100 protein-coding genes (1 of these 100 running past the window's edge) are annotated in these 115,343 nt (G+C 70.5%); 42 read left to right on the top strand and 58 right to left on the bottom strand.

The window, feature by feature from the left end; translation table 11 throughout:
• Positions 1-1,001: the 5' portion of a thiolase family protein gene (locus IEZ21_RS09875; RefSeq protein ID WP_189321498.1), read on the bottom strand. It extends 145 nt beyond the left edge of the window; 1,001 of the gene's 1,146 nt are visible here — the first part of the coding sequence; it begins with the start codon at positions 999-1,001; its stop codon lies beyond the left edge, outside the window.
• Positions 994-2,448 (bottom strand): class I adenylate-forming enzyme family protein, encoded by a 1,455-nt coding sequence (locus tag IEZ21_RS09870; protein ID WP_189321497.1) that lies wholly within the window; start codon positions 2,446-2,448, stop codon positions 994-996. Before IEZ21_RS09870 ends, IEZ21_RS09875 begins: the two co-directional genes overlap by 8 nt.
• 53 nt (positions 2,449-2,501) lie before the next feature.
• Here IEZ21_RS09870 and IEZ21_RS09865 point away from each other — a divergent pair, with 53 nt between their 5' ends.
• A complete protein-coding gene (locus IEZ21_RS09865; protein ID WP_189321496.1) occupies positions 2,502-3,272 on the top strand; it encodes an SDR family oxidoreductase in 771 nt (256 codons plus the stop codon).
• A 43-nt stretch (positions 3,273-3,315) separates the two neighbouring features.
• Here IEZ21_RS09865 and IEZ21_RS09860 read toward each other — a convergent pair whose 3' ends face one another.
• The 4 genes from IEZ21_RS09860 to IEZ21_RS09845 form a co-directional block, all read right to left on the bottom strand.
• Positions 3,316-4,164, bottom strand: coding sequence for an SDR family NAD(P)-dependent oxidoreductase (locus IEZ21_RS09860; protein WP_189321495.1), 849 nt, complete (start codon positions 4,162-4,164; stop codon positions 3,316-3,318).
• A 15-nt stretch (positions 4,165-4,179) separates the two neighbouring features.
• Positions 4,180-5,214, bottom strand: a complete 1,035-nt coding sequence (locus tag IEZ21_RS09855; protein WP_189321494.1) for a phosphotransferase family protein — start codon at positions 5,212-5,214, stop codon at positions 4,180-4,182.
• Positions 5,211-6,539 (bottom strand): acyl-CoA dehydrogenase family protein, encoded by a 1,329-nt coding sequence (locus tag IEZ21_RS09850; protein ID WP_189321493.1) that lies wholly within the window; start codon positions 6,537-6,539, stop codon positions 5,211-5,213. The genes IEZ21_RS09855 and IEZ21_RS09850 overlap by 4 nt, the downstream gene beginning before the upstream one ends.
• Positions 6,540-6,636: 97 nt before the next feature.
• On the bottom strand, positions 6,637-7,275 hold the full coding sequence (locus IEZ21_RS09845; protein WP_213089277.1) for a TetR/AcrR family transcriptional regulator: 639 nt from the start codon (positions 7,273-7,275) through the stop codon (positions 6,637-6,639).
• A 43-nt stretch (positions 7,276-7,318) separates the two neighbouring features.
• Here IEZ21_RS09845 and IEZ21_RS09840 point away from each other — a divergent pair, with 43 nt between their 5' ends.
• The 3 genes from IEZ21_RS09840 to IEZ21_RS09830 all read left to right on the top strand — a co-directional run bounded on the left by IEZ21_RS09840 (position 7,319) and on the right by IEZ21_RS09830 (position 9,709).
• Positions 7,319-8,134: an SDR family NAD(P)-dependent oxidoreductase gene (locus tag IEZ21_RS09840; RefSeq protein WP_246567504.1), complete on the top strand. Its 816-nt coding sequence runs from the start codon at positions 7,319-7,321 to the stop codon at positions 8,132-8,134.
• A 70-nt stretch (positions 8,135-8,204) separates the two neighbouring features.
• Positions 8,205-8,795: a nuclear transport factor 2 family protein gene (locus IEZ21_RS09835; protein WP_189321490.1), complete on the top strand. Its 591-nt coding sequence runs from the start codon at positions 8,205-8,207 to the stop codon at positions 8,793-8,795.
• Positions 8,780-9,709, top strand: a complete 930-nt coding sequence (locus IEZ21_RS09830) for a TIGR03564 family F420-dependent LLM class oxidoreductase (RefSeq protein ID WP_189321489.1) — start codon at positions 8,780-8,782, stop codon at positions 9,707-9,709. Before IEZ21_RS09835 ends, IEZ21_RS09830 begins: the two co-directional genes overlap by 16 nt.
• A gap of 73 nt (positions 9,710-9,782) precedes the next feature.
• Here IEZ21_RS09830 and IEZ21_RS09825 read toward each other — a convergent pair whose 3' ends face one another.
• The 9 genes from IEZ21_RS09825 to IEZ21_RS09785 are packed head-to-tail and all read right to left on the bottom strand — an operon-like array spanning position 9,783 to position 18,713.
• A complete protein-coding gene (locus IEZ21_RS09825; RefSeq protein ID WP_189321488.1) occupies positions 9,783-10,814 on the bottom strand; it encodes an NAD(P)H-dependent amine dehydrogenase family protein in 1,032 nt (343 codons plus the stop codon).
• On the bottom strand, positions 10,811-11,929 hold the full coding sequence (locus tag IEZ21_RS09820; RefSeq protein WP_246567501.1) for a CaiB/BaiF CoA transferase family protein: 1,119 nt from the start codon (positions 11,927-11,929) through the stop codon (positions 10,811-10,813). Before IEZ21_RS09820 ends, IEZ21_RS09825 begins: the two co-directional genes overlap by 4 nt.
• The gene (locus IEZ21_RS09815; RefSeq protein WP_189321487.1) at positions 11,926-12,882 is read right to left on the bottom strand and encodes a TIGR03564 family F420-dependent LLM class oxidoreductase; all 957 of its coding nucleotides are present in this window, start codon (positions 12,880-12,882) and stop codon (positions 11,926-11,928) included. The genes IEZ21_RS09820 and IEZ21_RS09815 overlap by 4 nt, the downstream gene beginning before the upstream one ends.
• A gap of 13 nt (positions 12,883-12,895) precedes the next feature.
• Positions 12,896-13,297, bottom strand: a complete 402-nt coding sequence (locus tag IEZ21_RS09810) for a cobalamin B12-binding domain-containing protein (RefSeq protein WP_189321486.1) — start codon at positions 13,295-13,297, stop codon at positions 12,896-12,898.
• The gene (locus IEZ21_RS09805; RefSeq protein ID WP_189321485.1) at positions 13,297-14,883 is read right to left on the bottom strand and encodes a methylmalonyl-CoA mutase family protein; all 1,587 of its coding nucleotides are present in this window, start codon (positions 14,881-14,883) and stop codon (positions 13,297-13,299) included. The genes IEZ21_RS09810 and IEZ21_RS09805 overlap by 1 nt, the downstream gene beginning before the upstream one ends.
• Positions 14,880-16,343 carry a FadD3 family acyl-CoA ligase gene (locus IEZ21_RS09800; protein WP_189321484.1) on the bottom strand — a complete coding sequence of 488 codons (1,464 nt, stop codon included), beginning with the start codon at positions 16,341-16,343 and terminating at the stop codon, positions 14,880-14,882. Before IEZ21_RS09800 ends, IEZ21_RS09805 begins: the two co-directional genes overlap by 4 nt.
• Positions 16,340-17,521 (bottom strand): amidohydrolase family protein, encoded by a 1,182-nt coding sequence (locus IEZ21_RS09795; protein ID WP_124445125.1) that lies wholly within the window; start codon positions 17,519-17,521, stop codon positions 16,340-16,342. Before IEZ21_RS09795 ends, IEZ21_RS09800 begins: the two co-directional genes overlap by 4 nt.
• A gap of 29 nt (positions 17,522-17,550) precedes the next feature.
• Positions 17,551-18,459 (bottom strand): NAD(P)-dependent oxidoreductase, encoded by a 909-nt coding sequence (locus tag IEZ21_RS09790; RefSeq protein ID WP_213089276.1) that lies wholly within the window; start codon positions 18,457-18,459, stop codon positions 17,551-17,553.
• Between the two features lie 2 nt (positions 18,460-18,461).
• Positions 18,462-18,713 (bottom strand): carboxymuconolactone decarboxylase family protein, encoded by a 252-nt coding sequence (locus IEZ21_RS09785; RefSeq protein ID WP_189321482.1) that lies wholly within the window; start codon positions 18,711-18,713, stop codon positions 18,462-18,464.
• 220 nt (positions 18,714-18,933) lie between these two features.
• Between IEZ21_RS09785 and IEZ21_RS09780 the strand changes: the two genes are divergently transcribed.
• Complete coding sequence (locus tag IEZ21_RS09780; protein WP_373302204.1) at positions 18,934-19,275, top strand: HTD2 family dehydratase; 342 nt, start codon at positions 18,934-18,936, stop codon at positions 19,273-19,275.
• Here the strand turns inward: IEZ21_RS09780 and IEZ21_RS09775 are convergent.
• A complete protein-coding gene (locus IEZ21_RS09775; RefSeq protein ID WP_189321481.1) occupies positions 19,261-20,835 on the bottom strand; it encodes an AMP-binding protein in 1,575 nt (524 codons plus the stop codon). The two genes, IEZ21_RS09780 and IEZ21_RS09775, sit on opposite strands and share 15 nt — an antisense overlap.
• 66 nt (positions 20,836-20,901) lie before the next feature.
• Here IEZ21_RS09775 and IEZ21_RS09770 point away from each other — a divergent pair, with 66 nt between their 5' ends.
• The 3 genes from IEZ21_RS09770 to IEZ21_RS09760 are packed head-to-tail and all read left to right on the top strand — an operon-like array spanning position 20,902 to position 23,375.
• Positions 20,902-21,900, top strand: coding sequence for a ferredoxin--NADP reductase (locus IEZ21_RS09770; RefSeq protein ID WP_189321480.1), 999 nt, complete (start codon positions 20,902-20,904; stop codon positions 21,898-21,900).
• Between the two features lie 10 nt (positions 21,901-21,910).
• Entirely contained in the window at positions 21,911-22,642 is a 732-nt protein-coding gene (locus tag IEZ21_RS09765) for an enoyl-CoA hydratase/isomerase family protein (protein ID WP_189321479.1), read from the top strand.
• Complete coding sequence (locus IEZ21_RS09760; RefSeq protein ID WP_246567498.1) at positions 22,632-23,375, top strand: alpha/beta hydrolase fold domain-containing protein; 744 nt, start codon at positions 22,632-22,634, stop codon at positions 23,373-23,375. The genes IEZ21_RS09765 and IEZ21_RS09760 overlap by 11 nt, the downstream gene beginning before the upstream one ends.
• A gap of 24 nt (positions 23,376-23,399) precedes the next feature.
• Here IEZ21_RS09760 and IEZ21_RS09755 read toward each other — a convergent pair whose 3' ends face one another.
• The 10 genes from IEZ21_RS09755 to IEZ21_RS09710 all read right to left on the bottom strand — a co-directional run bounded on the left by IEZ21_RS09755 (position 23,400) and on the right by IEZ21_RS09710 (position 33,636).
• Entirely contained in the window at positions 23,400-24,014 is a 615-nt protein-coding gene (locus tag IEZ21_RS09755) for a TetR/AcrR family transcriptional regulator (RefSeq protein ID WP_189321478.1), read from the bottom strand.
• A 99-nt stretch (positions 24,015-24,113) separates the two neighbouring features.
• Positions 24,114-24,611, bottom strand: a complete 498-nt coding sequence (locus tag IEZ21_RS09750; protein ID WP_189321477.1) for a DoxX family protein — start codon at positions 24,609-24,611, stop codon at positions 24,114-24,116.
• Positions 24,604-25,539, bottom strand: coding sequence for an alpha/beta hydrolase (locus tag IEZ21_RS09745; protein ID WP_189321476.1), 936 nt, complete (start codon positions 25,537-25,539; stop codon positions 24,604-24,606). Before IEZ21_RS09745 ends, IEZ21_RS09750 begins: the two co-directional genes overlap by 8 nt.
• On the bottom strand, positions 25,536-27,182 hold the full coding sequence (locus IEZ21_RS09740) for a thiolase C-terminal domain-containing protein (RefSeq protein ID WP_246567495.1): 1,647 nt from the start codon (positions 27,180-27,182) through the stop codon (positions 25,536-25,538). Before IEZ21_RS09740 ends, IEZ21_RS09745 begins: the two co-directional genes overlap by 4 nt.
• Positions 27,175-28,560: a cytochrome P450 gene (locus IEZ21_RS09735; RefSeq protein WP_189321475.1), complete on the bottom strand. Its 1,386-nt coding sequence runs from the start codon at positions 28,558-28,560 to the stop codon at positions 27,175-27,177. The genes IEZ21_RS09740 and IEZ21_RS09735 overlap by 8 nt, the downstream gene beginning before the upstream one ends.
• Positions 28,561-28,594: 34 nt before the next feature.
• The gene (locus IEZ21_RS09730; RefSeq protein ID WP_246567492.1) at positions 28,595-28,795 is read right to left on the bottom strand and encodes a ferredoxin; all 201 of its coding nucleotides are present in this window, start codon (positions 28,793-28,795) and stop codon (positions 28,595-28,597) included.
• A 27-nt stretch (positions 28,796-28,822) separates the two neighbouring features.
• Entirely contained in the window at positions 28,823-30,208 is a 1,386-nt protein-coding gene (locus IEZ21_RS09725; protein ID WP_189321474.1) for an ABC transporter substrate-binding protein, read from the bottom strand.
• A gap of 22 nt (positions 30,209-30,230) precedes the next feature.
• The gene (locus tag IEZ21_RS09720) at positions 30,231-31,439 is read right to left on the bottom strand and encodes a CaiB/BaiF CoA transferase family protein (RefSeq protein ID WP_189321473.1); all 1,209 of its coding nucleotides are present in this window, start codon (positions 31,437-31,439) and stop codon (positions 30,231-30,233) included.
• The gene (locus IEZ21_RS09715; protein WP_213089275.1) at positions 31,436-32,908 is read right to left on the bottom strand and encodes an aldehyde dehydrogenase family protein; all 1,473 of its coding nucleotides are present in this window, start codon (positions 32,906-32,908) and stop codon (positions 31,436-31,438) included. The genes IEZ21_RS09720 and IEZ21_RS09715 overlap by 4 nt, the downstream gene beginning before the upstream one ends.
• The gene (locus IEZ21_RS09710; RefSeq protein WP_189321472.1) at positions 32,905-33,636 is read right to left on the bottom strand and encodes an SDR family oxidoreductase; all 732 of its coding nucleotides are present in this window, start codon (positions 33,634-33,636) and stop codon (positions 32,905-32,907) included. The genes IEZ21_RS09715 and IEZ21_RS09710 overlap by 4 nt, the downstream gene beginning before the upstream one ends.
• Positions 33,637-33,786: 150 nt before the next feature.
• Between IEZ21_RS09710 and IEZ21_RS09705 the strand changes: the two genes are divergently transcribed.
• Genes IEZ21_RS09705 through IEZ21_RS09695 form a run of 3 tightly spaced genes read left to right on the top strand, consistent with a single transcriptional unit; the run spans position 33,787 to position 35,860 of the window.
• Positions 33,787-34,596 (top strand): TauD/TfdA dioxygenase family protein, encoded by an 810-nt coding sequence (locus IEZ21_RS09705; protein ID WP_189321471.1) that lies wholly within the window; start codon positions 33,787-33,789, stop codon positions 34,594-34,596.
• The gene (locus IEZ21_RS09700; RefSeq protein WP_189321470.1) at positions 34,593-35,324 is read left to right on the top strand and encodes an SDR family NAD(P)-dependent oxidoreductase; all 732 of its coding nucleotides are present in this window, start codon (positions 34,593-34,595) and stop codon (positions 35,322-35,324) included. Before IEZ21_RS09705 ends, IEZ21_RS09700 begins: the two co-directional genes overlap by 4 nt.
• Positions 35,321-35,860, top strand: coding sequence for a carboxymuconolactone decarboxylase family protein (locus IEZ21_RS09695; RefSeq protein WP_189321469.1), 540 nt, complete (start codon positions 35,321-35,323; stop codon positions 35,858-35,860). Before IEZ21_RS09700 ends, IEZ21_RS09695 begins: the two co-directional genes overlap by 4 nt.
• Positions 35,861-35,897: 37 nt before the next feature.
• Here the strand turns inward: IEZ21_RS09695 and IEZ21_RS09690 are convergent, their stop codons facing one another.
• From IEZ21_RS09690 to IEZ21_RS09680, 3 genes are read right to left on the bottom strand one after another with little or no spacing between them, the layout of a single operon-like run.
• Positions 35,898-36,692, bottom strand: a complete 795-nt coding sequence (locus IEZ21_RS09690; protein WP_189321468.1) for an enoyl-CoA hydratase — start codon at positions 36,690-36,692, stop codon at positions 35,898-35,900.
• A gap of 31 nt (positions 36,693-36,723) precedes the next feature.
• Complete coding sequence (locus tag IEZ21_RS09685) at positions 36,724-37,872, bottom strand: acyl-CoA dehydrogenase family protein (RefSeq protein ID WP_189321467.1); 1,149 nt, start codon at positions 37,870-37,872, stop codon at positions 36,724-36,726.
• Complete coding sequence (locus tag IEZ21_RS09680; protein WP_189321466.1) at positions 37,869-38,723, bottom strand: acyl-CoA dehydrogenase family protein; 855 nt, start codon at positions 38,721-38,723, stop codon at positions 37,869-37,871. Before IEZ21_RS09680 ends, IEZ21_RS09685 begins: the two co-directional genes overlap by 4 nt.
• Before the next feature lie 169 nt (positions 38,724-38,892).
• Between IEZ21_RS09680 and IEZ21_RS09675 the strand changes: the two genes are divergently transcribed.
• Positions 38,893-39,555 (top strand): TetR/AcrR family transcriptional regulator, encoded by a 663-nt coding sequence (locus IEZ21_RS09675; RefSeq protein ID WP_189321465.1) that lies wholly within the window; start codon positions 38,893-38,895, stop codon positions 39,553-39,555.
• Between the two features lie 107 nt (positions 39,556-39,662).
• Here the strand turns inward: IEZ21_RS09675 and IEZ21_RS09670 are convergent, their stop codons facing one another.
• The 14 genes from IEZ21_RS09670 to IEZ21_RS09605 all read right to left on the bottom strand — a co-directional run bounded on the left by IEZ21_RS09670 (position 39,663) and on the right by IEZ21_RS09605 (position 54,275).
• Complete coding sequence (locus IEZ21_RS09670) at positions 39,663-40,922, bottom strand: metal-dependent hydrolase family protein (protein WP_189321464.1); 1,260 nt, start codon at positions 40,920-40,922, stop codon at positions 39,663-39,665.
• A 24-nt stretch (positions 40,923-40,946) separates the two neighbouring features.
• Positions 40,947-41,276 (bottom strand): hypothetical protein, encoded by a 330-nt coding sequence (locus IEZ21_RS09665; RefSeq protein WP_189321463.1) that lies wholly within the window; start codon positions 41,274-41,276, stop codon positions 40,947-40,949.
• A gap of 18 nt (positions 41,277-41,294) precedes the next feature.
• Positions 41,295-42,587 carry an aromatic ring-hydroxylating oxygenase subunit alpha gene (locus tag IEZ21_RS09660; protein ID WP_189321462.1) on the bottom strand — a complete coding sequence of 431 codons (1,293 nt, stop codon included), beginning with the start codon at positions 42,585-42,587 and terminating at the stop codon, positions 41,295-41,297.
• Positions 42,588-43,416: 829 nt separating this feature from the next.
• The gene (locus IEZ21_RS09655; protein ID WP_189321461.1) at positions 43,417-44,706 is read right to left on the bottom strand and encodes an ammonium transporter; all 1,290 of its coding nucleotides are present in this window, start codon (positions 44,704-44,706) and stop codon (positions 43,417-43,419) included.
• Positions 44,707-44,808: 102 nt separating this feature from the next.
• Positions 44,809-45,432 (bottom strand): helix-turn-helix domain-containing protein, encoded by a 624-nt coding sequence (locus tag IEZ21_RS09650; RefSeq protein ID WP_033321601.1) that lies wholly within the window; start codon positions 45,430-45,432, stop codon positions 44,809-44,811.
• Between the two features lie 9 nt (positions 45,433-45,441).
• Positions 45,442-46,530, bottom strand: coding sequence for an FAD-dependent oxidoreductase (locus IEZ21_RS09645; RefSeq protein ID WP_189321460.1), 1,089 nt, complete (start codon positions 46,528-46,530; stop codon positions 45,442-45,444).
• Positions 46,527-47,846 (bottom strand): FMN-binding glutamate synthase family protein, encoded by a 1,320-nt coding sequence (locus IEZ21_RS09640; RefSeq protein ID WP_189321459.1) that lies wholly within the window; start codon positions 47,844-47,846, stop codon positions 46,527-46,529. Before IEZ21_RS09640 ends, IEZ21_RS09645 begins: the two co-directional genes overlap by 4 nt.
• 15 nt (positions 47,847-47,861) lie before the next feature.
• Complete coding sequence (locus IEZ21_RS09635; protein WP_189321458.1) at positions 47,862-48,536, bottom strand: GltB/FmdC/FwdC-like GXGXG domain-containing protein; 675 nt, start codon at positions 48,534-48,536, stop codon at positions 47,862-47,864.
• Positions 48,524-49,390, bottom strand: coding sequence for a class II glutamine amidotransferase (locus IEZ21_RS09630; protein WP_189321457.1), 867 nt, complete (start codon positions 49,388-49,390; stop codon positions 48,524-48,526). The genes IEZ21_RS09635 and IEZ21_RS09630 overlap by 13 nt, the downstream gene beginning before the upstream one ends.
• A gap of 11 nt (positions 49,391-49,401) precedes the next feature.
• Positions 49,402-50,730 (bottom strand): type III glutamate--ammonia ligase, encoded by a 1,329-nt coding sequence (glnT, locus tag IEZ21_RS09625; RefSeq protein ID WP_189321456.1) that lies wholly within the window; start codon positions 50,728-50,730, stop codon positions 49,402-49,404.
• Between the two features lie 232 nt (positions 50,731-50,962).
• On the bottom strand, positions 50,963-51,631 hold the full coding sequence (locus IEZ21_RS09620) for a GntR family transcriptional regulator (RefSeq protein WP_033321607.1): 669 nt from the start codon (positions 51,629-51,631) through the stop codon (positions 50,963-50,965).
• Positions 51,632-51,728: 97 nt separating this feature from the next.
• A complete protein-coding gene (locus tag IEZ21_RS09615; RefSeq protein ID WP_189321455.1) occupies positions 51,729-52,232 on the bottom strand; it encodes a flavin reductase family protein in 504 nt (167 codons plus the stop codon).
• A 26-nt stretch (positions 52,233-52,258) separates the two neighbouring features.
• On the bottom strand, positions 52,259-52,684 hold the full coding sequence (locus IEZ21_RS09610) for an ester cyclase (protein WP_033321609.1): 426 nt from the start codon (positions 52,682-52,684) through the stop codon (positions 52,259-52,261).
• Positions 52,671-54,275 (bottom strand): BCCT family transporter, encoded by a 1,605-nt coding sequence (locus IEZ21_RS09605; RefSeq protein ID WP_189321454.1) that lies wholly within the window; start codon positions 54,273-54,275, stop codon positions 52,671-52,673. Before IEZ21_RS09605 ends, IEZ21_RS09610 begins: the two co-directional genes overlap by 14 nt.
• Before the next feature lie 245 nt (positions 54,276-54,520).
• Here IEZ21_RS09605 and IEZ21_RS09600 point away from each other — a divergent pair, with 245 nt between their 5' ends.
• The 9 genes from IEZ21_RS09600 (at position 54,521) to IEZ21_RS09560 (ending at position 63,049) form a co-directional block, all read left to right on the top strand.
• Positions 54,521-55,150, top strand: a complete 630-nt coding sequence (locus IEZ21_RS09600; protein WP_189321453.1) for an amino acid synthesis family protein — start codon at positions 54,521-54,523, stop codon at positions 55,148-55,150.
• Positions 55,147-55,698 (top strand): amino acid synthesis family protein, encoded by a 552-nt coding sequence (locus IEZ21_RS09595; RefSeq protein ID WP_189321452.1) that lies wholly within the window; start codon positions 55,147-55,149, stop codon positions 55,696-55,698. The genes IEZ21_RS09600 and IEZ21_RS09595 overlap by 4 nt, the downstream gene beginning before the upstream one ends.
• Before the next feature lie 6 nt (positions 55,699-55,704).
• On the top strand, positions 55,705-56,436 hold the full coding sequence (locus IEZ21_RS09590; protein WP_189321451.1) for an alpha/beta fold hydrolase: 732 nt from the start codon (positions 55,705-55,707) through the stop codon (positions 56,434-56,436).
• Positions 56,429-57,916 (top strand): aldehyde dehydrogenase, encoded by a 1,488-nt coding sequence (locus tag IEZ21_RS09585; protein ID WP_189321450.1) that lies wholly within the window; start codon positions 56,429-56,431, stop codon positions 57,914-57,916. Before IEZ21_RS09590 ends, IEZ21_RS09585 begins: the two co-directional genes overlap by 8 nt.
• A 71-nt stretch (positions 57,917-57,987) precedes the next feature.
• A complete protein-coding gene (locus IEZ21_RS09580; RefSeq protein ID WP_189321449.1) occupies positions 57,988-59,031 on the top strand; it encodes an LLM class flavin-dependent oxidoreductase in 1,044 nt (347 codons plus the stop codon).
• A 193-nt stretch (positions 59,032-59,224) separates the two neighbouring features.
• Positions 59,225-60,154 (top strand): ATP-binding cassette domain-containing protein, encoded by a 930-nt coding sequence (locus IEZ21_RS09575; RefSeq protein ID WP_189321448.1) that lies wholly within the window; start codon positions 59,225-59,227, stop codon positions 60,152-60,154.
• On the top strand, positions 60,154-60,990 hold the full coding sequence (locus tag IEZ21_RS09570) for an ABC-2 transporter permease family protein (protein WP_189321447.1): 837 nt from the start codon (positions 60,154-60,156) through the stop codon (positions 60,988-60,990). The genes IEZ21_RS09575 and IEZ21_RS09570 overlap by 1 nt, the downstream gene beginning before the upstream one ends.
• Before the next feature lie 26 nt (positions 60,991-61,016).
• Positions 61,017-62,384, top strand: a complete 1,368-nt coding sequence (locus tag IEZ21_RS09565) for a sensor histidine kinase (protein WP_189321446.1) — start codon at positions 61,017-61,019, stop codon at positions 62,382-62,384.
• Positions 62,381-63,049 carry a response regulator gene (locus tag IEZ21_RS09560; RefSeq protein WP_189321445.1) on the top strand — a complete coding sequence of 223 codons (669 nt, stop codon included), beginning with the start codon at positions 62,381-62,383 and terminating at the stop codon, positions 63,047-63,049. The genes IEZ21_RS09565 and IEZ21_RS09560 overlap by 4 nt, the downstream gene beginning before the upstream one ends.
• Positions 63,050-63,208: 159 nt before the next feature.
• On the opposite strand, the gene IEZ21_RS09555 is transcribed toward IEZ21_RS09560, so the two are convergent.
• Both IEZ21_RS09555 and IEZ21_RS09550 read right to left on the bottom strand, forming a co-directional pair.
• Positions 63,209-64,969, bottom strand: coding sequence for an FAD-dependent oxidoreductase (locus IEZ21_RS09555; protein WP_189321444.1), 1,761 nt, complete (start codon positions 64,967-64,969; stop codon positions 63,209-63,211).
• A gap of 36 nt (positions 64,970-65,005) precedes the next feature.
• Entirely contained in the window at positions 65,006-66,937 is a 1,932-nt protein-coding gene (locus IEZ21_RS09550) for a maleylacetate reductase and hydroxyquinol 1,2-dioxygenase domain-containing protein (protein ID WP_246567489.1), read from the bottom strand.
• 179 nt (positions 66,938-67,116) lie between these two features.
• Here IEZ21_RS09550 and IEZ21_RS09545 point away from each other — a divergent pair, with 179 nt between their 5' ends.
• The 3 genes from IEZ21_RS09545 to IEZ21_RS09535 all read left to right on the top strand — a co-directional run bounded on the left by IEZ21_RS09545 (position 67,117) and on the right by IEZ21_RS09535 (position 70,517).
• A complete protein-coding gene (locus tag IEZ21_RS09545) occupies positions 67,117-67,995 on the top strand; it encodes a helix-turn-helix domain-containing protein (protein WP_189321442.1) in 879 nt (292 codons plus the stop codon).
• 589 nt (positions 67,996-68,584) lie between these two features.
• Complete coding sequence (locus IEZ21_RS09540) at positions 68,585-69,502, top strand: YobF C-terminal domain-containing protein (RefSeq protein ID WP_189321441.1); 918 nt, start codon at positions 68,585-68,587, stop codon at positions 69,500-69,502.
• A 205-nt stretch (positions 69,503-69,707) separates the two neighbouring features.
• Complete coding sequence (locus tag IEZ21_RS09535) at positions 69,708-70,517, top strand: SAM-dependent methyltransferase (protein WP_189321440.1); 810 nt, start codon at positions 69,708-69,710, stop codon at positions 70,515-70,517.
• 64 nt (positions 70,518-70,581) lie between these two features.
• On the opposite strand, the gene IEZ21_RS09530 is transcribed toward IEZ21_RS09535, so the two are convergent.
• The 3 genes from IEZ21_RS09530 to IEZ21_RS09520 all read right to left on the bottom strand — a co-directional run bounded on the left by IEZ21_RS09530 (position 70,582) and on the right by IEZ21_RS09520 (position 76,511).
• A complete protein-coding gene (locus tag IEZ21_RS09530) occupies positions 70,582-71,565 on the bottom strand; it encodes an aldo/keto reductase (protein WP_189321439.1) in 984 nt (327 codons plus the stop codon).
• A gap of 101 nt (positions 71,566-71,666) precedes the next feature.
• Positions 71,667-75,347, bottom strand: coding sequence for a substrate-binding domain-containing protein (locus IEZ21_RS09525; protein ID WP_189321438.1), 3,681 nt, complete (start codon positions 75,345-75,347; stop codon positions 71,667-71,669).
• Between the two features lie 192 nt (positions 75,348-75,539).
• A complete protein-coding gene (locus tag IEZ21_RS09520; RefSeq protein ID WP_189321437.1) occupies positions 75,540-76,511 on the bottom strand; it encodes a pectate lyase family protein in 972 nt (323 codons plus the stop codon).
• A gap of 237 nt (positions 76,512-76,748) precedes the next feature.
• On the opposite strand from IEZ21_RS09520, the gene IEZ21_RS09515 reads away from it, so the two are divergent.
• The 6 genes from IEZ21_RS09515 (at position 76,749) to IEZ21_RS09490 (ending at position 81,747) form a co-directional block, all read left to right on the top strand.
• Complete coding sequence (locus tag IEZ21_RS09515) at positions 76,749-78,128, top strand: TrkH family potassium uptake protein (protein ID WP_189321436.1); 1,380 nt, start codon at positions 76,749-76,751, stop codon at positions 78,126-78,128.
• Positions 78,121-78,843 carry a potassium channel family protein gene (locus IEZ21_RS09510; RefSeq protein ID WP_078491637.1) on the top strand — a complete coding sequence of 241 codons (723 nt, stop codon included), beginning with the start codon at positions 78,121-78,123 and terminating at the stop codon, positions 78,841-78,843. Before IEZ21_RS09515 ends, IEZ21_RS09510 begins: the two co-directional genes overlap by 8 nt.
• A gap of 148 nt (positions 78,844-78,991) precedes the next feature.
• A complete protein-coding gene (locus tag IEZ21_RS09505; protein WP_189321435.1) occupies positions 78,992-79,405 on the top strand; it encodes a hypothetical protein in 414 nt (137 codons plus the stop codon).
• Between the two features lie 36 nt (positions 79,406-79,441).
• Entirely contained in the window at positions 79,442-79,903 is a 462-nt protein-coding gene (locus tag IEZ21_RS09500) for a CBS domain-containing protein (protein ID WP_189321434.1), read from the top strand.
• A gap of 176 nt (positions 79,904-80,079) precedes the next feature.
• Positions 80,080-81,378, top strand: coding sequence for an ArsB/NhaD family transporter (locus IEZ21_RS09495; RefSeq protein WP_189321433.1), 1,299 nt, complete (start codon positions 80,080-80,082; stop codon positions 81,376-81,378).
• Between the two features lie 99 nt (positions 81,379-81,477).
• Positions 81,478-81,747 (top strand): DUF1876 domain-containing protein, encoded by a 270-nt coding sequence (locus IEZ21_RS09490; RefSeq protein ID WP_189321432.1) that lies wholly within the window; start codon positions 81,478-81,480, stop codon positions 81,745-81,747.
• Between the two features lie 108 nt (positions 81,748-81,855).
• On the opposite strand, the gene IEZ21_RS09485 is transcribed toward IEZ21_RS09490, so the two are convergent.
• Positions 81,856-84,726: a SpoIIE family protein phosphatase gene (locus IEZ21_RS09485; RefSeq protein WP_246567486.1), complete on the bottom strand. Its 2,871-nt coding sequence runs from the start codon at positions 84,724-84,726 to the stop codon at positions 81,856-81,858.
• Positions 84,727-85,063: 337 nt separating this feature from the next.
• The gene (locus IEZ21_RS09480; protein WP_246567483.1) at positions 85,064-85,645 is read right to left on the bottom strand and encodes a DM13 domain-containing protein; all 582 of its coding nucleotides are present in this window, start codon (positions 85,643-85,645) and stop codon (positions 85,064-85,066) included.
• A 200-nt stretch (positions 85,646-85,845) separates the two neighbouring features.
• On the opposite strand from IEZ21_RS09480, the gene IEZ21_RS09475 reads away from it, so the two are divergent.
• Positions 85,846-86,217, top strand: coding sequence for a nuclear transport factor 2 family protein (locus IEZ21_RS09475; RefSeq protein WP_189321429.1), 372 nt, complete (start codon positions 85,846-85,848; stop codon positions 86,215-86,217).
• 93 nt (positions 86,218-86,310) lie between these two features.
• Here the strand turns inward: IEZ21_RS09475 and IEZ21_RS09470 are convergent, their stop codons facing one another.
• Positions 86,311-86,973, bottom strand: a complete 663-nt coding sequence (locus IEZ21_RS09470; RefSeq protein ID WP_189321812.1) for a TetR/AcrR family transcriptional regulator — start codon at positions 86,971-86,973, stop codon at positions 86,311-86,313.
• Positions 86,974-87,142: 169 nt separating this feature from the next.
• On the opposite strand from IEZ21_RS09470, the gene IEZ21_RS09465 reads away from it, so the two are divergent.
• Positions 87,143-88,414: an outer membrane protein assembly factor BamB family protein gene (locus tag IEZ21_RS09465; protein WP_189321428.1), complete on the top strand. Its 1,272-nt coding sequence runs from the start codon at positions 87,143-87,145 to the stop codon at positions 88,412-88,414.
• A 157-nt stretch (positions 88,415-88,571) separates the two neighbouring features.
• Here IEZ21_RS09465 and IEZ21_RS09460 read toward each other — a convergent pair whose 3' ends face one another.
• From IEZ21_RS09460 to IEZ21_RS09445, 4 genes are all read right to left on the bottom strand, one after another.
• Positions 88,572-90,449: a cellulase family glycosylhydrolase gene (locus tag IEZ21_RS09460; protein ID WP_189321427.1), complete on the bottom strand. Its 1,878-nt coding sequence runs from the start codon at positions 90,447-90,449 to the stop codon at positions 88,572-88,574.
• 108 nt (positions 90,450-90,557) lie between these two features.
• Complete coding sequence (locus IEZ21_RS09455) at positions 90,558-92,540, bottom strand: elongation factor G (RefSeq protein ID WP_189321426.1); 1,983 nt, start codon at positions 92,538-92,540, stop codon at positions 90,558-90,560.
• A 400-nt stretch (positions 92,541-92,940) separates the two neighbouring features.
• A complete protein-coding gene (locus tag IEZ21_RS09450; RefSeq protein WP_373302203.1) occupies positions 92,941-93,489 on the bottom strand; it encodes a metallophosphoesterase family protein in 549 nt (182 codons plus the stop codon).
• Between the two features lie 35 nt (positions 93,490-93,524).
• Entirely contained in the window at positions 93,525-95,978 is a 2,454-nt protein-coding gene (locus IEZ21_RS09445) for a SpoIIE family protein phosphatase (RefSeq protein ID WP_189321425.1), read from the bottom strand.
• 190 nt (positions 95,979-96,168) lie between these two features.
• Here IEZ21_RS09445 and IEZ21_RS09440 point away from each other — a divergent pair, with 190 nt between their 5' ends.
• Entirely contained in the window at positions 96,169-98,358 is a 2,190-nt protein-coding gene (locus tag IEZ21_RS09440; RefSeq protein ID WP_246567608.1) for a SpoIIE family protein phosphatase, read from the top strand.
• Between the two features lie 199 nt (positions 98,359-98,557).
• Here the strand turns inward: IEZ21_RS09440 and IEZ21_RS09435 are convergent, their stop codons facing one another.
• Positions 98,558-99,820, bottom strand: coding sequence for a S1 family peptidase (locus tag IEZ21_RS09435; RefSeq protein ID WP_189321423.1), 1,263 nt, complete (start codon positions 99,818-99,820; stop codon positions 98,558-98,560).
• Between the two features lie 582 nt (positions 99,821-100,402).
• Between IEZ21_RS09435 and IEZ21_RS09430 the strand changes: the two genes are divergently transcribed.
• The 4 genes from IEZ21_RS09430 (at position 100,403) to IEZ21_RS09415 (ending at position 106,660) form a co-directional block, all read left to right on the top strand.
• Entirely contained in the window at positions 100,403-100,618 is a 216-nt protein-coding gene (locus IEZ21_RS09430; protein ID WP_033318983.1) for a hypothetical protein, read from the top strand.
• 135 nt (positions 100,619-100,753) lie between these two features.
• Positions 100,754-101,560, top strand: a complete 807-nt coding sequence (locus IEZ21_RS09425) for a biotin/lipoyl-containing protein (protein ID WP_189321422.1) — start codon at positions 100,754-100,756, stop codon at positions 101,558-101,560.
• Positions 101,557-103,818: an NHLP family bacteriocin export ABC transporter peptidase/permease/ATPase subunit gene (locus tag IEZ21_RS09420; RefSeq protein ID WP_373302202.1), complete on the top strand. Its 2,262-nt coding sequence runs from the start codon at positions 101,557-101,559 to the stop codon at positions 103,816-103,818. The genes IEZ21_RS09425 and IEZ21_RS09420 overlap by 4 nt, the downstream gene beginning before the upstream one ends.
• A gap of 1 nt (position 103,819) precedes the next feature.
• Positions 103,820-106,660 carry an NHLP bacteriocin export ABC transporter permease/ATPase subunit gene (locus IEZ21_RS09415; protein ID WP_189321421.1) on the top strand — a complete coding sequence of 947 codons (2,841 nt, stop codon included), beginning with the start codon at positions 103,820-103,822 and terminating at the stop codon, positions 106,658-106,660.
• An 85-nt stretch (positions 106,661-106,745) separates the two neighbouring features.
• On the opposite strand, the gene IEZ21_RS09410 is transcribed toward IEZ21_RS09415, so the two are convergent.
• Positions 106,746-109,793 carry a helix-turn-helix transcriptional regulator gene (locus IEZ21_RS09410; RefSeq protein ID WP_189321420.1) on the bottom strand — a complete coding sequence of 1,016 codons (3,048 nt, stop codon included), beginning with the start codon at positions 109,791-109,793 and terminating at the stop codon, positions 106,746-106,748.
• Between the two features lie 379 nt (positions 109,794-110,172).
• Between IEZ21_RS09410 and IEZ21_RS09405 the strand changes: the two genes are divergently transcribed.
• Both IEZ21_RS09405 and IEZ21_RS09400 read left to right on the top strand, forming a co-directional pair.
• Positions 110,173-110,670: a hypothetical protein gene (locus IEZ21_RS09405; RefSeq protein ID WP_246567480.1), complete on the top strand. Its 498-nt coding sequence runs from the start codon at positions 110,173-110,175 to the stop codon at positions 110,668-110,670.
• Positions 110,671-110,704: 34 nt separating this feature from the next.
• On the top strand, positions 110,705-111,460 hold the full coding sequence (locus IEZ21_RS09400) for a dienelactone hydrolase family protein (RefSeq protein ID WP_189321419.1): 756 nt from the start codon (positions 110,705-110,707) through the stop codon (positions 111,458-111,460).
• 94 nt (positions 111,461-111,554) lie between these two features.
• On the opposite strand, the gene IEZ21_RS09395 is transcribed toward IEZ21_RS09400, so the two are convergent.
• The gene (locus IEZ21_RS09395; RefSeq protein ID WP_246567477.1) at positions 111,555-112,820 is read right to left on the bottom strand and encodes an erythromycin esterase family protein; all 1,266 of its coding nucleotides are present in this window, start codon (positions 112,818-112,820) and stop codon (positions 111,555-111,557) included.
• A 606-nt stretch (positions 112,821-113,426) separates the two neighbouring features.
• On the opposite strand from IEZ21_RS09395, the gene IEZ21_RS09390 reads away from it, so the two are divergent.
• From IEZ21_RS09390 to IEZ21_RS09380, 3 genes are all read left to right on the top strand, one after another.
• Positions 113,427-113,960, top strand: coding sequence for a GNAT family N-acetyltransferase (locus IEZ21_RS09390; protein WP_189321418.1), 534 nt, complete (start codon positions 113,427-113,429; stop codon positions 113,958-113,960).
• 340 nt (positions 113,961-114,300) lie between these two features.
• Entirely contained in the window at positions 114,301-114,741 is a 441-nt protein-coding gene (locus IEZ21_RS09385; protein ID WP_189321417.1) for a hypothetical protein, read from the top strand.
• Positions 114,742-114,951: 210 nt separating this feature from the next.
• A partial coding sequence (locus IEZ21_RS09380) for a GNAT family N-acetyltransferase (protein WP_189321416.1) occupies positions 114,952-115,343 on the top strand: 392 nt, incomplete at its 3' end.

Raw genomic sequence — 115,343 nt, 5'->3', positions numbered from 1 at the left:
GAGCAGCCGCTGCCGCTGACGTTCACCTTCTCCTCGTTCAGGCCCAATTCCTTGATCGCCGCCAGCGGTACGGACGCGAACGCCTCGTTGATCTCGAACAGGGCCACGTCCGCCACCGAAAGCCCGGCCCGCGCCAGCGCCTTGGGGATGGCGGTGACCGGCGCCAGGCCCATGAGCGCCGGGTCCACGCCGACCGACGCCCAGGAGCGCACCGTGGCCAGGGCCGGAAGCCCGAGCCGGTCACTCGCGACGACCAGCGTCGCCGCCGCGTCGTTGACGCCGGAGGCGTTGCCTGCGGTGATGCTGAAGCCCTCTATCTCCGGGTGCAGCGGCCGCAGCGCTGCCAGCTTCTCCAGGCTGGTGCCGCGGCGCGGATGCTCGTCGGCTGCGAACGTCCCGTGCGGGGTGTCGATCGGTACCGTCTCTTCCTTGAACCGGCCCTCGTCCAGCGCCTGGATCGCCTTCTGGTGCGAGCGCAGCGCCCAGGCATCCAGCTCCGCCCGGCTGAGCCCGGCCTTGACGGCGGTGTTCCAGCCGACGCTGATCGACATGTCGAGGTTCGGCGCGTCCGGCCGGTCCGGGTGCGTGGGCGGCGTCCACGGCTCGTACCACTCGCCGTCGACGCGGTAGGCGCTCTTCGGGGCGGTGGAGAAGGACTGCACGCCGCCTGCGATCACCAGCCGTTCCATGCCGGCCATGATGCTCGCCGCCGCGGCCTGGACGGCCGAAAGGCCGGCGGCGCAGTGCCGGTTGACCGCGAGGCCCGGCACTTCGGCCAGGCCGAGGCGGACGGCCGTGTGCCGGGCAATGACGCCACCGCCGTAGTGGCCCTCGGCGAGGATCAGGTCGTCGATGTCCTGCGGGTCCAGGCCGTCGACGGCGCCGCGTACGACGTGCTCGGCCAGTTCGTACGCGGTGGTGTCGCGCAGGGTGCCCTTCATCGACGTGCCGATGGGCGTACGCAGCGCGGCGGTGATGACGGCTTTCGGCGCTTCAGGCATGGGTCGGATCCCCTTCTGACGCGGCGTGGTCGGCGAGTTCGGTGACGAGGGTGCGGCGCAGCAGCTTGCCCGTGGTGGTGCGCGGCAGTTCGGCACGCAGCACCACCGTGTCGGGGGTCTTCGACGAGCGCAGCCGCTCCCTGGCGTACGCCCGGATCTCGTCCGGGTCCGCGGTGCCGACCAGGACGGCGACGATCCGCTGCCCCCACTCCGCATCGGGGACGCCGACGACTGCGGCCTCTTCGACGTCCGGGTGGCGCATGAGGACGTCCTCGATCTCGGCAGGAGCGATGTTCTCGCCGCCGCGGATGATGGTGTCGTCCGCGCGCCCCTCGATGAACAGATAGCCGTCCTCGTCCATGCGGCCCTGGTCCCGGGTGGCGAACCAGCCGTCGTCCGCCCCGCGCTCGGCTCCGCCGTACTCGCCGGAGATCTGCTCGCCGCGTACGAAGACCAGTCCGGTGGAGCCCGCAGGCACGGCGGCCCCCGAATCGTCACGGATCTCCACCTCCACGCCGGGCAGCGGCTGCCCGACCGAGCCGAGGCGGGCCCGCACGGCGTCATTCGTCGAGCCCATCGCCTCCCGGTGGTCGTCCGGGCCGAGAACAGCGATGGAGGACGACGTCTCGGTGAGCCCGTAGGCACCCGCGAACCCCGTGTCGGGGAACTGGCGCAAGGCCCGCTCGATGACATGGCGCGGCGTGCGGGCGCCGCCGTAGGCCAGGCTGCGCAGCGCGGGGGCATCGGCCGGGCCCGCGCCGACCGCTTCGGTGATACGGGCCAGCATCGTCGGCACCACCATGGCGTGGGTGATCCGCTCCTGGCGTACGGTCCGAAGCCAGCGGCCGGCGTCGAAAGCGGGCTCGTACACGACGCGCCGCCCCGAGTAGAGATTGCTGAGCAGGTTCATCAACCCCGCGATGTGGTACGGCGGGAGCGCGACGAGCGCCGCGTCGGCAGGATCCGCCGCGCCGAACTCCTGCGTGGCGAGGACGTACGCCATCAGGTGGCGGTGGCGCAGCAGCGCGGCCTTCGGGGCGGCGGTGGTGCCGCTGGTGTAGAGGATGACCGCCACTGCGTCCCGGCTGTCCGGCGTTGTGAGGGCCGGTGCGTCGCCCGGCGGCGCCTGAAGCAGCGCGTCGAGCTCGTCCGGGCGCAGCACCTCGGCGCCGGGGTGGCGGGTCGCCAGCGCGGCCAGCTGGTCCTCGCTGAGCCGGTAGTTCAGCGGAACGAACGGGACGCCGGCCAGTGCCGCGCCGAACAGGGCTACGGGATAGGCGAGATGGTTCGCGCCCGTATACAGGACCGCGGGGCGGTCGCGGAAGCGGTCGGCGGCGTGCCGGGACAGGCGCAGCAGCTCCGCCGCGTCGAGCCTGCGGCCCGCGCACGCGACGGACGGAGGCTGCGCAGAAGCGGCCGCCATTTCAAGAATCACGGCTATATTCATGAGAACAGGATTCTCTCTCAGGTAGATCTCGACTTGCAAGGAGGAGGAAGGGTGTGCTGATACAGGGAAGTTCGGCACTGGTGGTCGGCGGTACGGGCGGCCTCGGCGAGGCGACGGTGCGCCGGCTGCACGCCGCCGGTGCCCGGGTCGTCGTGGCGGACGTGGCCGACGACAAGGGCAAGGCCCTCGAGGGCGAACTGGACGGCGTGCGCTATGTCCGTACCGACGCGGCCGACGAGGAGTCGGTGCGGGCGGCCGTCGACGAGGCGGCAGGTGCGGGGGTGTTCCGGATCTGCGTGGACTGCCACGGCGGTCCGGCCGGCGGCGGCCGGCTGGTCGGCAAGGACGGCACGCCGCTGCCGCTGGACGCCTTCCGGACGACGGTCGAGCACTATCTGACCGCCGTGTTCAATGTGATGCGGCTCGCCGCCGCCACCATGGCCCGCACCGAGCCGTACGGGGAGGACGAAGGGCGGGGCGTCGTGGTGACGACGTCGTCGATCGCCGCCTACGAAGGCCAGATCGGGCAGCTCCCCTACGCCGCGGCGAAGGGCGGGGTGGCCGCGATGACCCTGGTCGCGGCGCGCGATCTGGCGCCGGCCGGCATCCGTGTGGTGTCGGTCGCCCCCGGCACGGTCCTCACGCCCGCCTACGGCAAGGCGGCCGACCAGCTCTCCGCGTACTGGGGCCCGCAGGTACCGCATCCGCGCCGGATGGGGCGTCCCGAGGAGTTCGCGGCCCTGGTGCAGCACCTGTGCGAGAACGACTACCTCAACGGCGAGGTCGTCCGGTTGGACGGCGCGTTGAGGTTCCCGCCGAAGTAGCAACGAGCCCACCCCGGCGGCCGTCGCCCCACCTGAGCGCGGGTCAGGCGGATCCCGCCGGGTGCACCCCCGGTGGGGCCCCCTCCCCCGCCGCGATGTCGGCCAGCAGGCCCTCGACGCGGGTCCGGGCGCGGCGGGCGACGCCGGCGCCCGGGGCGGTGTGCACCCGGCCCGCCGCCACCGCGGCCAGCGCCGCCTCCGCGACTTCGCGCCGGGTGAGGATACCGTCCCGACCGGCCGCCGCACTGCGCATCGAGTCGGCGCCCGGCGGGAGCCGGATCGCGCCGAGGGCGGCCGAGTTCTCGCCGAGCGGCGTGTCCACAAGACCGGGACACAGGACGGTCGCGCCGAGCGCCTGCGACACCTGCTTCAGTTCCGCGTCGAGGGTCTCGGTCAGTCCGACGACCGCGTGCATGGTGCCGGCGTAGGGCGTGCGGCCGGGCAGCGGGGCGAGGCCGCCCGCGGAGGCGGTGTTGAGGAAGTGCCCGGTGCCCTGCGCGATGAGCAGCGGCGCGAACGCGCGCACACCGTGGACGACGCCGCGCAGCTTGACGCCGATCATCCGCTCCCAGGTGCGGTCGTCCTGTTCCCACATCGGCGCGGCCGGGCACACGACCCCGGCGTTGTTGCACACCAGGTCCACCCGTCCGTACGCGGCGACGGCGTGGTCGGCGAGGCGGCGGACCGATGCCGCGTCGCTGACGTCGGTGGCGGCGGCGGTGACCTCGGCACCGGCCGCGCGCAGCGACTCCTGCGCCTCCGCGAGCCCGTCCTCGCGGATGTCCGCGACGACCAGCCGGACCCCACGGGCCGCGAGCGCCTCGGCGAGGCCGTAGCCGATGCCGCTCGCGCCGCCGGTGATGACCGCGACCTGTCCCTTGTCGATACGCAATGCCAACCCCTCCGCTCAGTCCCGAGCCATCTCCACGCGCGCCTTCGCCCACAGCCACTGCGCGTAACCGTGCATCGCCTCGCCCGTCTCCCGGTCCCGGCGGCCCTCCACGGCGGCGTACCAGCTGCCCTCCAGCAGCGCGGCCAGCCGGAAGCAGGCCAGCACCTCGAACCAGCGGAAGGCGGAGATGTCCCGGCCGGTGGACTCGGCGTAGTACGCGATGAGTTCGGCGCGCGACGGCATGCCGTCCCAGGGCTTGAGGTACGGCTCGCCGCCGGGCGGGTCGCCGTCCTCGCGCCAGGCGGTGAGGATCCAGGCGAGGTCGAGCAGCGGGTCGCCGAGGGAGGCCATCTCCCAGTCGATGATCGCGGCCAGTCGCGGGGCGTCGTGGGACAGCATCACGTTGGCGAACTGCAGGTCGCCATGGACGATGGCGGTGCGGCCCTGCTTCGGGGTGTGGGCCGACAGCCATGCGGCCACCGCGTCGACGTGCGGGGACTCGGTCTCCCGGTAGGCGGCGCTGCCGCGGTAGCCGTACAGCATGCGCAGGTAGCGCTCCGGCTGGCGCTCCACCCAGCCCTCGGGGCGGCCGAGTTCGCCCGCCCCGACCGCGTACGGGTCTACCGTGGCGAGCTTCGCCGCCCCGTCCACCAGGGCGAACGCGGCGCGGCGGCGCCAGTCGGAGTCCTCGGCGTAGCGGCCGGGAAAGCGGCCCTGTGGGGTGAAGCCGTCGATCTTCTCCAGGATGGAGAAGGGCCCGCCGAGCGGGGAGTCGTCGTCGCCGCTGTGAGCGTACTGGCGCGGATGCGGTACGTCGGTGCCCGCGAGGGCCGCGAGCGCGCCGCTCTCGCGGCGGAAGGCGTCGGCGGCGCGCTCCTTGAGGTGGCGGCCGGGCATGCGCAGCACGAGTTCGGTGCCGTCGGCGCGGCGCAGCACGAAGAGGATGTTCTGCCCGCCGCCCGTGAGCGGAGACAGCTCGGCCACCGGTCCGTCACCGGGCAGGCCGGTGAGGCCCGGCCAGTCGTTGAGGAGTGCCAGGGTGTCGGTCACCGGGTCGTCGCCTCCTCCGACCGGACCAGGTCCGCGTACTTCTCGCGGGCGGCGGCGAGCCGGGCCGGCAGGTGTGCGGAGCCGAACAGCCGGTCGTCGGGGGGCTCCACGTCCTTCAGCAGCAGCCGGGCGACAACGTCCTTGTGCGCCTCCGTGGGGCCGTCCGCGACGCCGAGCACGGGGCCGGCCTGCCACATGCGGATCAGCGGGAGCTCGTTGGAGACGCCGAGCGCGCCGTGCAGGTGCATGGCGCGGTAGGCGATGTCGACGAGGATCGTGGGCGTGGCGGCCTTCACGGCGGAGATGTGCAGCCGGGCCGCGCGCGCGTCCTCCTTGGCGCCGGTACGGGCGGCGTTGTCGGCGTGCCAGGCGGCGTGCAGCACCTGGAGGCGGAACTGCTCCAGCTGGATCCAGCTGTCCGCGAGCGCGTGCCGTACCGCCTGCTGGTCGGCGAGCGGGCGGCCGCGGGTGCGCCGGCCGGCGATGCGCTCGGCCATCATCTCCAGCGCCCGCCGGCACTGCCCGACCGTCCGCATCGCGTGGTGCAGGCGGCCGCCGCCGAGGCGGGTCTGGGCGATGGCGAAGCCGGTACCCGGCTCGCCGAGGAGGTTCACGGCGGGCACCCGGCAGCCGGTGAAGCGCAGATAGGCGTGCGCGCCCTCGCCTAGCGGCTCACCGGCGAGGCCGGTGGCGCGCACCATCTCCATGCCGGGGGTGCCGGCCGGGATGATGAACATCGAGGAGCCCTGGTGCACCGGGACGTCCGGATCGGTGATCACCATGGCGATGACGAAGGCGGCGTGCGGGTAGTTGGAGGCGAACCACTTCTCGCCGTCGATCACCCAGTCGTCGCCGTCGCGGACCGCCCGGCAGGTGAAGCCACCGGGGTCGGCGCCGCCGGTCGGCTCGGTCATGGCGAAGGTGGAGACGATGTGGCCGTCCAGCAGCGGCCGCAGGTACTCCTTGCGCTGCTCCTCGGTGCCGTAGTGGGCGAGGATCTCGGCGTTGCCGGAGTCGGGGGCCTGGGTGCCGAAGACCATCGGGGCCCAGCCGGAGCGGCCCAGGATCTCGTTGAGCAGGGCGAGTTGGAGCTGCCCCATGCCCATGCCGCCGAGCTCGGGCGGCAGATGCGCGGCCCACAGCCCCTGGTCGCGCACCCGCTGCTGGAGCGGGCGGACGCCTTCGGTGTAGACGCGGCTGGTGCGGTCGTACGGGTCCGCGTTGCCCGGGAAGAGCACGTCGAGCGGCTCGACTTCGTCGTGTACGAAGGCGTCGGCCCAGTCGAGGCGGGCCTGGAAGGCGGCGTCGGTGCTGAAGTCCCACATGGGGCGTCCCTTCCGGAGAAGTCAGAACGATATTCGCAAGCTAGCAGAATGACATTCTCCCGTCCAGGAATCACTGTTGGCGCAAACTACCGGGTACTCAGACCCGGGCGCCGGCCACCAGGAAGCGCATCAGCTGCTCGATATCCACCTCATCCGGCGTCCGGCCGGCCAGCAGCCAGTGCTGCAGCGCCGCGACCGCCGCGCCGGCGACCGTCCTCCCGGCACGCTCCGGGTCCGTGGCCCCCAACTCGCGGGCGGGGGCCGCGAACAGCGTCCCCAGGTCGTCCACCAGCACGACCATCACATGCCCCGCGTCCGGCACCGGCGCCACCCCCGCCGACAGCACGGCGCGGATACGCGCGGCCAGGCCGGGGTCGGTCGCCTGCCGCACCACTGCCGCGACACCGGTGCGCAGCCGCTCCTCGGGGGCGGCGTCGGCGGCACGCTGCAAACGTTGGCGGACCCGGGCTGCGAGCTCTCTGGCGCCCCGCTCGACGATCGCCTCGACCAGGGCGTCCTTGCCGTCGAAGTACCGGTAGAAGGCGTCATTGGACAGGCCCGCGGAGGCCACGATGTCCGCGACCCGGGGCGAGCGGCGGCCACCCTCGGCCATCAACCGCAACCCGGCGTCGAGCAGGGCGTCCACCTCGGCGCGGGCCCCCTCCTCGGCGGCCGCCATCCGGCGGCGCACGGCACGCTCGGCGAGCGTGGGGGGATTGGGGTCGGTCGCAGTCACAACATCCACTTCCTGTGCAAGAGTTCCGTTCTCCATAAGGAGAATGCTAATCTCGCACGCACTGCCGGACCTGTCGATCGGGGCAACGCACATGGGATACGCGGACGGCCTGTTCGACCTCAGCGGGCGCGTGGTGCTGGTCACCGGCGGCAGCCGCGGACTCGGCAGGGAGATGGCCTTCGGCGCGGCTCGCTGCGGTGCGGAAGTCGTCATCGCCTCGCGGACGTCCGAGGCGTGCGCCGCCACCGCCCGCGAGATCGAGAAGGAGACCGGCCGCGCCGCCCTGCCGTATGCCGTGCACGTGGGCCGCTGGGAGCAGCTGCCGGGTCTGCTGGACGCGGTGCACGAGCGCTTCGGCCGGCTGGATGTGCTGGTCAACAACGCCGGGATGTCACCGGTGTACGAGGATCTGGGCGAGGTGACGGAGAAGATGTTCGACGCCGTCGTCGCCCTCAACCTCAAAGGGCCCTTCCGGCTGTCGGTGCTGGCCGGACAGCGGATGGCCGAGGCGGGCGGCGGGTCGATCGTCAACGTCAGCTCCACCGGCTCTGTACGGCCACGCGCGCCGATCGTGCCGTACGCGGCGGCGAAGGCGGGGCTCAACGCGATGACCGAGGGCCTGGCGCACGCGTTCGGTCCGACGGTCCGCGTCAACACCCTGATGTGCGGCCCGTTCGCCACCTGGGCCACCCGGCACTGGCAGGACGACCCCGAGGCGCTGGCGGCCGGCGTGCGCGGGCACGCGCTGCGGCGCATCGGCGATCCGCGCGAGGTTGTCGGGGCCGCCCTCTACCTGATGTCCGGCGCCGCCTCGTACACCACCGGCGCGACCCTGCGGGTCGACGGCGGCATGCCCTGAGACGGAGGACCCAGAACCTGGGCCGGGTGCGGGTGGTCGTCCGCGCCGACTCGACCGGAAGGGATGACGCATGACCGCTCCCGACGACAATGCTCTGCGCCAGGACGTGCGGTATCTCAAGGACCGCATCGAGATCCTCGACTGCATCGCCCGGCATGCCCGGGGCTGCGACCGCCATGACACGGACCTCGTCACCAGCGCCTACCACCCGGACGGCACCGACGAGCACGGATCGACGATCAACTCGGGGCCCGCGTATGCCGGTTGGGCCAATCAGGTCCACGCCGCCGCCTCCAGCGTCCACACCCACAACATCACCACCCACTCCTGCGACATCGACGGCGACACCGCACACTGCGAGAGCTACGTGATCGTCATCCTCCTCGGCACCGACGACCGCACGGCGCAGTTCATCAGCGGCCGCTATCTCGACCGGCTGGAGCGCCGCGACGGCCATTGGCGGATCGCGGTGCGCCGCTCGACGGTCGAGGTGATGTTCACCGCCGATGCTTCCGCCCTGCGGTCGACGGCCTTCCGTGACCAGGGATATCTCAAGGGCACTCGCAGTTTGGACGACCTTTCGTACGCCCGGCCCCTGCTGCCGGACGCACCCGCACCCGCCCGCTGGAACACAGGAGGCGGCACATGCGCATCGGCCTGACCGGCGGCGCGGCGACGCCGGACAAGCTGGTCCGGCAGGCGCAGCGCGCCGAGGCGGACGGCTTCACCTCGCTCTGGTACGCCTCGACCGTGCTGGGCGACCCGCTGACGCCCATGGCGTGCGCCGGACGCGCGACGTCGACGATCGAGCTGGGCACGGCGGTGCTGCAGACCTACCCGTGCCATCCGCTGCTGCAGGCCAACCGGGCCGCCTCCGCCGCCGCCACGATGGGCCGCCCCGGCCTCACACTCGGCATCGGGCCGTCTCACGAGGCCCTGATCCGCGGCGTGTACGGCCTGTCGTACGACCGCCCCGGCCAGAGCACGGAGGAATACGTCCGCATCCTCACCGCCCTGCTGCGCGGCGAGGAGGTCGACTTCGAGGGCGAGGAGTGGACGACCCGCAGCGCGGGCGGCCGGATGACGGCCACCGGCCGACCACCCGTGCCCGTCCTGCTGTCGGCCCTTTCTCCCCGCATGCTGCGCGTCGCCGGCCAGTACGCCGACGGCACCGTGCTGTGGATGGCGCCCGCGCGGGCGGTCGGCGAACACATCGCGCCGCGCCTGACCGCCGCCGCCGAGGCGGCAGGGCGCCCGGCCCCGCGGATCGTCGCGGGGCTGCCGGTGGTGGTGCACGACGACACAGCCGAGGCGCGGGCGGCGGTCGCGGCGACCTCGGGATCGTACGCGGGCATGCCCAACTACCAGCGCATCCTGGACATCGGCGGCGCCGATTCTCCTGCGGACGCGGCGATCGTGGGCAACGAGGAATCGGTGGGCAAGCAACTGAAGTCGCTGCTGGACGCGGGGGCGACGGACATCTGGGCCGCGATCGTCCCGGCGGGGCCGGATCCGGCGGCATCGGTGCGCCGCACCCGCGACCTGTTGCGGGAGGCCGCGGCGAGTCCTCACTGACTTTCCGTCGTTCTGGCCGGGCCGGGCGCAGCCCAGGCGGACGAACCCACAGCAGCGGCCGAACCCGCGGCCACTAGGACTCCGGCAGGGCGCTGACCAGATGCGGGAGATCGAGCGTCGAATGGATGCCCGGCGGGGCGGCGACCACCGCCGGGATCGCGTTGACCGCACGATTGGCGGTGTATCCCGGGGAGATGTCGGCCATCCGCTCCAGCGGGATCGGGAAGCGCAGGTCGATGTCGAGTGGGGCGTCGCCGTCCACCGCGATGTGCCAGCCGGTGGGGCGCAGCTCCCAGGCGGGGTTCAGGTCCGGGGTGCAGTACCAGGTGGCGGTGAAGCTCAGCACCGGGCGGCCGTCGTGCATGGCGGCCACGGTGGTGCGCTGTGCGGCGACGCCGCCGGCCTCGATGACGCCCGCGGCGATGCGGGTGTCTTTGCGCGCGGTCGCCACGTCGCCAGTGGCCTCCACCGCGTCGAGACGGAGCCCGAACGCGTCGCCCAGCAGTCGCAGCGACGGGCCGAAGCTCTCCCGCATGTGGGCCAGTCGGCGGGGGTCGGGTCCCTCGGCGGCGCGGCCGAAACCCATGAGGTCGAAGAGCATCTCCGGTGAGGGGCGCTGCGACAGATCGGCGTACTCCGAGATGGCCAGGCGGTCGAGGCGGCGCTGGATCGAGGCGAGCGTCAGCGGCAGCGCCTCGGTGATGAAGCCGGGGCTGCTGCCGGTCGCGTGGACGGCGGTGCCGCCCCGGGTGCAGGCCGCTGCGATGCGGGCGCGTACGTCCGGGTCCATGCTCGGCGGGTGGTGGAGGGCGCCGCAGGTGGTGACGACGTTGGCGCCCGATTCGAGGAGGGTGCACAGCTCGTCGACGTCGAGGACGCGGGGCATGTGCAGGATGCAGTCGGCGCCCAGGGTGAGGATCTGCTTGGGGTCCGTGGTCGCGTGGATGCCGGTCGGGGGCAGGCCGCACAGGGTGCCCGCGTCCGCGCCTGCCTTGTCCTCGCCCGTGACATGGACGCCGGCCAGGTCCAGCTGCGGGTGTTCGATGACGGCGCGCAGGGCTCGGGCGCCAATGGTGCCGGTGGCCCACTGGACGACGCGGATCATGTGGCCTCCTCGTGTTCGCCGAGACGCGGCGGGTCTGCGTACGACGGCGTGTGGCCGGCTACCCGGATCGGGCTCCCGATCAGGCGGAATCGGCCCGCCTGGACGATCACGGAGGGGTCCGCGGCCAAGGCCTCCGGCAGGGTGCGTACCGCCGCGGCGGCGACCCCGAGCGGACGGAGTCTGGCCTCCCAGCCGAGCGCGGTGTCCGCCGACAGCGCCTTGGTGACGGCGGCCACCACCTCCTCGCGGCGGGCCGAGCGCTCGGCCATGGTTGCGAAGGCCGGTTGGTCCACGTCGGCCTCGGTGGCGAAGGCGCGCCAGAAGGTGTCGTGGGTGATGAACAGCGCCAGGTGGCCGTCGGCCGTGGGGAAGAGCTGTGCCGGTACGTAATACGAGTGCGCGCCGCCCGCCCGGCGCTGCGGGGCCGTGCCCTCGTTGAGCCAGGCGGAGGCGCGGTAGTTGAGCTGGGAGAGCATGACGTCCCGCAAGGTCACCTCGACCTGGCCGCCGCGCCCGGAGTGCACCTGCGCGAGGAGGCCGAGAGCGGCGGTCAGGCCCGCGGAGTTGTCGGCGGCCGAGTAGCCGGGGAGTTGGGGCGGCCCTTCGGGGTCGCCGGTCAGCGCGGCGACGCCGGTGGCGGCCTGGATGGCGTAGTCGAAGGCGGGCTCGTCGGCGCCGTCCAGGCCGTAGCCGGTGACGGCCACGCAGACCAGGCGGTCGTTGACCGGGGCGAGGGCCTCGTAGGTGAGGCCGAGGCGGCGGATGGCGGAGGGCTTGAGGTTCACCAGCAGGGCGTGGGCGTCGCGGGCCATGTCGTGCAGGCGGGCCTGGCCGGCAGGGGTGGTCAGGTCGAGACGGACGGAGCGCTTGCCCCGGTTGAGGCTGGCGAAGTACGCGTCGGAGACCTGGCGGGAGAGGTCGCCGCCCGGCGGTTCGACCTTGGTGACCTCGGCGCCGAGGTCGGCGAGGAGCATGGTCGCGTACGGGCCTGCGAGGATGTGGCCGACCTCCAAGACGCGCAGCCCGGCCAGCGGGCCGGTCCGGCCACGGGCGTCCCCGACGCCGGAGACCGAACCGCACCGCACCGGATCCCCGTCCCGGACCGGATCCCTCACCGGAACTCCCGCGCGATCGCCGCCACCGCGTCCCGTGTCCGCAGTTTGGACGCCACCAGTTGCTCCCGCCCCTCCCCGATCGGCAGCAGCCGCACCGACAGATCCGTCACGCCGGCATCAGCGAAGCGCTTGAAGCGGGCCGCGATCGCCTCCTCGTCCCCCGCCGCGCACAGGTCGCCGACGTCGCGGGCGTCCCCGTACTCCAGCAGGCGCTGGTAGTTGGGCGATATCTCCGCCTCGCCCAGGATGCGGTTGGCCCGCTCGCGGGCCTCGTCGACGCGGGACGGCTCGCAGAGGCAGACCGGTATGCCGGCGACGATGCGCGGGGCCGGCCGTCCGGCCGCGGCAGCGGCCTTGGTGATACGTGGCGCGACGTGCTCGGCCACGGCCCGCTCGTCCGCCATCCACAGCACGGTGCCGTCGGCCCGCTCCCCCGCGATGCGCAGCATGACCGGACCGAGCGCGGCCACCAGGACGGGCAGCGGGGCGACGGGGGCGAGGCCCAGCGGATTGTGCACGGTGAAGCGCTCGTTGGTCACGTCCACCGAGCTCGCCCCGCTCACGCCCGTACCCAGGACCTCGATGTAGTCGCGCAGGTAGGCGGCGGGCTTCTCGTACGGCAGGCCCAGCATGTCGCGCACGATCCAGTGGTGCGAGGCGCCGACGCCCAGCGCGAGCCGGCCCCGGGCCGCGGCGTGCGCGGACAGCGCCTGCCGGGCGAGGGCGATCGGATGCTGGGCGTGTACGGGCACGACGGCCGTGCCGAGTTCGATGCGCGTGGTCACCGTGCTCATCAGGGCGATGGCGGTGAGCGCGTCGAAGTCCGTGGGCACCTGCGGCACCCACACGGTGTCGAAGCCGGCCTCCTCGGCCCAGCGCGCGTCGTCGAGCATCCGGGCGGCCTTACGCGCGCTGTCGCCCCGCTCCGGGCCGGTCATCACTCCGATACGCATACGGTTTCGGTCCTCACGATCGGTCGGCGGCGGCGGTCAGCCGGCGGATGTCGGTCACGATCTCGTCCAGGGGGGTGCCGGTCGGATACACGGCCGCCGCGCCCGCCTTGTGCAGGCGGCGGATGTCCGAGGCGGGAATCGAGCCGCCCACGACGACGGCTATGTCGCCGGCGCGGGCGGCGCGCAGTCCCTCGACGGTGCGGGTCGTCAGTGCGATGTGCGCGCCGGAGAGGATGCTCAGCCCGATGAGGGCGACGTCCTCCTGCACGGCGGTGGCGACGATGTCGGGCACCCGCTGCCGGATGCCGGTGAAGACGACCTCGAAGCCGGCGTCCCGCAGCGACCGCGCGACGATCTTCGCGCCACGGTCGTGGCCGTCGAGCCCGGGCTTGGCGATGAGTATGCGGGCGCCCATCAGAACACCACCGGCTGCCGGAACTCGCCCCACGCCGCCCGCAGCACGTCGGACATCTCGCCGACGGTGCAGTACGCGGCGGCGCAGTCCACCAGCGGCTGCATGAGGTTCACGTCCGGCGTGTCAGCAGCCCGCCGCAGTGCTTCCAGCGTGCGCCGCACGCCGGCGGCGCTGCGCTCGGCCTTGACCCGGGCGAGCCGCTTCAGCTGGCGCTCGCGTCCTGCGGCGTCGAGTTCGTACGTGGCGATGTCGGGGGCCGGCTCGTCGGTGGTGAACCGGTTGACGCCGACCACCGGGCGGACGCCGGACTCGAGGTCCAGGTGCGTGCGATATGCCTCGTCGGCGATGAGGCCCTGCAGGTAGCCGTCCTCGATGGCGCGGACCATGCCGCCGTGGTGCTCCAGGTCGTCCATGATCTCGATCACCTTCGCTTCGGTCGCGTCCGTGAGCGCCTCGACGAAGTACGAGCCGCCGAGCGGATCGGCGACGGCGGCAACGCCCGTCTCCTCGGCCAGGATCTGCTGGGTGCGCAGCGCGAGCGTCGCGGACTCCTCGCTGGGCAGCGCGAACGGCTCGTCCCAGGCCGCGGTGAACATCGACTGGACGCCGCCGAGCACCGAGGCCAGGGCCTCGTAGGCGACGCGCACGGTGTTGTTGCGGGCCTGCGGGGCGTACAGCGACGCGCCGCCGGCCACGCAGCCGAAGCGGAACATGCACGCCTTGTCGGTCGTCGCACCGAAGCGGTCGCGGACGATGCTCGCCCACCGCCTGCGCCCGGCCCGGTACTTGGCGATCTCCTCGAAGAAATCGCCGTGCGTGTAGAAGAAGAAGGAGATCTGCGGGGCGAAGTCGTCGATGGTCATCCGCCCGCGTTCCAGGACCGTCTGGCAGTAGGTCACGCCGTCGGCCAGGGTGAACGCCATCTCCTGTACGGCGTTGGCCCCGGCGTCGCGGAAGTGGGCGCCGGCCACCGAGATGGCGTTGAAGCGGGGCACTTGCCCGGCGCAGAACTCGATGGTGTCCGCGATCAGCCGCAGCGACGGCTCCGGCGGCCAGATCCAGGTGCCGCGGGATGCGTATTCCTTGAGAATGTCGTTCTGGATGGTGCCGGTGAGCTTCGCGCGCGGGATGCCGCGCTTCTCGGCGGCGGCCACGTACAGGGCGAGGAGGATCGCCGCCGTGCCGTTGATGGTGAAGCTCGTGCTGACCTCGTCGAGCGGGATCGAGTCAAAGAGGATCTCGGCGTCGGCGAGGGTGTCCACGGCCACGCCGACCCGGCCCACCTCGTCCCCGTACTCCGGGTCGTCGGAGTCGTAGCCGCACTGGGTGGGCAGGTCGAGGGCCACGGACAGGCCGGTCGAGCCCTGGTCGAGCAGGTAGCGGTAGCGGCGGTTGGACTCCTCCGCCGTGCCGAAGCCGGAGTACTGGCGGCGGGTCCACTTCCGGCCCCGGTAGCCGGTGGGGAAGTTGCCGCGGGTGAAGGGGTACGCACCGGGCGCGGGCGGCTGCCGGGTGACGTCGTCCGGCGCGTAGACGGACTTCAGCGGCAGGCCGGACGGGGTACGCACGTCGTCGGCATCGGTCATGACTGCGGTGCCACCTCCTCGGCGGCCAGCCGGTTCTTGAGCACCTTGCCGGTGGCCCCGAGCGGCAGCGCATCGCGGAACTCGACGTACCGGGGCACCTTGAACCCTGCCATCCGCTTCTTGCTCCAGGCGATCAGCTCGTCGGCGGTCACCTGCTGTCGTGCCACCACGAACGCCTTGCCGACCTGCCCCATCCGCTCGTCCGGCACCCCGATGACGGCGGCCTGCGCCACGGCCGGATGCTCGAGCAGGAAGCCCTCGATCTCCGCCGGGTAGGCGTTGAAGCCGCCGACGATGAACATGTCCTTCTTCCGGCCGACGATCTTCAGCCGGCCCTTCTCGTCCAGTTCCCCCAGGTCGCCGGTGTGCAGCCAGCCGTCGCGGTCGACGGCCTCGGCGGTGGCGGCGGGGTCGTCGAGGTAGCCCTGCATCACGGCGTAGCCGCGGACGAGGACCTCGCCGTCCTCGGCGATGCGCACCTCGAAGCCTTCGCAGGGGCGGCCGACCGTGGTGGCGACGGCCTCGTACGGGTCGCCGGGGCGGGACGCGGTCACGGTGCCGGCCTCGGTGAGGCCGTAGCCGGTCATCAGGTGCTGGAAGGGGAGTTCGGTGGTGATCCGGCGGACCAGTTCGACGGGGATGTCGGCGGAGCCGGTGACGGCGACGCGCAGCGACGACAGGTCCCGGCCCGGCGGGGCCGCGAGCAGCGAGTGGTAGAGCGTGGGCGGCCCCGGCAGTACGGTGACGCGCTCGCGCTCCACGAGGTCGAGCACCGTGCCGGGGTCGAAGACGGCGACCGGCAGCATGGTCGCGCCGCGCAGGAAGGAGGCGACCAGTCCGGCTTTGTAGCCGAAGATGTGGAAGTACGGGTTGACCATCAGGTAGCGGTCGCCGCGGCGCAGCTGGGCCAGGTCGCACCACTCGTCGTACAGGCGCAGCGTCTGGCCGTGGGTGGTCATGACGCCCTTGGGGCGACCCGTGGTCCCGGAGGTGAAGATGATGTCGGCGAGGTCGTCCTCGCCGACATCCCGCTCCAGCGGGGTGCCGGCAGCGAGGAAACCGGACCGCACGTCGACGACCGGCACACCGTCCGGTGCCGTGAACTCGCGGTCGAGGAAGCCGTCCTCGACAAGCACCGCCTTGGCCCCGCTGCGGCGCACGATGTCGTGCGCCTCCGCGTCCTTGAACCGGGTGTTCACGGGGACCAGCACGCCTCCGGCAGCCAGCAGCCCGAACGCCGCGACGATCCACTCGACGGAATTGGGCGCCCACAGCGCCACTCGGTCGCCCTTGTGGATGCCGAGCTCCGAGGCGTAGGCGCCGGCCGCCACCCGTATGCGATCGGCCAGCTCGCGGAAGGTGAGACGCGCTCCCCCGTCGACGACCGCCTCCGCGTCACCGAACCGGTCGGCGGCGCTGAGCGCCAGCTCAGGGATGCTGCGCCACCTCGACCCGCTCACGGGGCCATCAGGCGGGCCAGGTTGCCGCCCATGACCTTGGCCTTGTCGGTGTCGTCGAGCTTGCCGAGAAAGTCGACGTACGTCACCGGGTCGGCGAGGCCCTCCGGGTGGGGGTAGTCGGAGCCGAAGAGGATCCGCTCGATGCCGATCAGGTCGCCGAGGGCGGCCATGTCCTCCTCCCAGAACGGGCTGATGTGGATGTGCCGCTTGAAGACGTCGACCGGATTCTCCTGGAACTCGTGCGGCATCTTCTTGTACACATCCGCGAGCCGGCCCAGCACCGGCTCCACCCACGCGGCTCCCTGCTCGATCACCGCGATCTTCAGCTCGGGGAAGCGGGAAAGCATGCCGTGGCAGATCATCGAGGACACCGCGTCCTCGATCGGCCGCCACTCGTTCACCTGCCGGAAGGCGTTCGGCTTGAACGGCAGGAACTCGCGGGTGCTGCCCTCCCAGTCGTTCGCGTAGTTGGCGTAGCCGCTGTCGGAGGAATGGAAGGTCACGAGGACGCCGGTCTCCTGCACCCGCTTCCAGAACGGGTCGAACTCGGGCAGGGCGAAGGAGCGGGTGACGCCGCCCACCCCTGGCACGGGCGCGGGTCGCACGAGGATCGCGCGGGCGCCGCGTTCCACCACCCAGTTCAGCTCGTCGATCGCCTTGTCCACGAACGGCAGCGTGATCACCGGCACCGTGAAGATGCGGTCCTTGTAGACGAAGCCCCAGGTCTCGTGCAGCCACTGGTTGAGGGCGTGGATGACCGCGTGGATGAGCTCCGGGTCGTCCTTCATCCGCTCCTCGATGAGGCTGGCGAGGGTCGGGAACATCAGCGAGCGCTGGATGCCGAGCTCGTCCAGCAGCTCAAGCCGCGGGCCCGGCTCGCGGAAGGCGGGGATGGCGCGCATCGGCTCGCCGAAGATCTCCCGGCGCGTCTTGCCGTCGGGGTTGCCGACCTTGAAGTACTCCTCCATGGCGCCGGGACGGGCGACGACGTCGAAGGTCGGGTTCGGGATGTACTCGCTGATCTGCCCCCGAATGGCGATCTTGGTGCGGCCGCGGACGTCGACGTACTCGATCGCCCCGTCGTACTCCTTCGGGAGGAACCTGGTCAGGGCCTCGCGGGTCTCGTAGAGGTGGTTGTCAGCGTCGAAGAGCGGAAAGGGCAGCGTGCGCGAGGGCATGAGATCCTCCTTTGCTGATTGAGAGAACCTTATTCTCGCGACTGTGGCGAGGCAAGGCTGCGGCCGTCCCCGTTCCTGATGCCGCCGTGCGCCTCGACGAAGGGATAGACGCGCGTGAAGTCGGCACCGGGCTCCGCGTCCGCGAACCGCCGCCACAACGCGCCGACCAGCGCGCCGACTTCGTCCGGGACGTCCAGCTCCGCAGCGGTCCGCAGATACAGGTCCACGTCCTTGGCCATCAGCGAGTTGGCGAACCCGGAGTCGTAGTGGCCGGTGAGGACGTGGCGGGGGAACTTGTCCTCGGTGGCGCCGCTGCGGCCGCTGGAGGCGTTGACGACGTCCAGCAGCAGCTCCGGGTCGAGGCCGGCGGCGCGTCCGAACGCGACGGCTTCGCTGGTGGCGGCGAGCGCGGCGGCGGAGAGGAAGTTGTTGGCCAGCTTGAGCGCCTGCGCCATGCCCTGCCGGTCGCCGACCCTGCGGCGCCGGTCGCTGAGATCGGCGAGCACGGGCTCGACCGCGGCGCAGACGCCGTCCGGGGCGGCGTACATGACGGTGAGCGTCCGGGCGCGGGCCCCGGCCACGCCGCCGGATACGGGAGCGTCGGTGTAGCCGATCCCCTCCGCCGCGAGGACTTCCGCGATACGGCGGGCCGCGGCGACGCCGACGGTGGAGGTGTCCACGATGTATCCGGCACGGCGTCCCGCCGTCTCCGCGACCTCCCGTGCGACCTTCTCGCTGATCTGCCCGTCGGGGAGCGAGAACACCACCGTCCGCGCCCTGCGGGCCACCTCGGCGACGTCCTTGGCGAACGCGGCACCCGCCGGTGCCCGCCCCGGGCCTGCCGCGTCGTGCGCGACGACGTGGTGGCCGCGCTGCACGAGGTTGACTGCGAGCGCACCGCCCATGTTGCCGAGCCCGATGAATCCGACCGTGGCCACGCTCAATCGCCGCCTCTCGCGCCATCCGACGCCGCCCGCCGCGCGGCATCCCGCACCTCCTCGGTCTCGGCGAGACCACGACGCGCGGCGACACCCGCCGGCGCACCGCAGTAGGCGGCGATCTGGAACGGCAGTTCGCCCAGCTCTTCCTGGGTGACCCCGGCGCGCGGCGCGGCGGCGGCATCGACATAAGCGTCGCCGAGCACAGCTCGGCGTACGGCCCAGGTGTCCTTGAGGGGATCAGTTTGTTCCATGGAGCTCCTCCTGCCGCACGCATCTGCCATTCTCAGAAAGAGAGAATATGATTCTCGCCATGGTGAATCAACAGTACGGTTCGCGCCGACCGCAAGGAGATCGACGTGAAGCTGGGCTTCGTCGGTGCTGGACGGATAGGGCTTCCGGCGCCCGGCTACGCCCTCACCGAAGTCCCCCGCGCTTGACCGGCTGGGCGGCGATCACGGCGCGTGGCGCCTGGTGCTGCAGCCGGACGAGCGCCTCCTCTTCCGTATCAGCGCCCTCACCGCCGACGCCCACCGCATTCACTACGACGTCCCGTACTGCCGCGACGAGGAGGGCCACCCGGGCCTGGTGGTGCACGGTCCGTTGCTCGCGCTGCTGATGCTGGAACTCGTGCGCCGGTACGCGCCCGAGCGGCGGCTGCGCTCCCTGTCCTATCGGCTGCGGCGGCCCGTCTTCGCGGGCGAACACATCGCCGCTGCCGGGGCACCGACGGCGGACGGCGCCGAGTTGAGCCTCGCCACCGCGCGCGAGCGCCGCCACGCCACGGCCGAGGTGACGTTCTCACGCGCGGGGTGAGGCGATGTCCTGGCGGAGCACGAACTTCTTGACCTTGCCGCTGGCGGTGCGCGGAAAGTCCTCGACGGCATGGACTTCCTCCGGCCACTTCTGCCGGGCCAGGCCCGCCTTCGCGAAGTGGTCCCGCAGCTCCTCCAGGCCCGGCGGGCGCTGCCCGGGCAGCATCCGTACGACAGCGGCCGCGTGCTCGCCGAGGCGCGCGTCCTGGGCGGCGACCACGGCGGCCTCCGCGACGCCGGGCATGGTGAGGAGGATCTCCTCGACCTCAAGGGCGCCGATGTTCTCCCCGCCCCGGATGATGATGTCGGCCTTGCGGTCGGTGATGGTCAGGCAGCCGTCCTCGTCCACCGCGCCGATGTCGCCGGTGCGGTACCAGCCGTCGGCGTCGAAGGCCGCCTTGGTGAGTTCGGCGTCGGTGTAGCCGAGGCAGAGGTCGGGGCCGCGGGTGAGGATCTCGCCGTCGTCGGCGAGCCGCAGCTCGACGCCGTCCAGCGGCGGGCCGTCGGTGTGCAGGCGGATACGGGCAGGACCGTCGTAGGGAGTCCAGGTGACGGACGGGTGCTCGGTGGAGCCGTACGAGCGGAACGGCGTGATCCCGAGCGCTTCCAGCCGGGTCGTCACGGCCGAGGGGACGGCGGAGCCGCCGAGCCCCGCGTACTTCAGGCGGTCGATGTGCTCCGGCGTGCAGTCGGGGTGGTCGAGCAGGCTGGTCATGTAGTACGTGGCTCCCCCGCCGACGACCAGCCCCTCGGTCAGGATCAGGTCGAGAGCCTGTGCCGGGTCCCAGGCGTCACCGAGGTTGACGGGCGAGCCGTCCAGTACGGGGATGAGGAACGCGTTGATCATGCCGATGAAGTGGCCGACGGGCGCCACGGTGAACTGCCGTCCCCGGTCCGGCGGATAGGCCCCGGAGAGCTGGCGGGTCTCGCAGGCGAGAGTCTGGTGGCTGTGCACCACGCCCTTGGGATCGCGGGTCGTGCCGGAGGTGAAGGCGACGAGCGCGGGCGCGGCCGGGTCGGCGTCGAGCGTGCCGGGCAGTTGCTCGTCCGCGAGCAGTTCGTCGAAGTCCCGGCCCACGCCGCCTCCGACCACGCCGACCACCGGGACGTCGGCGCTGAGCGCCGGGTCGAACTTCAGGCGGCCGAACCCCTCGGCGGCGAAGAAGGCCCGCGGCCGGGTGGAACGCAGGATGTAGCCGACCTCCTTCGGCCCGTAGAAGTGCACGATCGGGACCACGACCGCGCCGAGGAACGCCGACGCCCAGAACACAGCCGCCGCTTCCATCCAGTTGGGCAGCTGGAAGGCGATCACGTCGCCGGGGCCGACGCCGCGGCGCCGCAGCCCGGCCGCGAGCCGCCGGGCGGTGCGCTCGACATCGGCGAAGGTGCCGTTCCAGGGGCGCACCCGCGAGTGCACGCGGAACTCGACGTCAGGGGTTGACCGCAAGCCGCGGGTCAGCAGGTCGCCGAGCGATTCGCGGGTCCACCAGCCTTCCTCCTCGTAACGCCGGACCAGGTCGGGCGAGATCGTCCTGAGCGCGGTGGCCGGGATCGTATCCATGGAATGAACCGCCTCCTCATTACATGAGAATTGCACTCTCTCATGCAGAGAAGGTAAGTTCCATACATGGCACGCGACCACGGTTTCCATCCTGTGCGTATCACGCGGATCGTCGAAGAGACCCCGGACGTGCGCACCTTCGCGCTCGATACGTGGTTTCCGTACCAGGCAGGACAGTTCGTGACCGTGCGGGCGTGCGGAACGCTGCGCAGCTACTCGATGTCCAGCTCACCGGACGTGGACGACGAGCTGTGCGTGACCGTCAAGCGGGTCCCAGGAGGGGTCGTGTCCTCCTGGATGCACGAGGAGTTGCGGGCCGGGGACACGCTGGAGGCCACCTTGCCCAGCGGCTCGTTCTGCCTGCGCGAGAACGCCACCCCGGTGGTCGCCTTCGCCGGTGGCAGCGGGATCACGCCGGTCTTCTCACTGGTCAAGAGCGCGCTGGCGACGACCGGGCGCGAGGTGCGGGTGCTGACCGCCAATCAGGACGCCGACTCGGTCATCTTCCGCGACGCGCTGGACAGCCTGGCGCACCGCCATCCGGACCGCTTCCGCCTCCACCACCATCTCGACGACCGGCAGGGGTTGGTGAGCGCTGACGAGATACGGGCCGTGGCGGCCGGGGCGCTCGACGGCGACTTCTACGTCTGCGGCCCCGAGCCGTACATGGCTCTCGTGCGCGGGGAGCTCGCCGGCCTCGGCATACCCGACGAACGGCTGCTCGTCGAGCGGTTCACCCCCGTCGGGGCACCGTCCGCGCCGGCGCCGGAGACCGATCGGGTGCGGCAGGAGGGCACCGTCACCATCAGGCTGCGCGGCGATCAGCGCACCGTTCCCCAGCGAGCCGGCGAGACGCTGATCCAGACCGCCCGGCGCGCCGGATTCACTCCGCCCTTCTCCTGCGAGGCGGGCGACTGCGCGACCTGCATGGCGCGGATCACCGAGGGCGAGGCGAAGATGCGCGTCAACAACGCCCTCGACGAGGACGAGGTCGCCGAAGGCTGGGTGCTGACCTGCCAGGGCGAGCCCATCACGCCACAGGTCTGTGTGGTCTACGACGACTGAAAGGCCGGACATGGTCGACCTCGAAATCGACGACGGGCTCGCCGTCATCACCATCGACCGCCCGCACGTGCGCAACGCCATCGGGCCGGACACGATGGCGGGCCTGGAGAAGGCACTCGACACCGTCACCGACGCGGCGGACGCGGTCCATGCGCTGGTCGTGACGGGCACGGGCGACAAGGCCTTCGTCTCCGGCGGTGATCTCAAGCAGCTCGCGGAAATCCGCACCGAGGAGGGCGCGCTGGAGATGGCCCTGCGGATGCGGGCCATCTGCGACCGGATCGCCGCCTTCCCGGGCCCGGTCGTCGCCGCGCTGAACGGGCACGCCTTCGGCGGCGGCGCCGAGTTCGCGCTGGCCGCCGATATCCGCGTCGCCGCCGACGACATCCGGATCGCCTTCAACCAGGTCACGTTGTCGATCATGCCTGCCTGGGGCGGCGCCGAGCGGCTCGCCGCCCTCGTCGGCCCTGGGCGTGCGCTGCTGCTGGCGGGCACCGGCGAGGCCCTCGGCGCGTACGAGGCCGAGCGGGCGGGCCTGGTGGACCGGGTGCTGGCGCGGGCGGAGTTCGCCGACGGATGGCGGGAGCTGGCGCGCCGGCTTGCCTGCCGTCCGTCGCGGGAGATCAAACAGGCAATGCGACCCGGCTGCCCGCCGCGGGAGGCCGCGCGGGCCTTCGCCCGCCTCTGGGTCGCCGATGAGCACTGGCAGGCGGCGGAGAGGATGATGGCACGTGGCAAGTGACCTTCGCGTGGCGGAAGGGCCGTTCGGGCCCGAGGTGCATCCGCTTGGCCGGGCGGTGGACCACATGGTGCTGTACGTCCACGGGGACCCACGGCTCGGCGGCACTCCGCACGACGCGCTCCCCATGGCCCGGGAGCTGTCCCGGGCGACGGGCTGCACCGTGGTCTGCGCACGCTATCGGGCCGCTTTCCCCGCGGCCCTGGACGACGTGTGCACGGCGTATGCATACGCACGCGAGCGCGGCCCCGTCGCTCTGGCCGGGAAGCGGCTGGGGGGTGGACTGGCCGCCGGGCTGCTGCTGCGGCTGCGCGACGAGGGCGTGGACCTGCCCGTGTGCGCGGCTCTGCTGACGCCGCTGCTGGACCTGACCCTCGACGCGCCGAGCCTGCTGCTCAACGCGGCGGCGGACCGTACGACGGACGTCGATGTGCTGCACCGGCGCGCCGCGTCGTATGCGGGCCGAGCCGCCCGCGACGAGCCGCTGCTGAGCCCACTGCACGGCAATCTGCACGGCCTGCCGCCCCTGCAACTGCAGGCCGCCGGCACCGATGTGCTGCTCGACGACGCGCTGGGGTTCGCGGCCCGCGCGGCTCGTTCCGGCGTCACGGTGGACCTGCGAGTGCACGAGGACGCGTCCGCGCTGGGTCTGGCCCAGACCGGCGCGACCGCGGCCTTCCTGCGCGCGCACGCGAGCGCACACCGCGTACCACTGCCGTCCGACGGCGCGCGCTGACTTCTCGCCGTCCGTACCGCCCGGTCACCCGGCGGTACGGGCCTGTCCGCCCCGCTCGCCGGCAGCGGGTGCCTCGGCCGACCCGAGCAGTAGCGCCCTGATCGAGTCGCGGACGAGCACAGGATAGGTCTCCTCCTCGTCCGCCTGCACCAGCCACTGCTGCTGGAGCCCCGCCACCAGCGCCAGCAGCGCGGCGGCGCCCGCGCGCGCGGTCAGCCCGCTGGGCAGCCGGGGGCCGTAGCAGGCGGTCAGCTCGCGGGTGATCATCTCGTTGAGCTCGCGGCTGCGCGCACGTGCGAACCCGCGGGCGGGTTCCTGTCCGATGGCGGCTTCGGCCATGACGACGCTGTGCACCTGCGCAAGCGAGGGGATGCCCAGGTCGAACTCGAGGGCCTCTGCGAAGCGGCAGGCCATGTCCGGTGGCTCGTCGTCATGGTCCACATGCTGCCGGGTGAGCGCCTCGCGGAAATGGAGCAGAGCGAAGTACAGCCGCTTCTTGCTCGGGTAATAGTGCAGCACGCCCTGCCGGGTCAGTCCCGCCCGCTCCGCCACCGCGTCGATCGACGTACCCCGGTAGCCGCGCTCGACGAACACCTCCACCGCCGCCCGCAGTATCTGCTCGTGCCGCACCGAATCCATGGCTTCACCCTCTCGTCCCGCAGGTGACCGTGAACCCTGTCACCTTACGGACGCGCCGGATCGCGCGGGAGAGGCCGGCCACTCTTCATCAGCGGCTCATCAGCGGCGCCGCGGCCGCCAGAACGCGCCCAGCAGTCCGGCCGTGCCGGCCGCGGCCAGGCCGGCCGCGAGGCCCGCGCCCGCCCAGCCCGTCACCTCGATGCCGGCGGCGGTGTCCACGGCGTAGTCGCCGGGGCCCAAGGCGGCCAGGGCCAGGGAGATGACGGCGAGGACCAGGACGTATTCGTAGCCGTCCTTGAAGACGAAGAAGCCGTTGCGCCGGTGCGCGAGCAGCCCGGCGACCAGCATCACCGACACGACGGCGGCGCAGGCGAGCGGCGTGCACAGGCCGAGCAGCAGCAGCGTGCCGGCGCCCACCTCGGTGCCGACGCTGAGCCATGCCTGCAGCCGCGGCCGGCGCAGGCCGAGCCCGCCGAACCACCTCGCGGTGCCGTCGATGCCGCCTCCGCCGCGCCAGTGGTTCAGGCCGTGCACGATCATGACGGCCCCGAGGACCAGCCGGACCGCCAGCAGGGCCGTGGCGTCCGCGTCACTCATCGCCGCCTCCGAGTCCGGGTACGCCCTCGATGCTCTGCACGCATTCCTCCACGAACGACAGCACGTTGAGGTGGTAGGCGAGGGCGGTGCGGCCCACGCTCGTGTTGTGCCCGGCGCCCGCCTGCTCCTCGGCGATCACGCGCGGGGCGGCGCTGAAGGGGCAGCTCAGGTCGGCCAGCGCCTGCGGCCCCGTGGCCCACACCCGCTCGTGCTCGGCGATCGTGATGTGCACGGGCACGCGGACGCGGGCGGCATGGCTGCTGAAGATCTGCCGCCACTCGCGCCGCCGCCCTTCATAGGCCGGTGACGGCGCGCCGATGTGGCGGCCGCCGTGCACATCGGGCGGGTAGGCGTCCGGGGGATTCCACAGGGCGCGCCGCAGTCCGGTCCTGCCGCCGGGCGAGTCGCGGCCCCAGGCGTCGAGGGCGCCGAGTACGCCAGGGTGGTGCTCAAGACCCGTTCCGGCGATTTCCAGTCCGAGCAGGTCGGGGCCGCGCGCGTCGTCCGCGGCCATCCGCAGGGCCAGTTCGCACCCCGCCGAATGCCCCCACACGAAGACGCCCGCGCCCCTTTCACGCCCGGCGAGCAGCGCGTCCACGGCGCGCCAGGCGACTTCGGTGCGGTGCTCGGCCGACTCCAGTTCGCTCTGGTGCGGCGCCGAGGTGCCGTATCCGGGGCGGTCCAATGCGAGAGTGGTGAAGCCGAGCGCGGCGGCGGTGCGCAGCAGGGACAGGCGCGGGTGGCCGGGGTGGTCGAAGTACACGGAGTGGGTGGCGCCGCCGTGCAGGGCGACAACGACCGCCCGGGGGTCGGGTGCCTCGGCGACCCGGGCGGACAGCGGCATGCCGAGAACGCGTACGACGCGCTCGGCGACGGTCACGGGTGGCCCGGCGGAGTCCTCGGTGAGCGGATCCGTGGGGGCCGTCATGCGTCGTTCCGCAGCATCAGCACGCCACTCGGGGTGAGTCCGCCGCTGCTGACCACCGCGCAGCGGGCGCTGGCGACCTGGCGGGCCCCGGCCTCGCCGCGCAGTTGCAGCACGGCCTCCTGGAGCAGACCCATGCCGTGCGTACGGCCGTGGGAGAGCTGTCCACCGTGGGTGTTCAGGGGCAGCACGCCGTCGCGGGCGATGTTCTTGCCGCCGTCGAGGAAGTCCTTGGCCTCGCCGATGCCGCAGAAGCCGAGGGCCTCGATCCATGACAGGCAGTTCATGGTGAAGCCGTCGTAGAGCAGGGCCACGTCCACATCGGCCGGGCGCAGGTCGGTGCGGGTCCACAGGTGGGCGGCCTGGCCGAGGACTTGGGGCTCGTGAGTGAGGGTGGACTGGTCCCACTCGGGCCGCTCCAGGATCTGGGTGCCGACGGCCTCCACGCGCACCGGCGGCTTCGCCAGGTCGGGTGCCGTCTCGGCGGCCGAGACCACGACGGCGACCGAGGCGTCGCAGGGGACGTCGCAGTCGTAGAGCCCGAAGGGAGTGGTGATGGGGCGGGCGCCCAGGTAGTCGTCCATCGTCAGCGGGTCGCGGTAGACCGCGTCGGGGTGCAGGGCGGCGTTGGCGCGCTGGTTGAGGGCGATCCGGCCGAGGGTCTCGCGGGTGGTGCCGTAGCGGTGGAAGTGGCGCTGGGCGTTCATGGCGAGGGTGTGAGACGGGGACACGCAGCCGAAGGGCTTGAGCCAGCCGTCCACGCTCGGACCTGATGGTGCCGGTATCCGGCCCTGTTTGAGCAGTTCGCCGTACGTCGACTCCCACACCGTGCGGAAGCACAGCACATGGCGCGCGAGGCCGCCGGCCACGGCGAGCATCGCCGCGATCACCGAGCCGCCGGGGCCGAAGGTCTCGCCGCCGCCGTTGTGCCACACCGGGTGCAGGCCGAGCGCGGCCTCCAGCGCGCTGACACCGCCCTCGGCGAAGCCGCCGAACGGGCCGGCGCCCGGGTAGGTGGCGAGGCCGTCGATGTCGTCGAAGGTCAGGCCGGCGTCGGCGACGGCGCGTTCGCACGCCTCGACGGTCAGCTCCAGCGGGGGGCGCATCAGCCGGCGGCCGATGCGGGAGGCGCCGGCGCCGCTGATGACCGCCTTGTCCTCGAACTTGGGGCTGGCCCGCCGGGTACGGGGCCGGGGCGGCACGTCCGCCGGCAGCGGCCGGTAAGGCGCGTCGGGAACCGGCCGGAACAGCGGCAGCCACGCCTCGCCCGCCTGCTGGAAGGTGACCTCCATCGGCATGCCGAGCTCGAACTCCGCCGGCTCGGCCCCGACGACATTCGTGGTGAGCCGGACCCGGGGGTCCTCCTCGATGGCCACCTGCCCGATCACGTACGGCAGGGTGAGCCCGGGGAACGGGAAGCGCTGATTCACCGTGAAGCCGATCAGCGTGGCCCGGCCGGACACCTCACGGACGGCGAAGTCCCGGCCCCGGCAGTGGCGGCACACCGGCTGCGGCGGGTGGATGAGTGCGCTGCAGGCCTCGCACTCCGCAAAGCGCAGCCGCCCGTCCCCGCCGGACGTCCAGAAGAACTCCGTCTCCGGCGCCATCTGCGGGGCCGGTCGGTCCTCCGGCGCGGACTCAGTCACGGTCGGCGTTCTCTCCGTCAGCAGGCTTCGCGGCGGCCTTGCGCTCGGTGATCGGCTTCGCCCAGCCGTGCTCGTCGCAGCCGCGCTGGAGCATGTCCAGGGTCGCGTCGAGACCGGGGCCCAGCGGCCGGCCCGGCGTGAACGTGGCGGGGAGCTTCCGCATCCCCTGAATCACGCCGATGGTGTCGTAGTGGATCGTGCCTTCGGGATCGCAGACGTAGTCGGGGATGCGGTCGAGGACGTGCAGCAGCATCCGTTTGAAGACGGTGCGGGCCACGTTGGAGCCGATGCAGCGGTGGATGCCCAGGCCGAAGCTGGCGTGCCGGTTCCCGGTACGCGCCAGGTCGATGCGATCCGGGTCGGGGAAGACCTGCGGATCGCGGTTGGCCATCGCCCAGGACAGCCAGATGCGGTCGCCCTCCTTGAGCTCGGCACCCGCAAGGGCGCAGTCCTCGGCCACTGTGCGGCCGTCTCCGGGCGCGGGCGTGAAGTAGCGCAGGAACTCCTCGGTGGCGGAGTCCAGCAGCGGGCCCCGCTCGGCGCCGAGCCGGGCCCGGTCGTCCGGGTGCTCGGACAGCCACTCCAGGGCGTGCGCGGTGAGGGCGGTCGTGGTGTCGAAGCCGCCCCCGATGAGCAGCCCGAGCGCGCCGAGCAGCTCCTCGTCCGGGGCCGGCTCGCCGTCGATCCGCAGCCGGATCAGGGCGTCGACCAGCCCGGGGCGCGGCTGCGCGCGCACGGTGTGGAGGGTGGTCGCGAGGTCCCGCATCATCGCGATGTGCGCCTCGACCACCCGCTTCATGTCGGGCGAGTCCGGCGGGGTGTAGACGCCCGCGTGCGCGGGCTCGTTGTACAGCTCCCACTTCGTCAGCGGAATGCCCATCATCGCGAGGGTGAGCACGGCCGGCACGATGTTCGCGAGGTCGTCGACGAAGTCGATGCGCCCCTGCTCGATCCGTTCGTCGAGGCAGGCGCGGGTCACCTCGTCGACGAACGGGATCCAGCGGGCGACGGCGGCGGGTGACAGATACGGGTTGAGCGCGTCGCGGTAGGCGCGCTGCTCGGGTGGGTCCATCTCCAGAAAGCCGCCGCGGATGCCGCGGCCGCGGGCCGGTGCGGGGATGCTGATGCCCTGATAGCCGCGGCGCTCGCCGTGCACGTCGTGGTCGTTGGACAGCACGTCGGCGGCACGGGCGAGGGTCGCCACCTCCCGGTTTCCGCTGGCCACCCAGTGCCCCCCGTACGTGTCGCTGAAGGCCATCGGGCACCGGCCGTGCAGATCGTGCGTGATCTCCTCGAACCGGTCGCGGTATTCGGGCGCGTGGCGGTCGAAGTGGATCCTGGGCCGCAACCGGCCGTCGTCGGTCTGCTCGCTGCTCATCGCTCTCTCCCTGTCCCTGCCCTGTGCCTGCCGTTCAGACGACGCTGATGGCCCGCTCGGGGCAGGAGCGGACGGCATCGATCACCCGGTCCTGCTGCTCTTCGGGCACCTCCTCGGCCACCGGCGACGAATGGCCGTCGATGTCACTCAGCTCGAACACCTCGGGGGCGCGCATCGCACACAGGGTGTGCCCCTGGCAGCGCTCGGGATCGACGCGTACTTTCACCGCGGTCACGCTCCTTACGTCACTTGAGGCCTTACGTCACTTGAGGTCGGACAGGGACTTGCCGACGTCGGCGAGCCGGGCCGGTTCGGTGTAGCTCCGCTTGAACTCCACCACGGGTGCGTCGCAGCGATACGGGCCGCTGTCCTGCTCGAAGGAGGCCGGCTTCCAGCCCTCCGGCGTCGCCTCGACAACCGAATAGCACTTGCCGGGCACGTTCTGCTTGCTCACGTCGAACGGGGCCTGGATGCCCCCGGCGGTCCAGTCGGTGATCTTCAGCGCGTTGTCGTACACGCAACGGCGGGTCAGCTCGTCGCAGTCACGGGCGGCGGTGGCGAACAGCAGCCAGGCTGAGAAGGCGCGCAGCGCGGGATACGTGAGGGGCTTGCCCGGCGCGTACTTCGCGAACAGGGCCTCGACCTTCTTGACCGCGGGATTCTCCTTGCTCGCATCCAGCGGGTGCGTGGCGAACAGTTCGGTGTAGTTGTGCTGGGTGCCGAGCGCCGATCCCGCCAGCTGGATGAAGTTCTGGGAGTAGGCGTTGCTGTTGGCATCGATCCAGTCGGGCGCGTAACCGAGACTGGTGAGCGCCTGCTCCAGCTTGGCGAGGCTGGCGAAGTCGCCGTGGAAGACCAGGCCCTTGACCTTCTCCTTCTTCAGGGCCTGCGCGTACGGCGTCCAGTCGGAGACGCCGGTGGCCGGGTAGAGGTCGGAGTAGCTGACCTTTCCCCCGAGCGTCGCGATCGACTCCTTGTACTGCTCGGCCAGGACCTTGGTCACCGGGCTGTCGCCCGAGATGATGCCGACGTGCTGCGCGGAACCGGGGAACTTCTCCTTGAGCAGCCACTGGTAGAACCCCGCGTACTGGAAATGCCCGGAGAACGGGCCCGCGGACATCACCTGCAGGTCGGAGCCGACGGCGGGGGCGAAGCTGGACTGTGCCGGGAAGGCGGGAAGCAGGCAGCGCAGCCGGTCCTTGGTGGCGAGCCCGTCCATCGAGGCGCCACCGCCGACCAGCATGAAGTCCTCCTTGCATGACTGCTGCATGCGCTGGCGGACCTCCAGGAATTTCGCGTCGCGGATGACGGGCACGAGCTTGCGTCCGTTGATGCCGCCGTTGTCGTTGCACCAGGAGGTGAACGCCTTCGCGGCGTCGACCATTTCGGAGTTCTTGGTGAAGCCCTGGTCGGTGAAGACCCCGAGCTCGACCCTGTCGTCGGTGACGCCCTGCTGGCTCACCGCCTTGGCATCGCCCTTGCCACAGACGTTCTTCAGCGTCCCGAAGTCCGGGCCGTCGACGGCGGGAGCGCTCGACTCGGCGCCGCTGGTCTCCTCGGGCTCGCCGCTGCCCGAGTCCGAGCGGGTGGAACAGCCGGCGAGCAGCACCGCGAGCACGGTGACCACTCCGATCAGCAACCTGCGCATGGGTCCTCCTGGACTCAACGGGTCACGTGACCGCGCCCTGGGCCTTGAAGGCGAGGATGCGGTCCCAGTCGTAGCCGAGCTCGGTGAGGACCTGCTCGGTCTGGGCGGCGAATTCCGGGGCGGCTTCCAGGTGTGCGGGCTCGGTGTCGAACTGCACCGGGCTGGCTGCGAGTTCGAGCTCTCCGGCCCGGGTGATGTAGCTGTTGGCGCGCACCTGCGCGTCCGCGGCGGCCTGCAGGGTGTCCTGGACGGGGGCCCAGGGTCCGGCGAGGGTGGCGAACCGTTCGCTCCACTCGGCGAGCGGGCGCCGGCCGATGGTCTCGGTGAGGATCTTCACGGCTTCCGCCGTGTTCGCCGCGATGTCCTCGGCGGTGGCGAAGCGCGAGTCGTCGGCGAGTTCGGGGCGGTCGATGTGCCGGCAGACGTCCGGCCAGAACTTCGCGGGCTGCAGCATGACGAACGAGATGTAGCGGTCGTCCGCGGTTCGGTAGAGGCCGGAGAGCGGGTTGGCGGGCGAGCCGTGCGCGCCGGGCTGCGGCGCCTCCCAGGTCTTCTCGAGGCGCAGCGATACGGCCATGGCGTGGCCCATCGCCCACACGCCGCTGCCCAGCAGCGACACGTCGACGACCGGCGCCTCGCCGGTGCGTTCGCGGCGCAGCAGCGCGGCCGCGATGCCGCCGGCGAGGTTGGTGCCGGAGATGGTGTCGCCGTACGCGGGCGCGGGCGGCATGATCATGCCGTCGGCGCCGGGCGGGGTGATGCTGGCGGCGGTCCCGGCGCGGGCCCAGAAGGCGGTCATGTCGTAGCCGCCCTTGTCGGCCTCGGGTCCCAGGACGCCGAGGGCGCTCCCCCGCGCGTAGACGATCTTCGGGTTCAGCGCGCGGATGTCGTCGACGTCGATGCCGAGACGGGCCCGGGAGGCCGGCATGAAGCTGGTGAGGAACACGTCGGCGCGGCGCACCAGTTCGTGCAGCACCTCCAGGCCCTCCGGCTTGGACATGTCGAGGCCGATGCTGCGCTTGCCTCGGTTGGCGTGGGCGACGTTCGGGTTGGGATCGCCGTCGACCCGCAGGGTGCCGGTCTGGCGCAGGCCGCGCTGTGGGTCGCCGGTGACGGCGTGCTCGACCTTGACCACGTCGGCGCCCCAGTCGGCGAGCACCGCGCCCGCCGAGGGCACGAACCCGTACATGGCCACTTCCAGGACGCGGATGCCTTCGAGGGGCCCGCTCATGCTGTGCCCACCACCGTCGCGAACGCCTTGGTCTCCAGGAATTCCTCGAAGCCGGCGCGGCCGGACTCGCGGCCGATGCCGGACTGCTTGTAGCCGCCGAAGGGCACGTCGGGTGCGAAGTAGTTGCCGCCGTTGATGGAGAAGGTGCCGGTGCGGATGCGCCGGGCGACCCGGATCGCCCGCTGCTCGTCGGCGCTGTGCACGGCGCCGGAGAGCCCGTACACGGAGTTGTTGGCGATGCGTACGGCATGGTCCTCGTCGTCGTACGGGATGACGACGAGGACCGGGCCGAACACCTCGTCCTGGGCGATCTCGCTGTCCTCATCGACGCCGGCGAGGAGGGTGGGGGCGTAGAAGAAGCCCGGGTCGATCGGCTTGCCGCCCGCGACCAGTGTCGCGCCGGCCTCGACGGCCCGGCGCACCATCCCGTCGACCTTCTCGCGCTGCCGCGCCGAGATCAGCGGCCCCATCGCGGTCTTGGGGTCCGCCGGGTCCCCGACCCGTACCCGCTCCATGCCCGCGGCGACGAGGTTCACGATGGCGTCGTGGTGTGCGCGCGGCACCAGCAGCCGTGAGGTGAGGGCGCAGCCCTGGCCGGAGTGGGAGCAGATGGTGAAGGCGGCGAACATGGCCGCCCTGGCGAAGTCGGCGTCGTCGAGGACGATCATCGCGGACTTGCCGCCGAGCTCCAGGAACACCTTCTTCACGGTGTCGCCGGCGGCGGCCATGATGCGCCGTCCGGTCGCCGTGGACCCGGTGAAGGTGACCATGTCGATGTCGCGGTGCGTGGTCAGGACCTTGCCGGTCTCGACGCCGGAGGAGCTGATGATGTTCACGACCCCCGGGGGGATGTCCGTGTGCCCGGCGATGAGGTCGGCGAGGGCGAGGGTGGTCAGCGGGGTCTCGGGGGCGGCCTTGAGGACGACGGTGCAGCCGGCGGCGAGCGCCGGGGCCAGCTTGGCGAGGGCCAGCTGGTTGGGGAAGTTGTACGGCAGGATCGCGGCGACGACGCCGGCCGGCTCCTTCTCCGCCCAGCGGTGGTGGCGCTGCCCGCGCTGCTCGCTCTCGCCGAGGTCTTCGGTGAAGGTGTATGTCTCGGCGAGGCGGGCGTAGTAGGTCAGCAGGCCGAGCGGCTCGTCGAGTTGCGGACCGTGCGTGAGCATCCGGGGCGCGCCGGCCTCGGCGATGGTCAGGTCCCGCAGTTGCTCGCGGTGCTCGTCGAGGGCGGCGTGCAGCTGGCGCAGGCAGCGCACGCGCAGCTCGGTGTCGGTGGCCCAGGCGGTGGTGTCGAAGGCGCGGCGGGCGGCGGCAATGGCGGTCTCGGCGTCGGCGGCGGTCGCGTCGGGGGCGTGGCCGAGGACTTCGCCGGTCGCGGGGTTCAGGGTGGGGTAGGTGGCCTTCGTCGTCGTCAGTTCGCCGTCGATGAGCAGGCGGCCGGTGAACGGGGTCGTGGCGGGCGATGCGTTCACAGCCGCACCACCGATCCGCCGTCCACGGCCACGATCTGCCCGGTGACCCAGCTCGCTTCGTCGGACAGCAGGAAGAGCAGGGCTCCGGCCTGGTCGGCCGGGGTGCCCATGCGCTTGAGGGCGAAGGTGCGCACCATGGCGTCGCGGTGCTCGGCAGGGATGATGTGCCGGGTCGCCTCGGTGTCGGTGGGGCCCGGTGCGATGGCGTTGACGCGGACGCCGCGGTCGCCGAGTTCGGCGGCGAGGGAGACGGTGAGGTGGTTGATGCCGGCCTTCGCCATGCCGTAGAAGCCGGTGGCCGACCAGGCGGCGGTGGAGGACTGGTTGACGATGGCGGCGCCGTCCTGCAGGTGCGGCAGCGCGGCACGGGTCACGTAGAGGGCGCCGAGCAGGTTCACCTTCAGGAAGCGGTCCAGGTAGTCGTAGTCGACGGTGGTGAGCCCTTCACGGCGCATGTCGTGGAAGATCGCGGCGTTGTTGACCAGGCAGTCGATCCGCCCGAACTCGCCCATCACCGTGTCTACGAGGGTCTGCGCGGAAGCCGGGTCGGAGACGTCCGTGCGGACGTACAGGGCACCGTCGAGCTCCTTGGCGACGCGTTGCCCCTGGGTCTCGTTCAGCTCGGCGACCACCACCCGCGCGCCTTCGGCGGCGAGGGCGCGGGCGTAGCCCTCACCGATCCCCTGCCCGGCGCCCGTGACGATGGCGACCTTGTCCTGGAATCGCATCCGGCCTCCTCGGTTCTGCACCTCGACTGCGACGGAAACTACATTCTCTCTTTGAGCGAATCAACCATCCGAACAGGAGAATCTGATGCTGAACTCTTCCCGTGCCGACATGCAGAGAATATTGTTCTCGTAACTTGGAAGGGGAGTTTCATGCCGGAGACCCATGCCCTGAACCCGTCCCTGGGAGTGGAGTTCACCCACGTGACGGACCCGCTGGACGAGAAGCTCGTCGCCCGCTGCGCCGAAGCCCTCAAGTGGCGCGGCGTGCTGCTGATCCGCGGGCTGAACCTCGACGACGAGCAGCAGATCGCCCTCAGCTCCAAGCTGGGCGAGGTGGTCAGTGTCCGTGGCAAGAGGATCTTCCCGATCTCCCTGGACCCGTCGAAGAACCCCTCGGCCGAGTACCTGCGAGGGACCTTCCACTGGCACTTGGACGGCACGACGGACGACGACGTCCCGGTGAAGGCAACGACCCTCACAGCCCGCCATGTCGCCATGAAGGGCGGCGGCACGGAGTTCGCGAACACCTACGCCGCGTACGAGAACCTGCCGGAGCAGGACCGCAAGCGCTACGAGAGCCTGCGTGTCGTGCACAGCTTCGCCGCCGCCCAACTGCGGGCGAAGCCCGACCCGAGCGAGAAGGAGCTGGCGCGCTGGCGCAGCCTGCCCGAGCGGGAGATGTCCCTGGTGTGGCGGCGCCGCGACGGCCGCCGCTCGCTCGTCATCGGCACCACCGCCGACCGCATCGTCGGCATGGCACCCGACGAGGGCCGCGCGCTGCTGGACGAGCTGCAGGACTGGTGCACCCAGGACCGGTTCCGCTACACCCACGACTGGCAGGTCGGCGACTTCGTGGCCTGGGACAACACCGCCATCCTGCACCGCGCGCTGCCGTACGACCGCTCCTCCGAACGGCTGCTGCACCGCACCACCGTCGTCGGCGACGAGGCCTTCGGATGAGCGGCGCGGCGACGCCGCCGCGGACCGCGGTCGTGACCGGCGGCGCGTCCGGCATCGGGCGCGCAGTCGCCTGCCGGCTGGCGGCTGACGGGCATCGCGTCGCGACCGTGGACCTCGCGCCCGCCGACCTCGACGGCGTGCTCCCGGTGACCGCCGACGTGACGGACCGCGGACAGGTCGACAAGGCGATGGACACCGTACGTGAGCGGCTCGGGCCCATCTCGATCCTGGTCAACGGGGCCGGCGTGGACGGCTTCAAGCGCTTCGCCGAGCTGTCCTTCGAGGCCTGGCTGCGCGTCGTGAACGTCAACCTCCACGGGGTCTTCCACTGCATCCAGGCCACGCTGCCCGACATGACCGCGGCCGGCTGGGGCCGCATCGTCAACATCTCCTCGTCCAGCACGCACTCCGGGCAGCCGTTCATGGCGCACTACGTGGCCGCCAAGTCGGCGGTCAACGGCCTGACCAAATCCCTCGCCCTCGAACTCGGCCCGGCCGGCATCACGGTGAACGCGGTGCCACCGGGCTTCGTCGACACCCCCATGCTCCGCAAGGCGGAGTCCCGGCGGCTGCTCGGCGGGACGGTCGAGGACCACATCGCCCGCACCCCGGTGCGCCGGGTCGGCCGCCCCGAGGACATCGCGGCGGCGTGCGCCTTCCTGGCCTCCGAGGAGGCCGGGTACATCACCGGCCAGATTCTCGGAGTGAACGGAGGCCGCAACACATGACGCGACTCGCCCCCGTGCCGTACGCCGAATGGGATCAGGACGCCATCTTCCCCATGACGGGCGGCCGCACCGTCCCGCACGCCAACTCGATCAGCTTCCTGCTCAATCATCCCGAGCTGACGAAGGCCTTCCTCACTCTCAGCACCCACCTCGCGGCCAAGAGCACGCTGCCGGCGAAACTCCGCGAGCTGGCGATCCTGCGGATCGCCTGGCGGCGGCGCTGCCGGTACGAGTGGGCGCAGCACGTGGCGGGGGCACGCCGGAAGGGCGCGACGGAGGAGGAGATCGCGGCGGTACGGGCCGGCGCGGACACGCTGCTCAACCGCGCGGTCGACGAACTCGACCGGGACTCGCGCCTGTCCGACGCCACGTACGCCGCGCTGACCGAGCAGGAGGGCCTGGACGACCGGCAGATGATGGACCTGGTGTTCACGGTGGGCGGATACGGCACCCTTGCCATGGCCTTCAACACCTTCGAGGTGGAACTCGAGGACGGCCTGGACGACGAGGGATTCGACGAGGCGCATCCGCGGTGAGAGCCCTATGTCCAGCGGACCCGTCCGGCGCCGGCGCTCACCCCTCCTGCTTGAGCTGCTTCTTCATCTCGTCGAGGCGGGTGAGGATCGGGTAGCCGTCGACACTCAGCGCGTTTCCGTGGCCGGTCTGGTGGATGTCGAAGACCGACTGCAGGGCGGCGTAGAAGCCCTGCACGTCGAGACTCTGATTGACGGCGCGCTTGGCCTGCCGCAGGCCGAAGGGCGGCATCTTCGCGATCCGCCCCGCCAGCTCCAGGGCCGCGTCGTCGAGCTCGTCGAGGGGGACGACCCGGTTGACCATGCCGACCTGCTCGGCTTCGCCGGCCGTGAGGGGACGGCCGGTGAAGAGGATCTCCTTGGCCTTGCGCGGGCCGAGCTCCCAGGTGTGGCCGTGGTATTCGACGCCGCCGATGCCCATGTGCACGACCGGGTCGGAGAATTCGGCGTTGTCGGCGGCCACGATGAGATCGCACGGCCAGCACAGCATCAGCCCCGCGGCGATGCACTTGCCCTGCACGGCGGCGATCGACGGCTTGGGCACGTTGCGCCAGCGCAGCGAGTAGTCGAGGTAGCGGCGCGCCTCGGTGTTGTAGATCCACTCCAGGGTCAGCTCGCCGGGTCCGGGCCAGCGGTCCTTCAGGTCGTGCCCGGAGGAGAAGTGCCGGCCGTTGGCGCGCAGCACGATCACCCGGACGTCGTCGTCCTGCGCGGCCCGGGTCCAGGCGGCGTCGAGGTCGTCGAGCAGCGCCATCGTCTGGGCGTTCGCGACCTCGGGCCGGTTCAGGGTGATGACGGCGACGCCGTCCTTCGCCTCATAAAGGATCTGTTCCATGGCGGCTTGCGTCCCTTCTGCGGTACGGGCCTCAGCGCGGCAGGCCGAGGATGCGCTCGGCGATGATGTTGCGCTGGATCTCGCTGGTGCCGCCCGCGATGGTCCCGGCGAAGCTGCGGGCATAGCGCTCGAACCAGCTGGCGCTGAAATCCTCGGCGTTCATGTGGTGGTACGGGCCGGTCAGCTCGGGGTGGCGCAGCCCGTCCGCGCCGTGCGCCTCCAGCGCGTGCAGCGAGGCGTCCTGGACGGCTTCGGAGCCGAGGAGCTTGAGGACGGAGATCTCGGCGGGGTCGGGGTCCGGGCCGAGCTGGCGGTAGCCGAGCAGGCGCAGGGCCTGGGCGTCCATGAGGAGGGTGGCGTACCAGTCCTCGTCGCAGGGGGCGTCGCGGATCAGGTCGTCGAGGCGTTCGGCGAAGCTGAGCCAGAGCAGGGTGCGCTCGTGCCCGAGCGAGCCGTTGGCGACGCGCCAGCCCTCGTTGAGCGGGCCGACGAGGTTCTCGCGCGGGACGCGCACGTCGGTGAAGAAGACCTCGTTGAAGTCGAGGTCGTCGGGCGCGGCGAGGGAGCCGAAGGGGCGCCGGACCACTCCGTCGGTGTCGGTGGGGATGACCAGACAGCTGATGCCCTTGTGCTTGGGCGCGTCCGGGTCCGTACGGACGAAGGTGAGCAGGATGTCGGCGTCGTGGGCGCCGGAGGTCCACACCTTCTGGCCGTTGACCACGAAGTGGTCGCCGTCGGCGACCGCCCGGGTCCGCAGGGAGGCGAGGTCGGAGCCGGCGCCCGGCTCGCTCATGCCGAGCGCGGCGGTGATCTCGGCCCGCAGCACCGGCACCGCCCAGCGGTGCTTCTGCTCGTCCGTGCCGAAGGTGATGAGGGAGGCGGCGACGATGCCGAGGCCCTGGGGGTTGAAGCTGTGGTAGATGCGGCGCCGCGCCAGCTCCTCCAGGTGGGCGAGCTGCTGGGGCAGGGTGGCGTTGCGGCCGCCGAACTCCGGCGGCTGTCCGGGCAGCAGCCATCCGGCGTCGAAGAGGGTGCGCTGCCAGCGCCGGGCCCAGGCGGGGACATGCGCACTGGAGCGGGGGCGTTCCACCGCCTCGGCCGCGGTCGGCAGATGGGCGTCCAGGAAGGCGGCGAATTCGGCGCGGAACCGGCCGATGTCCGGGTCGTCGGCGAGCCTCATCGGGTCAGCAGTGCCCTTCTGTGCGTGGCGGCGGTGCCCAGCAGCAGGTCGCAGGCCTTGGCCCGCTTCAGGTGGATCTGGAGCTCGTGCTCCCAGGTGAAGCCCATGGCGCCGAACAGCTGCAGCCCATGCCGGAAGACCAAGCGCTGGCACTCCCCTGCCGCGGCCTTCGCCATATGGGCGGCGCCGGTCGCGCGCTGGTCGTCCTCGGCGAGGGTGAGCGCGCTGAAGTGGGTGAGGGCGCGGGCGCGTTCGATGGCTACGTACATGTCGGCCGCCTTGTGCTTGACGGCCTGGAACGCTCCCAGGGGACGGCCGAACTGCTGCCGCTCCTTCACGTGGTCGACGACGAGGTCGAGGATGCGCCGGCAGCTGCCGACCGCGGTGGCGGCCAGTCCCATGAGAGCGAGGGCGGGCACCCCGTGGGCTGCGTCCCGTACGTCCACGTGAGCGATGTGAAGGCTGGAGTCGAAGACGTCGACCCGCTCCACCGGCAGCTCGCCGGCGGGCACGATCCGTACGCCGTCCCGGGTCCGCACCGCGATCTCGCCGGCGCGGTCGGCATCAAGGACATAGCGGCCCGCACCGTCGAAGACCGCCGTGCCCGCACCCTCCGGGAGCCGCCCGGCCACCGGGGCGAACCAGGTCGCGGAGGCGAGGAAGGGCGTGCCATCGGCCACGTATCCCAGCTCCTCCAGGATCAGGGCGAGCTCTACGGGCGGCGCCTCGAGCCAGCCCAGCTCCTGGTACAGCGCCCACTGGTCGTCCTCGCCGCGGGCGCGGGACTTGGCGACGGCCTCGCGCACCGTGCGCCTGAGCATCAACTGCTCCTCGTCGAGCACGAATTCCATCGCGCGTCCTCACGTCGGGCCGTCGTGGTGGCGCGGCCCGGCGGCGTGGCCACGTCGAGACAAGAATAACATTCTCCTTTAGCGCAAGTAAGAGTCTCGCTTGTTGGGGTGCCTGATTCGGTAGGGGGAAGCCCCTTGCTTTTCACGGGCGTGGAGTATCGTTCTGCAAATGAACGCCGTCCCCGCAGAGCCCGCTCCGCCGGCCTGGCGCCAGCGCGCCGTCGAGCGGTCCACCCGTGCCGCCAAACTCCGTGCCGAGCAGCGGATCCAGCGTTTCCTGGACGCGGCCCAGGAACTCATCGCCGAGAAGGGCACCACCGACTTCACCGTGCAGGAGGTGGTCGAGCGGTCCAAGCAGTCGTTGCGCAGCTTCTACCAGCACTTCGACGGCAAGCATGAGCTGCTGCTCGCCCTGTTCGAGGACGCGCTGGCCAAGTCCGCGGCCGAGATCCGCGAAGCGACCTCGGCAGCCAAGAAGCCGCTGGAGCGCCTGCGGATCGCGGTGGAGCTGCTCTACAAGCAGTCACAGCCGCGACCTGGCAAGCAGAGCCCCTTGTTCACGGACTTCGCCATGCAGCTGCTGGCCGCGCATCCCGCACAAGTGGCCACCGCGCACATGCCGCTGCTCGACGTCTTCACCGAACTGGTGGAGAAGGCCGTGGAGTCGGGGGACACACGTGCGGCAAAGCCGCGCCGCGTGGCGTCGCTGGTCATGCAGACCGCGATGTTCACGGCCCAGACAACGGGCGTTCCCGCCGAGAGCCATGCGACTGCCGTGACCGCCGAGGAAGTCTGGGAGTTCTGTCTGGGCGGGATCAGCGGGGGCAGCTGATCAGCACTCCCATCAGCCTGGGTGGCATTACAATTCTCTGATGCCGAGAGTACTGTTCTCGGCATGACTGGAGCATCGGACAAGGCGTTGTGCGGGCCCCGCTCTCCTCAGGCGGCAGCGGTGTCGTCGCGGTGGGCCTGTCCGCCTTTCATGACGTAGCGGACGTCCGTGGTGACCGTGATGTCCGAGAGCGGATCGCCGGGAACGGCGATCACGTCGGCGAGCAGGCCAGCGTCGAGACGGCCACGGTCGTCCACGTCGATGAGGTCGGCGGAGACGGTCGTCGCGGCGCGGATCGCGTCGAGCGGGGACATGCCCCGGTTCACGAGGGCGACCAGTTCCCTGGCGTTACGACCGTGCGGGATCGCGGGGGCGTCGGAGCCGCAGGCGACACGGACGCCGCGACGTACGGCCTCGGAGATGGTGGCCCGTGCGCGTGGGAACACCTCGGCGGCCTTGGCCTGGAGTCCTGGGTCGGCCTGCGAGAGGTCCATGTCGTCGGCGAGGGACGTCGTGGCCACGAGGAAGGTGCCCCGCTCGGCCATCAGGTCGAGCGTGGCCCCGCTGGTGAGGAAACCGTGTTCGATGCAGTCGATGCCCGCGTCCAGCGCGGCCCGGACGGCCTGCTCGCCCATGCAGTGCGCGGCGACCTTGCGGCCCGCGCGATGGGCCTCGTCGACGACGGCGCGCAGTTCCTCGTCGGAGTACTGCTGGGCACCGGCCGGGCCGGTGTGCGACATGACGCCGTTCGACGCACAGACCTTGATGACCCGGGCTCCGTACTTGATCTGGTAGCGGACGGCCTTCCGCACCTCGTCGATCCCGTTCGCGATGCCCTCCTCCACCGTCAGGGGCAGGACGTGCGGGGCGAACGCCTGGAACATCGTCGGGTCCAGGTGCCCTCCGGTCGGCGTGATCGCGTGCCCTGCGGGGACGACGCGCGGCCCGTCGATCCAGCCGTGGTCGATCGCCTTCTGCAGAGCGACGTCGAGCAGCAGTCCGCCTGTCTGGATGAACAGGCCGAGATTGCGCACCGTCGTGAAGCCCGCGCGCAGGGTCCGGCGCGCGTTGGCCACGGCACGCAGGGTGCGCACGGCCGGGTCGTCCTGCACCGCGACCAGCGGACTTCGATGGTCCGGGCCTCCGAGCAGCAGGTTGACCTCCATGTCCATCAGACCGGGGAGCAGGGTCAGTTCACCGAGGTCGACCACCACGGTGCCCTCGGGCAGGGAGGTGGGCGAGATCTTGGTGATGTGCTCGCCCTCGACGAGCAGTTCGCCAGGAGTGACGTACTCGCCCTTGTCGACGTCGAGCAGGCGCGCGGCGCGGAGCAGGACGGGCGGTTGCGGGGTGCGCGGTCGGGGCATCGCTCGGCTCCTTCGGGCCAGTGGTCACACGGCCGGTTCGAGGATCGCGTCGATGGTCGACGGGCCCGAGTCGGGAACCCTCGGCTGGCGCCACGCCTCCACGGGGAAGGCGACGGTCACCAGCGCGCAGAACAGCCACAGCAGCCGCTTGTCCTGTTCGGAGATGCCCTCCATGGAGACCTGCTCCAGATAGTCCTTGCTGGACTGGAGCAGTGGGAACGCCACGTTGTAGAAGGCGTCGAGCTCGTCCATGGTGCTGGCGAGGCGCTTCGCGTAGCGGGCTTTCTCGCCCCGGACCGCCCAGTCGGCGAAGGGCTCCAGGGCTTCGAAGCCGTCGGGAAAGACACTGGCCATGGTTCGGTTCTCCTCGGGTCAGGATGTGGCCGGAGTACCGGCTTCGGCGCCGCGTCGCTGGTGATCTTCCACGTACGCCCGGGCGGTCTGGTGCAGGTGCCGCAGCAGAACTTCCTGGTCGTTGAGGGGGAACTCCCGCACCGCGCGGGATTCCAGCATGGTCTGCGTGGCTTCCAGGGTGTTGCCGTCCTGCAGGCCGTACTCCTTGAACGAGACGGCGGCGAGCTCCTGTTGGAGGCGCTGGAAGGCGTTCTCGGGCGGGACGAAGTAGCACGTCCCCTCGAAGATGTGCGTGTTGTACGACGTCGGCCAGTAGTGGTAGGTGAGCACCCAGTTGGGCCGCCAGATCAGCAGCATGAAGTTGGGGAAGAAGACGAACGAGTCCATGCCCCATCGCTTGTCCCGGCTCGGGTTGATCGCGGGCGGCAGATCCTCCGGGGCCAGACCGATGTCGGGCGCGTCCCACGGCCCGAACAGGCCGCTGTGCAGGGCGGCTTCGATGGGCTTGACCATCTTGCGGTCGTGCGGAGGGGCGATACCGCCCCAGGAGGACACCATGCTGTGCGGGCCGTCGATGTCGTAGTGCAGCGCCTCGTAGCCGTATTTCTGGATCTTGCGGGCCTCCTCGGCCATGTACTGGCCGGAGTGCAGGATCGGCGCGTGGTAGAACTCGGCGAACGCGTCGATGAACAGCTTCCAGTTGCTGCCGATCTCCGCGCGGTACTTGTGCACTTGAGTGAGCTTGTGGAACGGATAGCCCTCGATCCCTTTGGCGAACTCCCCCAAGTACTCGCGCAGCGGCGTGGTGTTCTCCGGGTCGAGGTTGACGAAGACGAAGCCTTCCCACACCTCGGTCCGCACCTGCTTGAGCCCGTACGCGGCCTTGTCCAGGTCGAAGAACTCGCCCTCCTGCTGCACGAAGGCGAGCTTGCCGTCGAGGTCATAGCGCCAGGCGTGGTATTTGCACGTGAACTGGCGGCAGACACCGCTGGTTTCCTCGCGCGGGAAGTCGTTCCACACCAGCTTGTTCCCGCGGTGCCGGCACACGTTGTGGAAGGCCCGGACCTCGCCGTCCGTGCCGCGCACCACGACGACGGAGGTACGCGCCGCGTCCAGTTCCTTGGTGAAGTAGCTGCCCTTCCTGGGGAGTTGCTCGACACGGCCGACGTTCAGCCACGTCCGCTTGAAGATGGCCTCGCGCTCGCGCTCGTACTGCTCCGGGGAGATCGAGTCCTCGTAGGAGACCGGCTCCGTCCCGATCTTGAGGTGCTCGGTCCAGCTGCCCTCGGCGGGCTTCTTGAAGTGCGGCATGAGATCTGGTCCTCCGGTCGGGCTGCACCGATCACACCGATCACGATCGGTAACATCGATCTCTGGATACGAGAACGGTATTCTCGCTTTTCGGTGCACGTCAAGGCGGCGCCGCTGATTCGCCGGGATCCGCGCATGAAGTCCTCGACTCCGAGTGCCGCCTGACCTGACGCAACGCCGAACTGTTCACACGGGCCCGCACCGGTTCCACCGACAGCAACCAGGTACTGACCGCCGACGTGTCCGGCAGCGACCGCATGGCGTCGCAGTACGCCTCTGAAGTGCGACGGCAGCTCCCGGCGGCGGTGGGCCCTGCTGAGGCCACGGCGCCCGGACCGCATTGGCCACTGTCTGGCGCTACCGCAACGCCGGTAGGCAGCGGACACGATCGCCCCGCCTGCCGGTATCGGAGTAGATCGGCATCCCGACTTCGCACCGCGCTGATCTCGTGCCCGAAGCACGGCCCGGGTTCCGGTCAGGATGCTTCCGGCCGACCATGCAGTTGAACGCCCGTCCGGACGCGGCACGCCAGGTGGGGATCTCGCTCTGAGCGGTGACCCACTGGACTTCGGTGAACGCACGGCCCGGGGCCTCCGGAACCAGGACCCGCTTCTGCGGTATCCAGGGCTTCGGGGCGGTGGGGGAAACACGCGCCCAGGCGGTAAGTGGGGTCACCCGGCGGAGAGTCCCTGACCGTCAGGCAGGCGCCCGGGGCCGAGGGCAGGCGGACCGGACGCGCACGCGTGTGCTCGGCGCAGGCACCTCGTGCTGCACCGTCCGCAGATGTCCGGCCGCCCCGCCCCGAGGCTGTAGTCCTCCCGTACGGCCCCTATCCCGCAGCGGCAGGCTCCGGGGTCGGGGCGGTGGTCGGTGGGTGCGTGAGGTCGTAGGCGCTCTCCGCGTGCAGGTGGACGTCGACACCCTCCTGCTCCTCCTCGGGGCTCACCCGCAGGCCCATCGTCTTGTCGAGCGCCTTGGCGATCAGCCACGTCACGGCGAAGGAGTACAGGAGGACGGCGAAGGCGCCGACCGCTTGCTTGCCAAGGAGGGAGAGACCGCCGCCGTAGAGGAGGCCGTCGACGCCGTTCGGGGCGTCAGAGGTGGCGAGGATGCCGACCAGGAGGGTACCGGTGAGGCCGCCGACGAGGTGGATGCCGACGACGTCGAGGGAGTCGTCGTAGCCGAACTTGTACTTGAGGCCGACGGCGAGGGCACAGACGGCTCCGCCGATCGCGCCGAGGGCCAGCGCGCCGAGCGGGGAGACGGCGCCGCAGGAGGGGGTGATGGCGACGAGTCCGGCGATGGCTCCGGAGGCGGCGCCGAGGCTGGTGGGATGGCCGTCGCGGAGCTTCTCGACGAGGAGCCAGCCGAGCATCGCGGAGCAGGTGGCGGTGAAGGTGTTGAGTACGACGACGGAGGCGGCGTTGCTGGAGGTCAGCGCGGAGCCGCCGTTGAAGCCGAACCAGCCGAACCAGAGCAGGCCGGCACCGAGCATCACCAGGGGCAGGTTGTGGGGCCGTTCTGTGCCCTTCTGCCAGCCGATGCGCTTACCGAGGACCAGGATCATCGCCAGGGCCGCCGCGCCGGCGTTGATGTGTACGGCCGTACCCCCGGCGAAGTCGATGGCGCCGAGCTCGTTGACGATCCAGCCGCCGACGACGTCGTCGCCGTCGAAGGCGAACACCCAGTGGGCGACGGGCAGATAGACCAGGGTGACCCAGATGCCGGTGAAGGCCATCCAGGCGCCGAACTTGATGCGGTCGGAGATCGCACCGCAGATCAGTGCGGCGGTGAGGGCCGCGAACAGGGCCTGGAAGGCGGCGAAGACGGAGAGCGGGATGGTGGCCTTCGGGTCGTCCTTGATGACGTCGCTCAGGCCGAAGTACTCGGTGACGTCACCGAGGATTCCAGCGCCTCCCATCGAGTCGCCGAAGGAGGCCGAGTAGCCGTAGACGACCCAGATGCAGCCGACCAGGGCGACGGACCCGAAGGTCATCATGATCATGTTCAGGACGCTCTTGGCGGCGACCATGCCACCGTAGAAGAGCGCCAGGCCCGGCACCATCAAAAGGACGAGTGCCGTGCTCGCGAGCATCCAAGCGGTACTTCCGGTGTCCATGCGCACGCTCCGCGGAGAGGTCCAGCAGGAAGAAACGTCGTTTCACCGCAGTAGACTGGAGGTGCGTTACAAGACACTTCCGTGGCCGATTAACACCGGGTTTCAGTGCTGCGGGCTGTCCCCGAAGGCCGTCACCGTCAGGAAGCGGATCGGCAACTCGACCAGCCGCTCCGGGCCGTGCGGGGCCTCGCCGTCGAACTGCAGGGCGTCGCCGGGGCGCAGGGTGTAGCTGGACTTGCCGTGGCCGTACACCATGACGCCTTCCAGCATGTAGATGATCTCGGTGCCGGCGTGCTGGAAGAGCGGGAAGACCTCGCTCTGTTCGGTCAGCGTGACCAGCAGGGCGTCCATCCGTTTGTGGGCGCCCCGCAGCGAGCCGAGCTGGGCGTACTCATGACCGACGCGGGTGCCGCGCCGTACGATCCGGGCGCCGTGCCCGGCGGGGACGAAGACGGCCTCGCGTTCGTCGTCCATGCCGCGGAACAGGGCGGTGACCGGGACGTCGAGACCGCGCGCGAGCCGGGAGAGCGTGGTGAGGCTGCACGCGGTCTGGGCGTTCTCGATCTTCGACAGCATGGCCTTGGAGATGCCGACCCGCTGCGCCATCTCGCCGACCGACAGCCCCGCCGCCTGCCGGTACTCGCGGGCCCGGACCGCGATGATGCGCTCCAGCGCCTGGTCGTCGGAGTCCTGGGAGTCCGCTGCGGGTTCCGGATGCTCGGTCACCGGCGCATCCTAGCCCGCGCGGTCCAGGCGGAATCGGGGGTGGGGCTCGGTACGGCCGGTGGCGAGGTCGGCGGCCATCGCGCCGATGAGCGGGGCGAACTTGGCGCCGTGACCGGAGCACGGAGAGGCGATGACGAAGGGGCCATGGCGGTCGAGGACGAAGTCCTCGTCGGGGGTGGTGGTGTAGAGGCAGGTCGCTTCGGCCACCGGGTCGGGCTCGAGGCCCGGGAGCCGGTCGCGGACGAAGCCGCTCACCCGAGTCCGCGACGACGGGTCGACGACGCCGTTGCGGGTACGGGCGGTGGTGGGCGTGCCGCGGTCGTGCTCGGCGACCTTGACCGCGGGGAGCGGGCCGCCGTCGCTTCCCGACGGCAGGCCGTAGAGGTGCAGCGCGCCGTCCCAGACCAGGGTCGGCCACTTCACGGACGGATCGCGCTGCCGGAAGTGGAAGACCTGCTGCTGGGTCACCTGCAACGGCGGCAGGGCGACGGGCAGTTCGAGCTCGGGCAGCCAGGATCCCGCGGCGATCACCACGGTGTCCGCGACGATCTCACGGCCGTCGTCGGTGTGCAGCAGAACCCTCTCGCCGCCCCGGACGTCGATGCCCGTGACGCGTACACCGATGATCGCTTCCGCGCCGTGTTCGATCGCCCGCCGTACGCAGGCCCCTACGGTCTCGTCGGCGTCGACCACGCCCGCGTCCGGGTGGTGGAGCACCGGGCCCGTGACGCGGATGTACGGCCAGCGCTCCGCGGCGGCTTCCGGGCCGAGGAGTTCGTGCGGCACTCCGGCCGCGTCGAGGAGGGCCGCCAGCGCCTTCGGGTCGCGGTCCTCGCCCATGTCGAGGCCACCGGTCGTGCGCAGCAAGGGAGTCGAGGCGTCGTCCTCCAGCTCGCGCCACTGCTCGTGCGCCTGCCCGGTCAGCCGTACGTAGAAGGGGTCGGCGTACGCCCGCCGGAAGATCCGCGAGCTGCCGTGCGAACTGCCGTGCCTGTGGGCGATGTCGTACGCCTCGATGAGTGTGACCTCGTGGCCACGCCGGGCCAGTTGCCAGGCGGTGGCCGCGCCCATCAGCCCAGCGCCTACGACGGCGATCACAGGCCTTCCCCGGGGATCCAGTTCGTACCCGCGAGCGGGACGCGGGCCATGGCAGCGGACTCGATGGTAAGAGCGACCAGGTCCTCCGGCTCGAGATGGAGGAGGTGGGCCTTGCCGCAGGCGCGGGCGAGGGTCTGGGCCTCCATGGTCATCACGCGGAGAAAGTTGGCGAGCCGGCGGCCGGCCTCGGCGGGGTCGAGGCGGGCGGCGAGTTCCTCGTCCTGGGTGGAGATGCCGGCGGGGTCGCGGCCGTCCTGGTAGTCGTCGAAGTAGCCTGCGGCCGAGCCGAGTTCGCGGTACTCGGCGTCGTACTTCGGGTGGTTGTCGCCGAGCGCGATCAGTGCGGCCGTGCCGATGGCGACCGCGTCCGCGCCGAGGGCGAGCGCCTTGGCCATGTCGGCGCCGCTGCGGATGCCGCCCGAGACGATCAGCTGGACCTCACGGTGGACGCCCAGCTCCTGCAGCGCCTGGACGGCCTGGGGCAGGGCGGCCAGGGTGGGGATACCGACGTGTTCGATGAACACGTCCTGGGTGGCGGCCGTGCCGCCCTGCATGCCGTCGACGACCACGACGTCGGCGCCCGCGTGCACGGCGAGCTTCACGTCGTAGTACGTCCGTGTCGCGCCGACCTTCACATAGACCGGCTTCTCCCAGTCGGTGATCTCGCGCAGTTCGAGGATCTTGATGGCGAGGTCGTCGGGGCCGGTCCAGTCGGGGTGGCGGCAGGCGCTGCGCTGGTCGATGCCGACGGGCAGCGTCCGCATCCCGGCGACCCGTTCGGTGATCTTCTGGCCGAGCAGCATGCCTCCGCCGCCGGGCTTGGCACCCTGGCCGAGGACGACCTCGATCGCGTCGGCGGCGCGCAGGTCGTCGGGGTTCATGCCGTAGCGGGACGGCAGGTACTGATACACGAGGTGCTTGGAGTGGCCGCGTTCCTCAGGGGTCATGCCGCCGTCGCCGGTGGTCGTCGAGGTGCCGACCTCGCTGGCACCGCGGCCGAGGGCCTCCTTGGCCTGGGCGGACAGCGCGCCGAAGCTCATGCCGGCGATGGTGACGGGGGTGGCGAGCCGCAGGGGGTGCTTGGCGTGCCGGGTGCCGAGGACGACGTCCGTGTCGCAGCGTTCGCGGTAACCCTCCAGCGGATAGCGGGACATGGAGGCGCCGAGCAGCAGCAGGTCGTCGAAGTGCGGGAGTTTCCGTTTGGCGCCCCAGCCGCGGATGTCGTAGATGCCGGTCTCGGCGGCGCGCTGGATGGCGTGGATGGTGGCGCGGTCGAAGGTCGCCGACTCGCGCAGGCCGTGGGATGCGGGTTCCATGATCGTCGAACTCCCTCAGTACGCTGTCGTGTTGTCGACCTTGAAGTGGTAGAGCTGCCTGGCCGAGCCGTACCGGCGGAAGTCGGCAGGGTCCTCGTCACGCTCGGCCGCCTTGAGCAACTCGGCGAGTTCTGCGAGGTGTTCAGCACTCATCTCCTTCTCGACGCAGTCGGCGCCGAGGGACTTGACCGTGCCCCTGACGTAGATGCGGGCCTCGTACAGTGAGTCCCCCAGTGCGTCGCCCGCGTCGCCGCACACCACGAGGCGTCCGGCCTGCCCCATGAAGGCGCTCATGTGGCCGACGCTGCCGCCGACGACGATGTCCACGCCCTTCATGGAGATCCCGCAGCGCGCGGAGGCGTCCCCGTCGATCACGAGCAGGCCGCCGTGGGCGGTGGCACCGGCGGACTGGGAGGCGTTGCCGCGCACCCGGACCGTGCCGGACATCATGTTCTCGGCGACCCCTGTCCCTGCGTTGCCGTGAACGGTGACCGTGGCCTGCTGGTTCATGCCGGCGCAGTAGTAGCCGACGTGCCCCTCGATGTCGACGGTGAAGTTGCCACGGATGCCGCAGGCGACGGCGTGCGCACCGCGGGGGTTGAGCACGCGCCAGGACGCCACCGGCGCCTCGTGCAGTGCCTGGTTGAGGTCCCGCACGGGAGTCTCGGCCAGGTCGATCAGCGTCGCCATACGTACACCTCTTCCGGCTCGGGTTCGAAGATGCGGGCGTGCTCGATGCCCGGCAGAACGTCCAGCGCCCGGTACTCGGAGGCCATCGCGACCCACGCGTCGGTTTCGGCGACGAGCGCCGGCTTGCAGGCGATCGCGTCGCGGACGACCGCGAAAGAGTCGCCGGTGGACACGAGCAGCGTGTAGAAGCCGTCGAACCGCTCGCACAGCAGCCGCAGCGCCTTCTCCAGTTCAGCGCCCTGCTCCAGTTGGTGCGCGATGAAGCGGGCGCCGACCTCGGAGTCGTTCTCGCTGTCGAACTCGACGCCCCGCGCGCGCAGTTCACGGCGAATGGTGGCGTGGTTGGCGAAGGAGCCGTTGTGCACCAGACATTGACCGGGGCCGACGGAGAAGGGATGGGCCCCCTCGGGCGTGACGGCCGACTCGGTGGCCATCCGGGTGTGGCCGACGCCCTGCCATCCGGTGACGGTGGAGAGTCCGAAGGCGTCCGCCAACTCCACGGGGTTTCCCGTGCCCTTGAGTACGGCCATGTCAATGCCGGAGCCGATGACGGTGGCGTGGGGCAGTGCGGCCTGGATGGCTGTGAGCAGGTCGGTGTCCCCGTGCACCACCGTGGTGGCGTCGGCTGCGACGGCCACGGCACCGGGCAGCGCGGCCTCCGCCTCGGTCGGCGTGACCCCCAGCAGCGAGACGACGGCGCGTCCCGGCGGGGACAGGCGCGGGTCGCCGTAGACCGCGACACCGGCCGAGTCGGGGCCGCGTTCGACAACCTGGCCGAGCATCGCGGTCAGCAGTTCGCCGAGCCGTGGTTCGAGGGAGGGCTCACGCAGATGGAGCCCCACGATTCCGCACATCTCAAGTCCCTTCAGAAGGCGGTCAGATACCGGTCGAGCTCCCAGGGGCCGACCGTGGCGTGCCAGTCGAAGAACTCCTCACGCTTGAGGTCGGCGAAGTACCGGCTGACCCCGGTGCCTGCTACGTCCAGCGCGCCGCTGATCACGTCGTCCGCCTGGAGGGCCTCGACGGCGTGCAGCAGGGTGGGCGGGAGTTCCGGGCCCTTGCCGGCCTCCCCGGGCTCGCCCGGGTCGAGGCCGCGTTCGATGCCGTCGAGGCCGGCGGCAAGCGCGGCGGCAGCGGCGAGGTAGGGGTTGGCGGCGCCGTCTCCGCCGCGCAGCTCGATGCGGTTGCCGTCGGGGACGCGGATGAAGTGGGTGCGATCGTTGCCGCCGTAACTCGCCACGCGCGGCGACCAGGTGGCACCTGAGCGGGTGTTCACCGCACCGGTGCGCTTGTACGAGTTGACGGTCGGCGCGATCACGGCCTGGAGTGCCCGCGCATGCTCGACGATCCCGGCGACGAAGGAGTAGGCGATCGGGGAGAGACCGAGTCCGCGCCCGTCGGTGGCGTCGGGAAAGGCGGGTTCGTCGCCCCGCCACAGCGACATGTGCAGGTGCATGCCGGTGCCGGTGCGGTCGGTGAACGGCTTGGGCATGAACGTGGCCGTCATGCCGCGCTGTTCGGCCAGCATCGACACCAGGTAGCGCATGGTGATGACCCGGTCGGCGGTGGTGAGGGCGTCGGCGTGCTTGAAGTTCTGCTCGAACTGGCCGTTGCCGTCCTCGTGGTCGTTGGCGTAGTTGCCCCAGCCGAGCGCGTTCATGGCACTGGAGACCGCGGTGAGATGGTCGTACATCCGGGTCAGGCCGCGCGCGTCGTAACAAGGCTGCCGCGCGGTGTCCTTGGCGTCGGCGACACTGAGCACGCCGTGCTCGTCCCGGTTGACCAGGAAGTACTCGACCTCTGCGCCCACGGCCAGGGAGAGTCCCCGGGCCGCGGCCCGCTCCAGCAGCCTGCGCAGGATGACGCGGGGTGCATAGGGCCAGGGTTCGCCCTCCACGTACGGGTCGCAGTGGACGAGGGCGAGACCGGGCTTGATGAAGGGGACCGGTGTGTACGAGGAGGCGTCCGGCCGGGCGATGACATCGGGGTCGCTGGGCTGCTGGCCGAGGGCGCCGGCCGCGTATCCGGCGAACCCGACGCCCTCGTCGCGGAGTTCCTCGACGGCCTGGGCCGGGACGAGCTTGGCGCACGGCTTGCCGGTCAGGTCGACGAAGACGGCAAGCACGAACTCGATGCCGTCGGCGCGGACCAACTCGGCGAGATCGGGGGCGTCCGCTGTTGGGTCGGTCGTCATGGGGCCTCCCTGGCCGGAATGAGGTGTCTACTGTGATGAATCATCGTTGCCTACGAGTAGACACCCCTGGAGTTACGGGAGGATTTCAGCGGTGGAAGGTCCCCGTAAGCCGAAGGGCCGGGTGCCGCCCCCGAAGAGGCGGAACCCGGCCCTGATATACCGTCAGAAGATTGCGGCATACGGCTCGTTGGCGGCCAGGTGGGCGCAATGAACGGGCTGGGTGGGCCTGGTATCAGGAACCTGCCGTGCCGAACCTCTCGTTCGCACCGCCGATGGGCAGCCCCGCCAGCAGCGCACGTCGACTGGCCCTGACGTGCTCACGCATCACGTGCTCGGCGCTGTCGCCGTCCTTCTCCAGGATCAGCTCCAGGACGAGGTGGTGTTCACGGTCCGACTGGAGGGGGCGGCCAGGCTGACTCAGCGACGTGTTCACCAGCCGGGAGTAGGCCAGCTGGTTCATGAGCATCCGGTAATGGGCTTCCAGTTTGCTGTTGTCGGCCCCGGAGATGAGCAGGTCGTGGAACTCCTGGACCAACTCCGCGTACCGCTCCCTGTCGTCCCGTGCCACCGCTTCATCGGCCTCGCGCAGGTTTCGCTCGAGCATGTCGATCTCCGGGACCCGGCCCCGCCGGGCGAGAAGGCGGGCGGCCGCGCCCTCGAGGAGCTCCTTCATCTCGAAGAGCTCGGTTATTTCGCGGCGGGAGGGAGTGGTGACGAACGTCCCGACGCGGGGCCGGATTTCCACCAGCCCTTCGGTCTGCAGCTGCTTGAGGGCTTCGCGTACCGGCGTACGACTGACGCCGAACTCTTCCGCGAGAGCGAGCTCCGAGAGCGGAGCCCCGGGCTCGATGTCTCCCTTGATGATCCGCCGGCGCATTTCGGCGATCACCCTGGCCTGCATCGACCCTCCCCCGGCCTCCGGCCGGGGGGACCCCCCCTTCGGTTCGCTCGTTGCGCGATTCACCGAACCCTCCTCCGTCTCCCGAGCCACCCGCCGGTCACCCCAGCGGCGCGAGCGCGCCGCCGTCGAAGAACTTACCCGCGCTGTAGACCATCGGATGGTGCCCGGCGACCGCAGCGTGCACCACGCGGCAGATGAACACGGTGTGCGTGCTGGCCTGCAGCCGCTCGCGGATCTCGGCCTCCATCTGCGCGCTGCTCCGGGCGATCAGCGGACTGCCGAACGGGCCGCTCTCCCAGTCCAGGTCCTTGAACTTGTCGTCGGCCTTGCTTGCGAACGTACCGACGACGTCGAGTTGGTCCGTGGACAGGATGTTGATCGCGAGGTGGTCCGCCCGGAACAGACAGTCGTGGGTGGACGAGGTGCGCTGGACGCACACCATCACGGTGGCGGGGTCGAGCGAGATGCTCGAGAACGCGTTGACGGCCAGCCCTCTGGGGGTCTCTCCGTCCATCGCGGTCACGACCGTGACACCGGTGACGAACTGCCGGTTGACCTGCTTCATCACATCGAGGTCGGGCTTCGAGGCAAGCGGGGCCATGGAGATGCTCCTGGTCATCTTGATCGTCAGTCCTGTCCCACCCGGATGACGCCCAGCGCCGAGAGCAGCGCTCTGGGATCCCACGTCACGTGCTCCTCGACGATCCGGTCCCCCTCGAAGCGGGCGAACGTGGCGCCGCTGACCTCGACGTGCCGCTTGGTGGGAGGGACACCGAGGAACGAGTTCACATGGGTTCCGCTGCTGTGCCAGCGGATCGCGGCCCTGTCGCCTTCGACGACGATGTCGTCGATGGTCGTGACCAGGTCCGGGAAGGCCTCTCGGGTCGAGACGATCGCGGCTTTGAAGGCGTTCAGGTCCTGCGGGTGCGGGTTTCCGCCGTGGCGGAGGTACGCCGGGCTCAGCAGCGCGTCGAGGGCATCGACGTCACCCTGGCCCCAGGCCGCGGCCCACTCCTTCTCGATGAGCCCACGACGGGCGTCAGAGTGCGACATCGGTCTTCTCCTTTCGATCTGCACTCAGCTCCTTCCAGAAGGACACCGCCAGGCCGGCGATGATCACGAGGAAGGGCAAGGACGTCACGATGACGGTGTTCTGAAGGGCGTTCAGTCCGCCGGCGAGCATGAGGACGACGGCGGTGACACCCGTGAGGACGCCCCAGAGGATGAGTACCGAACGACGCGGGGTGAGCGATCCGTCCGAGGTCATCATGGACAGCACGTAGGTGTTGGCGTCCGCGCCGGAGACGAAGAACATCACGACCAGGATGATCGCGATCACCGATGTGACAGTGGCGAGCGGGAAGTGGTCGAGGGTCGCGAAGAACGCGCTGTTGATGTCAGCCGTGGTCTGCTTGGCGATGTCGCCGCCCTCGAACAGGTCGAGGTGGATCGCCGTGCCGCCGAAGACGGTGAACCAGGTGAAGAACACCACGCTGGGGACGACCAGGACACCCGTGATGAAGCCGCGGATGGTGCGGCCGCGTGAGATACGGGCCAGGAAGACACCGACGAAGGCACCCCACGAGACCCACCAGGCCATCATGAAGTACGTCCACCACTGCATCCACTCCAGGCCGCCGAACGCGGTGCCCTGCAGGCTCATCCGGAAGAAGTCGGTGGCCCACTGGCCCACGGACTCGATGTACAGGTTCGCGAGGAACACGGCCGGGCCGACGATCAGCATGAAGACGAACAGCGCGGCCGCCAGCAGCGAACTGCCCTGGCTCAGGAACTTGATGCCCTTGCTGACACCGGTCACCGCCGAGAGCGTGAAGACCGATGTGACGGCGGCGATGATGAGCACCTGGCTCACCGAGTTGACCGGGACCCCGAACAACCTGCCGAGACCGTTGTTGACCTGGAGAGCTCCAAGGCCCAGGGACGTCGTGGTGCCGAAGAGCGTCGCGAACACGGCGAGCACGTCGATCGCCTTGCCGATCGGCCCGTTCACGCGGTCGCCGAGCAGCGGCACGAACAGCTGGCTCACCAGGGTGCGCCGGCCCTTGCGGTAGGTCGAGTACGCGATGGCCAGACCGAAGACGGCGAAGATCGCCCAGGCGTGCAGGCCCCAGTCGAAGTAGGAGTACTGAAGGGCGCGCACCGCTGCCGCAGGCGTGTTCGGCTCGGCGAGACCGTGCGGTGGCGTCGCCAGGTGGGAGATCGGTTCGGCGACGCCGTACGAGACCAGTCCGATGCCCATGACCGCGCTGAGGATCATGGCGAACCAGGTCGGCGTCGAGAACTCGGGACGGTCGCTGTCCTTGCCCAGTCGGAGGTCGCCTGCGGGGCTGAAGGCCAGGAACACCAGGAAGACCAGGATGGCGAGCGTGACCACCAGGTAGCTCCAGCCGAACGTGGCTGTCACCCAGTTCAGCGAGTCGTTCGTGACCTCGTTCAGGTTGTCGGTGAAGAGCACCGCCCAGGCTACGAAGACGGCGGAGATACCGATCGAGGTCCAGAAAACGGAGCCGAGCTTGCCGCCGCCGTCGTGGCCGGTGCCGGTGCCATCCGTGGGGCTTTCCCCACCGCTCCCCGACGGCGTGGCGGGCGTCGTTTCCGCGCCTGTTCCAAGGTCACTGGACATGAAACTCCTTGGGTCCGCGGGGCCCGATGGCCACCGATACTGGCATACAAGTGGCAGTAAGGCAGGTCGCGGATTGAGCGTCAAGGGTCCGGTGTAAGCGGATCGTAAATTCGTGTGCGGTCGCACGTAAACGCACAGGTCATTGGCACAGAATGGAATGTATGCAGCTGCGGATAGGGGACTCGATGGTGTCCTCCAGTTCAGCACCTTGACCGATACGAGAGGCGTCCCTATCGTCCTGTGGCATGCAAGAGCGCATCAAGGATCGTCCTGACGACAGCATCGGTCTCCGCAAACTCGTGCTCTACCGCGACGTCGTCCTCACCGAGGCGGGCGAGGCGCCCGCACAGCCCGCACGGCGAGCCAGCGTCGCCGCCGTCATCCGGAACCCCTGGGTGGGTGTCGGCCCTTCGGCCGATCTGTCCGAACAGCAGGGCCAAGTCGCTCCGGTGCTCGCGAAGTTGCTGACCGAGCGGCTCATCGGCGCCCTCGGTGGCGTGGACGAGATCGAATCGTTCGGCAAGGCCGCCATCGTCGGCACGGCGGGCGAGATCGAGCACGCCGGTGCCCTCATCCACACTCCGTACTTCGGCAACCTGGTCCGGGAGTTCCTCCAGGGCGAGTCGATCATCTGCTTCGCCGACACACGCGCCGAGGCCGGCGAGACACTGATCGTCCCGCTCTGGCACAAGACACATGCCGCGACTCGCAGTCACTACCAGACCATCAGCGCCCGTGTTTCCGACGCCCCGCGCGCCGACGAGATCGTCGTCATCGCCGCCGCGTCGACGGGGCCGCGCCCGCACCCCCGTATCGGGGACCGCATGACCGACCCCGTCGTCAGCACCGAAACCCTGGAGGTAGTCCCTTCATGAACGTCCGCAAGATCGTGACCGTCGTCGAGGAGATCCACACCGAAGGCGGCCGCGAAGTGAGTCGTCCCGCCCGGGTCGCCGTCGTCGCGGCCGTGATCGAGAACCCGTGGGCCGGTCAGGGTTTCGTCGAGGACCTCACTCCCGGAATCGACGCGAACGCCTCCGACCTCGGAGCACTGCTGGCCCCAGCGGTCCTCGACGCCCTGGAGTCCCCCGCAGAGGCGTACGGCAAGGCGGCCATCGTCGGCCTGGACGGCGAGGTCGAGCACGGCTCGGCGCTGATCCACACGCTCAAGTTCGGCGACCACTTCCGCAAGGCCGCAAACGCCACCACCCTGCTGCCCGCGGTCGAGAAGCGCGGGCCCGCCGGCATCGTCTTCGACATCCCGCTGAAGCACATCACCGACGCCACGATCCGTTCGCACCACCAGAGCATCGAGGTCCGGATCAGCGACGCCCCCCACCCGAACGAGATCGTCATCGCGCTTGCCGCGGCCGCCCAGGGGCGCCCCCAGCAGCGGCTGGCGCCGCTCTCGACCGAGCAGTAGGCGTCCATGAACAAGCCCACCGTGGTCCTGCTGCACGGCGTCGGGCTCGACCACACCATGTGGGAGCCGGCCGCCGCGCTCCTGGCCGACCGCTTCACTGTGATCGCCCCCGACCTGCCGGGCCACGGCACTCGCCCGCCGGTGAGCGACGGGGTGACACTCGCCGACCTGGCCGACGGGGTGGTCGGCGAGATCCCGACGGGCTCGCACCTGGTCGGATTCTCGCTCGGGGCACTCGTCGCCCAGCATGTGGCGCTGCGCCACCCGGAGTTGGTGGCGACGCTGACCTCGGTCAGTTCGGTGTGCGAGCGTACCGCCGAGGAGCGGGCGTCCGTACTCGACCGACTGCGCACCGCGGAGGCCGACTTCACGGCGAGCGCGGCCGCGTCCCTGAAGCGGTGGTACGCCGGCACCGACGTCAGCCCCGAACAGGTGGCGCGCACCGAGGCCACGCTGCTGTCCAACGACATCAGGTCCTTCCTCAACTGCTATCGCGTCTTCGCCACAGCGGACGCCGACATCGCACCGGACCTGGCCGCCATCGCCGTACGCGCCCTGGCGGTGACGGGCGAGAACGATCCCGGGTCCACCCCCGAGATGACCCACCGACTCGCCGCGGCGCTTCCCGACTGCCGTGCAGAGGTCACCCCCAAGGCGCGTCACATGCTGCCTGTCGAGCGCCCCGAGGCGTTCGTCGACTCCCTCACCACCTTCATCGGAGAGTGCGCACATGTCTGACCTCACCACGTTGCAGCACTTCATCGGCGGGACGTGGGTCGAGCCCGCATCGGGCGAGTACTTCGAGAGCACCAACCCGGCCACCCTCGAGGTCCTCTATCGGGCCGCGCGCGGAAACGCCGCCGACATCGAGAAAGCCGTGGCCGCCGCGAGGAAGGTGTTCGAGGACCCGCGCTGGCGCGACCTCAGCCAGACGCGGCGCGGACACCTCCTGCGGCGCCTGGGTGACCTGATCGCCGAGAACGCCGAAGACCTGGCCCGCATGGAGACACAGGACAACGGCAAACTGCTGCGCGAGATGCGCGGGCAGCTGGCTGCCTTGCCGGAGTATTACTACTACTACGCCGGGCTGGCCGACAAGATCCACGGCGACTTCATCCCCACCTCCGACCGACAAGTACTCAACTACACGGCCCGTGAGCCCCTCGGTGTGGTCGGAGCGATCACGCCCTGGAACTCTCCGCTGACGTTGACCAGCAGCAAACTGGCGCCCGCGCTCTGCGCCGGCAACACCGTCGTGATCAAGCCCTCGGAGTACACCTCGGCCACGGTGCTCAAACTCGCCGAGCTGGCGCTCGAGGCGGGATTCCCGTCGGGTGCGGTGAACGTCGTCACCGGGTTCGGCGCCGAGGCCGGGCAGGCCCTGGTCGACCACCGCGACCTCGCGAAGATCTCCTTCACCGGCAGCACCGCCACCGGGGCGCGCATCGCCGCCGCGACGGCGAGCCGTTTCATCGGCTCCACGCTCGAACTCGGCGGCAAGTCGCCCAACATCGTGTTCGAGGACGCGAACCTACCGAACGCCGCGATGGGCGTCGTCGCCGGCATCTTCGCCGCCGCCGGACAGACCTGCATCGCCGGCAGCCGGGTGTTCGCGCACAGGTCCGTCTACGACGAGCTTCTCGAGCGTGTCTCGGAACGCGCCCGGACCATCCGTATCGGCGACCCGATGGACGAGAAGACCGAGCTCGGTCCGCTGGCCTTCGAAGGCCAGCGCGACAAGGTCGCCGGGTACGTCGACCTCGGACGCGGCGAAGGTGCCCGGGTGCTGACCGGTGGACGGGCCACCGACGGCGGCCTCGGCGGCTGGTTCTACGAGCCGACCGTCCTCGTGGACGTCGACAACAGCATGCGCGTCGTGCGCGAGGAGATCTTCGGGCCCGTCCTGGCGGTCATGCCGTTCGACACCGAGGAAGAGGTCGTACGTCTGGCGAACGACACCGAGTACGGTCTCGCGGCCGGCGTGTGGACGACGAATCTCGCACGGGCGCACCGGATGGCGGCGCGCCTGGATGCCGGGACCGTGTGGGTCAACACCTACCGGGCCATGTCCCCGATGTCACCGCGCCAGGGCTTCAAGACCAGCGGCGTCGGCGTCGAGCACGGCACCGAGACGATTCTGGAGTACACGCGGCTCAAGAGCGTCTGGATCAACACGAGCGAGGAGCCCGTGGCCGATCCGTTCACCATGCGGAGCTGACATGCCACAGGTCTCCATTGGTGTGACCGGCGCGAACATCCCGAGGCAACAGAAGCAGCGGAGGAGCAGTCATGAGGTTTTCGTTGTTCGTGCACATGGAGCGCTGGGACGAGGAGGTCAGCCACCGGCAGCTCTTCGAGAACCTCTCCGAGCTGGCCCTGATGGCCGAGGCCGGCGGGTTCGGCACCGTGTGGATCGGGGAGCACCACGCGATGGAGTACACGATCTCCCCCAGCCCGATGCCGCTGCTCGCCCACCTGGCCGCGAAGACCTCGACCATCCGCCTGGGTGCCGGGACCATCATCGCCCCGTTCTGGCACCCACTCAGAGTCGCCGGTGAATGCGCGCTGCTCGATGTCATCAGCAACGGCCGGATGGAGGTCGGACTCGCCCGGGGTGCCTACCAGTTCGAGTTCGACCGACTGGCAGGCGGACTGCCCGCCGCCGACGGCGGAAAGCACCTGCGTGAGCTCGTGCCGGCGGTCCGGGCGCTCTGGCAGGGCGACTATGCCCACGACGGCGAGATCTGGCAGTTCCCGACATCGACCAGTGTGCCCAAGCCGGTGCAGCAGCCCACCCCGCCCATGTGGATCGCCGCTCGCGACCCCGCCTCCCACGACTTCGCAGTGGCGCAGGGCTGCAACGTCATGGTCACCCCGTTGATGAAGGGCGACGAGGAAGTCGCCGACCTCAAGGGGAAGTTCGACACCGCCGTGGCGAACCATCCAGAGGTGCCGCGTCCCGATCTGATGGTGCTACGGCACACGCATGTCCACTCCCCTGACGAGCCCGACGGCTGGCGCCCGGCCGCGGAGGCGATCAACCGCTTCTACCGGACCTTCGACGCCTGGTTCGGCAACAAGACCACCCCGCGGAACGGGTTCCTGCCGCCCAGCCCGGAGTCGAAGTTCGAAGGTCGGCCTGAGTTCCAGCCGGAGGAACTGCGCAAGACCGCGATGATCGGCACCCCGGCCGAGGTCATCGAACGGCTGCGCTCCTACAGGGAACTCGGCGTCGACGAGTACAGCTTCTGGATCGACAACAGCATGTCGCACGAGGAGAAGCGCAAGTCGTTGGAGCTGTTCATCAAGGAAGTCGTACCGGCCTTCCAGTGAGTCGAGACTGTTCGGCGAAGCCGTCGCGGTCATGTAAGGCGTGGCCACGGAGCCCGTCCCAGTGGTACCGCGGTACCACTCGGGCACCGAAGTGTCCCCTGTGGTCCCAACGTTTCGACCGGCCGTCCTCGTAGTTTCGAACACAGAAGCGCGGCCCGTCCGCGGCCGGTTCCAGGCGAGGAAGGCCCACTCCATGATCGAAGCACGTGAACTGACGAAGCGGTACGGGGACAAGACGGTCGTCGACCACCTGTCCTTCACCGTCAAGCCGGGTGAGGTGACCGGCTTTCTGGGACCCAACGGCGCGGGCAAGTCGACGACGATGCGCATGATCATCGGCCTGGACTCCCCCACCGCAGGCTCGGTCACCATCAACGGACGGTCCTACGCCAAGCACGGCTCACCCCTGCACGAGATCGGCACCCTGCTGGAGGCCGGGTCCGTCCACCCGGGGCGTACCGCGTTCAACCACCTGATGGCGCTCGCGTACACCCACGGCATTTCGCGCCGCCGGGTGGACGAGGTCATCGAGCTGGCCGGGCTGGGCAGCGTGGCCGGCAAGCGTGTGGGCGCCTTCTCCCTCGGCATGGGCCAGCGGCTCGGCATCGCCGCGGCCCTTCTCGGCGACCCGGCGATCGTCATGCTCGACGAACCGGTCAACGGCCTCGACCCCGAGGGCGTGCTGTGGGTGCGCAATCTCCTCTCCGGGCTGGCCGATGAGGGCCGGGCCGTGATGCTCTCCTCGCATCTGATGGGCGAGACCGCGTTGATCGCCGACCATCTGGTGATCATCGGGCGCGGTCGGCTGCTCGCGGACACCACGGTGGACGACTTCGTCCGGGAGGCCGGCGGCGGGGGTGTGAAGGTGGCCACCGCCGAGGCCGGGAAGTTGCGTTCGCTGCTGGCCGGCCCGGATGTCACGATCAGCTCCTCCTCGGCCGAGGAACTGCTGGTCTCCGGACGCAATGCCCGCGAGATCGGGGCGATCGCCGCTGAGCACGGGGTGGCGCTGTACGAACTCACCCCGCAGTCGGTCTCGTTGGAGGAGGCCTTCATGGAACTCACCCACGACGCCGTCGAGTACCACAGCGCTTCCGCCGACACCGAACGAAAGGCCGCCTGATGACTGCCGACACGCTTTCCGCGGCGCCTGCTCACACGACGGTTCGGAAGGTGACCGGCCGCCGGGTGCTGCGTTCGGAGTGGGCCAAGTTCTGGTCGCTGCGCTCCAGTTGGATCACCCTGGGCGTCGCTCTGTTCCTGCTGATGCTTTTCGGTGCGATCGCCTCCGCCACCTACAGTCCGGACGCCCTCCCGAGTGACGGGCCGCCCGGCCCGGGTGCCGGCGGCGACAGCGACGCGGTCAGCCTGGCGCTGACCGGCGTCACCTTCGCGTCGCTGGCCGTCGGCGTGCTCGGGGTGCTGCTGTCCGCCGGCGAGTACAGCACCGGCATGATCCGCTCCACGCTCGCCGCGGTTCCGCGACGGCTGCCGGTCCTGTGGTCGAAGAGCGCCGTGATCGGGGTCATCGCGCTGGTCTGCACCACGATCGCCGCGCTGGCCGCGTTCCAGCTGGGCGCTCTGGGCCTGGACGGCGAGAAGATCGCGCTCTCCCTGGGCGACGACGGCGTGCTGCGCAGCCTGGCCGGGGCCGGTGCCTATCTCGGTCTGGTGGCCGTGTTCGGCGTGGCTCTGGGGGTGCTGATCCGCTCCTCCGCCGGGGCCATCGCGGCCCTGGTCGGCATCCTGCTCATCCTGCCCGGGCTGGCCTCGCTGCTGCCCGACTCGTGGTACGACACGATGAACCCCTACTTCCCCAGCAACGCGGGGGCGGCCGTCTACGCCCTGCAGGAGTCCTCGGACGCCCTCTCGCCCGGGGCAGGGCTCGCGGTCTTCGCCGGCTGGGTGGCACTGACACTCGCCGGGGCGGCGTACCGGCTGGTCCGAACCGACGCGTGACCAGCGCACCGGCGACAATGAGGGCCATGAGTCCGAAACGGGCGGCAGCCGCCGCGGACACCACCCGGGGGACGGCGCACCCGCCGTCCCCCGGGCTCGACGCCGCCTGGGGGCATCCCCTGCTGGGGCGACTGCTGCGCGGCCAGAGCCACCAACAGCGGTTGGACCGACGGCACCCATGGCTGCTCGACACCACAGTGGTGCTGATCGTCGCCCTCGTCAGCCTGCCCGACCTGATCTCCAGCGCCCCTAACGGCCCCTTCGGGGAAACGGACTCCCGCGGCGAGCTGCCGTCCGGCGTTCCGTTCGTTTTCGCCGCCGCCCTCATCGTGCCGCTGTGGTGGCGACGCAGGGTCCCGGCCGTCACGTTCTTCGTGATCGCACTGGTGTCCCTCGTCCAGTGGTCGCTGGGCATCTGGCAGCAGGCCGGAATCAGCATGCTCATCGCCCTGTACACCCTGGCTCTGCACGGTTCATTGCGGGTGCTGGGCTGGGCTGCAGCGCTGATCGTCGTCGAATTGACTCTGGCGGTCTGTGTCATTGTGCCGGTCGAACGTCCACTGCTCAGCCTCTTCTTCCTGCTGGGGACGTCGACTGCGGCCGTCGCCATCGGCCTGACGCTCCGTATCCGCCGGATGTATCTGGCGGCGCTGGAGGACCGTGCCAGACGCCTCGAGATCGAGCACGACCAACGCGTCCAGCTCACGGCCGCGGCCGAGCGTTCCCGGGTGGCGCGCGAGATGCACGACATCGTCGGCCACAATCTCTCGGTCATGGTCGGTCTCGCGGACGGCGCCGCGACGCTGGCGGCCAACAGGAACGAGCAGTCCGCCGAGGCCCTGCGCATCCTGGGCGACACCGGCCGGCAGGCCATGGGCGAACTGCGCCGCGTTCTGGGCGTGCTGCGCGAGGAGCGGCAGGATGACGTACGGCCGCTCAGTCCGCAGCCGGGAATCCGCGAGCTGGACCCCTTGCTGGCACGGGTCCGCGCGGCGGGGCCGGCTGTGACCTACCGGTCCGTGGGCGAGCTCGACTCACTGGGCAGCGGCGTCCAGCTCACCGTGTACCGCATCGTCCAGGAAGCCCTGACCAACACGCTCAAGCACGCCGGTACGGGCACCGCCGCCGAGGTCACCGTGACCGCCGACGCCGGCAAGGTGCGGATACGGGTCGCCGACACCGGCGTACCGCAAGGCGCACACAGGCCGGCGGAGCCGAGGCCGCGGACCGGCGACGCCGGGCACGGCATGATCGGCATCCACCAGCGGGCCGCCATGTACGGCGGTGCCGTCACCATCGGCCCTCGCGAGGCGGGGCACGGCTGGATCGTGGACGTCGTGCTCAACGTCCCCTCCGCCCCCGCCCCGTCGGTCTCGGCGGAACCTCTGCCATGACCACCGTACTGATCGCCGACGACCAGCCCCTGCAGCGCATGGGCTTCCGCATGCTCCTGGAAGGCACCCCCGGCCTCACCCCGGTCGGCGAGGCCGAGCACGGGGCGGAGGCCGTCCGCCTGGCCGCCCAACTGCGCCCCGACGTCGTCCTCATGGACATCCGCATGCCCGGCATGGACGGCCTCGAAGCGACCCGCCGGATCACCGCCACCGGCGGTCGCACCCGCGTGCTCATCGTGACCACCTTCGATCTCGACGAGTACGCGTACGACGGTCTACGGGCCGGCGCCAGCGGCTTCCTGCTCAAAGATGCCCGCCCCGAGGAACTCGTGGCGGGCATCCATGCGGTCGCGACCGGCGACGCCGTCGTGGCCCCGAGCCTGACCCGGCGTCTGCTGGACGCCTACGCCCACCAGGTCCTCGCCCCGACCGACGCCCCCGCCCTGGAGGATCCCCGGCTGCAGACGCTCAGCGACCGCGAACGCGAGGTACTGGTCGCCATCGGCCAGGGTTGGACGAACACGGAGATCGCCGAACGGCTCCACCTCACCGAGTCCACGGTCAAAAAGCACGTCGGCCGGGTCCTCGCCAAGATCGGGGCGCGCGACCGCATCCAGGCCGTCATCATGGCGTACGACGTCGGGTTGGTCAGGGCGAAGCCGTAGCCCACCTGTGTGGGCCCGAGGCGGGCCTGGACCTGCCCGGACGACGCGCCAAAAGCCCCTCCCTCTGCCGACCAGGGCAGGCAGTGGCGTCGGCTCCCTCGACGGGGTGCGGGAGGCTCGCGACGGGCGCACGGTACGCCGTGGAGATCAGCGGTGGGGTCACGGTGCCGACCGGCGGAGCACCGTGGCCAGCGCCTTGCGCAGCAGGCGGGTCGCTTCGGCGGTGTCGGAGGCGCCGCTCGGCCTGCGCCAGGCCACGTAACCGTCGGGCCGGATCAGCAGCGCGCCGTCCTCGTCGATCTCCGCGCGGCGGGCCCACTCGCCGTAGGCGTCGTGCGCGTCGCGGTCGATGACGACGCCGCGCAGGTCGAGGTCGAGTTCCTGGGCCAGAGTGTGGGCGGCGTCGGCCCACTGGGTTCCGGACAGGCCGGTCAGGACGGAGAACTTGCCGCCGCCGACCAGGTCGAGTGTCGAGATCCGCTTGCCGTGCGGGTCGACGAGCCAGGCGTGCGGCAGCTTGGCGCCGGGGCGGGAGGTCGGGCGTCCGAAGAGTTCGTCGTCGCGGGAGATCGTCTCGACGGTGCCGTCTGGGATGACGGCCGCTGACTCGTAGCGCTGGTTGTGCTCGACACCGTGGGCGTTGAACTCGTAGTGCTTCAGCTCGATCGCCTCGCGGATGGCCCGCCGTTTCTTGGCTCCCTCGGCGTCCGGCTGCCGGGCCGCGTGCAGCGCCTTCGTGATGCCCTCCTCGTCACCGCCGACGACGCCGAGGGCCTCGAACAGGGGGAGGAACTGGTCCCGGGAGAGGTTGGCGCGTTCGACGATCTGCCGGGCGACGGGGGCCCTTTCGTCGGTGTAGGTGTCCAGCAGTTCGGGCCCGGCTTGTCCGTTGATGACGGCCGCCAGTTTCCAGGCCAGGTTGTAGGAGTCCTGGACCGAGGTGTTGGAGCCGAGGCCGTTGGACGGGGGATGCCGGTGGACGGCGTCCCCGGCGCAGAAGACGCGGCCGACGGACAGCCGGGCCGCATAAGCGTGGTTGACCGTCCACAGCGAGGCGTTGTCGATCTGGACATCGAGATCGTCGTCGCCGACGAGGTCGCGGACGATCGCCTCGGCCGCCTCGTCGGTGAGCGCCGGCGGGTTGTCGATGTCGTAGCCCCAGACGATGAGCCACTCGTTCCACGGCCGGACCATGCGCAGCAGGCCCATGCCGATCCCGCCGACGTCGGCGCCCGGGCGCATGATCCAGTACAGGACGCTGGGGCGGTGCTCGACGTACTGCGCGAGGTCGGCCCTGAAGACGATGTTCATGCTGCCGGCCTTGCCCATCTGCCCCTCCATGGGCAGTCCGAGCTTGTCGGCGACGAGGCTGCGGCCGCCATCGGCGCCGATCATGTAGCGGGCGCGCACGGTGTACTCACTTCCGCCAGGCCGGTCGCGCAGGCGCGCGGTCACTCCGTCGGCGTCCTGCTCGAAGTCGATGAGTTCGGTGTTCAGCCGGACCACGGCACCCCGCTTGGCGGCGTTGGCCAGCAGGATGGGCTCCAGGTACGTCTGCGGGAGATCGATCATCCCGCACGGGCTCTGGGCCGCGTACTCGGTGAGGCTTTCGTCGCCGGTGCCCCAGGTGCGGAGGCGGGCGATCTCCTCGCCCAGGAGCGAGGTGGCGAACACCGTGTCACCCATCAGGGAACTCGGCGTGCCCTTCTCCAGAGCCTCCTGCTCGATCCCGAGGTCGCGGAAGACCTCCATGGCACGCTGGTTGGTGATGTGGGCGCGTGGAGTGTCGGCGAGCCATCCGTACTTGGTGACCAGTTGGGTGCGCACTCCGTAGGTGGCCAGCATCAGGGCCGCGGAACCACCGGCGGGTCCGCTGCCGACGACCAGGACGTCGGTGTCGTAGCTTTCAGGCAGGCTCATGCTGTCTCCGTCTGTACTCATCAGTCGATCGTGGGGTCAGTGCCCGAGACGTGCGATGCGGAAGGTGAACTCGAGCAGGCGCCACTCACCGTCCACCGCCCGGCCGTCGGGTGTCGGGCCGGTGCGCGGGGTGAAGTCGGTGATCAGGTCGTCCTTGACGCCGAAGACGGCGTCGCGCTGCCCGGGGGCTCCGTCGAGGTAGGCCCCGCCCCGCACGAACAGCTGGGTGATCAGCGGCTGGTGTCCGGGGGCGTTGATCAGGAAGTGCACATGCGGTGCGCGGTACGGGTGACGGCCCACGGCGGAGAGCATCCTGCCGACCGGACCGTCGTCCGGGATCGGGTACTCCGACGGGAGGATCGACCAGAACGTGAACCGCCCGTCGGCGTCGGTGGTGAACCGGGCGCGCAGCACCGGCCCGTCCAGATCGGGGAGTTGGACGTCGTAGAAACCGTCCTCGTTGGACTGCCAGACGTCCACGACGGCACCGGCGACCGGTTTCCCCTCCGGGTCGGTCACCTTGATGTCCGACCACAGCGGCGTACCCGTGAACCCTCCCGCGATGTCACTGCCGTGTTCGGCGGCGGGCGGCCCGGCCACGTAGAAGGGGCCGAGGATCGCCGAGGAAGTGGTGTCGGGAGTACGGGAGTTGGCGAGGGCGTCGACCACGCTGGACACCCCGAGCGTGTCGGAGAGGAGGATGAACTCCTGCCGCGTGTCGGTGGTGATGTGGCCGGCCTCGGTGAGGAAGGCGATGGCTTGCTGCCACTCCTGCGGGGTCAGGTCGTTGCGGATCGTGTAGGCGTGCAGGGTGCGGGCAAGATCGGTCAGCAACTGCCTGAGCCGCGGGTTGGCGCAGCCATCGAAGCTCGCCACGACCTCATCGGTCAGCGGGCTCAGGGGGTCGGCTGCGGACACGGCGGGGCGGTTGCCCTGCCAGGCGTCCCGCAGCAGGTCCGCGATACCGGCACGGGTCAGCTCGCGCGGGTTCGGATACGGCTGTGCGGTGGCCAGTTCCGCCGCGTGGTCCAGGTCGGCTTCGGTCATGCCGAGATCGCGCAGCGACGTCGGGCCGCCGACCCGGTGGATCAGGTCGAAGACGCCGGTGGGCGCGTCGTCCACGCCCAGTGCGCGGGCGATGCGTTCCATCGCCTCCGGAGCTGCGGGCGCGTTGTACGCCATGGCGTGCGGAAGGACCACGGTGTGGGTCTCGGCGTGCGGCAGACCGAAAGTGCCGCCCAATGTGTGACAGAGCTTGTGGTGCAGTCCCATGCCGACGGCCCCGAGGCAGACGCCCGCCAGCCACGCCGCTTGCAGCAGCTCCGCCCGTGCCTCCACGTCGGACGGGTCGTCGTGGACGGCGGGCAGCGCACGGGCGATCGCGGCGACCGCCTCCAGGGCCATGGCATCGGTGACCGGGTCGGCGTCCGGCGAGTAGAGGGCTTCCACGGCGTGGGCCAGCGCGTTGACGCCGCTGGTCACGGAAGCCGTGACGGGGAGACCGAGGGTGAGCTCCACGTCGTACACGACCGTTTCCGGCAGGATCGCGGGTGAGGACCGGGTGGTCTTCCGGCCGTCCACCGTCTCGCCGAGCACGGGTGTGACCTCGGAACCGGCGTAGGTCGTCGGCACGATGAGCTGCGGCAGGTCCGTACGTACCGCCAATGCCTTCGACAGGCCCGTCGTCGAGCCGCCGCCGATCGCCACCAGGCAGTCGACTCCCTGGTCACGCACCAGCTCCAGCACCCGCTCGGTCACCTCGACCGGGGTGTGCATGGCCGCACCGTCGAACTCGGCCGCCACCAGGTCGCCCAGATCTTCACGCAGGCGTTCGGTGTCCTTCCGCAGTGCCGGTGACCCGTCGGAGAGCAGCAGTACCCGGAATGCACCCAGCCGCTCCGCCTCCTCGCGGACCCGCCGGACCGTGCCCGCCCCGAACAGCACGCGGCTCCGGCTGGCTGTGTGCACGAAACTCCTCATGAAGCTGCTCTCCACACTGCGGGTGTCAGGGGCGTGTGCCGCAGTATTCAGGCCCGTGCGGCCGCCTTTCCTGCACGTTCGCGGCGTCCCTCTGCACAAAAGCAGCGGCTGACGCTGTGCGGGGCCGTCCTTGCCTGCTTCCGCCGGGGACGGAGAGACTGTGGGGCATGAGCGAGCTCGGGCTGGGAGACACCAATGGAATCCTGGCTCTGCCAGGGGTGCGCCCGGTCCGCAGCAGCGAGGGGCTCGGCTGGGATCGGCTGTACGTGTCCACGCAGCGGGAGTTGCCGTACCGCGAGTCCTTCCCGGGAGCCCGCAGCCACCTGGTGATCCTGCATCTGGACGGCCCGGTCACCGTCAGAAGGGGACGCCGAGGTCTGACCGCCGCACGGCAGGTGCCCCGCGGCGGCCTGTTTCTGCACCCTGCTGACACCGAGCTGGACGTGGAACTCGGCGGGCTGTTGAACACCGTGCACGTCTATGTGTCGGACGCGGCTCTCCAGGCCACCGCGGACGACGGCCGACCGGTGCGGCTCAAGGAGGAGTTCGGGGGCACGGACCCGCTGCTGGAGCAACTCGCCCTGACACTCGACGGTGTCATGCGACGCTGGGAGCCCAGTGGGCGCACCTATGTGGATCAGCTCGCGCTCATGACCGCCGCCCACCTGGCCCGGCGGCACAGCGTTCGCCGGCAGGACGCCGAGCGGTCGGGACGGCCGGGCGGGCTCAGCGACCGCCAGTTCGCGGCCGTTCGGGAACTCCTCGACGCCCGGCTCGCCGAGCCCTTGTCGTTGGCGGACCTTGCCTCGGCGGCGGGGCTGAGCGTCAGCCAGTTCGCCCGGCGTTTCAAGGCCCGCACGGGGTGCCCTCCCCATCGGTACCTCACGGGCCTGCGCGTGGAGCAGGCCGCCCGCTTGCTGCGTGCGGGGGACATGCCCATCGCACAGGTGGCGGCGATGTGCGGCTTCTCCCACCAGGAGCACCTGACCCGGGTGATCCGTTCCCACCTCGGTACGACACCGGCCGTCCTGCGCCGCGAGGGTTGACGAGGCTCACAGCGTTCCCCGCGGGGTGCCTCCGGCGGTTGGGCGGGGCGCCTACGGGGGTGATGGGTTCAGTCCGTTGGCGACTGCGGGCCGTCTGTGGCTGGTCGCGCAGTTCCCCGCGCCCCTGGGTGGGTGGGGGGTGCGGGGTCGTGGGCCGGTGCGTCAGCCCGTCGCAGGCCGGGCATACGGCCCTTAGCTGGTACACGGTCCTGGTCCTCCGAGACCGGACCTAAGCGACGGGCATACGACGCACCGGCCCACGCCCCCTCCCACCGGAGAGAAACTGCGGGTGCGTAGGGGTGCGGGCTCCCCCGGGGCGGGCTCGCCCGGGGCGCGGACTTGCTCAGGGCGCGAACTTTTCTGGGGCGCGGGAAGCCGCAGGCTTTTGCTTTTCAGGGGCGCGGGGAACTGCGCGACCAGCCACGACGCACCCGCAGCCGCGACACGACATGTCACCCACCACCCCCTGGCGGGGGCCTGGGGGCGCAGCCCCCAGCTTCGGGAAGGGGCGGGCTTGGGGAAAGGAACCCCTCGTTCTGGCGGAGGCGCAGGCCTGGTGGTGAAAAATTGAAAATGTCAGGGTTGGTGCATGCCAACTGCCTTTCAGGGTGCGACCCCGTACTGCTACGCGAACTCGCTCGCCATGGTCTTGGACCCGGATGCGCCGCCACCCTCGGCGATCGAGGTTCTGACCGGCTCGCCCTTCGGCGCACAGTTCGAGGGCGGCCTGCCGTACTTCGATCCGCTCGGCTGGAACCCCGATCTCGGCCTCGACCAGGCCATCGGGCTGCTCGGCTGGACCTGCCGCCGCACCACGGGCGGTACGGCGGCAGAGGCCGTCGGCCGCCTGCGGGAGGCGACCGGGCAAGGGCCGGTGCTGGTCGGCCCCGTGGACGTCGGACTGCTTCTGCACCAGCCCTGGTCGAGTGGCACCGCCAACGGTGGCGACCACTGGGTGGCGGTGCTCGGCGTCGACGACCGTACGGTCCTCTTCCACGATCCCGCCGGCTTCCCCTTCGCCACGTTGCCCGTCGATGCCTTCGTCGCGGCCTGGCAGGAGCAACTGCCGGACTGCGCGGGCCCGTTCACCATGCGCAGCGACTTCCGGCGCAACGAGCAGGTCGATGCGACCACGGCTCTGCGTCGGTCCCTGCCCGCCGCACTGGGATGGCTCACGGGCCAACACAGCGGAACCAGCAGGCCCTCGAAGGACGGCGGTGCCGCCGCGGTGGAGCGGCTCGCGGACGACGTACAGACCGGGTTGGGCGGCCGTACCCTCAGCCACCTCACCGAGTTCGCCATCCGGGTCGGCACCGGGCGTCTCGCCGACGCCTCGCTCTGGCTGGCCGAGATCGGCGAGATACGCGCCTCCGAAGTCGCGGAGCGTCAAGCGCGGCTGCTCGGCAGCGTGCAGTACGGACTCGTCGTGGGTGACACGCGGTCGGCCGCCAGTGCACTGCGGCAACTGGCGACCGGGTACGACGAGTTGGGCGCCGCGCTGATGTGATCCCTTGACACGGCTGCGCCAGGAAGAGCAGTTCGACGGCGACGAGTACGTCTATGACGCCGCACCACTCGGCGAAGGGCCTTACTCGACCTGGAGATGCCGCCCACCATGTCTGGCAGCAGGGCTGGATCTGACCTGCAACTCCCCCTCGTTCGACTAAGTTTGGTGTTCGTTGACCGCACAACGATGCGCAGGAGGCACTTTCGTGTCCGATCAAGACCCCCAGCTCGCCGCCGCTGCCGAGATACGCGCCCGGATCGACACGAGCAAGCCGCACTCCGCGCGTTTCTGGAACTACTTCGTGGGCGGCAAGGACAACTACGAGGTGGACCGCGAGATCGGGGACCACATCAAGGAGATCTTCCCCGGCCTCGTGGACGTGGCGCGCACGAGCCGCCAGTTCCTCGGGCGGGCCGTCCGGCATCTGGCCGGCGAACAGGGCATCCGGCAGTTCCTCGACATCGGCACCGGACTGCCGACCGCCGACAATACCCACGAGGTGGCCCAGAGCGTGGCGCCGGACTCGCGGATCGTGTACGTCGACAACGACCCCATGGTGCTCGCGCACGCCCGCGCGCTGCTCACCAGCACGCCTGAAGGCGAAACGGCGTACATCGACGCCGACTTCTACGAGCCCGAGGCCATCCTCAAGGCGGCGGCGAGCACGCTGGACTTCTCGAAGCCCGTCGCCCTGATGATTCTCAACACCCTGGGCCATGTTGCCGATTACGACCAGGCCCGGGCACTGGTCGCGCGTCTCATGGCCGGTCTGCCGTCCGGCAGTTACCTGGTGATCAGTGACAGCACCGCGACCAGCGAGGGCATGATCGCCGCGTCGAACGCGTACAACGAGAGCGGGGCCGTTCCGTACTACGTACGCAGCGTGGAGGAGATCGCCGGGTTCTTCGACGGGCTGGAACTGGCCGAGCCCGGCGTCGTCCAGGTCACCGAGTGGCGCCCGGAATCCGGCGTGTCGGTGGTCGACGCCTACGGCGGGGTGGGCCGCAAGCCGTAGCGGTACGGCGCCGGGGCGGTCAGGTGGCGAGAGGGTCCGTACGCCTGCTGACCGCCCCTCCCCGCTACCAGCGGTGGTGGACCTGCGCCCGGATGCTGCGGTCGTACAGCTCCCGTGCGGCGTCGAGCGTCGCGTCCGGCAGTGGCGTCAGCGCGGCGGCCTCCGCGTTCGCCCGTGCCTGCTCGGGAGAGCGGGCGCCGGGGATGACCGAGGTCACGCCGGGCTGCTGGATGATCCAGCGCAGGGCGGTCTGCGCGGGCGTGGCTCCCTCCGGGGCGAGTGCCGCGAACTCCGCGGCCGCTTCGAGCCCCGACTCGTAGTCGACGCCGGAGAACGTCTCGCCCTGGTCGAAGGACTCGCCGTGCCGGTTGAACGTGCGGTGGTCGTCGGCCGGGAAGACGGTGTCCTTGGTGTACTTGCCGGACAGCAGCCCGGAGGCCAGCGGCACCCGCGCGATGATGCCCACGCCCGCCTCGGCGGCGGCCGGGAGCACCGCCTCCAGCGGCTTGAGCCGGAAGGCGTTGAAGATGATCTGGACACTGGCCGTGCCGGGCCTGGCGATCGCGGTCAGCGCCTCCTCACAGGTCTCCACGCTGACGCCGTACGCGGCGATGCGCTGCTCCTCGACGAGAGTGTCCAGGGCGTCGAAGACCGCGTCGGAGGAGTAGACGGGTGTGGGCGGGCAGTGCAGCTGTACGAGATCGAGCGTGTCCACACCCAGGTTCGTACGCGAACGGTCCGTCCAGGCACGGAAGTTGTCCAGGATGTAGTGCGCCGGCTCCTGCGCCACACGGCGGCCCATCTTCGTGGCGACGAAGAGGTCCGCGTCCGGGCGTTCGCGAAGATAGCGGCCGATGAGCTGCTCGCTGCGACCGTCGCCGTACACGTCGGCGGTGTCGAAGAAGGTCACGCCGCTGTCGACGGCGGCGTCCAGCACGGCGAGCGCGTCCTCCTCCTTGACCTCTCCCCAGTCGGCGCCCAGCTGCCAGGTGCCGAGGCCGACGACGGAGACCTGCTGGTCGATCCTGCCGATTACCCGCTGTTCCATGGTGTCTCTTTCAGTGGTGCCCGTGGGACTTCAGTGCGATGCCGAGCCTCCAGCATCGGGCCTGAGAAGATCGCCCGTCCAACAGAAGAACCCGCACGCATTCATGAACCCGCCTTCTCAATGAGCCCCGTGTCCGCGTCCCGCGGCCGAGGGCCGACGACGGGACCGGCCGTGCGGTAGGCGTGCGGCGCGACGCCGGTCACCCTGCGGAAGACACGGCTGAAGTACGCCCGGTCGGTGAAACCCACCGCCCGCGCCACGCTCTGGATGCTGTCCTCGCTGCCGCGCAACTGCTCGCAGGCCCGCTGGATCCGAAGGCGCGTCAGGTACTCCCACACCGTGAGGCCGTACTGCTGGTGGAAGAGCCGGCCGAGATGATCGGCGCTGACGCCGACGGCCTGGGCGATCTGCCAGCGCGAGATCCGCCGGCGGTAGTGCGTCTGGAGGCAGACCAGGGCCTGGTGGACGAGAGCCCGGTTCCGTCCGGCGGCCTGCGCCCCGTCGCCCGTCATCGTGACGACCAGCCGGGCGGTCTCGTCCGGGGTGAGGATGTCGCGGTCGAGGAGGACGAGACCGGGATGGGACTTGGCGCGGTGGGCGTCGGCGTGGGTGAACCCTTCGGTGCTGAGCAACAGTACGGGGCACGGCGGGCGCCCTCCGAGAAGGTGCCCGCCGGCCAGTCCCGGTCCCGGTCCCTCGAAGCCTCCTTCGGCGAGCCGCCCTTCGGAGAGGCGTCCTTCCGCCACCCGTATCCGGTCGACGAAGTCGAACCCGTCCATGTCCGCGAGCGTCCGCTGCGCGATCACCAGGTGCGGTTCCTCCTCGGCGATCAGGGCGAGCGCCGTGGTGCCGTCGGCCGCGGTACGGACCGGGTGGCCGCGTAACGCCGTGGCCACCGAGCGTCTGAGACGTTCCCGTGACGGTGTCGCTCCGTCGACGACGATGACCGGCCGCGGACTCTTGCTGGGCCGCTGTCCCCGTAGCGCCTGCGCGAGATCCTCGCCCGTCGCCCCGAACAGCACGAACGGGGTGCCGCTCAGCGCCGGTTCGTCGTGCAGGCGCTGCGCCACCCACCACTCCTCGGGCCCGGCGGCTTCGGCGTCCCACACCACTGCGGCCACCGTGCGCTCGCCGGTGGGCGGGTCGGCGTCCGCGTCGGGGTCGGGGTCGGGGTCGACCGGACGGAGCCGTAGCCGGTGCTGCCTGGCGAGGGCGGCGACATCCCCGGCGGGCCTGCCCGTACCGACGGCCAGCAGGGTGCGCCCGGCTCCGGCCGAGGGCGCCCGTGGCCCCGGCGCGGCGGGCAGCGGCAGGTCCACGGTCAGCCGGATGTGCGGCGGGCTGTCGCCGACCGCGTACGAACCGCCGTGCAGCATCACCAGACGACGTGCCGTGGTCGACCCGAGGCCCGCACCTTCGGCCTCGCCGGAGCGCGGGTCCGCGGACGGATCGGCCACCGCCGTGACGGTGACCCTGACGGACGTCGGCGCGGTGCGCGCCGTCAGCACGACGCCGCCCTGCGTGTCGGCTCGTGCCGCGGCGTCCAGTACATGACAGACAGCTCTGGTCAGCTGTTCCCGGTCGGCGAGCACGGCGGGCAGCCGACGGGGCAGTACGAGTGACCAGTCGGCTCCGCCCGGTGCCGTGGCGGCGACGGCACGGAACGCCTTCACCAGTACGGGACGCGGGTCGATCAGCTGTGGGGACAGGCCGAGTTCGTCCGTCCCGGTGCGGGACCACTCCAGCAGATCGTCGACCAGCCGCAGCAGCCGGTCGGCATCGCGATGCACCAACTGGAGCGCCTCGCCCCCGCCCGCTTCGTCCCCGCCCGCTTCGGTGCCCGCATGCCGCCGGATCTCCTCCAGCGGTCCGCGCAGCTCCTGGGTGACCTGGGTCAGCAGCCGTGTCTTGAACGTGCTGGCCCGTTCCGCGGCGTCACGGGCCCGGCGTACCTCCGCGAACAGCCTGATCCCCTTCAGCGCCGCGCTGATCTGGTCACCCAGCGCCCGGTAGAGGCTTCCTCGCCGGTCCGCCTCGTGCCCCGTACCGGATTCGAAGACGGCGAAGCCCAGTTGCTCGTCACCGACGTGGAGGGGTTCGAGCACGAAGGTGAACCGGTCGGCCTCGGGCAGCAGTTCGTCGGGAAGCAGCAGGTGCGCGGGGTACGGATCCGGCTCGGGGCGCGCCCCGTCACGGTCGCCCGATGCGGACGGGACCGGCAGGACCCGCGCCAGTCCGCGGCCGGGGCCTGGGCCGGAGAGCCGGTCCCACGCATCCTCGTAGAGCACCACCCGGCACCCCGGCAGCCCGCCCGCCACCGCGTGCCGCTCCAACACCTCGCCGAGCCCGTCGAGATCGACCACCGTGGCCAGCGCCGTGCCGAACTCCCGCAGTCGGCCTGCCTCCTGAGCATCCAGCCACCGCTCGTACTCCAGCAGCCGCCGGGAAGCATCGGCCGCCAGCAGCCGCGCCTGCGCGAGGAGCCGCTCCCCACGGACACGCGCGGGCTCTGGCAGACACCTCACCGCGTCGTCCCGTATCTCCAGCAACGCCCGCTCCCAGGCCGCCACCGTGTCCGGCCTGCGCACCTGCTGGCCCAACAGGCGCTCCAGCATGGGCAGAAAGCCCTGGACGCCTGGGCCATGCACACCGGGGCCATCGGCGTCAGCCGCGGGACCGGCATCCGCCGGCGTGGGATCGGCATCCGCCCGGAACGCCGCCGCCAACTCCCGCCCGGCGCAAGGAAGCACCGCGAACACCTCGTCGTACGAGCCCGGTCCTTCCGAGCCCGACCCGTCCGAGAGCCGCCCGTCCACGGGCGCCCCGCCGCCCACCGACGCCTGCGCCACCAGCGGCGAAGGGCATCCACAGGAACGGCGTACGACCACGGCACCCGCGACCGCCGTACGGTCCGGCGCGCGATCGCCCCGCAGCCGGGCCACCAGCGTGTCCACGGCCAGCCCGCCCAGCTCCGCGAAGGGCAGCGAGACCGAGGTCAACGGCGGCTCGGACAGCCGGGCTTCGGGGGAATCGTTGAAGCCGACCACGGCGACGTCCTCGGGTACCCGGATGCCCCGCTCGGCGAGCAGCCGCAGCGCGTCCGCCGCCAGTACGTCGCTGCAGGCGACCACGGCGTCGAAGTCCACGCCGGGCCGCAGCCCGCGCGCGTCCAGCAGCACCCGCATCGCCGAGGCGCCGGCGCCCGCCGCGAAGTCGCCCGCGGCGCAGACGAGTTGGCGTTCCGCGGGCAGACGATACTGGGCCAGGGCCTGGGTGTAGGCGCGGTAGCGGCCGAAGGAGACCGGGTTGGTGAGCGGCCCGCGGATGCACGCGGGGCGCCGTACGCCGTGCCGTGCGACCAGATGACCGACGAGTTCCCGCATACCCGCGTACGAGTCCAGTGTCAGGGTTTCGTGGTCGTCGACGCCCTCCAGGGCGTGGTTGAGGCTGACGACCGGCAACTGTCTCAGCGAGCGCAGCAGCCGTTCGGCGTGGTCGCCGGACGCCGGCAGGCCGAGGGTGGAGCTCCAGCAGACGACGCCGTCGAGCCGTGCCCGGTCGACCAGTTCGTACAGTGCGCTCCGCGACGCCTCGCCGCCCGGGCGCAGTGGTCCTCCCGGGAAGCACACGAGGTTCACGTCGTCGCGTTCCGCGGCCCTCAGCGCCCCGGACCACAACGTGGCTCCGACTCCGAGATGGATGTTCGCCGTGACCAGCCCGATCGTGAGCCGTTCCGCTGCCTCCCGCAGCCCCGCGCCTGAGGCGGGTCCCTGTTCCGCCATGTGTGCCTCACTCGTCAGGGGTGCTCCCGGGTGCCTGCCCGGTGATGTCCCGTCGGGTGGAGGAACGTAGGGGAAAGCGCTTACCGGGGCAAGACCTGCGGCACGGCTCGTCCGCAGGTCCTGCCCCGGCCTCCGTGCGGCTGTCAGGTGCCGCACGGTGGGATTCCGGTACGTACCGGATCAGATGGTGCGTCAGATCTTGCCCACTCCGGCGCCCGCCATCACCGCGGCCTTCACGCCGGAGGCGGCGTCGGCGGTGTAGTCGTACGGGATGCTCGCCACGCTGCCGCCGGCCTGGCCCTCGCCGGAGCCGACGAAGTGGTTGTCCTTGGCCACGAGCGTGCCGGGTCCGGAGTCGCCCTCGCCGAGGTGGAAGGGGTCCTCGGTGTTCTCGAAGTAGTTCCCCTCGACGAGCACACCCGCACCTTCGGTGGATGCCACGCCATAGGACCCAATGTCGCTGAAGTAGTTGTTCAGCACGTGCACCGGGTTGCCGAAGCGGACGCGGGGGTTGCGCTGGCCGGTGCCGTCGAACCAGTTGTGGTCGTACGTCACCTTCAGCTTGCCGCTGTCCTCACTGCCGTTGTCGTCGGAGTGGCCCAGCAGCATGTTCTTGTCCTGGTCGTGACTGCGGTTCCACGAAACGGTGATGTTGTTCGAGGCCCGCTTGATGTCGACTCCGCCGTCGCCGGCGCCGGAGATGTCGTTGTGGTCGATCCAGACCTTCTCGGCGTACTCGACGTTGATCGCGTCGTCGCCGGAGCCCGAGAAGGCCAGGTTCTGGATGATCACGTTGTTGACCTTGCTGACGTTCAGACCGCCACCGGTGATCTTGCCGTTGGTGCCGACGCCGACGATGGTCTTGTTGCCGGCGACCTTCGTCATACCGCTCAGCGAGATGGTGCCGTCGACCTTCACGATCGCGGCGCCGCTGCCCTGAACGGCCTCGGTGAAGGCGGAGGCGTTGGACACGGTGACCGTGCTGCCGCCCGCCCCTCCCGTCGTACCGGCGCCGAAGCCGATGGGGCCCGCTGCCGCTACCGCTTTGTCGCCTTCCGACTCGGTCGGGGCTCCGTTCGCGGTGGTCGCCGCGGTGACGGCCAGTACAACGGCCGTACCGGCGGCGACGCTCATCAAGGTGAACCTTGCGCTCGTCCTGCGCATGGGTTTCTCCATCCGTGGGGGTTTGGAGAGCTGATGTACGCGTACGTGTGAGTGAGCCGCGCGACTGGCTTTGCACGATGCTAGAGCGACCGTTGTGGACGATGACGGCGGCTGTGTGGACTATTGCGCGCAGCGGACGAAGTAACGTGTGCGGCGGGATCTTGACGAGCCTTTGACGAGCGCTTGACGCCAGGGATACACGGCGACAGCTTTCGGGATACGGGGAAGGAACGGGCGGTGGCGGGACTGCTGACGCGGCTGCGGTCATGGTCGTCGCTGCTCGCGGCGCATCCCGCGCGTGCGGTCGTGGTGGCGTTCGCCGTCGTGGTGCTGGGCGGTGCGGTGCTGTTGACGCTGCCGGTCGCCGCCGAGGACGGCTCCGCCACGGCCTTCGTGACGGCGTTGTTCACGTCCACCTCCGCGGTCTGCGTCACCGGTCTGGCGGTGGTCGACACGGGAACGTACTGGAGCGGCTTCGGCGAGGGCGTGATCCTCGCGCTGATCCAGGTCGGCGGCTTCGGGATCATGACGATGGCCTCGCTGCTGGCGCTGCTGGTCTCGGGCCGGCTGCGGCTGCGGCTGCAACTGACGGCGCAGGCCGAGACGAAGAGCCTCGGCATCGGGGACGTACGCCGGGTGCTGATCGGTGTCGCCGGTACGACCCTGATCGTCGAGCTCGCGGTGAGCGCCGTCCTCGCGCTGCGTTTCCGCTTCGGATACGGCAACGGCTTCGGCGAGGCGGCGTACCTGGGCTATTTCCATGCCGTGTCGGCGTTCAACAACGCCGGGTTCGGGCTGCACGCCGACAACCTCACCCGCTATGCGCAGGACGCCTGGGTCACGCTGCCGATCGCCGCCGCCGTGATCCTGGGCGGCATCGGCTTCCCCGTCATGCTGGAGCTGCTGCGCCACCGCAACCGGCGGCGGACGACCGGGCGCCGCAACTGGACGCTGCACACCAGGCTGACGCTGATCATGACGGCTGTCCTGCTGGTCACGGGGACCGTGCTGACGTGCCTGCTGGAGTGGACGAATGCGGCGACGCTGGGCCCGCAGGGCGTGGCGCACAAAATCCTCAACGGCTTCTTCCACTCGGCCGTGTCGCGCACCGCCGGGTTCAACTCGCTCGACATCGGCGCCCTGCACGCCTCGACGCTGCTGATGACCTGCGTGCTGATGTTCATCGGCGGCGGCAGCGCCGGAACCGCGGGCGGCATCAAGGTCACCACCTTCGCCGTCCTGTTCGCCGCGATCGTCGCCGAGGTGCGCGGCGAGAGTCACTCCGTGGTGCTGGGCCGCCGGCTGGCCCCGCAGGTGCTGCGCCAGGCGCTGACCGTGGCGCTGCTGGGCATCGGCCTGGTCATCGCGTCCACGCTCGCCCTGCTCACGCTCACCGAGGAGCGTCTGGAGACGGTGCTGTTCGAAGTCGTCTCCGCCTTCGCCACGGTGGGCCTGTCCACCGGCATCACCGCCGACCTGCCGACGACCGGCCAACTGCTGCTGATCGCCCTGATGTTCGTCGGCCGCCTCGGCCCCATCACCCTCGTCTCGGCCCTCGCCCTGCGCGAGCGCACCCGCCGCTACGAACTGCCCGAGGAGCGACCCGTCATTGGCTGACTACCTGCGCTCTCTGCGTGAGCGGCGCCGCAAGCGCCGCGCCGACACCCACGCCCGCGGCGGCGCCGACCAGCGCGTCGCCGTCATCGGCCTGGGCCGCTTCGGCTCCTCACTGGCCGGCGAGCTGATGCGGCGCGGCTGGGACGTCCTCGGGATCGACACCGACGCCCGGCTGGTGCAGAAATACAGCGACAGCCTCACCCACGCCGCCGTCGCCGACTGCACCGAAGCCGAAGCGCTGCATCAGCTCGGTGTCCACGAGTTCACCAGTGCCGTCGTCGCCATCGGCAACGACGTCGAGGCGAGCATCCTGGTCAGCTCGAATCTGCTGGAGGCGGAGGTGCCCAACCTGTGGGCCAAGGCCATCAGCCGCCAGCACGGCCAGATCCTGGAACGCCTCGGTGTGCACCATGTCGTCCTGCCCGAGCACGAGATGGGCGAACGCGTCGCGCACCTGGTCACCGGCCGGATGCTGGACTTCATCGAGTTCGACGACGACTACGCCCTGGTGAAGACCGTCGCCCCTCAGGTCGTCACCGGCATGCCGCTCGGCGAGAGCCGGGTCCGCGCCAGGTACGGCGTCACGGTCGTCGGTATCAAGCGGCCTGGCGAGGGTTTCACGTACGCGACCGCCGACACCGTCGTCCAGAAGGGCGACGTCCTCATCGTCACCGGCAAGACCCACGCGGTGGAGTCCTTCGCCGAGCTGAGTTGAGGCTCAGCTCCGTGACATACGTAATCCGTCAACGAGCCGTACGGGATCCATCAAGCCGGCCCGAGGCGGTCGACGAACGAGGCTCGCCGTGCGTATCTATGGGAGAACGGCAACCGCGTACGGACAGCGACGGGTGAGGAGAGCGGTCATGGTGGAGTGGTACCCGCTGCGGACTCCCGTCGTCAGGCCCGTGCCCGAGCCGGTGGCGACCGGCTTCGTCTGGATGGCGGCCTTCGCGGGGTCCTGTCTCCTGGTGGCCGTGCTCGGTGCCGTAGGCGGACTGTCCAGCCCGTCCTTGGCGCTGGGTGCGTTGTGCGGGCTGGCGGTGCTGCTCGGGTTGCCCGCCCGTTTCCGCGCGGCGCCCGGTATCGCTCTCGTGTGCTGGCTGTTCCTCAACAACTTCGCCATCGCACCCCGCGGTGAACTCACCTGGGACGGCCACCTCGACGCCGCCCGGCTCGTCCTGCTCCTGGCTGCCGCGTTCCTCGGCACGGTCGTCGCCCGGATCATGCACGCCCGCGGCGCCCACCACCGCGTCACCCCGGAGCGGGAGCGACAATGAACAGGGCGGCGACGGAGCAGGAGACAGGAGCCGATCGTGCGGGCACGTGATCTGGCGGTGGAGTACGAGACGGTCGGTCTCGACACCGACGCCTTGGAGGCGGCACGGCTGATGGCCAGGCACCGGCTGCCCGCGCTCCTGGTGGTCGACGAGTCGGGCGCGCCGAAGGCGATCCTGCCGGCCTCCCAGATGATCAAGATCCTGGTGCCGGCGTATGTCATAGAGGACCCGACGCTGGCCGCCGTGGTCGACGAGCGCCACGCCGACCGGCTGTGCCAGGCGCTGAAGGGCCGGACCGTACGGGACTGTCTGTCGAAGTCCGTGCCCGCGCCGCCGGTCGCCACGCCGGACGACACCGCCCTCGAGGTCGCGGCGCTGATGGCGCAGGTGCGCAGCCCGCTGGTGGCGGTGGTGGAGAAGGACAAGGCCGGTCTGCATCTGCTCGGAGTGATCACTGCCTCGCATCTGCTGGACCGGCTGCTCGGCGCCGTGTCGTAAGGGCGGCGTCCCGCTCCGTACTGCCGGAACCCGGCAGGATTCCGGCTACTCCCCTGCGCAGAGGCCATCTGCCGAAGACGCGTCAAGGACGGGTAGGGTTTCTCCCGGTGTGCCGGGAAGTCTGGTCGGCGAGCAGAGGATCACTCTCTCTTCCTCTCTTCCGATCGGTGTGAATCGTGAACGACTGGCACAGCTGGGCCGCGATCGTCGTGTTCGTCGGCGCGTACGCCCTGATCATCAGCGAGAAGATCCACCGCGTCGCCGTGGCCCTCGGCGGTGCCGGCCTGATGCTCGCGATCGGGGCGACCGACGACGTCTCGGCGTTCTACTCCGAGCACTCCGGAATCGACTGGAACGTCATCTTCCTGCTCATGGGCATGATGATGATCGTCGGTGTGCTGAAGAAGACCGGCATGTTCGAGTACCTGGCGATCTGGTCCGTGAAGAAGGCACGCGCCAAGCCGTTCCGGGTGATGGCGATGCTCGTCGTCATCACGGCGGTCGCCTCGGCACTCCTCGACAATGTCACCACGGTCCTGCTGATCGCCCCCGTCACCCTGCTGGTCTGCGAGCGCCTCGGCCTGCCCGCCGCGCCGTTTCTGATCGCCGAGGTGCTGGCCTCCAACATCGGCGGCACGGCCACCCTCGTCGGCGATCCCCCGAACATCATCATCGCCAGCCGCGCCGGCCTGACCTTCAACGACTTCCTGATCCACCTCGCCCCGCTGTCCGCGTTCCTGATCGTCGTACTCGTGCTGCTGTGCCGGGTGATGTTCCGCAAGACCTTCGTGTACGACGAGGACCGGGCCGCCGAGATCATGGCGCTGGAGGAGCGCGAGGCGATCCGCCATCCACGGCTGCTGATCCAGGGGCTGGTCGTGCTCGCCCTGGTCGTCGCCGGGTTCGTCCTCCACCCGGTGCTGCACTACGAGCCCAGCATCGTGGCCCTGCTCGGCGCGGGGCTCCTCATCGCCATCTCTTCGGTGGAGACCAACGAGGTCCTGGCCGAGGTCGAATGGCCCACGCTCGCCTTCTTCGCCGGTCTCTTCATCATGATCGGCGGACTGATCGACACCGGCGTCATCGGCGAGGTCTCCACGACTCTGGCCGACGCGATCGGTGACAACGAACTGGGCGGATCCCTGACGATGCTGGGCGCCTCCGCGGTCCTGTCGGGCGTCGTCGACAACATTCCGTACGTCGCCACGATGGCGCCCATCACCGGTGACCTGGTCGAGAACATGGGCGGCGGCAGCGATCACGTCATGTGGTGGTCCCTGGCCCTGGGCGCCGACCTGGGCGGCAACGCCACCGCGATCGGCGCCTCCGCCAACGTCGTCGTCCTCGGCATCGCCGAACGCAACCGCCAGCCCATCTCCTTCTGGCAGTTCACCAAGTACGGCCTGATCGTCACCGCGGTCACCGTGGCATTCGCCCTCGCCTATGTATGGCTGCGGTACTTCGCCCTCGCGTGACCTACGCCGATGCCGGCAAGCTCCGACGCATACGGCCCCGGGATCCGGGCACTCGTCGCGACTGCACGGAACCTCGGCGGGTGCGAAGGGGTGAGCACCATGCAGGCACGCCTCAACTGGCATATCGACCTGGACATCGAGCAGTCCGACATCGAGAGCGAGGCGACCGCCACCCTGCGGTTGCCCGACGCCACGCGGCTGACGACCCGCGGTCATGCCCGGCGCAATCCCAGCGATCCGGAACAGGACCGGGTCGGTGAGGAGCTCGCCGCGGCCAGGGCGCTCAACGACCTGGCCCGACGGCTGCTACGCAAGGCCGCCCACGAGATCGAGGAGGCCACGCACGCCCCGGCCCGCCCACACCTGTGACGTGGGCTGTTGACCGTCTCGTCCGCAGACCGCGCGGTCGATCAGCTCGATGGTGGCCTTGGCCTGCTGGACGACCCGGTTCTCAGAGCGATCACGTTCTCAAAGCGATCACGGCAGTGGCTGTTCGGTCCAGATGATCTTTCCGTTGGTGGTGTAGCGGGTCCCCCATCGCTCGGTGAGCTGGGCGACGAGGAAGAGGCCGCGTCCGCCCTCGTCCTCGTTCCTGGCTCTGCGCAGCCGGGGCGAGGTGCTGCTGCCGTCGGAGATCTCGCAGATCAGCGCCCGGTCGCGGAGCAGCCGCAGCTGGACGGGGCCAGTCGCGTGCCGGATGGCGTTGGTGACCAGTTCGCTGGCGATGAGTTCGGTGCTGAAGGCCAGTTCGTCGAGGCCCCAGGCGGTCAGCTGGTCGGTGACCGCCGCGCGGCAGCGGGAGACGACCGCCGGGTCGCTGGGCAGCTCCCACTGGGCGACCTGCTCGGGCCCCATCGCTTTCGTACGGGCGACGAGCAGGGCCACGTCGTCGCTCGACCGGCTCGGGAGCAGGGCGCCGAGGACCGCCTCGCAGGTGTCCTCCGGGGCGCGGTCGGCCTGGGCCAGGACGGTGCGGAGCGTGTTCAGTCCGGCGTCGATGTCCCGGTGCCGGTCCTCGATCAAGCCGTCGGTGTACAGCACCAGTTGACTGCCCTCGGCCAGTTCCAGTTCGACGGTCTCGAAGGGCAGCCCACCGAGACCGAGCGGCGGCCCCGAGGGCAGATCGACGAAGTCCACCGCTCCGTCGGGTCCGACGACCGCGGGGACCGGGTGCCCGGCGCGGGTGAGGGTGCAGCGCCGGGAGACCGGATCGTAGACGGCGTACAGGCAGGTGGCGCCGACGATTCCGGCGTCCGCCTGGGCATTCTCCACGGCCCAGCCCTCGCCCCGGTCGAGCCGTCCGACCAGGTCGTCGAGATGGGTGAGGAGCTCGTCGGGCGGCAGGTCCAGGGCGCAGAAGTTGTGCACGGCGGTACGCAGCCTGCCCATGGTGGCCGCGGCGTGCAGGCCGTGGCCGACGACATCGCCGACGACCAGCGCGACCCGGGCGCCGGACAGCGGGATGACGTCGAACCAGTCGCCGCCCACCCCGGCCTGGGCGGGCAGATAGCGGTAGGCGACCTCGACGGCGTTCTGCTCGGAGCGGCCCCGGGGCAGCAGGCTGCGCTGCAGGGCGAGTGCGGTGTTGTGCTCGCGGGTGTAGCGGCGGGCGTTGTCGATACAGATCGCCGCGCGGCCGACCAGCTCCTGCGCCAGGTAGAGGTCGTCGTCCTCGAAGGGGCTGGGCTTCTCGGAGCGGTAGAAGCTGACCACGCCGAGGGTGGCGCCGCGGGCCCGCAGCGGCACGGTGATCAGGGAGTGGATGCCCGCCTCCAGCACCCGTTCGAGCCGTGGCGGGTCCTGGGCGATCCAGCCGTCGGCCTCGGCCAGTACGGGTTCGAGTACGGGCTGCCCGCTCTCCAGGCAGCGCGCCTGCGGCGTGGAGGGGACGTACCGGACCGCATCGCCGACGCCGTACAGATGGGACTCCTCATGAACGGCGCCCATCGCGATCCGGTGCAACGCGCTGTCCCCGCCGATCGGTTCCGGCTCCTCGCCGCGCAGTACGCATTCCGGCAGGTCTACGGCGGTGACGTCGGCGAACCGGGGAACGGTCACCTCCGCCAGTTCCTCCGCGGTGCGGGTGACGTCCAGGGTGGTGCCGATCCGGACGCCGGCGTCGTGCAGCAACTCCAGCCGCCTGCGGGCGAGTACGGCCAGCCGGCCGACGCCGGGCTCGCCGACGAGCAGCGGCCAGCCGTCGGCTCCGGCTCCGTTGCCGTTGCCGTCCGTTCCGGCCCGGCCGTGGGGTGCCGGCCCGGCCGTGACAGGCGTCTGCGGGACGGCGGTACGTACGCCGACCAGGGGCGTTCCGGCAGGACGCCACACCTGGGAAGCCGAGGCGACGGGCACGGCCGGGGCGTTCACCGGAGTCGAGCCGGCCGGCGTGGCCTGTGCCTCGAGTGCGGGATGACGCAGCCGGGGGCCGCCGAGAAGGCGGGCCTCGACGACCACGCCCGTCTCCCCCGCCGCTCCCCTGACCTGGCGACGCAGCAGGGTGGCGATCCGCCCGCCGGACAGGGGCACCTCGTCGAGGGTGCGGTTCGGCGAGGCGATGAGTTCCTCGGCCCTCTCCCTCAGCACGGCCAGGTCGATCGGGCGGAGGTGGCCGCCGTCGTCCGCGCTCCCGTGCCTCGAAGGCGCGTGCCCGGGCCGCCCGAGCCAGCCGCCGGCGCCGCTCGTGTCGTGGGAGGCCCGCCGGTACGCGGCGAGCAGCGCCCGCTCCCGTGCCGTGGCCTGCTCCAGCAGTCGTGTCTCTATGTCGCGGGCGGCTTCCCGAACCAGCCGCACCATGGCGGGGTCACCGTTGTCGCGCAGGCAGGTGATGTCGAGGACGGCCTCGATGCGTCCGCTGAGCGGGTCCCGGACGGGCGCGCCCGCGCAGGCGAACGGCTGGAGGCAGTCGGCGAAGTGCTCACGGCCCATCACGTAGCAGGGGCTCCGTTCCGCCAGCGCGGTGCCGACGCCGTTGGTGCCCGCGGTCTGCTCGGAGGCGTCGAAACCAGGAGCGAAGCTCACCTCGTCGAGGCGTTCACGCAAGCGCCGGTCACCGCCGAGGCGCAGGACCATGCGGGCCTGCGCATCACAAAGGGCGACCGTCATGCTGACCTGGGTGAGCGCCACGCTCAGACCCTTCAGCACCGGGTCGGCCGCGCGCAGGAACCGTTCGTCCAGCGCCAGCCCCGGCGCGTACGGGACCACGAGGCGGTGCGGCTCCACCCCCGCGGACCGGCTCCGCTTCCAGGAGTCGAGTACCGGACTCCGGACGTCCGAGTCGACCCGTACACCGGCCATGAAGCGCTCGTGGGCATCGACAAGTCCGCCGATGTCGTCCCAGACGACGGACAACGGGATCACTTCCTCGCCTGAAGGCGTCCCCGCAGCGCACCGCTCCTCGGCTCGCCGCCAGGGTGAGCCTCCAAGTGGTTACACCCTAGACCTATTGTGACACAAGTCATAAGTTTGTCCGCTTGTGGATTCAGTCCGGCCTTGGCGAAGTCCGGTGCGGTACCGCGCCTCTTCAGGGGCGCGGGGAACTGCGCGACCAGCCACGACGAACCCGCAGCTTCGAACGCACCCCAGCCCGCTCAGGGGCGCGGGGCTGTGTCTATTTGCGGCTCCGCCGCGTGGGCGCGACCAGCCCCCACCGACCCGCAGCCGAATCACCGCACCCCCAGCGGAGCGCCTACGCACGGGCCAGTTCCGCCGCGCCGAACGAGACGTTGAAGCGGTCGCACCAGATGCTCACGCTCGTGTACGCGGCCGGGTCGGTGTCGGCGGGCAGGACGTAGTTCTGGTCGCCCTTGTTCCCCTTGAGCTTGCCGAGGCTGACGTACTTCCCGTCGTCGAAGACACCCCAGCCGGCCCTCCCCTCCTTGACCGGCGCGTCGGTCAACCACACCCGCAGATCCGGGCCGTTGCTGGTGTCGAGGTTCTCCAGCCGCAGTACGTGGGAACCGTCGGCCAGCCGCAGCACCGTCGCCGTACCGGACGTCGTGTGCTCGTGGCTGATCAGGTCGCCACGCGCCAGCGTCCGGGGTCCGGCCGGTTCCGGTGGCGTGGAGGCGGCCTTCGAGGGTTCGGCCGCGGGGTCCGGTGCGGAGGGGGCCTGTGTGGCGGCAGCAGCGGGCAGGGACTCCTGCACGGTCTCGTCCTGCCACAGCTTCCACGGCTGGAACCAGTACAGCCCCGCGCCGACCGCCACGACGGCCATCACCACGAAACCCGCGATCACCGGCCTACTCAACACCCTGCGCACGTGCCTCACCCTGCCTTCCACAAGCTCAGAACATCTCGCCCTCATTCAAACCGACCGAAGCCCCCACAACACCGATCAAGAGCTGACGGAAGACTTACGGCTGCGCTTGCTGAGGCCCGGAAGCGGGAGGAGCCTCGAGGGGAGAGGCCGTTCGCGGCCCGTTCCCCGCCGGGCCCGGCCTTCGAAGAAGGTCCACCAGGAGGTTCCTCATGGGCACAGCCGCAGCCCCCGGCTTCGACACCGAAACTCTGCGCCGGGCCATCGAAGGCCAGAACGCGGAGGCACTCCTCGCGCTGTACGACGACAACGCCGAGCTCCGCGTCGTCGACCGCAACACCCAGCCCAGCCACCCGAAGGTCATGCACGGCCGCGACCAGATCAGCGAGATGCTCAACGACGTCTACAGCCGCGACATGACCCACAAGGTGGAACAGTGCGTCGTCCAGGGCGACCACCTCGCGTACACGGAGTCGTGCCAGTACCCCGACGGCGTCAAGGTCCTCGCCAGCTCGATGGTGGAGCTGCGGAACGGCAAGATCGTCGACCAGACGCTGCTCCAGGAATGGGACGACGAGGGTTAGGAAGCGACGTACCCGAGGCCCGGGTCACCTCCCGTCCGACCCGGGCCGTCTCCGCTCGCCAGGACAGGGCGACATCCGCCCCCGGAGCGGGACTTACGTTCTCTCCACCCGCCACCACACCGGCCGCAGAACTCCCAGAAGCAGCTGCACGAGTTCGTCGACGACCTCGTCGAGCGTCGCGTCCACCCAGCCCGAACTCCAGTCGTGCAGCAGTCCGTTGACGCTGCCGATGAAGGCCGCGGCGGCGACGCGGTAGTCGCGGGGAGCCGCCTCGCCGCGATCGGCGGCGGCATCGGCCTCGCCGCAGATGAAGTCGATCCAGCGGGAGCGGCGGGCCAGCCGCTGGCGTTCCAGGCGGGGGCTGACGCCGATGATCTCGACGAAGGCGATACGCAGGCGCCGCGGATCGCCGGTGACATTGGCGGCGTAGGCGCGGAAGGCCGCGGTGGTGCGCTCATCGACGGGCCGGCCGTCCGCCTCGGCGAGTGCGGACAGGGCGGCTTCCTCGGCCCAGTCGTTGACCTGGAGGTGGAGGGCGGCCAGTACGTCCTCCAGGTTGCGGAACTCCTCGTAGAACTGACGGGTCGACAGCCCGGCGGCCTCGCTCAGGGCTGCGACGGTCGTGGCGCGGTAGCCGGGGCTGTCGCCGAAGAGCTGTAACCCGGCGTCCAGAAACCGTCGGCGTCGCTCGGCCTGCCGCTCCTGAGCGGATTTGCCGCCATAGCGGCCGGTCGGCGCTTTGAGCTTGCCCGCCACTGGGGCCTCCCAGATCTCAGTTGTCACTCAGGTGACCAATTTTGTCGCCTTCGACGTCTTGTGTAGAGCGGCTTCGACTCCTTACTTTCCAGTAAGTAACTCTGAACGCCCGCGTCTTCAGATTCCCCTCCCGTACCCCTTGTCATGCGCCAAACAATCAGGAGTAGTCATGACCGCCTTCAAAGCCCGGCACGTCGGCTCCCTCGCAGCCGCCCTCGCCCTGACCGTCGCCGGGTCGGCGGCGGCCACGGCCGACACTCAGGACGCCTCCGACAACACCAGGAAAGCCGCCACCGACCTGCGCGAGGTGATGTTCGTCGGCAACAACTGGGACGGCACCGCCGACGTCATCAAGTCCGGCGGCGACCTCGCGAAGATCGGCCGGATCAACGTCATTCCGGACAAGGAGGAGCGGCTCGCGGAGATCAACGCCGACCCGATCAAGTGGATCTACTTCACCGCCATCCGCAACGGCGTCGGCGAGGGCCACGACCAGTACGTCGACGACATGTACTCCACGCCGGACGGCTCGGCCATGGTGGTCTCGCGGCCCAGCTTCGCCGATGTCGTCTCGATCGACCTCGCCACCGGGAAGATCAACTGGCGCTTCCCCGTGTCCGGTTACCGCTCCGACCACATGGCGGTCTCCCCCGACGGCAAGCGCGTCGCCGTGTCGGCCTCGATCTCCAACACCGTGCACGTCCTCGACATCGCCACCGGCAAGCAGCTCGGCTCGTTCAAGACCGGCGACAAGCCGCACGAGAACGTCTTCTCCGCGGACGGCAAGTACTTGTGGAACATGTCGATCGGGGACGTGAACACCGGCCTCGACGACTCGTGGCTGGACTGGACGAAGGGCGACCGCAAGATCACGGTCGTCGATGCGAACACGTACGAGCAGGTCAAGGTCATCGACATGCGCGAGCGGCTCGACACCTTCGGCCGCAAGGACCTGTCCGACGCCGTACGTCCCGTCGCCTTCACCCCGGACGAGTCGAAGCTCTACTTCCAGGTCTCGTTCTTCAACGGCTTCGCCGAGTACGACGTCGCCACCGACAAGATCACCCGGGTGAAGACGCTGCCCAAGAACCCGGCGACCAGCGAGGACCGTACGACCTGGGTCAACGACTCGCGCCACCACGGCATGTCGATGAGCCCCAAGGGCGACAAGCTGTGCATCGCCGGGACGATGGACGACTACGCGACCGTCGTCAACCGCTCCACCCTCCAGGAGGGCCCGCTCGTCACCGCCTCGAAGCCCTACTGGGCCACCGTCAGCGGTGACGGCAAGTCCTGCGTCATCTCCGAGAGCGGCTCCGACCGGGTCACCGCCATCGACTTCGCCACGGGGCAGAAGACGGCGTCGGTGGAGGTCGGCGACCACCCTCAGCGCGTACGCCTGGCGAAGGTGCCGGCGGACTGGGCGGGCCCGTCCGCGTAAGCGCTCCGCGCGGGGTTCGTGATTCGGCTGCGGGCCGGTGGGGGCTGGTCGCGCCCACGCGGCGGAGCCGCACATTTGATACAGCCCCGCGCCCCTGAAGGAAGGCCTGCGGCCTCCTTCAGGGGCGCGGGGGCGCACCGCACCTCGGCAAATCCGTTTAACCGGCCTTCGCAGCAGCCCAGTTGGCCAGCTCCGTCCGCGCGGCGCTCAGCAGCTCCGCGGACGGAGCCTTCGCGCCATTGGTGACCAGGGCGTAGTGCGTGCCCGAGCCGGGTGCGGTCAGGAGCAGTCGACGGCTGCCCGTGCCGCCCGGCTCGTCCGCGACCGCGATCGGGGTGGTCTTCGTGTACGAGGGCGGAGCCGTCGTCGTACCGAGGTCCGAGACCACCGTGGTGGACGAGGTCGGGAAGGACGCGGGCAGGTGCAGTTCGGTGGGGGCCGAGCTGCCGTCGGAGCGCCACATGTGGAGGGCGTACTGGCCCGAGCCCACGAGCTCCTTCACGCGCGGGAGCGAGTTCGGCACCGGGTTCCAGGTCAGGGTCGTGGAGCCGTCGCGGGAGCGGTCCTCGTAGGTGAACGCGACGGTGCTGCCCGCGGTGGCGGTCGGGTAGACGCGGTCGAGGAGCCGGGCGTCCTGGCGCAGTACGGCCTTTCCGGAGTCGTCGAGGCGTACGGCGGACAGGTCCTCGTCGTTCCAGGCGTCGCCGTGGGTGAGCACCTTGTCGGGGTTGCCGTTCATCAGCTCCTTGTGGCGGCCGTTGTAGATGTCCCACTGCCACTGCGAACCCGAGAGGACCGGCCCGGAGTCGGTGGGCTTGGACCACCAACTGGCGCCCGGCAGACGGGAGTCGAGGGCCTGGTACATCCCCTTGAGGACGGTCGGGGCCTTGTCGGACACGCCGCCCGCCAGCGGATGGCCGAACTCGCTGATGATCCCCGCCGTGCCGGCCGCGGCGGCACGGTCACGCACCACCCCGAAGTCGGTGGAGTACTGACCGTCGCCCGCCTTGCCCGGCATGAAGATGCCCGAGATCGCCTTCTGATCGTAGAAGTGCGTGTTGAAGACGTAGTCCGGGCCGATCTTGCCCGCGTCGAGGAGACCGCCCTCCTGCTTCTGGAAGTCGAGGTTGGCGTTCCAGAAGAGGTTCGGCTCCACGAAGGCGGGCTTGTCCTGCCAGCCGGCCGCGTCCATCCGGGCGCGGAACTTCTCGTAGAACGGCCACAGCACGTCCTTCTCCCACGTCCGGCTGGTCTGCCCGGAGTCCAGCGTGCCCGGGTGCGGTTCGTTGTACGGGTCGAAGCCGATGACGCCCGCGAACTGGGCGTCGGTCAGGTTCTGTTCGACGTACGCCATGGTCTTCTGGGCGGTGGTGAGGAAGGCCTCCTGGAGGCCGTGCTTGTTGTGCCAGAAGTCGTGGGTCGCCTGCGTCACGGCCGCGTTCTGAGTGATGTTCTGACCCCAGAAGGGACAGATCCCGCAGTACTCGTCCGGGTAATTGCCCGCGTCCACGGCCCACTTGGGGGCGCCGTCGCCGGTGTACCAGCTGTCCGGGTCGAAGAGGTGGCGCGAGTAGAGGTCCTGGTGGAAGTCCGGGTACACGCGGATTCCGGCGTCGAGGAAGGCGCGCATCTGGTCGGTCGCGGCGGCGAGGTACTTGGTGTCCGCCTGGCCGCGCACCGGCTCCGCGTACGCCCAGGAGAGCAGGAAGCGGACCGAGTTGCCGCCGCCCAGTGCCCGGAGCGCGGTCGCGGACTTCTTGGCGTCGGCGACCGAGGCGAAGGGCAGGCCGTTGTTCTCCGCCAGTTTCGTCTCGCCGGAGACGTTGTAGCCGCGGAGCACCACCTCGCGGCCGAGGCCGTCGGTGAACTGGCCGTTCTTGACCGTGAGGGTGGCCGCGGCGGGTCCGTCGAACCAGAGGTCGCCGGGGAGAGCGGTGGCGCGCTGGGCACCCGCCGTGGTCAGCAGGCCGGTGAGCAGCAGGAACGCACCGAGCACAGGCATACGCAATCGGAACATGTCCGTCATCTTTGACATGCACATTACATTCGCAATGCTTCAGCGGCCCGTCAACACCTCTGACTCCAGAGTAAGTACCCAATTTACTCGGGAGTAAGTGACCTTTCCCTCAAGGGCAGTTCGCGTTCACCCGCCGACACGTCGCGTCACGTTGAGTAGGTACTCCTTCCGGTCCAGGGGGTTGTGATCGGTCCGCTCACGCTCGGGGGCCATGCCTCGGGCGACCGGTGCGTAGTGGTCGAAGGCGGTCTCCAGCTCACCCTCGCCGCGGGTCAACGCCGGGAGCTGCTGCTCCAGTCGGTGCACCTGGGCTGCCGGGATCCGGCCCTCGAGGACGGACGCCGTGCCCCGCGCCTGAGTCGTCTGCGGTACGGCGCGCAGCTTCGCCAGGACGGGCAGCACCGCGCCCAGCGTGTCCGCCGGGGCCTCGAGGCGGAAGGCGTGCATCGGCTCGTGCACCAGGGTGCCCGCCTGCCGCAACGCGTCCATCAGCACGAGCGGCGTCAGTCCGCGGAAGTCCGCGCCCGTGCTCGACATGCTCTTGTCGAAGCCCTGGTGCGCATGGCTCTGCCGCGGTGAATAACCGGAGTGCGTCATGGTGACCGTGCAGTCGGTGACCTGCCAGCCGTGCGGTCCCTGGCCGAGCGTCTCCCGCACGGTGTCCTCGACGGCCTTGAAGAAGGCGTACGGCATCGACCCCAGCTCGACCTCCAGCCGGAATTCCACGCCGGAGCCGACCGGCGCCGGATCGACGCGTAGTCCGACGGTCGCGAGAAACGGGTTCGGTTCCTTGCCGTTGAACTCCACGGCCGCACCGGTTCCGACCGGCCGCTCGATGCACAGGGGCGTCGTCTCACGGAAACCGACGTCGAGGCCGAACTCGTCGGCCAGCGTGGCCTGGATGACCTCCTTCTGCACCTCCCCGTACAGGGACACCGAGGTCTCCTGCCGGATCTCGTCCTGCCGCAGATTGATCAGCGGGTCCTGCTCGGCGAGTTGGGTGAGCGCGAGATGCAGGGCGCCCTTGTCGGTCTTGTCGCGGGGCACGACGACGGTTTCCAGGGTCGGTGGTGCGAAGTAGTGCTCGTCCGTCCCTTTCCGCGGTACGCCCAGGGTGTCGCCGATACGGATGCCGGTCAGCCCCCAGAGCCTGCCGATCCGACCCGCGGGCACCTGATCGCCCCGCAGGTCCGAGCCCCGGTCGAAGACGGTGATGCCGGTGACCTTCCCGTCCTCGCCGTCGCCGAAGGTCACGCGGTCGCGGGTGCGCAGCGTGCCCGAGAACATCCGCGCGTACGCGATCTTCTCCCCCGCCGGTCCGCGCTCGACCTTGAAGACGGTGCCCGAGACCGGACCGTCCGCGTCCCCCTCGGCCGAGGGCAGCAACTCCCGGATCCCGCCGATGAGTTCATCGACCCCCGCGCCCGTGACGGCTGAGCCGAAGAACACCGGGTGCACCAGTGACTGCCCGGTCTGCGCGGCGAGTTCGGTGCGCAGCCGGTCCTGCGAGACGGATCTCTCGTCGTCGACGTACGCGGCCAGCAGCGCGTCGTCGTGCTCGGCGAGCAGTTCGAGCAGGCGTGCCGGGAAGCCGTCGTGCGGGGTGAAGTGGGCGCCCCGGGTGCCCAGTTCGCCGACCTCGCCCATCGGGACGATCGCCGGGTTGAGCCGCGTGGAGATGCTCTCCAGCAGGTCTGTGTAACGCGCTCCGGCGCGGTCGATCTTGTTCACGAAGATCAGGGTCGGAATGCGCAGGCGTTGCAGCGTCCGCATGAGGACACGGGTCTGCGCCTGTACTCCCTCCACGGCCGAGATCACCAGGACCGCGCCGTCGAGCACGCTCAGTACCCGCTCGACCTCGGCGATGAAGTCGGGGTGGCCAGGGGTGTCGATCAGGTTGACCGTCACGTCGTCGATCGCGAAGGAGACGACGGCGGACTTGATCGTGATGCCGCGCTGCCGCTCCAGCGCGAGGGAGTCTGTCTGCGTACTGCCGTCGTCGACGCTGCCGATCTCGTCGATGACCCCGACGGTGTGCAGGAGCCGCTCGGTCAGGCTTGTCTTACCGGCGTCTACATGGGCGAGGATTCCCAAGTTCAGCGAGTACAACTGGCGTCATGTCCTTTGGAGTGAGGGGGATTCCTTCCTGGGGGGACATAAACGCTGCTCGCATCGCTGCTCCTTGATCTTTCGGACGGCTCGTCCCCCGTAGTCCAGCAGGCGGCCATAGGCGACAGCAACGGATTAACGCTCAACAAGGCCTGCCGCAGCACTCGCCGCCCTCGCGACGCGGTCATAGAGTGACGTACGCCCGTGTCGACCGGATCGACGTCTCGCCCGCCCTTGAGTGGCCGGGTGTGATCGCTGCGTTCAGCGGCGGTGATCTCGCGGAGGGGATGGGATCGCTGTCGACGAGGTGCGCTACGCGGGCGATCCGGTGGCGGTCGTGGTGGCCCGCGACCGGTACGCCGCGGCGGCCGTCTCCGTGGTCCTCGCCGTCCTGAGCGGCTCAGGCGTCGTCGCGGAAGTCGGCGGTAAGCGCGCCGTCTGCCGGATTGCGGGGCGGCAGCCGGTGCAGGCGTACGTCCGTCAGTCGGCCGCCGTCCACGAGCGCGGTCATGTACGTGCAGTGGGGCTGGCGGCGGCGGTCGGTGGGTGAGCCGGGGTTGAGCAGGCGCAGGCCGGTCGGTGCCGTGGTGTCCCAGGGGATGTGGCTGTGGCCGAAGACGAGGACGTCGAGGTCTGGGAAGCGGGCGGCGCAGCGGCGTTCGCGGCCGGCGGCGGCGCCGGTCTCGTGGACGACGCCGAGGCGCAGGCCGTCCAAGTCGGCGCGGGCCACTTCGGGCAGGCGAGCCCTGAGTTCGGGGCCGTCGTTGTTGCCGTACACGCCGATCAGCCGCTGCGACCGGCTTTCCAGGAGGTCGAGGGTGGCGGCGTCCACCCAGTCGCCTGCGTGGATCACGACGTCGGCGCGCGGGAGTTCGGCGAAGAGCGGGGCCGGGAGTTCCTTGGCGCGCTTGGGGAGGTGGGTGTCGGACATCAGCAGGAGGCGGAGCACATCTCAAAGCGTAGGCCGGTCAGGGGGCGTACGGCTCAGTCCAGGGCGATCTCGCTCCAGACCTGTTTGCCGCCGCTGACCGGGACTGTTCCCCAGGCCGCCGACAGGGCCTCGACCAGGAGGATGCCCCGGCCGCCGGTTGCCTCCCAGCCGATGCTGGTGGGCTTGATGGGCGTACGGGGCGAGATGTCGGCGACCGCGACGCGGAAACGGTTGTTGATGAGGGTGAGATCGAGACGGACCTGGCCGTCGGTGTGGACGAGGGCGTTGGTGACGAGTTCGGAGACGACCAGGAGGATGGCGTCGGTCTGCTCGGTCACGCCCCAGGCGCGCAGGGTGCGCTTGGTGAAGCGGCGGGCGTGGCCGACGGCCTGGGGTACGCGCCACACCGTCCAGCTTTCGCGCTCGGGGCGCAGCGCCATGCCGTCGTAGCGCATGAGCAGCAGGGCGACGTCGTCGCTGCGGTTGGCGTAGGTGAGCAGGGCGTCGGCCACGAGCCCGAGGTGGGCGGGGTCGGAGGCGGTCATCTGGTCGGCCATGCGGCGCAGGCCGTCCTCGAGGTCGAGTTCGGCGGACTCGACGAGACCGTCCGTGGTCAGTGCCAGCAGCGCGCCGGGGCGCAGCGGTATCCCGGTCATCGGGAAGTCGGCCTGGGTGACGACGCCGAGCGGGGGTCCGCCCTCCGTGACCACGATCTCGGTGCTGCCGTCGGGATGGCGAAGGAGCGGGGGCAGATGTCCGGCCCGTACGCACCAGGCCATGCCCTCCTCCATGTCGACGTCGACGTAGGCGCAGGTGGCGAAGAGGTCGGTCTCCATGTCCACGAGCAGCCGGTTGGCGTGCGAGACCACCACGTCCGGGGGGTGCCCTTCGACGGAGTACGCGCGCAGGGCGGTGCGCATCTGGCCCATGAGGGTCGCGGCTCCGGCGTTGTGCCCCTGGACGTCGCCGATGACGAGGGCGACATGGTTGTCGGGCAGCGGGATCACGTCGTACCAGTCACCGCCGACCTCCAGGCCCGCGGTGGTGGGCAGGTAGCGGGCGACGGCGACCGCGCCGGGCAGGGTGGGCAGTCGGCGCGGGAGCAGGGTGCGCTGGAGGGTGCCGACCAGTTCGTGTTCGGCGTCGAAGGCGTGGGCGCGCATCAGGGCCTGGCCGGCGAGCCCGGCGGAGGCGGTGAGCAGGGCGCGCTCGTCGGGGCCGAAGTCGTGCGGGGTGTCCCAGCCGATCAGGCAGGCCCCGGCCATGCGTCCGCCGGCCGGCAGCGGCAGGACGGCGAGGCCACCGGGCCCGACGTCGGCGAGCGCGGGTTCCAGCGGTGTCCCGGCGGGCCAGATCGCGGCGCGGCCCTCGCGCAGGGCGGCGGCCAGGGTCGGCATGGTGCGTATGGGCGCGTCGGGCCACTCCGAGCGCCATTCGGTGCGCCACAGCGCGGGCCAGGCCTCCGGTTCGGGCGGGTCGAGGACGGTGACGACGAGCCGGTCGCCCTCCAGTTCGGCCAGCGCGATCCGGTCGGCCAGCAGGGGCTGGCGCAGGGCGGTGACGACGGCCTGGCTGACGTCGCGGACGGTGCCCGCGGTGGCGAGGGCGGCGGCGAGGCGCTGGACGCGGGCCACCTCGTTGACGCCGGACCGCAGTTTGGAGGCGTCAGCGACGGTGCCCACGAGCCGGTCCGGGCCCCCGTCACCGGCGATCAGCAGCCGTCCGCGCAGCCTGAGCCACTTCTGCTCGCCGGAGGGCCGGCGGATACGGAACTCCAGCTCGCGGTCGCCGGTGGACATGTGGTCCGCCTCCACCACGGACATCAGCGAGGGCAGGTCCTCCGGCACGGTCATGCCCAGCAGCGTCTCGACCTTGCCGTCGAAGTCCTCGCGGCCTATGCCGAACAGCTCCAGCGTCTCGTCGTCGACCTCGACGCGCCCGGTGTCCATGGCCAGGCTGAACGAGCTGTGGGGCAAGTCGTCCTCGGCGTTCTGCGGCGGGGGCCGGGCCGACTCCGGGCAGACCATGGCCTCGGCCAGCAGCCGGAGGCACTGCCGGTCCTCGATGTCGAAGCCGCCGGGGCTGTCGCTCACGGCGAGCAGACAGCCGCCGTCGCGCGGAGCCGGAGGCAGCGGCACGGCGGCCAGCCAGAAGTCCCCCATGGACGTCCGCCGGGTGTCGGGGCCCACGGCGAGTTCCTCGGGGCCGAGCCACTGCGGCTGTCCGAGGCGGTACGCGTCCACCGCGGGCGAGCCGTCGGCGAGCGGATAGCTGTCGCGCAGCCCGTACAGGATCCGCGGTACGCCCGCCGACTCGACGAGGGCCAGCCGGTTGTCGTTCTCCTCCGGCGCGTACACGGCGGCGACGACCGCGCCGCTGAAGACGAGAGCCAGCTCGATGACGCTGCGTAGCCGCTCGTGGGAGCCGGGCTCCGCCTGGAGGGTTTTGAGGGCAAGTTCGGCACGCAGCTTTCTCCTTCTGCGTCCGGCGCCGCCCTCACTGACCACGTCCGCAATTACAGCGCGTCCTGGACGCTTGCGCAGCCCCTGCGACTGCTTGGGGATCCCGGGCCCGGATCAGGCAGTGGTATGCGGCGGTATGTGGACCGGTCGTCACCCTGGGTACTCCCTATGCGGGAACCGCGTGCAAGGAGGAGCCTTGACGCCTGGGGCTGCTTCGCAGCTGCCGTGGGAGGAGGTGGTCGGCGTGTCCGACCAGACGTCCGGACGGCAGTCGGAGCGCCCGGCGGCACCGGTGGGCCGGCCGCTGCTGTCGCTGACGCTGGCCGCGATCATGGACGATGTCGGCGCCCACTCCGGCGCCGTCTATCTGCTGACCCCGGGCGAGCAGGTCCTGGAGATGGCTGTGATGGCCGGTCTGCCGCGGGCCTTCGCGGCGCCCTGGGAGCGGGTGGGGCTGAGCGCGCCGGTCCCGGTGGCGAAGGCGGCGCGCGACCGCCGGCTCGTCTGGGTCGGCGGCGAGGAGGACATGGCCCGCGACTATCCGCGGATCGCCGTGGTCCTGCCTTATCCCTTCGCGCTGGCCTCGGTGCCGGTGGCGACCGAGCGTGCCGTGTACGGGGCGATCTTCGTGACCTGGCCGGGTACGCGTCCGGCGGAGCTGTCCGACCGGGAGCGGGACCATCTCATCGCCGCCTGCGGCCGGCTCGCGCTGCGCCTTGAGCGGGCCGCCGAGGAGGGCCACCCGGTACGCCCCGAGCCGGATCTGCTCGCCCCCGCGTCGGCGGCGACCGTGACGGGGACGCTCGGCGCGGTGGAGGCCGTGCGGATGGTGGCGCGGCTGCCGTACGGGCTGTGCGCGCTCGATCTGCACGGCCGGATCAGCTTTGCCAACGCGGCGGCGGGCGAGTTGCTCGGCCTGCCGGTCAGCGCTCTGCTGGGCTCGCATCTGTGGGCGTGCCTGCCATGGCTGAACGACCCGGTCTTCGAGGACCGCTACCGTGCCGCGCTGTTCGGCCAGCAGGTGACGTCGTTCGTGGCGCTGCGCCCACCGGCCGACCGGCTGTCGTTCCGGCTGTATCCCAGTACGAACGGGCTGAGTCTGCGGATCTCCCGGGCGCGGGCGGCGGAGGGGGCCGACCGCACCGAGCAGCGGCCCGAGGACGGTGCCGAGGGCGGTGGCTCGCGTCTCGTCACCATCTCGCACGTCCTGAACCTGACCGGCGCGCTCACCCAGGCGGTCGGCGTCCAGGATGTGGTGCAGCTGGTCGCGGACGAGATCGCGCCCGCCGTCGGCAGCCAGGCGCTGGTCCTGCTCGGCTCGCAGGGCGGCCGGCTGCATGTGCTCGGGCACCGCGGTTATCCGGACCCGCATGCCGTGGAGCGGTTCGACGGGATGCCGCTCACCGCGCAGACCCCCGGGACTCACACGCTGACCAGCGGTGTGCCCGCCTTCTTCGAGTCCCGCCGGCAGCTGGACCGCCTCTATCCGGGGCTGCCCGCGGCGGCCGGCGACATGAAGGCCTGGGCGTTTCTGCCGCTGATCGCGTCCGGCCGGCCGGTGGGCACCTGTGTCCTCGCGTACGCCGACCCGCATCCCTTCCCCGCCGACGAACGTGCCGTGCTGACCAGCCTCAGCGGGCTGATCGCGCAGGCGCTGGAGCGGGCGCGGCTGTACGACGTGAAGCACCAGCTGGCGCACGGCCTGCAGGCGGCCCTGCTGCCGCACTCGCTGCCCTCGCTCCCCGGCGTCGAGGCCGCCGCCCGCTATCTGCCCGCCACCCGGGACATGGAGATCGGTGGCGACTTCTACGACCTGGTGCCGACGCCCGGCGGAGCCGTCGCGGTGATCGGCGACGTACAGGGTCACAACGTCACCGCCGCCGGGCTGATGGGACAGATCCGTACCGCCGTACGCGCGTACACGACCGTCGGCAAGCCGCCCGAGGAGGTCATGAGGAGCACCAACCGGCTACTGATCGACCTGGGCAGCGATCTCTTCGTCAGCTGCATCTATCTGCGTCTGGACCCCGCACAGGGCCAGGCCGTGATGGCCCGGGCCGGACATCCGCCGCCCCTGCTGCGAAGGCCCGACGGGCAGGTTCGGGTGCTCGATCTGGCCGGCGGTCCGCTGCTGGGGATCGACGCGGCGGCCACATATCCGACGACTCGGGTGTCGCTAGCCCCCGGGTCCGTACTCGCCCTCTACACCGACGGGTTGGTCGAGTCCCCCGGTGTCGACATCGAGGACGCGCTGGCCGGGCTCGCGGGGCGGCTCACCGAGATCGGCGACCAGCCGCTTCAGGAGCTGGCCGACGCGCTCGTACGGCACAGCGGGACGGAGCGGGAGCGGGTCGACGACGTGGCGCTGCTGTTGCTCCGGGCGACAACGCTCCGCGTTGGCGCTCCGCTGGGGACCGGTGATTAACCTGCGGGTCGGTGGGGGCTGGTCGCGCCCACGCGGCGGAGCCGCAAATCGACACAGCCCCGCGCCCCTATCGGGGCCTGCGGCCCCTCAAGCGGGCGCGGTACCGCACACGCAACGCGGGGCGGGCCGGCTCTCCCGCCGGAGAGCCGGACCGCCCCGCCACGGCCGCTGTGAGCGTACGGCCGGAATCTGTGGTGCGTCAGCCTGTCAGGCCCTCGATCAGACCGGTTTCTTCGTCGGCGTCCGCTTCTTCACCGGTACCGGCTTCTTCACCCATGCCGGCCTCTTCACCAGCGCCCGCTTCCTCACCAGCACCGGCCTCTTCGCCACCAGCACCGGCGGCTCCGCCGTCGCCGATCGTCGCGCCGACCGCCTCGAGGGCGGTGGTGACCGGCTGGAAGAAGGTCTCGCCGCCGACGGTGCAGTCGCCGCTGCCGCCGGAGGTGAGGCCGATCGCGTTGGTACCCGAGAAGAGCGAGCCGCCGCTGTCGCCGGGCTCGGCGCAGACGTCGGTCTGGATCAGACCGGTGACCGTGCCCTCCGCGTAGTTCACGGTGGCGTTGAGGGCGGTGACCGTGCCGGAGTCCTGGCCGGTGGTGCTGCCCATCCGGGTGACCGGCATACCGACCTCGGCCTCGGCGGCCTGCGCGATGTCGACCTGCTCGCCGCCGAGGTTCACCGTGCTGGGCGCCTCGGTGGCCGGGTCGTCGTAGTTGACGAGCCCGAAGTCGCCCTCACCGGGGAACGTGGCCGTCTGAGCGTCGACCGTGCCGATCGGCGCACCGCCCTCCTCCTCCGACCACTCGGCGGCCGCGACAGCACAGTGACCTGCGGTCAGGAACGCGGGGTTGCCCTCGGAGTTGGTGACGTTGAAGCCGAGCGAGCAACGCGAGCCGCCACCGAAGATGGCGTCGCCGCCCGCGGCGAACGTCTTGAACTCACCGGCGGACCTCTTGACGGACGCCATGTCCGAGCCGAGCGACTTGACCGTCGACTCCACCTGGTCCCAGTTCGAGCCCGTGACCGTGCTGTCGGCGGTGACCTGGATCTTGTTGGTCCTCGGGTCGACGGACCAGGCCGTACCGGGGACGGTGGCCTCGGACTTCAGGGTCTGCTCGGCGGCCTTGAGTTCGGACATGCTGTTGTCGACTTCGCGTACGACCGCGCCTGCCTGCTCGGCCCCGACGATGACGTTGTTGTTGTCGCCCACGACGTTGATGATCAGCTGCTGCTGGTCCTTGTCGTAGTACGAGCCGGCGAACGCCTCACCGAGCAGCGACTCCAGCTGCGAGGACAAGTCGGACGCCTGCGCGGCATTGACCGTCTTGGGGGCGGCGGAGGAGTCGGTTCCTTCGTCCTGCGACGCCATCGCGTTGGGCAGTATCAGTGCCGCCGCTCCGAGCGCCACCACGCTGCCCGCAGCTATTACGGCCTTGCGCTTTGGTGTTCGCTTGTGACTCAACTTCTTGACCTCCTGTGGGGACGGGGTCCGCGCTACCGCTAGGCAGCTGATGGCGGCGCCTGGATGCCGACTGGTACGGATGCGGCGTGTGGGGTGTTCAACTCCCTTGCCGAACTTCCTCGTTCACTCGCCCTCCGCTACCGCGAAGTGACAGCGCGTCCCCGCGGGCAACCGGAATCCCGGCTTCAGGAAATCTGCACACCGATTACGCAGCCGGGTCACGGCCGGTGGTGAATCTGCACAGCGGATCGGCGCCTGCCGCCTCATTGGTTCGGGAGTGTCTGTTTCGCCAGTACGTCCGCAAGGGCATCGGAGCGATCACACCGGGGATCGTGTGAAGAAGTCGCTACCGAGCCGTGCGCAGGCATGCACGCTTGGGCTTCTTCGGGCCGCAAACGCCCTGATCACATGGGCCGTTGATTGGAAGCGCGGCGCGGCAGCGTGCTTTGATCCATCGCACCGCAGGGTCACCCCACGGTTCCCGGCAACGGGTGCCTGATGCCTGCGGACGCGGCCGACCATCTGTCCCCCAGAGGGGGCCGCTCCCCCCTTGTGAATACCAATAGGAAGGGAAGTTCCATCATGAACTCCACCCCCCAGGTCGAGACCGTCGAGATCTCTGACGCCGACCTCGACACCGTCTCCGGCGGCCTGTCCGTCAACGCCCTGGGCACCGTCACCGGCGCGCTGGACTCCGTTGCCCCGGTCTCGGGCATCGTGGACACCGCCGTCGGCACCGTCGAGGGCGCGACCGGCCTGAACACGGCCCCGGTCACCAGCCTGGTCGCCGGTCTCTGATCGCATCAGCGTGCCGTGAGTCCCGGAACCGCTCCATGGTTCCGGGGCTTCCGGATGTCGTAAACCAACCGGCCGTACGGCAGGCGTCCGCCGTGGCCGTACGTCACGTCGTCCGCAGGTGAGGGAAAGTTCCCCGTGCAGTTCCGCCAACAGGCCCTCGCCAAGCTCCAGTCACCGGAGGAGCTCGACCTTCCGGTGCGCTTCGCCCGCCCGCAGGGCTGGCTCGTGCTGTCCGTGACGGTCGTCGTGATGGCCGCCGCCTCCGTCTGGGCCGTCACGGGATCCGTCGCCTCCACGGTGACCGCGCCCGCCGTCCTCACGCACGGGCAGGGCAGTTACGTTCTGCAGAGCCCCGTCTCCGGCCAGGTCACCGCGGTCCTCGCCGAGCAGGGCGAGCGGCTCGCCGCCGACGCCCCCGTACTGAAGGTCCGTACGGCGAAGGGCGAGACGGTCGTGCGCACCGTCGCCGCGGGCCGGGTCAACGCCCTCGCCGCCACGATGGGCGCCATCATCCAGACCGGCGCGAACGTCGCCTCCGTCGAGAAGGTCGCAGGCGCCAAGGACCCGCTGTTCGCGACGGTGTACGTGCCCGCCGAGAACGCCGCCACGATTCCCGACGACGCGGCCGTGGATCTCACTGTCCAGTCGGTACCCACGCAGGAGTACGGAGTGCTGCGCGGCCATGTGAAGAAGGTCGACCGGAACGCCCAGACGCCGCAGCAGATCAGCGCCTTCCTCGGCGACAACCAGCTGGGCGAGCAGTTCACCAAGGACGGCAGGCCGGTGGCCGTGCTCGTCCGGCTCGACCGTTCGTCGGGCACGAAGTCCGGCTACAAGTGGTCGTCCGACAAGGGCCCGCCGTTCCGGCTCGACTCCATGACCATGGCCTCCGGCTCGATCCGGATGGCCGACGAGCGCCCGATCGATTGGCTGCTGCCGTGACCGCCCCCCAGGAGACCGGCACCGGCACCGCGGAGTCCCAACTGCCGCCGCCCGTACGGGGCCGACGCCGCGCCGCGCCGCCGAAGCGCACCGTACCCAAGGGCCGCCGCAAGACCGTCCGCACGCCCACCGTGCTCCAGATGGAGGCCGTGGAGTGCGGCGCCGCCTCTCTCGCCATGGTGCTCGGCCACTACGGGCGGCACATCCCGCTCGAAGAGCTGCGCATCGCCTGCGGTGTCTCTCGGGACGGTTCGCGGGCCAGCAACCTGCTGAAGGCGGCGCGCAGTTACGGCCTCACCGCCAAGGGCATGCAGATGGACACGGCGGCGCTCGCCGAGGTCCGCGCCCCGGCGATCCTCTTCTGGGAGTTCAACCACTACGTCGTCTACGACGGCATGGGGCGCCGCTTCGGCCGGCGCGGGGTGCACATCAACGACCCCGGCAAGGGCCGCCGTTTCATCCCCATGGAGGACTTCGACACCAGTTTCACCGGTGTCGTCCTGGTCATGGAGCCGGGTCCCGACTTCGAGAAGGGCGGCCGCAAACCGGGTGTCCTGGGCGCCATGCCGGCCCGGCTGCGTGGTACTTCGGGCACCATGCCCGCCGCAGTGCTGGCGAGTCTGCTGCTGGTCGCGGTCGGGGCGGCGGTGCCCGCGCTCAGCCGTACGTACATCGACATGTTCCTGATCGGCGGGCAGACCTCGCTGCTCACCGTGCTGTTCGCCTCGATGGGCACGACCGTGCTGCTCACGGTCGTGCTTACGTGGTTGCAGCAGGCGAACCTGCTGCGCGGGCGCATCATCTCCTCGACGCTGAGCAGCGCGAAGTTCCTGCGGCATCTGCTGCGGCTGCCCGTCACGTTCTTCTCCCAGCGCAGTCCGGCCGACCTGGTGCAGCGGCTCCAGTCGAACGACGCGGTGGCCGAGACGCTGGCCCGGGACCTCGCGGCGGCGGGCGTGGACGCGGTCGTGGTGGTGCTGTACGCGGTCCTGCTCTACACCTACGACCCGCAGCTCACGGCCGTGGGCATCGGGGTCGCGCTGCTCAACCTGGTGGCGATGCGGGTGGTGATCCGGCTGCGGGCGACGCGTACCGCCAAGCTGCGCGCGGACAGCGCACGGCTCACCAACACGGCGTACACCGGGCTTCAGTTGATCGAGACGATGAAGGCGACCGGCGGTGAGGACGGCTACTTCCGCAAATGGGCCGGGCAGCACGCCACCACGCTCGAGGAGCAGCAGCGGCTCGGGGTGCCGAGCGCCTGGCTGGGTGTGGTCGCGCCGACGCTGGCGACGCTCAACAGCGCGCTGATCCTGTGGATCGGCGGAATGCGCGCCGTGGAGGGCCACATCTCCGTCGGTCTGCTCGTGGCGTTCCAGGCGCTGGTGACCCGCTTCACCGCCCCGATCACCCGCCTCAACGGCGTCGCGGGCCGCATCCAGGACTTCGCCGCCGACGTGGCCCGCCTGAAGGACGTCGAGAACTTCGCAGCCGACCCCCTCTACTCACGTCCGGGCGCGGGCGACAGCACCCGCCGGCTGCACGGCCATGTGGAGCTGGAGAACATCACGTTCGGCTACAGCCCGCTCGACAAGCCGCTGCTGTCCGGCTTCTCGCTGACGGTCGGGCCGGGGCAGCAGGTGGCGCTCGTCGGCGGTTCCGGCAGCGGCAAGTCGACCGTGTCCAGGCTGATTTCGGGTCTCTATGCTCCCTGGGAGGGCGTGATCCGGATCGACGGACAGCGGCTGGAGGACATCCCCCGTGGCGCGCTCGCGGCCTCCGTGTCCTTCGTCGACCAGGACGTCTTCCTCTTCGAGGGCACGGTCCGCGACAACATCGCACTGTGGGACCCCTCGGTCCCGGACGACGCCGTGGTCGCGGCGCTCCAGGACGCGGCGGTGTACGACGTCGTCATGCGCCGCCCCGGCGGCATCCACAGCAAGGTCGAGCAGGACGGCCGCAACTTCTCCGGCGGCCAGCGCCAACGCCTGGAGATCGCACGGGCGTTGGTGCGCAGGCCCAGCATCCTCGTCCTCGACGAGGTGACCAGCGCCCTGGACGCGGAGACCGAGCAGACCGTGATGGACAACCTGCGCAAACGCGGCTGCGCCTGCGTGGTGATCGCACACCGGCTCAGCACCGTGCGCGACAGCGACGAGATCGTGGTCCTCCAGCACGGCACGATCGTGGAACGCGGGCGCCATGACGCCCTGGTGGCGGCCGGCGGCGCGTACGCCGAGCTGGTCAGGGAGCGCTGAGATGACATCCGTACCCGACCAGCAGCATCAACAGCCCGTCGCCGAGGGCGACTACGTGCTCGCCGCGCTCGGCGGCATGGGCACTCCGGTCGACGGCTCCGGCCTCACCCGCCTGGACCTCGAAGGCCCGCACGTGCTGTGGCTCATCGCCTCCGGCGCCATGGACCTGTTCGCGGTCGACGCGGTCCAGCAGGGCCACTGGCACCACCTCGGCCGCCTCGAAGCGGGCACCCTGCTGCTCGGCCCGGTCGCTGGACCGCAGCACAGCCTGGTCGGCAGGCCGCTGCGCGAGTGCGTACTGCGCCGTATCGAGATGCGCGAGCTGTACCAGCCGCCGGGGACCGAGACATGGACGTACGACGCGTACGGCAACCCCGTGTACGTACCCCCGGCCACGAGCCCTCTGGAGTACGCCCTCTCCCTGGGTGTCGGCCGGGGCCTGGCCCTCCTGTTCGAGGCGCCCCTCGCGACCGAGCGGGGCGCGGCCCTGACCGACGACGACATCCTGTGGATGCAGGTGCCGCCGGGCAGTGTGCAGTACGGGTCCGTGTACGGCGCCGAGGCCGCGGCCGATCTGCTGGTGGACCCGGCGATGTGGCAGGCCATGGTCGACCAGCAGTACCGGCTGCTCGCCACTCTCGACCGCTGGATCGAGCAGCTGGAACGCACCCATGAGGACCGTACGGCCGAGGGCATCAAGGCCGGTGAGGAGGTCCGCGCCCGGGCCGACCGCACCCTGATCGCCTCCATCTCCAAGCGCTCGTCATCGACCGGGCCCGCGGCGGACGCCGACGCCACCTACGCCGCCTGCAAGCTCGTCGCCCGCGCGGCAGGGCTCGCGCTCGCGGACCCCGCGCAGAGCGGCACGGAGAGCGACCGGCTCGACCCCGTCGAGCGGATCGCGCTCGCCTCCCGCGTCCGCACCCGGGCCGTACGCCTGGACGGGCGCTGGTGGCGCGACAACATCGGTCCGCTGGTCGGCCACCGGTCCGGGTCCGGCGCTCCGGTCGCGCTGCTGTGGCGGCGCGGCGGCTATGTGGCCGTGCACCCGAGCGGTCGTGAGACACCGGTCGAGAAGGCCAACGTGGCGGAGTTCGAGCCGCGCGCCGTCATGTTCTACCGGCCGCTGCCCGAACGCCGGCTGGGCCCGCTCGGTCTGCTGCGGTTCAGCCTCCGCGGCACCGGCGGCGATCTGCGCAATCTCATGCTCAGTGGTCTTGTGACGGTGGCGTTGGGCGCGCTGGTGCCGATCGCGACCGGGCAGGTGCTCGGGGTCTATGTGCCGAAGGCCCAGGAGAACCTGATCGTGCAGTTCTGCCTGGCGATCATGATCGCCAGTGTGGTGTCGGCGGCGTTCATGCTGATGCAGAACCTCACCATCCTGCGGATGGAGGGGCGTATCGAGGCCACGCTCCAACCCGCCGTGTGGGACCGGCTGCTCAGGCTGCCCACGAAGTTCTTCACCGCACGCTCGACCGGCGAACTGGCCAGCGCCGCCATGGGCATCAGCTCGATGCGCCGCATGATGGCGGGCATCGGCCCGGTCGTCGTCCAGGCGGGCACGGTCGGCCTGATGAACCTCGTCCTGCTGCTCGTGTACAGCGTCCCGATGGCGCTGGCCGCGATCGGCATGCTCGTCGTGATCGCCGCGGTGTTCCTCGGGCTCGGACTGTGGCAGGTGCGCTGGCAGCGCCGCCTCGTCGTGCTGAGCAACAAGCTCAACAACCAGGCGTTCCAGACGCTGCGGGGCCTGCCCAAGCTGCGGGTCGCGGCGGCCGAGAACTACGCGTACGCGGCCTGGGCGAGCGAGTTCGCGCGCAGCCGTGAGCTGCAGCAGCGGGTCGGGCGGATCAAGAACCTCAACACGGTGCTGGGCGCGGTGTATCTGCCGCTCAGCTCGCTGATCATCTTCATGCTGCTTGCGGGACCGGCACGCGGGTCGATGTCGGCCGGTGCCTTTCTGACCTTCACCACCTCGATGACCATGCTGCTGACCTCGGTGACCCAGCTGACCGGCGCATTCGTCTCGGCGGTCGCCGCGCTGCCGATGTTCGAGGAGATCAAGCCGGTCCTCGACGCGACGCCCGAGGTCCGCGTGGCGAGCACCCGCCCCGCCGCGCTGTCCGGCGCCATCGAGGCGAAGAAACTGTCCTTCCGGTACACCGACGACGGTCCGCTCGTCCTCGACGACGTGTCCTTCGCGATCCGGCCGGGCGAGTTCGTGGCGATCGTCGGCCCCAGCGGCTGCGGCAAGTCCACCCTGCTGCGGCTGCTGATCGGCTTCGACAAACCGGTCTCGGGCAGCGTCCTGTACGACGGTCAGGACCTGGCGGCCCTCGACCAGTCGGCCGTACGCCGTCAGTGCGGTGTCGTACTCCAGCACGCGCAGCCGTTCACCGGCTCGATCCTGGACTGCATCTGCGGCACCGAGCCGTACACACCCGAAGAGGCCATGGCCGCCGCCGAGATGGCCGGGCTCGCCGAGGACATCAAGCGCATGCCGATGGGCCTGCACACCATCGTCTCCGGCAGCGGCGCGATCTCGGGCGGCCAGCGTCAGCGGCTCATGATCGCCCAGGCGCTGATCCGCCGGCCACGCATCCTCTTCTTCGACGAGGCGACCAGCGCCCTGGACAACGAGACGCAGCGCACCGTCATCGAGAGCACCCACGCGCTGAACGCCACACGTGTCGTGATCGCGCACCGGCTGTCGACCGTGCTCGACGCGGACCGCGTCATCGTCATGTCCGAGGGCCGCGTGGTGCAGCAGGGCCCACCCGCGCAGCTGCTCGCCGACACGGGCGGGCGGCTGCACGAGCTGGTACGACGCCAGATGGCGTGAGCGCCACCCAAGTCCCGTACGGGCGCTGCGGATTCAGGCACCGGGATGCGTTCCCCGGGCGGTCGGGTGCCGGCGCGCACCGGAGTCACTGCCCGTGCGCGTACCGGCGAGCCAGGGTACGCAGGGCGGCCCTGCTGTTCTGGCCGGTGCGGTCGCGGAGGCTCGCCAGGTGCTTTTCGACGGTGCGTGGCGAGAGGAAGAGCTGCTCGGCGATCTCCTGGTTGCCGAGCCCCCGGCCGAGCAGGCGCAGCACCTCGTACTCCCGGGCTGTCACCCCCGCCCGCCGCAGCTCCTGCGGAATCGTGTCGTGGCCCTCGCGGCGGCGGGGTACGGGAGAGCCCGCTTCCCGTAGCAGGGCGCGGCAGGCTGCCGACACCCGTGTCGTGCCCCGGTCGTGGAAGAAGTGCTCGGCGGTGCGCAGCCACTCGACGGGCCTCCCCCAGTTGTCGGTGAGTGCCGCCTGAGCGCCCAGGCGCAGACACAGGTGGCGGGCCAGGGGTATGACGTCCGTCCCGGCCAGGGCCTCCTCGGCCGCCTTGGCGGCCTCGGCGGCGCGGCCTTCGCGGCCCAGCAGCACGGCCCGGGACCAGCCGACGTAGGGCCGGTCCGAGTGGGCCTCGGAGAGCCGGCCGGCGACGGCCCCGTCCAGCTCCGCCCAGCCGGCCGCGCCCCGTACGGTCCGCAGGAGCAGGTACGGGCCCAGGAAACCGGTGACTCCCCGGGTGCTGGGCAGTGCCTTCATGACCTGGTCCGCGTCGGTGAACTCGGCCATCGCCCGGTCGTGTTCCTCCCGCAGCAGGGAGCAGATGCCCTGGGCCCAGCCCCACACCGAGGTGTCGGCGTAGCCCCAGACTGCTCCGGCACTCCCGCCGGCCAGTGCGTTCTGAAGGACGTGCAGCGCGGTCTGGAGTTTCTCCCGCTCCCCACGGACGGCGGCGATGATGCCGTCCACTCCGGCACCGAGCAGCTCCACTTCGTCCAGCCGCAGTCTGCGAGCCGTCACCCGGAGCCGCCGGGCGGAATCCGCGGCCGCGTCCAGGTCGTCGCGCAGCACATGGGCGAGCGTCAGATGCATGTCGGCCCAGGCCGTCATCAGCACCGCGCCGGTCTCGTCGGCCGCCTTCCGCGCGGCCAGCAGCCGCTCTATCCCGGTGAAGCGGACCCGGTCGAGCGCGCCGAGTTCCAGCAGGCCGCGTATCCGCCAGACCGGCAGCCCATGGGTCTCGGCCGTGGCCACCAGGCGTTCGAACACCTTTTCCGACTCGGCCAGGTCCAGGGGCCTCAGGCAGTACCCGAGCATGTTCAGCGCCTTGCAGCTCACTTCCGGCAGCCCGACCGCTTCGGCGGTCGCCACGGACCCTTCGGCCAAGGCCCTGGCGCTCTCCAGCCGGTCCGGGCGCTGCGAGTTGAGCATCAGGTGCGCGGCGACCGCGTCCAGGGCCGCGCGGGACGCCGGGTCGGGCTCGGCGCCGAGCAGCTCCCGCGCCCGCCGGACGGCGGTCAGTCCCTCCTCCCAGCGCTGGACGGTGGCCGCGGCCCCGGCCTGCGTCAGGAAACCCGCGGCTCGCCGGGCGGGCGGCGCGCCCCACGCGGTCAGAATGTGGTCCAGCCGGTCGCCGAGTTCCGGGACGCGCTGGACGTCGCCCGTGAGGACGAGTGTCCTCAGCAGTTCCTCCAGCAGCCGGGCCACGGCCTCGGGCGGGGCGTCCGTGGCGTCGGCGGTCAACTCCAGGCCCCGGTCGAGGAGTTCCACCGCGGTCAGCAGGGCGCCCCGCTGGACCGCCTGCCGGCCGGCCCGGGTGAGCAGTACGGCCGCCCGTGCCCGCTGCCCGCCGGCGACGCACAGCTCGGCGGCCAGGCGATACAGGTCGTCGCCCGAGTCACCGCCGATCAGACCGTGGGGCTCGCCGGGCCGGCCTGCGCCTCCCGTCCCCCGCTCCGACGCGTCGGCGGACTCGGTCGCGTGGCTCGCGTGGGCGGACTCGATGGCGTCGGCGGCGGCGAGACAGAGCGCCGCCCGTTCCGCGGGCAGCAGCCGGTGGGCGATGGCATCGGCGGTCAGGGCGTGGCGGAAGGTGTGCCAGCCGGGCTGCTCCGCGGTGGGGCCGTGGGTGGTGCCGTCGGCGACCAGGTGGGCGCGTGCCGCGTGCCGCAGCTGGCGGTGCGCCGTCGGCCGGTCGAGTCCGGCGACACGGGCGGCGATGTCCACGGGGAAGCGCCTGCCCAGGACGGCCGCCGCTTCCAGGAGCGCGACTCCGGGCGGTTCCAGGTGGTCCACGCGCTGAAGGACGGCGGCGGCGACCGTCGCGGGTACTCCGGCGTTCAGCGCGCCGGTCACCGTCCAGCCGGCGCGCTGCCGCTGGACGAGATCGCCGCTGTCGACCATGGCTCGCAGCAGTTCCTCCACCACGAAGGGGACGCCGTCGGAGACGGCGTGCAGCCGGTCCAGTACGGCCGCCGGTACCGCGCCCGCGTCGTCGTGGCCCAGACAGCGGGCGGCCAGTTCCGCGGTGTGGGCGGGCTTGAGGCGGGCGAGGCGCACGGTGCGGGCCGTACGGCGGGAGGCCGCGGCCTCGGCGAGGTCGAGGGCGGGTCCGGGCCCACCGCGCAGGGTGGCCAGCAGGACGGCACGCTGGCCGGGGAGGTTGTCCGTGAGGTAGTCGACGATGGTCAGCGTGTCGGCGTCCGCGTCGTGCAGGTCCTCCAGCACCAGCACGCAGCCGCCGGTGCGTCCGAGGACACCCAGGAGCCGCAGCACCGCCTCGGCGTAGCCCACCAGCGGCGCACCGTCCTGCGGCGCCAGCCCGCACAGCCGCGACAGCAGCGGTTCGTAGGGGCCCAAGTCCCCGTCCGCGGGCGCCCCTTCACCCCGCAGTCCGGAGAACACGGCCTCCGCCAGCGGGCGCAACGGCACCGCGCGCCCGGCGGACGCGGCCCGCCCGCGCAGCACCCGTAACCCGGCGCGAACGGCGGTGGCCGCGGCCTCCTCGACCAGGCGCGACTTGCCGATGCCCGGCTCGCCCAGCACGAACACCGACGAGCCCCGCCCTTCGCCCGCCGACCGGCCTGCCTCGGTCAGCAGGTCCAGCTCCGGTCCTCTGCCAATCAGCGTCGGTGACGACAACGACGACACTCAGGCCCCCTGCGCCCTCTTCCGGGATGCCCCGGCCGCCCCCTCGAATGCTCCTTCGAGCGAGTTCAGACAGCGTAATACCCACGAGTCACAGGGGCCGCACCACTAGATGGGGGCTCATCCCCCATGCCCGCGGCCGAGTCGCACGGCACGCTCTTCTCCAGCAGGTAGGGGGGACAGGGCATGTCCGGGGGACATGCCCTGCTGCTGTTCTTTCTTCGATGGGGGGTTCCCAATGTCTATGCCTTCAAGGTCTTCGATTCTGGTCACCGCCGGGCTTCTGGGTGTGGTCCTGTGCGGATGCTCGTCGCTCACCGAAAGCTCGGAAGTGGGTGCCGGCACATCGCAGTCAAAGGGTTCGGCAGCGGACGGGCCGGAGGTGCCGGACTCCGTCCTGGACCTGGAGCGGGTGTGCAAGGACGGGCTCGGCTTCTCGGGGATGCCCGCCTACGACCGTACGAAGAAGACCGTGCACCCGGCGATACTCATGAACAACCCCGGCGACGACTGGTCGCAGTTCGAGCCGCCCGCCGGAGATTTCCCCAAGGGCTGGTTCCTCGGCTACTCCGACAAGCCGGCCGCCGCCGAACTGGTCGTCTGCGTCGAGCGCACCAAGGCGACCGCGACCGGCAAGGTGTGCGACATGGAGACCGAGGACGGCAAGCCGCTGAAGATAAGCACGTACAACACCTCGTACCAGCTGAAGGTCGTCGAAGCGCGGACGGGCAAGGCACTGCACGAGTACAACGGTGAGGCCAAGTCCGACGAATGCCCGGTGTACATCTACACCTCGGAGGGCGAGGACAAGAACAAGTACTACAACGAAGTGTGGCCCAAGGACTACCGCAAGCGCGTCCAGCCCTTCATCGCGCCGTAAGCCGTCCCGCCCCCACCCTCCCCTGGAGGACAGCGTGCCCGTCACGACCACCACCGTCGATCTCACCGAGTTCAGCGCCGCCCTCGGCGGCTCCCGTCAGCTCAGAGGCCATCTCACCCGGCCCACCGGGCCGGGCCCCTGGCCCGGTGTCGTCGTGATCCATGAGGCGCTGGGCGTCAACGATGTGATGCACCGTCAGGCGGAACGACTGGCGAGAGCCGGGTACCTCGTCGTCATGCCCGACCTGTTCACCGACGGAGGGGCCGTACGCTGCCTGGTGCCGACTTTCAGGGCCGCCCTGTCCGGACGCGGCCGAGCCTTCCATGACATCGAGGCGGCCCGTACCCACCTCGCCCGGGATCCCGACTGCACCGGGCGGATCGGCATCATCGGCTTCTGCATGGGCGGTTCCTTCGCCCTCCTCGCCGTGGCCGGCGGCGACTTCGACGCCGCCTCCGTCAACTACGGCCGCCTGCCGAAGCATCCCGAACGGGCGCTCACCGGTTCCTGCCCCGTAGTCGCGAGTTACGGAGCCCGCGACCGGACGCTGAAGGGCGCGGCCTCCGACCTGGAGGCGTCACTCGACCGGCTCGGCATCGTCCACGACGTCAAGGAGTATCCGGAGGCCGGCCACTCCTTCCTGAACGACGCCGAGGTCGGGCCACGCGCCCTGCGTCCACTGACGCGCGTCGCCGGAATCAGACCGCACCCGGAGTCCGCCGTCGACGCCTGGCAACGCATCGACGGCTTCTTCGCCACGCACCTCAAGGCGGAGAGCCGGGAGGGCTGACCGACCGAGGTGGCGTCGAGGGGGACAGCCTTTGGGGAGGGGACGACACTGTTGGCGAAGCCTGGGGCTCAACGTGACGCGGGGATGGGGGCGTCTACGAGGTCGCGAGAGGCTGGGAACCGGTCGACACTGCGACGTAGGCCAGTCCGTCGTACTCCTCGGCCAGGGAGGCAGGGCTCAGGTTGAAGCGATAAAACCAGCGCGGCACCACGGCACCGAAGCTTCGCATGCAATGCCGACCGTTGAGCCACTCCCGTACTGCCGTCGGCGCGTTGGCTGCGCTGCGCAGGTCCACGAGGTGGTTGCCCGGACTGGCGGTGGCGAGCTGGGCTTCCACGGTGTCCGGGCGGGCGGGGCCGATCCGGTTGGTGACGAGGGCGCCGGCTCGGGGACGAGACCAAGGGCCGGGCCACATCCGACGGGCCCGGAAGGAGCCGCTGCCGAACAGCAGGCCGAGTGCGTAGTAGGCGTCGCCGTACCGTGTATGCAGGTGCTGCCCCATCGCTGGTACCCCGCCACCGTAATGGCTCTTGGTGATGTGCCCGTTGTGAGCCCAGAGGGCGATCTTGGTGGATGGATCATTGAGGAGTTCCCCGACGGCCTCGGCCATGTACCGGTCGCGTGCGGCGAAGACGGTCTGCTCCGGGTTGGTGTGCTGCCTGGCTCGCGTCACCAAGTCGGCGGCCTGCACCAGAATTCGGGCATGCCGAAGAGCGTCGGCCTCTCCGGGGCCGCGTCCACGGAGGAACCCCAGCAGTTCTTCTGCATCCTGCACCAGGCGCCGCCGAGGATCAGGTTGCGATCCCGGATACGCCTTGGCGAGCACGCGGAGCGGGGAGAGAAGTCCGGCCTCGCGATCCGGTGCCACCTTGCGCAGGAAGGAGCCGAGCACGGCCAGGGAGCCGCCGCACTGTTGCGGGTCGATACCTGCAAAACGCACCTTTTGATCTTCTGGGCGCCCCCGGTTGTACGCGCGCATCCATTCGATCATCCCGAGCACCTCACGGGTCCGCCAGGTCCAGAACCCCAGCCCGGCCAGCACCCCCGCGGCGTCACCGACGCCTTGGCGGACGTAGGCGTCCACTGCCGGCCCGGCCGATGCGCTGGCCTCCATGGCCAGGACCGAAAATCCCATCTCTTCGACGAGGAACTCCAGCAGGCGGTGCTTGAGCTGGAAGAACTCGCTCGTCCCGTGGGTGGCCTCCCCCAAGCCCACGATCCGCACACCGTCGAGGATGCTCTTCAGCGGCTGGAGGTCAGCAGTGGACACGCCCGCGGTCAGGCCGCTCAGAGGTAAAGCGGTCCGGGCCAACCAACTCGTCACCTCACCAGACACGGCCTCCCCCTCCGTCGCCGCCACGCCCGATGACACTACCCATGCCGTCATGCACTCAGCGAGTAAGGCCGTCTCAGGCCCGCCCCTCACCCCGGCGGCAAAGTTCATCCGGAAGAGCCCGCACGGCAGTGCTACGCACAACGCGACGGATTGAACTCGCCAACAGTGTCAGGGGACGGGCAGGGGTGGCGGGGAGAGTTCGTGGCGACCGTCGGCCCGAGCGGTTACGGAAAGTCGACCCATGGTTTGTACACCCCAATATCCCCACAAGGGCGCAACCATCCGTAGCTCTGCGCTCCCATCGTGCAAACCCTCAGGTCAGGGCACACAAGCAAGAGGCCACCAACTATGCGCCTTGCTCACACAGTTGGGGCGCTCAGTGTTCGCGCGGCCGGTACGGCAACTGTGTCAGCCTGCCCCGCTGCGGTTCCGGACCGGGGCACGGCGGCGGGTCCGGAGGCGCGACAGGCTCACCGCATGCCAAGCAGAAGACCCACCCCGTCTCGGATGTTGACGCCAGAGCGGGGACGGCAGGCGTAGCTGTGCGCCTTTGATCGTGAACAGCCAGCCTTCGGACAGGGATTGGGAACTCGGCGTGAGACGGAGGTCTTGACGGATACGATCCGTGCCGTGTCCGACACAGCCACTTGGCCGACCGCCACTCTCGTCATGACTTCACGCCTCCAGCTCGAACCGCTGCAGGTCGAGCACGCGCCGGAGGCCGTGTCGGTCTTCGACGACGTACGACTGCACAAGTGGACTGGCGGGACACCGTCCACACTTGAGGAGCTCGAAGCCAAGTACCGGCGGCAGTCGGCCAGGCAGTCCCCGGACGGCAGGCACGGCTGGCTGAACTGGATGCTCCGGCGGCTCGCGGACGGGCAGCTCGTCGGTACCGTTCAGGCCACCCTCCACCACCCGAACGCGGGCGGAATCGAGGCCGAACTCGCCTGGGTGATCGGCAGCGACCACCAGGGCAACGGCTACGGACATGAGGGAGCACTGGCCATGGCCGGCTGGCTGCGCGCACACGGCGTGGACGGCCTTACCGCGCACATCCATCCACAGCACGAGGCATCGATCCGTATTGCACAGGCGCTCGGTCTGAGTGCGACGGACAAGGTGTCCGGGAATGAAGTGCTCTGGAGAGACTCCGACCGGTGAACCAGCCGGACGTGTCGTCGCCATCTTCCTCTGGTCCGCGACCACAAGCCTCGATACACCACTGGCCGAGGGCATCGATGCCGAAGTCGACCCGCCCCGGCAGATTGACGCCCGCGACCGACGCGTCGATGACGTCAGGCGTTCCTGGCAGTGTGTGGCTGCGCCACGCACGCCGCTCTCTCCGCCCTGCATGAGGTCGCCGTGTGGAGCTTCCCGGTGAATCTTCGGTCGGCCACTGTGAGCATCGTTGTTGGCCAGGGGAACCCCGCCGGCCGAAGGCCCAGTCAGGGTGGGATCATTCAACACAGCAGGTCACATCCCCACAACGGGGAGTACACGCATGCGCAGGGCAACGACCATAACGGCGCTCATCGCGGCAGCCGGGCTGATGACCGCGTGCGGCGGCAGTGGTGATGACGGCAAAACGGAGCGCGCCGGCAAGAGCACGCCCACGTCGTCGAAGCCGGCCTCCGATGGCCAGGACAAGACGTACGAGGTCACCTTCGAAGTCGGCGGAAAGGGCAAGTCGCGCGTCGCCTACAACCTCGACACGAACCACTTCGAGCAGATCACGCTGCCGTGGAAGAAGTCGGACCAGCTCACCTTGAGCAGCACCCAACGCAAGGTCGGGACCACCGTGTCCGTCGTGCCAGGGCCCGTGATGCTGTCCAACGGCCAGCTCGGCGTTGCTCCTTGCTCAATCACCGTCGATGGGAAGAAGGTCGCCGAGAACCCGGGTGGTGCCGACGGCAAGCACATGTGCGAGTACACCCTGCGGTAACAGCACACCGGTCGGCGGCACATGCAGTCGGTGTCAGTCAGTGCGACTCGTGACCTTTCGCAGCGAAGATTGAGCGATGTCAGCGATGTTTGAGTGACCTGGGTCACGCTTGGTGGTCTAGCGCCGTGACTGGATAGGTCACTGCTTCTCGATCGCTCCAAAGAGTCGCCGGGTACGCTCCTTCAGTCCTTGGTCGAGAGGAGTTGCCGAGTGGCCCGGTTAAGCGGACCCGTTCTGCGCACCCAGAAGCTTGTGATGGAGCCGATCCGCCGCGGGGACAGCGACGATCTCTTTGAGGCCGTGGTCAGCCAGGACAGCGTCATGCGATGGCTGGCGACCGGCCGGGCGGACAGCCGAACCGCGGCCGAGGCCATGTGCGACGACCACGCCGTCCACTGGACCAGACACGGCTACGGCGACTTCGCGGTCAGGGACGCCGCAACGCACGCGTTTCTCGGCCGGGCAGGACTGCGCAATCGGGCTCAGCACGGGGTTGACCTCGGTTTCGCCCTGCACCCACGGGCCCAAGGCCGTGGCATCGCCGGCGAGGCGGGCCGCGCGTGCCTGGACCTGGCATTTCGCCGCCTCTCACTCCCCGCCGT

It is taken from the genome of Streptomyces flaveus, assembly GCF_014647675.1.
GTDB lineage: Bacteria > Actinomycetota > Actinomycetes > Streptomycetales > Streptomycetaceae > Streptomyces > Streptomyces flaveus.
The sequence above is the reverse complement of the archived record's forward strand: the minus strand, read 5'-3'. Positions and strand labels throughout refer to the sequence as shown.

Coding starts and splice junctions, on each gene's coding strand:
- IEZ21_RS09870 (WP_189321497.1), bottom strand. CDS start 2,448: ATGAATATAGCCGTGATTCTTGAAATGGCGGCCGCTTCTGCGCAGCCT.
- IEZ21_RS09850 (WP_189321493.1), bottom strand. CDS start 6,539: ATGTGGGACTTCAGCACCGACGCCGCCTTCCAGGCCCGCCTCGACTGG.
- IEZ21_RS09840 (WP_246567504.1), top strand. CDS start 7,319: ATGCTAATCTCGCACGCACTGCCGGACCTGTCGATCGGGGCAACGCAC.
- IEZ21_RS09835 (WP_189321490.1), top strand. CDS start 8,205: ATGACCGCTCCCGACGACAATGCTCTGCGCCAGGACGTGCGGTATCTC.
- IEZ21_RS09830 (WP_189321489.1), top strand. CDS start 8,780: ATGCGCATCGGCCTGACCGGCGGCGCGGCGACGCCGGACAAGCTGGTC.
- IEZ21_RS09825 (WP_189321488.1), bottom strand. CDS start 10,814: ATGATCCGCGTCGTCCAGTGGGCCACCGGCACCATTGGCGCCCGAGCC.
- IEZ21_RS09815 (WP_189321487.1), bottom strand. CDS start 12,882: ATGCGTATCGGAGTGATGACCGGCCCGGAGCGGGGCGACAGCGCGCGT.
- IEZ21_RS09810 (WP_189321486.1), bottom strand. CDS start 13,297: ATGGGCGCCCGCATACTCATCGCCAAGCCCGGGCTCGACGGCCACGAC.
- IEZ21_RS09805 (WP_189321485.1), bottom strand. CDS start 14,883: ATGACCGATGCCGACGACGTGCGTACCCCGTCCGGCCTGCCGCTGAAG.
- IEZ21_RS09795 (WP_124445125.1), bottom strand. CDS start 17,521: ATGCCCTCGCGCACGCTGCCCTTTCCGCTCTTCGACGCTGACAACCAC.
- IEZ21_RS09785 (WP_189321482.1), bottom strand. CDS start 18,713: ATGGAACAAACTGATCCCCTCAAGGACACCTGGGCCGTACGCCGAGCT.
- IEZ21_RS09775 (WP_189321481.1), bottom strand. CDS start 20,835: ATGGATACGATCCCGGCCACCGCGCTCAGGACGATCTCGCCCGACCTG.
- IEZ21_RS09770 (WP_189321480.1), top strand. CDS start 20,902: ATGGCACGCGACCACGGTTTCCATCCTGTGCGTATCACGCGGATCGTC.
- IEZ21_RS09765 (WP_189321479.1), top strand. CDS start 21,911: ATGGTCGACCTCGAAATCGACGACGGGCTCGCCGTCATCACCATCGAC.
- IEZ21_RS09755 (WP_189321478.1), bottom strand. CDS start 24,014: ATGGATTCGGTGCGGCACGAGCAGATACTGCGGGCGGCGGTGGAGGTG.
- IEZ21_RS09750 (WP_189321477.1), bottom strand. CDS start 24,611: ATGAGTGACGCGGACGCCACGGCCCTGCTGGCGGTCCGGCTGGTCCTC.
- IEZ21_RS09745 (WP_189321476.1), bottom strand. CDS start 25,539: ATGACGGCCCCCACGGATCCGCTCACCGAGGACTCCGCCGGGCCACCC.
- IEZ21_RS09735 (WP_189321475.1), bottom strand. CDS start 28,560: ATGAGCAGCGAGCAGACCGACGACGGCCGGTTGCGGCCCAGGATCCAC.
- IEZ21_RS09725 (WP_189321474.1), bottom strand. CDS start 30,208: ATGCGCAGGTTGCTGATCGGAGTGGTCACCGTGCTCGCGGTGCTGCTC.
- IEZ21_RS09720 (WP_189321473.1), bottom strand. CDS start 31,439: ATGAGCGGGCCCCTCGAAGGCATCCGCGTCCTGGAAGTGGCCATGTAC.
- IEZ21_RS09710 (WP_189321472.1), bottom strand. CDS start 33,636: ATGCGATTCCAGGACAAGGTCGCCATCGTCACGGGCGCCGGGCAGGGG.
- IEZ21_RS09705 (WP_189321471.1), top strand. CDS start 33,787: ATGCCGGAGACCCATGCCCTGAACCCGTCCCTGGGAGTGGAGTTCACC.
- IEZ21_RS09700 (WP_189321470.1), top strand. CDS start 34,593: ATGAGCGGCGCGGCGACGCCGCCGCGGACCGCGGTCGTGACCGGCGGC.
- IEZ21_RS09695 (WP_189321469.1), top strand. CDS start 35,321: ATGACGCGACTCGCCCCCGTGCCGTACGCCGAATGGGATCAGGACGCC.
- IEZ21_RS09690 (WP_189321468.1), bottom strand. CDS start 36,692: ATGGAACAGATCCTTTATGAGGCGAAGGACGGCGTCGCCGTCATCACC.
- IEZ21_RS09685 (WP_189321467.1), bottom strand. CDS start 37,872: ATGAGGCTCGCCGACGACCCGGACATCGGCCGGTTCCGCGCCGAATTC.
- IEZ21_RS09680 (WP_189321466.1), bottom strand. CDS start 38,723: ATGGAATTCGTGCTCGACGAGGAGCAGTTGATGCTCAGGCGCACGGTG.
- IEZ21_RS09675 (WP_189321465.1), top strand. CDS start 38,893: ATGAACGCCGTCCCCGCAGAGCCCGCTCCGCCGGCCTGGCGCCAGCGC.
- IEZ21_RS09670 (WP_189321464.1), bottom strand. CDS start 40,922: ATGCCCCGACCGCGCACCCCGCAACCGCCCGTCCTGCTCCGCGCCGCG.
- IEZ21_RS09665 (WP_189321463.1), bottom strand. CDS start 41,276: ATGGCCAGTGTCTTTCCCGACGGCTTCGAAGCCCTGGAGCCCTTCGCC.
- IEZ21_RS09660 (WP_189321462.1), bottom strand. CDS start 42,587: ATGCCGCACTTCAAGAAGCCCGCCGAGGGCAGCTGGACCGAGCACCTC.
- IEZ21_RS09655 (WP_189321461.1), bottom strand. CDS start 44,706: ATGGACACCGGAAGTACCGCTTGGATGCTCGCGAGCACGGCACTCGTC.
- IEZ21_RS09640 (WP_189321459.1), bottom strand. CDS start 47,846: ATGGAACCCGCATCCCACGGCCTGCGCGAGTCGGCGACCTTCGACCGC.
- IEZ21_RS09635 (WP_189321458.1), bottom strand. CDS start 48,536: ATGGCGACGCTGATCGACCTGGCCGAGACTCCCGTGCGGGACCTCAAC.
- IEZ21_RS09630 (WP_189321457.1), bottom strand. CDS start 49,390: ATGTGCGGAATCGTGGGGCTCCATCTGCGTGAGCCCTCCCTCGAACCA.
- glnT (WP_189321456.1), bottom strand. CDS start 50,730: ATGACGACCGACCCAACAGCGGACGCCCCCGATCTCGCCGAGTTGGTC.
- IEZ21_RS09620 (WP_033321607.1), bottom strand. CDS start 51,631: ATGCAGGCCAGGGTGATCGCCGAAATGCGCCGGCGGATCATCAAGGGA.
- IEZ21_RS09615 (WP_189321455.1), bottom strand. CDS start 52,232: ATGGCCCCGCTTGCCTCGAAGCCCGACCTCGATGTGATGAAGCAGGTC.
- IEZ21_RS09610 (WP_033321609.1), bottom strand. CDS start 52,684: ATGTCGCACTCTGACGCCCGTCGTGGGCTCATCGAGAAGGAGTGGGCC.
- IEZ21_RS09605 (WP_189321454.1), bottom strand. CDS start 54,275: ATGTCCAGTGACCTTGGAACAGGCGCGGAAACGACGCCCGCCACGCCG.
- IEZ21_RS09600 (WP_189321453.1), top strand. CDS start 54,521: ATGCAAGAGCGCATCAAGGATCGTCCTGACGACAGCATCGGTCTCCGC.
- IEZ21_RS09595 (WP_189321452.1), top strand. CDS start 55,147: ATGAACGTCCGCAAGATCGTGACCGTCGTCGAGGAGATCCACACCGAA.
- IEZ21_RS09590 (WP_189321451.1), top strand. CDS start 55,705: ATGAACAAGCCCACCGTGGTCCTGCTGCACGGCGTCGGGCTCGACCAC.
- IEZ21_RS09585 (WP_189321450.1), top strand. CDS start 56,429: ATGTCTGACCTCACCACGTTGCAGCACTTCATCGGCGGGACGTGGGTC.
- IEZ21_RS09580 (WP_189321449.1), top strand. CDS start 57,988: ATGAGGTTTTCGTTGTTCGTGCACATGGAGCGCTGGGACGAGGAGGTC.
- IEZ21_RS09575 (WP_189321448.1), top strand. CDS start 59,225: ATGATCGAAGCACGTGAACTGACGAAGCGGTACGGGGACAAGACGGTC.
- IEZ21_RS09570 (WP_189321447.1), top strand. CDS start 60,154: ATGACTGCCGACACGCTTTCCGCGGCGCCTGCTCACACGACGGTTCGG.
- IEZ21_RS09565 (WP_189321446.1), top strand. CDS start 61,017: ATGAGTCCGAAACGGGCGGCAGCCGCCGCGGACACCACCCGGGGGACG.
- IEZ21_RS09560 (WP_189321445.1), top strand. CDS start 62,381: ATGACCACCGTACTGATCGCCGACGACCAGCCCCTGCAGCGCATGGGC.
- IEZ21_RS09555 (WP_189321444.1), bottom strand. CDS start 64,969: ATGAGCCTGCCTGAAAGCTACGACACCGACGTCCTGGTCGTCGGCAGC.
- IEZ21_RS09545 (WP_189321442.1), top strand. CDS start 67,117: ATGAGCGAGCTCGGGCTGGGAGACACCAATGGAATCCTGGCTCTGCCA.
- IEZ21_RS09540 (WP_189321441.1), top strand. CDS start 68,585: ATGCCAACTGCCTTTCAGGGTGCGACCCCGTACTGCTACGCGAACTCG.
- IEZ21_RS09530 (WP_189321439.1), bottom strand. CDS start 71,565: ATGGAACAGCGGGTAATCGGCAGGATCGACCAGCAGGTCTCCGTCGTC.
- IEZ21_RS09525 (WP_189321438.1), bottom strand. CDS start 75,347: ATGGCGGAACAGGGACCCGCCTCAGGCGCGGGGCTGCGGGAGGCAGCG.
- IEZ21_RS09520 (WP_189321437.1), bottom strand. CDS start 76,511: ATGCGCAGGACGAGCGCAAGGTTCACCTTGATGAGCGTCGCCGCCGGT.
- IEZ21_RS09505 (WP_189321435.1), top strand. CDS start 78,992: ATGGTGGAGTGGTACCCGCTGCGGACTCCCGTCGTCAGGCCCGTGCCC.
- IEZ21_RS09490 (WP_189321432.1), top strand. CDS start 81,478: ATGCAGGCACGCCTCAACTGGCATATCGACCTGGACATCGAGCAGTCC.
- IEZ21_RS09475 (WP_189321429.1), top strand. CDS start 85,846: ATGGGCACAGCCGCAGCCCCCGGCTTCGACACCGAAACTCTGCGCCGG.
- IEZ21_RS09465 (WP_189321428.1), top strand. CDS start 87,143: ATGACCGCCTTCAAAGCCCGGCACGTCGGCTCCCTCGCAGCCGCCCTC.
- IEZ21_RS09460 (WP_189321427.1), bottom strand. CDS start 90,449: ATGTCAAAGATGACGGACATGTTCCGATTGCGTATGCCTGTGCTCGGT.
- IEZ21_RS09430 (WP_033318983.1), top strand. CDS start 100,403: ATGAACTCCACCCCCCAGGTCGAGACCGTCGAGATCTCTGACGCCGAC.
- IEZ21_RS09415 (WP_189321421.1), top strand. CDS start 103,820: ATGACATCCGTACCCGACCAGCAGCATCAACAGCCCGTCGCCGAGGGC.
- IEZ21_RS09385 (WP_189321417.1), top strand. CDS start 114,301: ATGCGCAGGGCAACGACCATAACGGCGCTCATCGCGGCAGCCGGGCTG.